We start from the raw sequence: 104,175 nt of genomic DNA, 5'->3' as shown, positions 1-104,175 counted from the left end.
AAGGACAAACGGGACTGTCCTTCCTAATTATCCTTCATGCGGCAGGGGCGGATCGCCTTGGGATCGGGACGCGGGCCGGTCGCGCGGAAGGTCGCGAGATAGCCGCCTGCCGAGGGCATGTTCTCGAACGACACCTGGGTGAAGCCGACCGCCTCGAACTCGCATTTCAGCAGCGCGGGCGGGGTGCCGTGCGCCTTGGTAAGGCGATCGGCGTCGACCACTACGACCAGCCCGTCGGACTTCAATGCGGGGAACAGCCGCCAGAGGAACTCATAGGGCTGTTCGATCTCATGATACATATGAACCATGAGAACGCGGTCGAAGCTGGTGGGCGGCAGCTTGGGATCGGCGGGCTCGCCCAGGCGGACGCTGACATTGTCCAGCCGCTCGCGCGAGACACGCTCGGCCAGCCGGTCGCGCCAGGCGGCGACGATATCCTCGGCCAATACGCGGCCCGTCTTGCCGACGCGCTGCGCCAGACGGACGGTATAATAACCCTCGCCCGCGCCGATATCGGCCACCGTCATGCCGGGACGGATCCTGGCCCGGTCCATGACCTGGTCCGCCTCGCGCAGGCGGTCGCGCGCATCCTCGCTTGACCAGCGCGACGAGACGACGTCGGCGACCGGCCGGTCCGCCGCCGGGAACGGGCCGACCTTGTCGTCGTCCGCGTCATCGCGCTGCTGGATCAGCGGTTTCGAGCCGTCGCACGCCGCCACCGCGCCCCCCAGCGCGATCACGAGTGCCGCCGCGAGCAAACTGCCCCCCCGCGCGCGCATCTTACTCCACATCCTCCACCGCGACCGCCTCGCCGGTCACGCGTTGCGACAGGGCCGCCGCCATGAACGCGTCGAGATCGCCGTCCAGCACGTCGCCCGGCGCGGTCGAGGTGGTGCCGGTGCGCAGGTCCTTCACCAGCTGATAGGGCTGGAGCACGTAAGAGCGGATCTGGTGGCCCCAGCCGATATCGGTCTTGGTCGCATTCTCGGCATCGGCCACCGCCTCGCGCTCGGCCAGCTCACGCTCGTACAGGCGGGCGCGAAGCTGGTTATAGGCCTCGGCCTTGTTCTTGTGCTGCGAACGCTGGTTCTGGCACTGCACCACGATGCCGGTCGGCAAGTGGGTGATACGCACCGCCGAGTCGGTGGTGTTGATGTGCTGGCCACCCGCACCGCTCGCGCGGTAGGTGTCGATGCGCAGCTCGCTCTCGTTGATCTCGACCTCGATATTGTCGTCGATCACCGGATAGACCCAGACGCTCGAAAAGCTGGTGTGGCGACGCGCGGCCGAGTCGTACGGGCTGATCCGCACCAGCCGGTGTACCCCCGATTCGACCTTGGCATAGCCGTACGCGTTCTCGCCCTTGACCAGCAGGGTCGCCGACTTGATCCCGGCCTGTTCGCCCGCATGATAGTCGATCAGCTCGACCTTCATGCCGTGCCGCTCGGCCCAGCGCGTGTACATGCGCTGGAGCATCCCGGCCCAGTCCTGGCTTTCGGTGCCGCCCGCGCCCGCGTTGATCTCGATATAGCTGTCATTGGCGTCGGCTTCGCCGGCCAGCAGCGCCTTGATCTTGTCGGCCTCGGCCTTCCTGGCGAGTTCGCCCAGGCTGGCGACGGCCTCCTTCTCGAGTTCCTCGTCGCCCTCCATCTCGGCCAGCTCGATCAGTTCGACCGTGCCCGACAGCTCGTTCTCGATCGCGCGGGTGGCGGTGATGGCCTCGTCCAGGCGGCGACGCTCGCGCATCACCTCCTGCGCCTGCTTGGGGTCGTTCCACAACGCCTGGTCCTCGACGCGCGCGTTCAGCTCGTCCAGGCGGCGCAGCGCGCGGTCCCAGTCGAGGAAGCGGCGCAGCAGCTCCAGGGCGTCCTTGATCGTGTCGACATGAGCCTGCGCTTCAGCGCGCATGAAAATTCTCCGAATCGGTCGTACGGCCGCCCAAACCGGACGGCAAAACGAATATGGGAAGCGGGCTAGTAGATTCCGCCTTCTCTTTGCAAGAAATCGCTGTCGCGCGGCGGCGCGGGCCTGGTCGGGCCGGTCGGCGTCGCGGGCGCCTCGGCGGCGGCGGCACGGCGCGCGCGGCGGCGCGGTTCGCTCTCCGGCTTGAACGCTTCCCAGATCACGGCGGGCTTGGGATCGTCGCCGGTCGGGAAGGTGCCATAGACCGGCCGCCCGCTCGCCCGGTCGATGCGGACCATGCGGATGCCGGGCGCGGCGCGGAAGGGCAGCTTCTCGAGTCCCTCATAGGCCCTTTGCGCGAACTGGTGGAAGATCGGCACCGCGATCGTCCCGCCCTGCGCATAGCCGCCCAGCGAGCGCGGATGATCGTACCCGATATACAGGCCGCCGACGAATTGCGGCGTGCCGCCGACGAACCAGACGTCGGTGGGGCCGTTATTGGTCCCGGTCTTGCCGAACATCGGGCGATTCAGGTCGCGCAGTCCGGTCGCGGTGCCGCGCTGGATCACGCCCTCGGTGATATGGACCATCTGATAGGCGGTCATCGCGTCGAGCACCTGCCGCTGGTGCGAGACCGGGCGCGGCATCGGCTTGCCGTCATAATCGGCGGCGTTGCAGCGGTCGCAGGCATGCCAGTTCTCCGGCCAGATCACCTTGCCGTGGCGGTCCTGCACGAAGTCGATCAGCGAGGGATCGCCGCCGCGCCCGTTATTGGCCAGGATCGCATAGGCATTGACCATCTGCCCCACCGTCGTCTCGCCCGCGCCCAGCGCATAGGCGAGATAGGGCGGGAAATCGCCGATCCCCATCTGCTTGATCATCGCGACGACGTTCTTCATGCCGACGGTCGAGGCCGTCCGCACGGTCATCAGGTTGCGCGACTGCTCGATGCCCCAACGCATCGTATGCGGCCCGGCACCCGCCGAATTGCCGAAGTTGCGGAAGCACTTCGTCCCCAGTCCGGCACCCTGGTCGACGCAGAACGGCCCGTCGACGATGATCGAGGCGGGCGTCATCCCCTGGTTCAGCGCGGCGGAATAGACGATCGGCTTGATCGTCGAGCCCGGCTGGCGCTCGGCCTGGGTGGCGCGGTTGAACGCCTGGAGCCGGGCATCGAAGCCGCCCTGCATCGCCAGCACGCGGCCCGTCGCGGGTTCCTCGACGACGAAGCCGCCCGAGATGCGCGGGATGGAGCGAAGCTGGAACTGCTCACCCGCGGGCGACACGGCGATGATGTCGCCGACCTTCAGCGCGCTGAACGCGGTGGCGGCCGTGCCCCGGCGCGGCATCTGCGCGAAGCTTCGCGGCAAGGTGCCGGTGCGGCCATTGGCGAAACCGATCGTCGCCTCGCGCGGATCCTTGGCGGTGACGATGCCTGCGCGCCAGTCGCGATAGTCGAGGCCGATATTGGTGTTCAGCAGCACCTGCTGCCAGTTGCCGTCCTCGATATCCTCGTGCCGGATCGGCCCGGACCAGCCGCGCCCGCCCTCGAACCGGACCAGACCGTCGCGCAGCGCTTCCGCCGCCAGGTCCTGCAACCGGGTGTCGAGCGATGTGCGCACCCAGAGGCCCCCGTCATAGACGCTGTTCGGCCCGCTCTCCGCCTTTTCGCCGTAGCGCTTGATCAGCTGGCGACGGACTTCCTCGACGAAATAGCCGCCGACCTGCGCATATTTGGGCGTGCGGCGCAGCACGGTGCCCAGCGGCTCGGCCATCGCCGCATCATATTGCGCGCGGGTGATGAAGTTGTTCGACAGCATCTCGCGCAGCACATAGGCGCGGCGCTCCAGCGCGCGGTCGGGGTGGCGGACGGGGTCGTAATTGGCCGGTCCCTTGGGCAGCAGCGCCAGATACGCCATCTGCCCCAGCGTCAGCTCGTCCAGTTCCTTGTCGAAATAGGCATGGGCCGCCGCCTCGACGCCGAACGCATTCCGGCCCAGCGCGATCTGGTTGAGATACAGCTCCAGGATTTGCGGCTTGGTCAGCGTATCCTCGATCTTATATGCGAGGATCGCCTCCTTGATCTTGCGGGTCGGCGAATAGGCGTCGCCGATCAGCAGGTTCTTGGCGACCTGCTGCGTAATGGTCGAGCCGCCGCGCGCGCGCCGCCCGGTGCCCCATTTCTTGGCATAGTCCAGCACCGCGCCCGCCAGACCCGGATAATCGACGCCGCCATGCTCGAAGAAGCTCCTGTCCTCCGCCGCCAGGAAGGCACGGACCAGGAGCGGCGGATATTCATTGTAGGACAGCTCGACCCGACGCTCGCGCGCATAGGACTGGATCGGGGTGCCGTCGATGCCGCGGACATGGGTCGGCAGCGGCGGCTCATAGGCCTTGAGCGCGTCGACCGAGGGCAGGTCGCGCATGAACACGAACCAGAATACGCCGCCGCCGATCGCCGCGAGCAGCACAAGGACGGCGAACACCCGCACCCACCAGCGGCGCCAGAGCGGGCGGCGCGGCGGTTCGGCAGGTTCGGGGGGGGAAAAGGTTTCGACGGCCATGGCTTTGCGGGGCTTCGTGTAGCAGGTTCGCCCCGGCTTGCCACCCGCCTGGGAATGGTTTGCGCGTCAGGGATGCGGCGGTTCGTCGCGCGCGCCGTCATCGGAGGCGTAGCGCGCGCCCACATGCGCCTGCCCCCGCGCCGCCGCCAGCTGTTCCTGCCGATGCCGTTCGGCATAGGCGGCCAGCCGCTCCGCGTCGCGCGTGCCATGGCAGGCGGGGCAGCTCACCCCCTCGACATAGAGCGGCGAGGTGCGATCCTCCGGACTGACCGGCATCCGGCAACCATGGCACAGGCCGTGACGGCCCTGCGCCAGCCCATGCCCGACCGCGACGCGCGCATCGAACACGAAGCATTCGCCGTTCCAGCGGCTCTCCTCCTCGGGCATCGTCTCCAGATATTTCAGGATGCCGCCGTCGAGGTGGAAGACGTCCGCCACTCCTTCGGCCTTCAGGAACGCGGTCGCCTTTTCGCAGCGTATGCCGCCGGTGCAGAACATCGCCACCTTGGACTTGCCCGCCATCAGTTCGTCGCGATGCTCGCGGAACCAGCCGGGGAAGTCGCGGAAGCTCTTGGTCCCCGGATCGACCGCGCCATCGAAGGTGCCGATCGCGACCTCATAATCGTTGCGCGTGTCGATCAGAAGGGTGTCGGGATCGGCGATCAGCGCATTCCAGTCCTCGCCCGCGACATAGGTGCCGACCTCACGCGTGGGGTCGATGCCCTCGACGCCCATCGACACGATCTCGCGCTTCAGCCGCACCTTCATCCGGTGGAACGGCATCGTCTCGGCGGTGGAATCCTTGTAATCGAGATCGGCGCAACCGGGCAGCGTTCGGATATGGCCCAGCAGCGCTTCGATCGCCTCGTGAGCGCCCGCCACCGTGCCGTTGATCCCCTCGCTCGCGAGCAGCAGCGTACCGCGAATGCCATTCGCCTCGGCCACGGCAAGCAAGGGTTCGCGGAGCGCGGCGGGGTCGGGGAAAGCGGCGAAACGGTAAAGGGCAGAGACGCGGATCATGCCCGCGCCTTTACGCGGATCGGGCGTAGGGAACCAGATGCTCAGCCATTGGGCCTCCACACAAGATAGTCGCGCTTCCCGAAAAGGATGGTGAAAAGGGAATGTGACAGGGTGCTCAAAACCCATATCAACTGGGCGAGAGGCGCATGAAGCAGGGACATATTAAAAGATGAAGATGATCGGGCTGATCGGCGGCATGAGCTGGGAAAGTTCCGCAGAGTATTATCGCATCCTCAACGAGGGGGTGCGAGACCGGCTCGGTCCGACCGCATCGGCCCGGTGCCTCCTGTGGTCATTCAACTTTGCGGAAATCGAGGACTTGCAGCATAGGGGCGATTGGCCGGGCCTGACGACGCGCATGATCGACGCGGCACAACGCCTCGAAGCGGGCGGCGCGGACGTGCTACTGATATGCACCAACACCATGCACCGGATGGCGGCCGACGTTGAGGCCGCGGTGGGCGTGCCGCTCCTCCACATAGCTGATCCCACGGCCGAATGCATCAAGGCGGCCGGCGTTAAGACGGTCGGACTGCTCGGAACCGCGTTCACGATGGAACACACCTTCTACAAGGGGCGGCTAATCGATCAGCATGGCCTCAACGTCATCGTCCCAGACGACGAGGACCGCGCTACCGTCCATCGCATCATCTATGAGGAGCTGGTCGCCGGTAAGATCCTGCCGGCGTCGCGTGATGCCTACCGCGCGGTCATTGCTCGCTTGGTTGAGAACGGCGCGGAAGCGGTGATTCTAGGATGTACCGAAATCATGCTGCTGGTTCGGCCAGAAGACAGTGAGGTGCCAATTTTCGACACGACCGCTCTCCACGCGGCAGCGGCGATCGAGATGGCGTTATCCAGCTGACCGCCGGGTTCCCACAAACGAACGACCAGCGAGACGGCCGGGGCATTCCCACAGGGATGGTGTTTTGGGAAGATCGTCGGTCATAGGGGCTTCGAAGGCACCCCCGTAACAACCCATTTTATCGTGCGTGAATCTCTACGCGCGGGTTATGGATTTCCGATTCTGGGGAGGTGTTTGGCACCCTTGGTCTGCTATTCCCTATGGCTTGCACGGTCATTTGAACCTCGATCTTTTGACCTTGCAGATAACGACGAACGGCTTCGGCACGTTGCCGCGAAAGCGCCGAACTTTCACCTGCGTTTATATGCCCTTCGATGTTAAGATCGAATTTGCCGCAAGGATCACGCTCTTTCTCTACCAAATAGGTGAGCGCAGACTTTGCCTCATTGTTCAGGTCTGCTCGATCTTTCGAGAAGAAGACAATCCAAGGACCGGGCACGAAGCAGTCTGACGGAGGCGGGAGCGGCATCTGCTGTGTCTCAGGAAGCGAAGTAGTTCCGCTTCCCGATCCGCGTCCTTCCTGTGCTGCTGCTTCCGGCGCAACACGCGGACTAGATAAAAATATCATGCTGCCCGCTTCACCTACCCGCACAGGTGGGCTGTAGATGGCCGTAGTGGTGCTGTCGGACGCAGCCCCGATATGATTGGAGCTTGCGCAGGCCGGCAAAGCAGTTGCCAGCGCGATGATTAGTGCTTGCCGCATAGCTTCATTGAAGCAGGCTTCCTACGATCGGACAATATCCGTCTGACTGGTCGCCGCTTTCCCGTTTGGGAGCGGGTAACAGCAATCCAGCCGCGTCGATTGAGCCGACGGACGCCCATGGGCCTCGCTTTTCCCAAAAGCTGTTCCCGCTTCCTTATTCCCGAAACTCCCGATTTCGACGGGAAACGGGAAACATGGCGAGCTTCACCGCGCCGCCATCCGCCGCGCGAAATACACCTCCACCGCCTGCAGCACCGCCTTGGCGATCCGCTCGCGGCCCTGTTCGCTGTCGAGGAACGCGGCGTCCTGCATGTTGGAGATATAGCCCGTCTCGAACAGGATCGACGGCATGTCGGGCGCCTTCAGCACCATCAGCGAGGCCATGCGGTGGAAGCTCGGCTTGACCGGGATCAGCGGTTGCGCCTCGCGGCCCAACAACCGCGCGAAGCTGGCCGAGGCATTCATCGTCTCGCGCTGGGTCAGGTCGATCAGGATCGAGGACACGTCGCTGTTCCCGCCCAGATCGACGCCCGCGATCACGTCCGCCTTGTTCTCGCGCGCCGCCAGCCGTGCGGCTTCCTTGTCGGAGGCGACGTCGGACAGGGTATAGGCGGTGGCGCCCCGCGCCTCCCCCGCCCCGGCGCTGTCGCAATGGATCGAGATGAACAGGTCGGCATGCAGCCGCCGCGCAATGCCATAGCGCTCGCGGTGCAGGATATAGCGGTCGTCCTCGCGGGTCAGCGCGGCGCGCACCCGGCCCGACGCGACCAGCGTGTCGCGAATCTCCTTCGCGATGGCCAGTGTCACGTCCTTTTCGCGCAGGCCCGTCTGCGGATTGATCGCGCCGGGATCGACCCCGCCATGCCCGGCATCGATCACCACCAGCGGCCGGTTGTCGGCTCCCTTCACGCGCGGCAGCGGCAGCGCGCGCGACGGGCTGGGCACCGGCAAGGTCAGGGTATAGGCGGGCTTGCGCTGGAAATGGAACGGGAAGAAGTCGAGCACGCCCGCGAAGCTCGCCTGGGTATAGCGGCCGACCATCGGTTTCAGCGTCAGCGACAGGGTCTTGCCGTCATCGTCGAACCCGCCGTCGAAGATCGCCGCGTCCTGCGCCAGCGTGAAGGTCAGGCGGGTCACGCCGGGCTGGATGCGGGTCTGGGTCAGCGCGCGCACCACGCCGTCGCGGATCGTGGCGGTGCCGGGCGACGCGCCGGTCACGTCGATCGCGACGCGGCGCTGTTCGGTCAGCATGACGCTGCGCGCGCGCTTCACCGGCGTGTCGAACCGGATGATCAGGCGCGCACCGCGTACCACCACCTTCTGCACCGTCGCGGCCATCGCGCTCATCGGCGCGAACAGCCCGAGCAGGAATGTGAACAGCATCAGCACGACCCGGCGACCATGCCGGGCTTGTGCCTCGCTGGTCCAGCGAAAAGCCATGACCGCATACCCTTTTCCACGATCCGGAGATCGAAACACGCGGGTAGCGGACCGTGCCTGTCTCCAGCCTTACGGCCATTGGTTAACCCGAAATTCGGCATGTTTTGGCCGCCCGATCGGCAGATTTCCGCCTGTTGCGCCAACGTTCCGATGATGCTAGCACTCCTGCGGACCCCGGCCTCGATCACCTCTCCCACGATCGGGACGGGGCCATCTCTAAAAGGGCTGGGACTGCGAGGATTTCGCGCCCGGACCAACCAGGTTGACGCTCGCATGACGCATATGATCCACCCCGCTGACCGACCGGCCTTTGCCGGTGGGATCGCGGTGTCGTGGGTCCGCACCGGCCCCGTCGCCGATGCTGCGGCTGCAAGCGGCACGCTTTCCGTTATTTCCAGCGGACCGGCGCCCCGCGCCGCCGCCCACCTTATTTACCGCGCGCGACGGCTGCCGCCAGGCCCGGCGCGCGCGTGGAGACTTCACAATGACCACGCGTATGCTGATCGACGCACGCCACCGGGAAGAAACCCGCGTGGCCGTCGTCAAGGGTAACCGGATCGAGGAATTCGACTTCGAGTCGGCCGAGCGCAAGCAGCTCAAGGGCAATATCTACCTCGCCAAGGTGACCCGCGTCGAACCGTCGCTGCAGGCGGCCTTTGTCGATTACGGCGGCAACCGTCACGGCTTCCTGGCCTTTTCGGAAATCCACCCCGATTATTACCAGATCCCGAAGGAAGATCGCGAAGCCCTGCTCCGCGAAGAGGCCGAGCATGCCGCCGAAGAGGCCGCACTTCGCGCCGAGCTGGACGACGAGGACGATCACGACGATCATGAGGATGATGGCGACCACGCCGACGACCATCATGACGACGAGGACGGCGAAGGCGATGCCCCCGCCCGCCCGAAGAAGTCGACCGTCAACGACGACCAGGTCGAGGCGCTGCGCCAGCGTCGCCAGAATCTGCGTCGCCGCTACAAGATCCAGGACGTCATCCATCGCCGCCAGGTCCTGCTGGTCCAGATCGTCAAGGAAGAGCGCGGCAACAAGGGCGCGGCGCTGACGACCTATCTGTCGCTCGCGGGTCGTTACTGCGTGCTGATGCCCAACACGTCGCACGGCGGCGGCATCAGCCGGAAGATCTCCAACGCGTCAGACCGCAAGCGCCTGAAGACCATCATGGCCGAGATGCAGCTGCCCTCGACCATGGGCTGCATCGTCCGCACCGCCGGACTTCAGCGCACCAAGACCGAGATCAAGCGCGACTTCGATTACCTCGCGCGCCTGTGGGACGGCATCCGCGAAAAGACGCTGCACTCGTCGGCGCCTGCGCTGATCTATGGCGACAGCGACCTGATCAAGCGGGCGATCCGCGACATCTACAATCGCGAGATCGAGGAAGTGATCGTCGAGGGCGAGGAAGGCTATCGCCAGGCGAAGGACTTCATGCGCCTGCTGATGCCCGCGCACGCCCGCCGGGTGAAGCAATATGCCGATGCCGTGCCGCTGTTCCAGCGTGCGCATGTCGAGGATCAGCTGGCCGCGATGTACAATCCGGTCGTCCAGCTGAAGTCGGGCGGCTACCTCGTCATCAACCCGACCGAAGCGCTCGTCTCGATCGACATCAACTCGGGCCGTTCGACCCGCGAGCATAATATCGAACAGACCGCCACCGCGACCAATCTGGAAGCCGCGCAGGAAATCGCGCGCCAGCTGCGTCTGCGCGACATGGCGGGTCTGGTCGTCATCGACTTCATCGACATGGACAACAATTCCAATGTCCGAAAGGTCGAGAAGGCGATGAAGGAGGCGCTGAAGAACGATCGCGCCCGCATCCAGGTCGGCCGCATCTCGTCCTTCGGGCTGATGGAAATGAGCCGCCAGCGCCTGCGCACCGGCGTGCTCGAGGCCTCGACCCGCCCCTGCCCGCATTGCGAGGGCACCGGCTTGGTCCGCACCGCCTCGTCGTCGGGCCTGTCGGCGCTGCGCCTGATCGAGGACGAGGCCGCGCGCGGTCGCGGTTCGATCCTGACGTTGCGCGCCAGCCAGGAAGCCGCCGTCTATGTCCTCAACCGCAAGCGCGCCGATATCGCCGAGATCGAGGATCGCTACGGCGTGACTGTCGAGATCATCCCCGACCGCGAGGAAGAGGGTGCGCGCATGACGGTCGAGGCGTCCGGCCCGCCGCCCGCCTATGCGCCCAAGATCGACATGCTCCTCCCCGTCGAGGAAGATGAGGACGATCTGGTCGACGAGATCGAGGAGGAAGAAGAGGACGAGGTCGAGGAGGAAGCGACCGAAGCACCCCGCCCGCGCGAATCGCGGGACGAAGGCGACGGCAATGGCCGCAAGCGTCGTCGTCGCCGTCGCGGTCGCCGCAACCGTGGCGAGGGTGAAGGCACCGAACAGGCCGAAGGCGAGGAACACGCCGATGACGCCGAGCAGGACGGGGCCGAGCAGGACGCAACCGATGCCGAGGAATCGGCCGAGGACGACGCCTCCGAGTCGATCGACGCCACCGAAGCCGAGCCGCGCGAAGGCGGACGCCGCCGTCGCGGACGTCGCGGTCGCCGTGGCGGTCGTCGTGGCGAAGGTGCCGCGAACGACACAGCCGAAGCTGCGACCGATACCGCGTCGGATGACGATGCGTCGGACGCGCCGCTGCCGATCGTCGAGCCGATCGAGGCGGGCGATGCCGCGCCGGTGACGACCCCGCTCGCGGTGGCCGAGGCCGAGGCGAGCGACGCGCCCAAGACCCGCCGCCGTCCGCGTGCCCGCAAGGCCGCGCCGGTCGCCAGCGACGTGGTCGAGACGCCGGTCGTCGAGGAAGCACCTGCGCCGGTCGCCCCGGTGGCAGAGGTCGAGGCGGAAGCCGAAGCCCCGGCCAAGCCCAAGCGCGTCCGCAAGAAGGCGGCCCCCAAGGTTGCGGCCGAACCCGCCGCCAAGGAAGTCGCTCCGGTCGCCGAGGCGGAAGCCGAAGCCCCGGCCAAGCCCAAGCGCGTCCGCAAGAAGGCAGCCCCCAAGGTTGCCGCCGAGCCGGTCGCCGAGGAAGCCCCCGCCGCCGAACCGGCTCCGGCCGAGGAACCGGCAGCGGCCGATGCCGAAGGCGCCACCGGGGAAACCCCGCGCCGCGGCTGGTGGCAGCGCACCTTCGGCACCTGATCGCCACAGCGACGGCTGACAAGACGCCCTCCTTCCCCAGCGGAAGGAGGGCGTTTTTCGTTGGAGAGTGCGCTCCGCTGCTCCAATTTGCAGTCAATCGCTGATCCATTCCACCATCCCGGCGAAGGCCGGGATCCAGTTGGGCGAACGCCGATGTGTCTCCCCCATCGTGCCGCAACTGGACCCCGGCCTCCGCCGGGGTGGTGCCACATAAGATCAACGATCGATGCGTTCAGTCCGCCGGGAACGTCCGGCTGCTCTTCACCACCCCATAAGCGAAGGTGGTATCCAGGCTGGCGATCCCGGCGATCGCGTGCATCTTGCGGCGGATGAACCGCTCATAGGATTCCAGGTCGGCGACGATGACGCGGAGCAGATAATCGGCGTCCCCGGTCAACAGGTGACAGTCCATCACCTCGTCCAACTGACGGATCGCCTCCTCGAACTGCTGCACCAGGTCGCGCGCATGGCGCTCCAGCCGCACCCGGATGAATGCCGTCACCGGCAGGCCATAGCGTTGCTGATCGACGATCGCGCCATAGCCCTGGATCACCCCCGCCTGTTCGAGCAGGCGCACCCGCCGAAGACAGGGTGACGGCGACAGGCCGACGCGCTCGGCCAGGTCCTGGTTGGTGAGCCGCCCGTCCTGCTGGAGCAGGCGGACGATCTGGCGGTCCTTGGTATCCATGCCTGATCTTAGCAGATTCTGCCAATCCGCCAGCCCTATTTGGCAAAGAACGCAATTTCGACACCGGCCTTCCGGCTTAAAATGGCGGCATCACCGATAGAAAGCCCGCCTGCCATGTCGACCCCTGCCCCTTTCGGTTTCGCCACCGCCGCCATCCATCACGGCTATGATCCCCAAGATCATGAGGGCGCGCTGACCCCGCCGCTCCACCTCACCTCGACCTTCGCGTTCGAGAGCGCGGAAGACGGCGCCGCGCGTTTCTCCGGCGAGGCACCGGGCCATGTCTATAGCCGCATCTCCAACCCGACGGTCGACCTGCTGGAACGGCGGATCGCGCATCTGGAGGGGGCCGAGGCGGCGCTGGGCACTGCATCGGGCATGGGCGCGATCACCGCGACCCTGTGGACGCTATTGGGCCCGGGGGACGAAATCCTGACCGACATGACGCTTTATGGCTGCACCTTCGCGTTCATGCAGCATGGGCTGGGCCGGTTCGGCATCCGCGTCACCCATGTCGACATGACCGACATCGCGGCGGTCGAGGCAGCGCTGGGGCCGGACACCAGGCTCGTCTATTTCGAGACGCCCGCCAATCCCAATATGCGGCTGGTCGATATCCAGGCAGTCTGCGCGCTCGCCAGGGCGCATAGTGCGTGGAGCGTGGTCGACAACACCTATGCCACGCCGGTCATCACCCGCCCGATCGCGCTGGGCGCGGATTTCGTCGTCCACTCCGCCACCAAATATCTGGGCGGGCATGGCGATCTGGTCGCAGGGATGGTGCTGGGCCGCGCGGCGGACATCCAGCAGATCCGACTGTTCGGCGTGAAGGACATGACCGGTGCGGTACTGTCTCCCTTCAACGCCATGCTGATCCTGCGCGGGCTGAAGACGCTGGAACTCCGCGTACAACGTCATGCCGCCTCGGCGCAGGCCATCGCCGAACGGCTCCAGGCGCATCCGGCGGTGCATGCGGTCCATTATCCGGGGCTGGAGAGCTTCCCCCAGCATGATCTGGCCCAGCGCCAGATGGCGCTGCCCGGCGGCATGATCGCGTTCCGGGTGCGCGGCGGGTATGAGGCGGGCAAGCGGGTGATGAACCGGCTGACCCTGATCCAGCGCGCCGTGTCGCTGGGCGATGCCGAGACGCTGATCCAGCATCCCGCGAGCATGACCCACTCCACCTATCCCGTCGAACAGCTCATCGCGCACGGCATCATGCCCGATCTGGTGCGGTTGTCGGTCGGGCTGGAGGATGTGCGGGACATCTGGGCCGATCTGGGCGCGGCGCTGGATGCGGAACGGGATACGCTGTCGCACGCCGCGTAACGGCCGATGGGACACCCCTGACGGTGCCCCCCCTCCGTTCAGCCTGAGCGAAGTCGAAGGCCAAGGGAAAACCTCTCGTCCCAGGTCGGATCGTGGCGGAGGTCCGTGCGTGGCCTTCGACTTCGCTCAGGCTGAACGGAGGATGGGGTTTACCGGCCCACCGGACGGCGGTGGGAGATTGCGCCCGCAAACCTCGTCGCCCTTCCCACAACGAAAAAGGGCCGGACGTTTCCGTCCGGCCCCTGTTCTTTACGCTGCCTTCGAGCGAGCCGCGCGCTTGCGCTCGTTCGGGTCGAGGTAGCGCTTGCGCAGACGGATCGACTTCGGGGTCACTTCGACCATTTCATCGTCGTCGATATACGCAATGGCCTGCTCAAGCGTCATCTTCTTCGGCGGGGTCAGGCGGATGGCGTCATCCTTGCCGCCCGAGGCGCGGAAGTTGGTCAGCTGCTTCGCCTTCATCGGGTTGACCTCGAGGTCATCCGTCTTGGCGTTCTCGCCGATGATCATGCCTTCGTACAGCGCTTCGCCGTGGCCGACGAACAGGATGCCGCGCTCTTCGAGCGGACCCAGCGCGTACCCTTGCGCTTCGCCCGCGCCGTTCGAGATCAGAACGCCGTTCTTGCGGCCTTCGATCTTGCCCTTGTGGGGGCCGTACTTCTCGAACAGGCGGTTCATGATGCCGGTGCCGCGCGTGTCCGACAGGAACTCGCCATGGTAACCGATCATGCCGCGCGAGGGCGCGGAGAAGGTGATACGAGTCTTGCCGCCGCCCGAGGGACGCATGTCGGTCATCTCGGCCTTGCGCAGGTTCATCTTCTCGACGACCGTGCCCGAATATTCCTCGTCCACGTCGATGATGACGGTTTCGTACGGCTCGGTCTTCTTGCCGTCCTCGTCCTCGCCGAACAGCACGCGCGGGCGGCTGATGCCCAGCTCGAAGCCTTCGCGGCGCATCGTCTCGATCAGAACACCCAGCTGGAGTTCGCCGCGACCGGCGACCTCGAAGCTGTCGCGGTCGTCGCTTTCGGTGACCTTCACCGCGACGTTCGATTCCGCTTCGCGCATCAGGCGGTCGCGGATCATGCGGCTGGTCACCTTCGAGCCCTCACGGCCCGCCATCGGCGAGTCGTTGACCGCGAAACGCATCGACAGCGTCGGCGGATCGATCGGCTGCGCCTTCAGCGGCTCGCTGACGCTGGTGTCGGCGATGGTGTTCGCCACCGTCGCGACGGCCAGACCCGCCAGCGAGATGATGTCGCCCGCCTTGGCTTCCTCGACCGGCACGCGGTCCAGGCCGCGGAACGACATGATCTTCGATGCACGGCCGGTCTCGACGATGTTGCCATCGGCGTCGAGCGCGTGGATCGCCTGGTTCAGCTTGACCGTGCCCGAGTTGACGCGGCCGGTCAGGATGCGGCCCAGGAAGTTGTCGCGGTCGAGCAGCGTCACCAGGAAGGTGAAGGGCACGTCCTCGACTTCGACCTTCGGAGCCGGGACGTGGTTCACGATCGTCTCGAACATCGGGATCAGCGTGCCTTCGCGCGCGTCCATGTCGGTCGAGGCATAGCCGTTGCGGCCCGAGGCGTAGAGGACGGGGAAGTCCAGCTGCTCGTCATTCGCGTCGAGCGAGACGAACAGGTCGAACACTTCGTCCAGCACTTCCTGGATACGCGCGTCGGCGCGGTCGACCTTGTTGACGACGACGATGGGCTTCAGGCCCAGCGCCAGCGCCTTGCCGGTCACGAACTTCGTCTGCGGCATCGCGCCTTCCGACGAGTCGACCAGCAGGACGACACCGTCGACCATCGACAGGATGCGCTCGACTTCGCCACCGAAGTCGGCGTGGCCGGGGGTGTCGACGATGTTGATGCGGATCGACTCGTCGCTGCCCGGGGGAGTCCAGTCGACCGAGGTCGGCTTGGCGAGAATCGTGATCCCGCGCTCCTTTTCCAGGTCGTTGGAGTCCATCGCGCGCTCTTCGACGCGCTGGTTGTCGCGGAAGGTGCCCGACTGGCGGAACAGCTGATCAACCAGGGTCGTCTTGCCATGGTCGACGTGCGCGATGATCGCCACGTTGCGGAGGCTCATGCAAATTTCTCTTGTTCGGAGGGTATGTCGCCGCGCGCCATAGCCGAAAGCCAAGCAAAGCGAAAGGGCGGCGCGGATATTGCGCCGCACAAAGGTGGTTGGCGGGTGAAACGATGCCAGCACCGACAAGTTCCTCCCCGGCACGGGGAGGGGGACCAGCCGCAGGCTGGTGGAGGGGGAGCGCCGCAATGGCTGCCCTGTGAGGAAGCCCCCCTCCACCACCGCTTCGCGGCGGTCCCCCTCCCCGCGAGCGGGGAGGACTACTTGGCGCGGGGCACCACCTTGAGCGTCCAGTCGGTGTCCGGCCGCAGATAGCGCGCCGCGACCGCCTGAAGGTCGGCAGGACCGATCGATACGAAGTCCTGCGCCAGCCGCTTGGTCGCCTCGATCCGCTGCGGATCATAGGTCGCACCGCCCAGCCGCTGCATCCAGAACAGATTGCCCGACGCCATGCGGGCGAGCCGTTGCGCCATGGGCCGCTTGATCCGTTGCAGTTCGTCGGCATCGATCGGCTTCGACGCCAGGTCGGCGGCGATCGAGCGGGCGGTCGCCAGGAAGAAGTCGACCTTGTCGGGGGCGACCATGCCGATGGCGATCATCCGCCCGCCGCCGGGCAGGCCGATCGGCCACTGGCTGGCCACCTGCGGGCTGTAGCTGGCCCCCGCCTGCGAACGCAGCCGGTCGAACAGCCGGTCGGCGAAGACCTGCGCCAGCACGTCCAGCCGGTTGCGGATGCGGTCGTCGGCCGATCCGCCGCCGGTCGGCCAGGCGATCACCGCCGCCGCCTGATCCGCCGGGCCGGTATGCGTGCGGACGACGGGCGTGGCGACATGCGCGGGGAAGCGGATCGGCGGCACCGGGCCGGTCGCCCCTTGACGCGCCGGGATCGCGCCGAAGCTGTCCGCCACCGCCTTGATCGCCTCATCCGCCTTCACGTCGCCGAACACCGACACCTCGATCGGGCCGGAGGCGAGCAGCGGTGCCCAGAGCGCCTTGAACGATTCCGGCGTGGTCGCCTCCACCGCGTCGCGCGGCGGCGTGCCCCAGCGCGGATCGCCGTCGCGCAGCAGCCGCTCCAGATCATGGCCGAGCACGCCGTCGGGCGACGAGTCGAATCCGTCATACCCCGCCAGCATCGCCGCCTTGGCCCGGTTGACCGGTGCCGCGTCCCAGCGCGGCGCGATCAGCTTGGCCGCCATCAGTTTGAGATTGTCGGCATAATCGCCGGGCGACGACAGGGCGTTGAAGGCGAAGGCATCGTCGTCGATATCGAAGTCCATTCCCATCGTCCGCCCGGCGGTCAGCCGGTCGAGATCGCCCTGGTCGAACTTGCCGATACCCCCCGCGACCAGCGCGAGGTCGGCGGCCCAGGCCGGGCTCTCGCGGGTCGCGGGCAAGGCGTCATAGCCGCGCCCAAACCGGACCCGCAGATAGACCCGTGCCGTCTCACCGTCATTGGCGAACAACAACAGGCGCGTGCCATTGGCGAACGTCACCTTTTCCAGCCCCAGATCGGAGACTTTCTCTCGTGACACGACCTTGCCGGGCGTACCCAGCCTGGGGAGCTGGGCGAAGGTCACCGCGCCCTGACGGCGGCGCTGTTCGGCCAGCGGGCGGACATCCGCCTTCAGCGCGGCGGTCAGCCTGGCGACCGCATCGGCCTGCACCGTGCGGGTGTTGACCAGCGCGCGGGTCGCGGTGCCCTGGTAAATCTTGCGCGTCGAGGCCAGCACCGCGTCAGGCGTGAACATCTTCTTGTCGATCGCCTGACGCAGGATCTGATAGCTCGTCTCGGGCGCGGTCACCGTCTCGCGGATATCAAGCGCGCCGACCATGTCGTCGGCCTGTTTCGACCCCGCCTCGACCCGCGACGTTTCGACCTGGTTGCGCAGGATCGCGTCATAATCGGCCAGTTCGCGGTCAATCTCCCCTTGTGTCGGCGGAGTCGCCATCGCATCGGCGATGACCGCGCGCACATCCTTCAGCGCGGCCTCCCAATTGTCGCCGATCGGCACGACATTGACCGTGGTGATATTGGCCGAGCGCGATACGTCGTCGAGGGCCACGGCAGCCTGCAGGAAGCTGCCCCCGGCCCGCGCCCGGTTTTCCAGACGGCGGCTGATCAGGCGCGCGGCGACCATGTCGACCATCCGCTTCTGGTTGAAGATCGCGGTATCGTCCTGATACTGCCAGGGGCGAAGCACCGCCATGGCGACGACCGGCGGTATCGACGGCTCGACCAGCGCCCCCGCGACGGGTGCATCGGCGGTCGGCTTGCCGAAATCGGGATCGGGCGGATTGGGGCCGACGCCCTGCCACGACCCGAAATTCTTTGTGACCAGCCTGGCCAGCAGCGCCGGGTCCATATCGCCCGAGATGATGACGACCGCGCGTTCGGGACGATACCAGCGATCGTGAAATGCCTTCACCGTCTCCGGCGTCGCCGCCTCCAGCGTCTTGAGCTGGCCGATCGGCGAGCGTTCGGCGAGCGGCTGGCCCGCAAACAGGGTTTCGCGCAGCTTGTCCGAATAGCGGACCTGCGGCCCCGGCCGCTCGCGCCGTTCGGCCAGCACGACCGGACGCTCGGCGTTCAGCGACTGGGCGGTCAGCGAGGGCGCGGCCATCATGCCGCTGAGGATCTTGAGACTCTCGTCCAGCCCCGCCTCGGTCGCGCCGGGCAGGTCGAGCTGATAGACGGTCTGGGTCGGCGTCGTCGACGCGTTGGAGTCCGAACCGAAGGTCGCGCCCAGCCGCTGCCAGATACGCTTGGCCTCGCCATCGGGGACGTATTGTGATCCGCGGAAGGACAGATGCTCGATCAGATGCGCGAAACCGCGCTCGGAGGCCTGTTCGTTCAGCGAACCCGCGTCGATCCGCACCCGCACCGCGACCTGCCCGGGCGGCACCCCGTTGCGGCGGACCGCGAAGCGCAGGCCATTGGCCAGTCGCCCGAACTTCCACATCTTGTCCTGCGGCAGGTCCGAGCCCTTGTAGAGCCATGGGGTCTGGTCGACGCCGGGGATCGGCGGCAGCGGGGCGAGCGGATCGGCGGTCGCGCCAGGGGCGGGCGCCACGGTGGCGGCCACCGGCATGCCCTGCGGCACCGAACGATTGTCGGTCTGGCCGGGAACCTGGCCGATGACGGGGATCGCCAGTCCGAGAAGGACCGGCAGGGCAAGGCTGCGCAGAGCGCGGGTCGGGAATGCCATACGCCCCTCTTAACCCGCCGCACGCCGGATCGCCAGCCGCCCCTAAATCGCCCCAATGCGCCGCTTTGCGACGGTTCGACGCCATCATTTCGACCCAGTGGCGGGGTAGGACGACCGGACTGATCCCGCGTCACAAGGGCCATCGATGCCCGGGCGCCAAGGGTCGGGCCGGGGATGTTCGGAACGTGATGACCAAGTCGATCAAGGCCAGTGCCCAGCGTCAGGGGCCGGCCACAATATGGCACAATTCGGGCGAGGCCGAGCGGCCCGTGCGGCCCGTCCCGACCCTGGTCGCCGCCCTCCCCAGCCTCCCCTCGCCCCCCGCCCTGCCCCATCCCGCGCTGACGGCGCTGTGTCGGCTGTTCGACGGGGTGATCGCCGCATCCTCGCTGGTGCCCAACGACCCGGTGCTCGACATTCGCGACTTCGCCTGGACGGCCGGGCTGCGGCGGCAATGGCGTGCGATCCGGGACGAGGCGCTGGCGGTATCGGGTCCGGCGGCGACCAGCCGGATCGTGCCCCTGCTGCGGGATGGTGAGACCGCGAATCGCTGCCCCGTGGCGACCGCGGCGCTGGGCGAGGTGCCGGGACTGCACGACGCCGCCTTCGCGCTGCTCGCGCCCGGGGCGCATGTCGCGATGCGGCGCGGCGCGACCAAGGGGCTGCTGACCTGTCATCTCGGGCTGGCGGTGCCGCGCGACGGGGACGCGCGGATGCGGGTGCGCGATCGGATCGTGCGCTGGGCCGAGGGTGAAACGCTGATCTTCGACGACAGCTATCCGCATGAATTATGGAACGAAGCCGAGGGCGCGCGGATCGTGCTGCGGCTGCGTTTTGCCCGCCCGCTGCGCCAACCCGGCCGCGCGGTGGCGGACAGCCTGCGGCACCTGCTGGGCGAGACGGCCTGACTGTCCGACATAGCCGATGCGGTATGAAATTGGTTTTATATTAACCTTTTGGTAACCCGTGACGAACGACAAGCCGCGCCGCTTGCCAGCCCCGGCTTTGTCACGGAATTGTCATGTTTATCAAGAGCGTAGCAGCCCGCCTCATTGCACCCGTGCTGGTGTCGATGCTGTTGCTGGCGATCCTGTCGGCCGTCACCCTGCAGACCGAGGGGCGCGTTGCCCGCGCCAACCAGGATGCCGCCCATGCCGAGGCGGTGATGCTGCGGCTGGCCGAACTCCGCTCGCTCAGCCGGTCCTTGCAGCGCGATGCGCTCAATCTGGTGATCGAAAGCGATCCCGCCGAGCGACAGGTGATCCAGGGCAAGTTCGACACCCGGCTGGGCAAGTTCACCGACCAGCTCGACGCGCTGCGCAGCGATGCCGCACGCTATGCGATCACGCCCGCCTATTTTACGTCACAGGCCCGTGTCCGCCACGAACTGGCCCAGGTCGGCAGCCTTGCGGATACGGGGGACCGGGCGGCCGGTCTTTCGCATTTCCGCCAGCGGGTGCGCCCGGCCGAGCGGCTGGCCTCCAGGATCGCCGATACGCGGATCGATGCGCTGACCGGCGAGGTGAAGGCGTTGCATGTCCGCGCCGATACCGTGGCCGAACAGGGACGCTGGATCCTGATCGGCGCGACGGTGCTGCTCGCCATCGCCGGGTTGGCGACCGGCCTGTACATCGCACTGCGCACCGTCGTCCGGCCGCTGCACGAGCTTCGCCAAGCCATGGGGCTGCTGGCGGAAGGGCAGACCGGGCGCGCCATTCCCCATGCCGAACGCGAGGACGAGGTCGGGGAAATGGCGCGGTCGATGGTCGCCTTTCGTGACCAGCTCGCCCGTGCCGAGGCGGAGAAGACCGCCCAGACCGGGCTGATCGTCGCCAGCATCGGCCAGGGCCTGTCGGCCCTCGCCAAGGGCGACCTGACCGCGCGGATCGACGCGACGCTCGACGAGCCCTTTGCCCGGCTGAAAAGCGATTTCAACGCGGCGATGGCGGCGTTGCATGCGACGATGGCGCGCGTCGTCGGTGCGGCCGGCGGCGTGCGGGCGGGCGCGATGGACATTCGCCAGGCCTCCGACGACCTGTCGCAGCGGACCGAGCAGCAGGCCGCCAGCCTGGAGGAAACCGCCGCCGCGATGGACGAGATCACCGCGACCGTCCGCCACGCCGCGACCGGCGCGACCGATGCCGCGCATGCGCTGGAACAGACCCGCGCCGATGCGCGCGACGGCGGCGCGGTGGTCGTCCGGGCCAGGGCGGCGATGGTCGACATCCAGCGCGCCTCGTCCGAGATCGAGGAGATCATCGGCGTCATCGACGGCATCGCCTTCCAGACCAATTTGCTGGCGCTCAATGCCGGGGTCGAGGCCGCGCGCGCGGGCGAGGCCGGACGCGGCTTCGCGGTGGTCGCCTCCGAGGTGCGCGCGCTGGCGCAGCGTTCGGCCGATGCCGCACAAGACGTCAAGCAGCGCGTGCTGGCCAGCGCCAGCGGGGTGCAGAACGGCGTCGCGCTGGTCGGCGAGACGGGCGTGGCGCTGGAGAAGATCAACGAGGGGATGGGTCGGCTGGGCACGCTGATGACCGGCATCGCCGACGATGCGAATCGCCAGGCCAAGGGGCTGGGCGAGGTGAACAGCAGCCTGTCCCAGATGGACATGGTGACACAGCAGAATGCCGCGATGGTCGAACAGGCCACCGCCGCCGCGCGCAGCCTGGCCGACGAGGCGGAGCAATTGTCGCAGGCGGTCGAGCGCTTCGTGCTCGACATGTCCCCCACGCCATTGCGCGTCGTCGAGTCGGCAAAGGAACGGGTCGTGCCGATACCCGTCCGGCGCGCGGCGAACGAGGATTGGTCGGCTTTCTGATGGCCAGCCATAGCGGGTCGGCCAAAGCAGGCGCATCAAAGCGGGATTGCCTCTGCGGAAACGCATCCTTTCCCGCGTCCGGCTTGATCCCCATCGCGAGCCGCGCCACATGGGGGTCATGCTGATCGAGACCGAACCGACGCCCAACCCGGTGACGCTGAAATTCCTGCCCGGCCGCAAGGTCATGGACAGCGGCACCCGCGACTTCGCCTCGCCCGAGGAAGCCGCCGCCAGCCCGTTGGCCGAGGCGATCTTCAACCTGGGCGATGTGACCGGCGTGTTCTTCGGCCGTGATTTCGTCTCGGTCACGGTCGCGCCCGGCACCGACTGGTCGGACGTGAAGCCCGATGTGCTGGGCATCCTGCTCGACCATTTCTCGGCGCAGATGCCGCTGTTCCGCCAGGGTGCGGCAGACTTTTCGGTGCCGGTCGAAGAGGAAAGCTTCACCGACGATCCCGAGGATGCCGACATCGTCGCGCAGATCCGCGAACTGATCGACACGCGCGTCCGCCCTGCGGTGGCCAATGACGGCGGCGACATCGTCTATCGCGGCTTCGACAAGGGCAAGGTTTACCTCAAGATGCAGGGTGCCTGCGCCGGTTGCCCCTCGTCCAGCGCGACGCTGAAGAACGGCATCGAGCAGTTGCTGCGCCATTATGTGCCCGAAGTCACCGAAGTGAGGGCCGTCTGATGAACCCGATCGACGACGCCAGCCTGGATCGGCTGTTCCGCGAGGGGCGCACCTTCAACCATTACCTCGACACGCCCGTCGGCGAGGACGAGATCCGGGCGATCTGGGATCTGATGAAGATGCCGCCGACCTCGACCAATCAGAGCCCGGCGCGCATGGTCTGGTGCCTGAGCGCGGAGGCGAAGGAAAAGCTCGCGGCCTGCGCCTCGGACAGCAATGCCGACAAAATTCGCCAGGCGCCCGCCGCCGTCATCATCGGCATGGACGTGAACTTTCACGAAACCCTGCCGCAGCTCTTCCCGCATGTGGATGCGAAGAGCTGGTTCGACGGCAATACCGAACTGCGCGAGGCCTCGGCCTTCCGCAACAGCTCGCTCCAGGGGGCCTATCTGATCCTCGCCGCGCGCGCGCTGGGGCTGGATACCGGCGCGATGTCGGGCTTCGACCAGGGTGCGGTGGACAAGGCGTTCTTCGCCGACCAGCCGGGCGTGCGGTCGAACTTCATCGCGACCCTAGGCTATGGCGACACGTCGAAGCTGCACCCGCGCAACCCCCGGCTGGCGTTCGAGCAAGCCAACCGGATCGCCTGAGCCTCCCTTGCGCACGCTGGTCATCGACACCGCCACCGCCGCCTGCTCGGTCGCCCTTCTCGACGGCGACCGGGTGATCGCGCGCGGCCATGACGTGGTCGGGCGCGGCCATGCCGAGCGGCTGGTGCCGATGATCGCGGCCTTGCCCGATGGTGGCCGGGCAGAGCGCATTCTGGTCGATTGTGGGCCGGGCAGCTTTACCGGCATCCGCGTCGGCATCGCGGCGGCGCGCGGACTGGCACTGGGCTGGGGCGTGACCGCAACCGGCTATCAGTCGCTGGCGCTGGTCGCCGCCGCCGGGTTCGCCGCGCGCGACGATGACGCGCTGACCGTCGTGCTGGAGGGCGGGCATGGCGAGGTCTTCGTCCAGCCCTTCGCCCGCGACCTGACGACGCTCGCCCCCTTCGCCTCGATGAAGCCCGACGCGGCGCTCGACGCGCTGGAGGGGCGGGTCGCGATCGGCAATGGCGTGCGCTGGCTGACCGCCTTGTCGCCCGATCTGCCTGTCATCGAGGCGCTGCCCAATGCGGCCGAGGCATGGCGACTGACGCCCGAACTCACCGCCCTGCCCCCGCGCCCGGTCTATGGCCGCGCACCTGATGCCAAGCTGCCCGGCGGCATCACCCCGCCCGACGCCGTCGGTCTCGGGGCTGCCTGATGGGCAGTATCGGCATCTCGCTTCGCCCCGGTGACGCGCGCGACGCCGGTGTCGTCGAACAGGTCATGGCCGCGGCCTTCGACCCGCAATGGGGCGAGGCATGGACCCGCTCGCAATTGCTCGGCGTGATGGCGCTGCCCGGCATCAAGCTGCTGATCGCCGAGGCGGGCGAGGAACCGGCGGGCTTCGCGCTGACCCGCGCGGTACTGGACGAAGCGGAATTGCTGCTGCTGGGCGTCACGCCCGACCGTCGCCGCGCGCGGATCGGCAGCCTGCTGGTCGAGGCGGTCGTCGCCGACTGCGCCGCGCACGGCGTCGAGACGCTGCATCTGGAGGTGCGCTCCAACAACCCGGCCATCCTGTTCTATGCGACGCACGGCTTTGCCAAGTGCGGCGAACGGCGCAATTATTACAAGGGCGCGGACGGGCGGCATTACGACGCGCATACCTATACCCGCCCCATCGTCTGACCCGATCACTGTTTCCGGGTTATTGCGAGTCGCTATCCTCTTTTCGCAATTAGCCTTTGGGGTAGAGAGGGGTTCGCCCGAGGAGTTAGACGTTACCATGGCCCGCAAAATCGATCTCGAAGCGCTGTGCGCACAAAAGGGACTGCGCATCACCGAACAGCGCCGCGTGATCGCCCGCGTCCTGTCGGAAGCGGAGGACCATCCGGATGTGGAAAAGGTCTATGAGCGCGCCGCCAAGATCGATCCCGGCATCTCGATCGCGACCGTGTACCGCACCGTCCGTCTGTTCGAGGAAGCGGGCATCCTGGACCGCCATGATTTCGGCGACGGCCGCGCCCGCTACGAGCCCTCGCCCGAGGCGCATCACGACCATCTGATCGATGTCGAGACCGGCCGGGTGATCGAGTTCGTCGACCCCGAACTGGAACAGCTGCAAAAGGCGATCGCCGAAAAGCTGGGCTTCCGCCTGGTCGATCACCGGATGGAGCTTTACGGCGTCAGCCTCGACCGCAAGAGTTGATGGCGGTCGCCGTCCCCATCGACGCCGACAGCAAGGGCGGCCTGCGTGCAGCGGGTCGCCTTTTGTGTATCGTCGGCGTGCTGCTGATCGCGCTGACGCTCCATGGAACGTGGCGGCTGGTCGGGCGCGCTTCGCCGTGGCCGCCCCGGTTCCTGCGCCGGGTCGCGATGATCCTGGGCGCGGACATTCGCGTTACCGGCACGCCCGAGCGCCGCAACGTCATGATCGCGGCCAATCATCTGAGCTGGATGGACATATTGCTGCTGGCGGGCACGTCGGGAACGCGCTTCGTCGCCAAGGCGGAGGTGGCGGCGCTGCCGCTGGTCGGTTGGCTGGCGGGGCTGAATCGCACGCTGTTCGTCGAGCGCGGCGACCGGCTGGGGGTCGGCGATCAGGTCGCGGCGATCCGATCCGCGTTGACTGAAGGCCAACCTCTTGCGGTGTTTCCCGAAGGGACCACCGGCGACGACCTGTCCGTCCTGCCGTTCAAGCCCGCGCTGTTCGCGGCGCTGGTCCCGCCCTTGCCCGGCATCCGGGTGCAGCCGGTGCGGATCGACTATGGCACGGTCGCCCGCGACATCGCGTGGCTCGGCACCGATCCGGGTGACGCCCATGCCAAGCGCGTGCTGCGGCGGCGGGGGCGATTCACGGTGACCCTGCACTATCTCGAACCCTTCGACCCCGCCGGCTTCCCGGATCGCAAGGCGATCGCGGCCGATGCGCGCAGGCGGATCGTCGGCGCCTGATATCCGACATCGCCGGCGGCGAGCCCCCGGGATAGGATCGGCGCGCCATTCCGGGGGGACGCCATGCTCAAGACGATTCTCGTTGCCGCCAGCCTGCTGACCACGACCGCCGCCACCGCGCAGATGGCCAATCCCTGCCCCGGCGGCACGGTCCCCGCGACGATCCGTCACAACAGGATCAAGCCCGGCCAGTGGGTGACCTTCGCCAAGGCGGTGGCGGCGCATAACGCCTGGTATGTCAGCCATAACGATCCGACCCGCACCATGCTGGTTCGCGTGGTGACCAGAGGGGCTGGCGGCCCCGTCGTCACCGATACCGAAGCGGTGACGATCACCCGCTATGGCGCGACCAAGCCCCAGGCGGCCCGTGACGCGGCCTATTCCGCCTTTATCGACCTCTATCGCCAGAGCAGCGAGATGGCCGACGAAACGCGGGTCTGTTTGCCAAAGGGCTGACAAAAAGCATTCCTCCCCTGCAAGGGGAGGGGGACCAGCGAAGCTGGTGGAGGGGTGTCCCGCCATCGAGAGTGCGACACCCCTCCGTCATCGCTGGCGCGATGCCACCTCCCCTGCAAGGGGAGGAATAGGGGAGTGCTGGCGAGCGCGCGGCTTTTGCGATAAGGGCCGCGTCATGCCCGCATCTCCCAAGACCTTTCACGTCAAGTCCTTCGGCTGTCAGATGAACGTCTATGACGGCGAGCGCATGGCCGAGCTGATGGCCGCGCAAGGGCTGACGACGACCGACGATGCCAGCGCCGCCGATCTGGTGGTGCTCAACACCTGCCACATCCGCGAACGCGCGACCGAGCGGGTCTATTCGGAGATCGGCCGCCTGCGCAAGGATGCGGGCGAGCAGGGTCGCAAGCCGATGATCGCGGTCGCGGGCTGCGTCGCCCAGGCCGAGGGGGCCGAGATCGTGCGCCGTGCCAAGGTCGATGTGGTCGTCGGCCCGCAGGCCTATCACAACCTGCCCGATCTGGTCGCCAGGGCGGCGGCGGGCGAAGCCGCGCTCGATACCGACATGCCCGTCGAGTCCAAGTTCGTCCACCTGCCCGGCCGCCGCAAGGTGAACCCGTCCGCCTTCCTGACCGTGCAGGAGGGTTGCGACAAATTCTGCACCTATTGCGTCGTTCCCTATACGCGCGGTGCGGAGGTCAGCCGGTCCTTCTCGGCGATCATGGACGAGGCGCGGTCGCTGGTCGATGCGGGCGCGCGCGAGATCACGCTGCTGGGCCAGAACGTCAATGCGTGGAACGACGCCGACGATCGCGGCCTGCACGGCCTGATCCGCGAGCTGGACCGGATTCCGGGGCTGCACCGCATCCGTTACACGACCAGCCATCCCAACGACATGACGCAAGGGTTGATCGACGCGCATCGCGATGTCGAAAGCCTGATGCCCTTCCTCCATCTGCCGGTCCAGTCGGGCAGCGACCGCATCCTGAAGGCGATGAACCGCCAGCATACGCGCGACAGCTATATGCGGGTCATGGACCGCGTGCGCGCCGCGCGCCCCGACATCGCGCTGTCGGGCGATTTCATCGTCGGCTTTCCCGGCGAGACCGAGGCGGACTTCGCCGACACGCTGAGCCTGGTCGACGCGATGGGCCATGCCCAGGCGTTCAGCTTCAAATACTCGCCCCGCCCCGGCACTCCGGCCGCAACGATGGCGGATCAGGTCCCGGCTGAGGTGATGGACGACCGGCTCCAGCGCCTGCAGGCCGCGCTCAATCGCGACCAGCATGCGTTCAATCTGGCCAGCGTCGGGCGGACCTGCACCATCCTGCTGGAGCGGCGCGGCAAACTGCCCGGCCAGATGCTCGGCAAGTCGCCCTGGTTGCAGTCCGTGCACCTGATCGGCGACCACCAGATCGGCGACCTGGTCGAGGTCGAACTGGTCGCGGCCGGACCGAACTCGCTGACCGGCCAGGCCAAGGTGAAGGCGGCGGCGTAACGCCGCCCCGTTTCCACCCCCAACCTCCGTTCGGGCTGAGCGAAGTCGAAGCCTACGCCCACGCTTCCGCGATTTTGTTCGCGCGGAGACGCGGAGGCGCGGAGATGTCTCGCTTGTCGATGCTTCATCCGATCCTCGCGACCGGAAGACCTCTATTGATACGCCTGAAGCAGACGGGCCAAGATCGCGGCTGGATACACCCTCTCCGCGCCTCCGCGTCTCCGCGCGAACCCAAATTTTTTAATCGCGCAGAGGCGCAGAGGACGCAGAGGAAGAAGAATGTCTCCCGGCCGCCGCGCCGTGCTCTTCTTCTCCGCACCCTCTGCGCCTCTGCGCGCCAAAAACCTTGCAAACGTCACGCCTATGTCACGCAATTTCGCTGGCGTTCCGCTCCTTGCCTCCCCATCTTGGGGAAACCTACTGACGGTGAAAGGACCGCATGAGCCGCAAGCCCCTCCCCGCCCAGGCCGGTGAACGCAGCCGGGCGGAACTCAGCTTCGACAAGCCGCAAGTGCTGGCGCAGCTGTTCGGCCAATATGACCGCAATCTGGTCGCATTGGAGAATCGATTGGGCGTCTACATCACCGCACGCGGCAACCGCGTCGGGTTGGAGGGGACCGCCGAGCAGGTCGCGCTGGCCCGCGACGTACTGAACGACCTCTATGCCCGCATCCAGCGCGGCGAGGAGGTCGATACCGGGCTGGTCGACGCCTCGATCGCGATGGCGTCCGAGCCGACGCTCGACGGCATCCTCAGCGCCGAGCGCAGCTCGACCCCGTCGGTCATGATCCGCACACGCAAGAAGACGATCGTCCCGCGCACCCCCGCCCAGGCGCATTACATGAAGGAGCTCGTGTCCAACGACATGATCTTCGCGCTCGGCCCGGCGGGCACCGGCAAGACCTATCTGGCGGTGGCGCAGGCGGTGGCGCAGCTCATCACCGGGTCGGTCCAGCGCCTGATCCTGTCGCGCCCCGCGGTCGAGGCGGGCGAGAAGCTGGGCTTTCTGCCCGGTGACATGAAGGAGAAGGTCGATCCCTATCTGCGCCCGCTCTACGACGCGTTGCACGATTGCCTGCCCGCCGAGCAGGTGGAGCGCCGCATCGCCAGCGGCGAGATCGAGATCGCGCCCATCGCCTTCATGCGCGGCCGGACGCTGGCCGATGCCTTCGTCATCCTCGACGAAGCGCAGAACACCACGCCCGCGCAGATGAAGATGTTCCTGACCCGCTTCGGCCAGAACAGCCGCATGGTCATCTGTGGCGATCCCAACCAGGTCGACCTGCCCGGCGGCGTCGCGGCTTCGGGCTTGGCCGATGCGGTGCGTCGCCTGGAGGGTATCGAGAGCATCGCGATGAGCCGCTTCACCGCCGCCGACGTCGTCCGCCATCCGATCGTAGGGCGGATCGTCGATGCCTATGAAGGACCCAACGCCTGAGATAGGATGCCGCCATGGCCGAACGCGATCCCTATCCCCCGCTGACGCTGGGCACCGAAACGCGCGAGCAGGTAGCCCGCGCCGCCGAGCGGCTGGGCGTCAGCGAGGAAGAGGCGATTCGGCGGGCGTTGGCGGAGTTGTTGGCGAACCGGCTAGCCGCCCAACCGGAACGGCGACCGTTGCGAGACGTCATCGCCGAACTGCACCGCACCTCGTCGCTGCCGCCACCAACAGGGATCGTGATCGACAAGGCATTTTACGACGATCTTTCGGGCGGCCTGTGACCCTGTTCGTCGACGCATCGGCCCTGGTTGCGATCATCCTCAAGGAACCGGATGTCGGCTCGCTTGCCGATCGCCTGGACCATCATGACCAGCGCCTGACCAGCGCCGTCGCGCTCTGGGAAACGATGGCCGCAGTCCGTCGTGCTCGGGATACCAGCGCCGAACTGGCCTGGGCCGAGGTCGAAAGGTTTCGTACCGCGCTTGGCCTAAGGCTGATACCCATCGGCGCCGAGGAGGTGGAGCAGGCCGTCATCGCCCATGCCCGCTACGGCAAGGGCCACCACCCCGCCCGCCTCAACATGGGTGATTGTTTCGCCTATGCCTGCGCGCATAGCCAACGCGCGGAACTCTTGTACAAGGGCGACGATTTCGCCCTTACTGACCTGGCTGATCCGGAAAGGCCCCGATGATCGAGATTGCGCTGATCCATGAAGAGCCCTGGTTGGGCGACGAGCAGAGCTGGGAGGCGCTCGCCACCCGCGCCGCGCGCGCCGCGATCGAGCGGACGCCATACGGCCCGTTGCTGACCACGCCCGCGCTGATCGAGATTTCCGTGCGGCTGACCAGCGACGACGAGGTTCATTCGCTCAACCGCCAGTATCGGCAGAAGGACAAGCCGACCAACGTCCTGTCCTTCCCGATGGTGCAGCCCGACCTGATCGAGACGGTGACGCAGAATTCGGACGATGGCGAGGTCCTGCTGGGCGACATCGTGCTCGCGCACGGCGTCTGCATCGCGGAAGCGGCCGAGCGCGGGATTACCGCCGAAACCCATGCGACTCATCTTCTGGTGCATGGCGTCCTGCATCTGCTAGGCTATGACCATATGAACGATGACGAGGCGGAGGCGATGGAGGCGATCGAACGCGACGCGCTGGCCAGTCTCGGCATCGACGACCCTTATCTAGTGCGCGAGGACTGACATCCCCCGATGGCCGACGGCCCCAGTAGCAGCACCGGCAACGGTGACTCCAACGAATCCAGTATCTGGCACGGGCTGAAAAGCCTGATCTTCGGCGGTGAGCAGGAAGAGTCGCTGCGCGACCAGCTGGAAGACGCGATCGACCGGCATGAGGGCGATCCCGGTCCCGATGCCAAGGGCGACCTGACCCCGCTGGAGCGGCAGATGGTGCGCAACCTGCTGCATTTCGGCGAGCGTGATGCCGGCGACGTGGGCGTACCCCGCGCCGACATCATCGCGGTCGAGGAACAGACGACCTTCGACCATCTGGTCCAGATCTTCGCCGAGGCCGGGCACAGCCGCCTGCCCGTCTATCGCGAGACGCTCGATTCGATCATCGGCATGGTTCATATCAAGGACGTATTCAACATCCTGGCGACCGGCGCGGAGCATCCCGCCACCCTTGCCGGGCTGATCCGCGATCCGCTTTATGTGCCCATGTCGCGCGGCGCGCTCGATCTGCTGGCCGACATGCGCCAGAAGCGCGTGCATCTGGCCGTCGTGCTCGACGAATATTCGGGGACCGAGGGCCTCGTGACGATCGAGGACCTGATCGAGGAGATCGTCGGCGAGATCGAGGACGAGCATGACGACGCGCCCCAGGCGCTGCTCATACCGCTCGACGGCGGGGCGTGGGACGCTGATGCGCGCGTCGGGCTGGAGGAAGTCGGCCGCGCCATCGACCCGCAGCTCGAAGAGGCCGAGGAGGATGTCGACACGCTGGGCGGCCTGACCGCCGTGCTGGCAGGGCAGGTGCCGGAAGTCGGCGCCTGTATCGACCATCCCAGCGGCTGGCGGATCGAGGTGACGGAGGCGGATGAGCGTCGCATCCACCGCCTGCGCCTGCACCCGGCGGTGGCCACGGTCGACGAGTGATCCGCGCATTTCCTCGACCATGAAGCGGCGAAACGAGCGTTCCATACCGCGGACCAGAATGGTCGCATCCTCGGCTGCGACGCCTTGGTCGACCGCATGCTGCACGGACCGGACATCGAAAGCGCGCTGGTTTGCACACCGCTGAACCGACCATAGGAGCGGGTATCCGGGCGATCGGGGGATTGCCGTCCAGTCTGCCTCTGGTTTTCTTCTCCACCCTCATAGTCATTCAATCGATTACAGAGGGCGTTTTAATCTATTATCCCAGGCGATACGCCTGCCCTATACGTTACCCCATAGCCGACCATTCCCAAGGCTTTCGAGTTCGAGGGCGCGGATAAACTCCCTGACATTCGCGCCCTTGACGGCCGCCGGTGCGCTCCCCGTGGCACCGGCGGCCAAAATTCAGGCGCGGGTGATACACCATGTAGATCACCCGACCGGCAACAGGGAATCAACGCCGCGCGCCGCGACGACCCAGCGATAAAAGGCATCGGTCAGTGCGTACCGAAAATAGAGCGGTTCGACTTTGATCGGCCCCTGGCGACCCAGGCAATGCCGCCCCTGATCGAGAATGCGATAGAGATACTGGGTCTGAAGCGCCGGATGGCCATGCGCGCGGACCATCCGGGTGGTGTTTTCCGGTTCGGACCATACGAGACATTGCAGCGCCCGGGCACGAAGCCGTTCTTCGGAATAGGCCAGCGACAACCGGTTTGCCTCCATGGCCTCCAGCCGCGCCTGAACGGCGGGATCATCGACCTGCCGGGGCGTCAGTTCCGCCTCGGGTGCGAAACGGGCGATCGCCGCCTCCAGCACGGCACCCCGATCATAGACGCTGCGGCATACCGGCAGCCCCATGCTGGTATCGACCGGCCAGCAGCTCGCCAGACCGGGCGGCGCAGACATGGGCGGGGGCGGAAGGTCTGGCCAACAGGCCATATTGGCCCGGATGAAGCCGTCCATCGCAAATAAGGGGGCCGGACTGTTCGGCTTTCCGTCGATCACCCGGTGCAGCAGCTTGACCGGAAAAAACCGGGCGCAGCGCACGAACATCTGCGCCTTGTCGTCCAGAATACGGTTCGTCAGCCGGTCGGGCTGGATCGTGATACCCGGCGGCGGTGGAGCGTCGGTCGGTGGAAGTCTCTCCGCCTCGACCACGACTTCGCGTCCCTGGGCGGGTACGGGCCGATCGTGATCCTGGACTTCTCCTGTCGACGGAACGGCCGCCATCATCACGGCCGCCAAACCCCATTCCATTGCCTCCATGCGCATGACATGCCCTCCCAAGCCTGCAGAACGCGCCCGAGATGATGGCGACAAAGGCGATCCAAGGCCAGCGCGACGTCACGCTTTCCCCTTCCCCCCGCGCCGTGCCCACCCTATCCTCGGGTCATGCGCAAACATGTCCTGATCGTCCTCGGCATCATCGTCCTGATCGGTATCGGTGTCGTCACCTGGCTCGCCTGGCCCGACACCGCGCGGTTGAGCGTCGATCAGGTCGCGGGTGCGCGCCCGACGATCGAGGCCCCGCGCGAGCAGACGATACCCACGGTCGACATCGCCAAGCCGGTCGGCTGGGCGAACGGCGCCAGGCCCAGCGTCGCGCCGGGGCTGGCCATCCAGGCCTTTGCCAGCGGCCTCGACCATCCGCGCTGGCTGTACCAGCTGCCCAATGGCGATGTGCTGGTCGCCGAAACCAACTCGCCGCCGCGGCCCAGTTCGGGGATCGTGCAGCGGGTGATGAACGTCTTCCTCGGCCGGGCAGGCGCGGCGGTGCCGTCGGCCAACCGGATCACCCTGTTGCGCGACACGAACGGCGACGGCGTGGCGGACGTGAAGACGCCGTTCCTGACCGGGCTGAACTCGCCCTTCGGCATGGTGCTGTTCGACGGGCAGCTCTACATCGCCGACACCGACGCCCTGGTCCGCGTGCCGTATCAGGAGGGTGCGACGAAGATCACCGCCAAGCCGGAAAAGGTCGTGCCCCTGCGCCCGGCTGGCAATCACTGGGCGCGCAACGTGATCGCTTCGGGCGATGGCAAGACGCTGTTCGTGTCGGTCGGCTCGGCCAGCAATATCGCTGAAAACGGCTTGGGCGCCGAAAAGAACCGCGCCGCGATCCTGCAGGTCTGGCCAAAGGACAAGAACTGGCGAGTCTATGCGGGTGGGCTGCGTAACCCGAACGGCATGGCGCTGAACCCGGTCAACGGGCGGCTATGGACCGTGGTCAATGAGCGCGACATGCTCGGCTCCGACCTAGTGCCCGATTATCTGACCCAGATCGAATTCGGCGATCACTTCGGCTGGCCCTGGTATTATTGGGGCGGCTATCCCGACAATCGCGTCCAGCCAACCAATCCGCCGCTCCAGCAATATGTGAAGCGCCCCGACTATGCGCTGGGGCCGCACGTCGCCGCGCTCGGCCTGACCTTCTCCGAGGGCGCGAAGCTGGGCGACACATTCGCGCGCGGCGCGTTCATCGGCGAGCATGGCTCGTGGAACCGCAAGCCCCCCTCGGGCTACAAGGTCGTGTTCGTGCCCTTTGCGGGAGCGTTCCCCGTACCGAAGGCCAAGCCGGTCGAGGTGGTCGGCGGCTTCCTGAACGCCAAGGGCGAGGCGCGGGGGCGGCCGGTGGGCGTGATCGTCGACAAGACCGGCGGTTTATTGGTCGCAGACGATGTCGGCAACGTGGTGTGGAAGGTCAGCGCGGCGAAGTGAATTCAGAGAAACGCCTTGTTATGGAGCGACCAAGTTCGACCCGGCAATGGCGTTTCTCTTTGAACTTGTCAGGGCCGACGCGGCGAATTTCCTCAAAGCCCAGCGCGCGCCAGAAGCGTTCTCCTGCCACATTGGCTTCCAGTACGGCCAATCGCATGTGTCGCGCACCACGTGCTGCGGCCCACGCCTCGATCGCTTCATAAAGAGATCGACCAATACCAAGTCGGCGACGGGTGGCATCCACCACCAACAGGCCGAGATACCAGATGCCGTCGCCCGGATAATCACGAAGAACCGCCGCGACGGCGTATAGGCCACGATCATCGCGCCAGCCCAAGACCACTTGATCGCCTGTGGCCTTCTCCGGCGGAACGTCCGCAAATAGCGCGACGGCATCGGCTGGTTCCGGCATCACGCCGTCCTGCAACAGGAAATAGTCGGCGCAACGAACAAACAAGTCCGCTACGGCAGGGGCATCGGCTTCGGTCAGTTCCCCGCCCTCTGCGCCTAGGCCGATCACGGCTACTTCAACAACTTCGGCGCTTCCGACCGGATCACGGCCTCCAGCTGGCTGGAAAAGAGCGACAGGAAGGCGGGCAGGTTCACCACCGCATGGACCTTGTCCTCATAGACGGTCGCCTCGGCGCCGATCGACTGGCCCATCGCGCCGACGGTGAAGTGCATCGTGTCGCCGTCCCAGCGATGCTCGACGGTGGCGCCGCCGGGGATCATGCGGCCGATCTTGCCGATACCCCCGTCCAGCCGCTGGCGCACGCCCTCCTTGCCAAGCTGATGCGGGATATCGAGCGAAATGGGGGCGCTCATGCGGTCATCTCCGTGGCAAAGAGCATCGCGTCGTCGGCAAAGGCCTTGAATTCCAGGGCGTTGCCGCTGGGGTCGCGGAAGAACATCGTCGCCTGCTCGCCGGGCTGTCCCTTGAACCGGACATAGGGGGCGATGCCGAACGACACCCCCGCCGCCTCAACCCGCGCGGCCAGCGTTTCCCATTCGGCCATGGTCAGGACGACACCGAAATGCGGTACGGGCACCTGATGGCCGTCGACCGCATTCTCCACCGCAACCGGCTTTGCGGCGGGATCGAGATGCGCGACGATCTGGTGCCCGAACAGGTCGAAGTCGATCCAGTGGTCACTGGATCGACCCTCGGGACAGCCCAGCACTTCGCCGTAGAAATGGCGGGCGGCGGCGAGGTCGTGGACCGGGAAGGCGAGGTGGAAGGGGCGCAGGGTCATGGGGGAAAGCTAGGGCGGCGGGGCGGGTTTTTCCACCTTTTCCTCCCCGACACGCGGAGGGAAACCAGCGCGGGCTGGTGGAGGGGGCGTGCGGCAAAGGTCATCCTGTGCGGAAGCCCCCCTCCGTCAGGGCTGCGCCCTGCCGCCTCCCGGTTCCGGGGGGGATCGACACACATCCCGCATTGCTCCTGTCACAGGCCCGCGCCATAGCCAGCGCCGTGACCCGCTATCCCGCTCTCCTCGCCCTGATCGCCGGGGCCGTTGCCGCCTGTGGCTTTGCCCCGCTCGACCTCTGGCCATTGTTGCTGGTCGGGCTGATCGTCCTTCTGGCGCTGGTGCAGGAGGCCCCGACCATCAAGAGCGCCCTGTGGCGCGGCTGGGCGTTCGGGGTCGGGCATTTCACCGTCAACAACAACTGGTTCCAGCACGCCTTCGACTTTCAGGACAAGATGCCGCCGGTGCTGGGCTATTTCGCCGCGGTCGGGCTGGCGCTGTACCTGGCCGTCTTCCCGATGGCGGCGGCGGGCGTGGCGTGGAGAGCGTCCGGGCGGTTGCGCGGGCGGCAACCGGATGCGGCCTATGTGCTGATCTTCGGCGCGGCGTGGATCGCGACCGAATATCTGCGCGCACGACTGTTCACCGGCTATGCCTGGGATCCGGTGTCGGTCGCATGGCTGCCGGTCATCGGCGTGGCGCGGATGAGCGCCTTTGTCGGCACCTATGCGCTGTCGGGGCTGACCGTGGTGCTGGCGGGCGCCATCTGGCTGGCGCTTCGGCGGCACTGGCATCTGGCGGCGGTGATGGTGCCCGCGACCGGCCTCGCCGCCCTCTCCGCGCCGCTGACCCGCGCGCCCGAACCCGCAGCCGACGCGCCGCTGGTCCGCGTGGTCCAGCCCAATGTCAGCCAGGACCAGCGCGGGCAGAGCGACGGACCGCTGCTGCTCCAGCGACTGACCCAGTTGTCGGGAAGGCCCGGCCCCCGCCCGCGCCTGATCGTCTGGCCCGAGGGCGTCGTGCGCGACATGATCGAGGACGGCTATCCCGACTGGGCCTATTTCGGGTTCAACTATGCCCCGCCCTTCTGGACGCGCCGCCAGATCGCCCGTGTGCTCGGCCCGCGCGACACCGCGCTGGTCGGCGGGACCGCCCTGCTCTTCTCGCCCGACCGCGCCCGGGTGAGCAGCGCGACGAACAGCGTCTTTGCGATCGATCCCGCCGCCCGGATCACCGGCCGCTACGACAAGGCGCATCTGGTGCCCTATGGCGAATATCTGCCGATGCCGTGGCTGTTGAAGCCGCTGGGCCTGGCGCGGCTGGTGCCCGGCGACATGGACTTCACCCCCGGCCCCGGCCCGCGCAACCTGCGCGTGCCCGGCTTCGGGCCGGTCGGGGTGCAACTCTGCTACGAGATCATCTTTTCGGGGCAGGTGGTGGACGAGGCGCATCACCCGCGCCTGCTCTTCAACCCGTCCAACGACGCCTGGTTCGGCCGCTGGGGGCCGCCCCAGCATCTGGCGCAGGCGCGGATGCGCGCGATCGAGGAGGGGCTGCCGATCATCCGCGCCACCCCGACGGGCATCTCGGCCATCATCGCCGCCGATGGCCGCCTGATCGCCACCGTGCCCCACGAGACGGCGGGCGCAGCCGAAGCCCCCCTGCCCGCCGCGCTGCCGCCCACGCCCTTCTCGCGCATCGGCAACATGATGGCGCTGGCCATCGCCGCAGGCCTGGCCGCGATCGGCGTTGCCTTCCGCCGCCGTGGTCGCTAGGACCGATATAAAGCTATCTTTATATCCTTATGAGGACGGGAATGCGGAACTCGTACATCTTTACCTCGGAATCGGTTTCCGAAGGTCACCCCGACAAGGTCGCAGACCAGATCAGCGACTCGATCGTCGACCTGTTCCTGTCCAAGGATTCGGAAGCGCGTATCGCCTGCGAAACCCTGACCACCACCAACAAGGTCGTGCTGGCGGGTGAAATCCGCTGCAAGGGCGTGTTCGAGAACGACCAGTGGGCCGAGGGCGCGCTGGAAGAGATCGAGCGGACCGTGCGCGATACCGTCAAGCGGATCGGCTATGAGCAGTCGGGCTTCCACTGGCAGACCTTCGACTTCTCGAACAACCTGCACGCCCAGTCGGCGCACATCGCGATGGGCGTGGACGAGAGCGGCAACAAGGACGAAGGCGCTGGCGACCAGGGCATCATGTTCGGTTACGCGACCGACGAGACGCCCGGCCTGATGCCCGCCACCCTCTATTACAGCCACAAGATCCTGGAAAAGATGGCGGCCGACCGCCATTCGGGCGCCGCTCCCTTCCTGGAGCCCGACGCCAAGAGCCAGGTGACGCTGCAGTACGAGAACGGCGTGCCGGTCCGCGCGACCGCGATCGTCGTGTCGACCCAGCACTCGGCCGAGCTGTCGAACGAGGCGGGCCAGGCCAAGCTTCGCGACTATGTGAAGTCGGTCCTCACCGACATCCTGCCCGAAGGCTGGCTGCCGGAAGAGAAGCAGATCTACGTCAACCCGACCGGCCTGTTCGAAATCGGCGGCCCGGACGGTGACGCCGGCCTGACCGGCCGCAAGATCATCGTCGACACGTACGGCGGCGCGGCCCCGCATGGCGGCGGCGCGTTCAGCGGCAAGGACCCGACCAAGGTCGACCGTTCGGCCGCCTATGTCGCGCGCTACCTCGCCAAGAACGTGGTCGCGGCGGGTCTGGCCAAGCGCTGCACCATCCAGCTGTCCTACGCGATCGGCGTCGCCGAACCGCTGTCGGTCTATGTCGACCTGCACGGCACCGGCACGGTCGACGAAGCCAAGCTGGAAGCCGCCCTTCCCAAGCTCGTACGCCTGACGCCCAAGGGCATTCGCGAGCATCTGAAGCTGAACGCGCCGATCTATTCGAAGACCGCCGCTTACGGGCATTTCGGCCGCGAAGCCGAAGGCGCGCTGTTCACCTGGGAAAAGACCGACCTGGTCGACCGGATCAAGGCCGCTATCGCCTGATCCGACCCGATCCGACAGGTTGACGACGCCCGTGCGGGGATGCCCGCGCGGGCGTTTTCTTTTTCGGGCAATGCGCTTGCCCTTTGGGACAGCGCACGTCAGCCTCCCCTCGATCGATAGGGGGACGGACGATGCTGGCGATGGCGATTCTAGCGGCGGCGGCGCAGGTGGCGGCGGCACCGCCCGTCATCGCAGCGCAGGACAGCCGTTCCGAGCAACAGCGTCTCGCCGAGGCCTCGATCTTTGGCGTGATGATCTACGCCTTCGACCGCGCGGCCTGGGTCAGCACCGACTCGCTGATGGAGGTGGTGCCCAGGGACCAGCTGGCGGGCACCGGCGGCTATGTCATCGAGCCGATCGACAAGGACACGCTGCGCGCCACCTATTTCAAGGGCGACGCCGCCAGCGCGCGTGCCTTCTTCGTCGCCGATGTGCGCGGCGGGAAGGTCGTCCGCCACGAGATCCTGGCCGAACCCCTGCCATTGACGCCCGTGCAGATGATCCTGGCCCGCGCGCGCGAAATCGCCAGACATGAGGCGGCGGCGAAAGGCTATCGCCCCTGTACCGCCGCACCGTTCAACACGGTGGTCCTGCCCTCCGTCAACGGCGGCCCCGTCACCGTCTATCTGCTGTCGCCGCAGGTCTCGAACGCCAGCTACATGATGGGCGGCAATTACCGCGTGGCCATCGCGCCGGACGGGCGGATCGTGGCCAGCCGTGCGTTCAACACCAGCTGCCTCAACATAACATTGCCCGCCGCGACCAAGGACACCAAGGTTGCCGGGTTGCTCGTCAATCATCTGCTTGACCCGGTACCGACCGAAATCCACGTCTTCGTATCGTACAGCGTCCTGCAACCCGTCTTCGTCCGGACCCCGGACAAGCGGGTATGGCAGGTGCGCGGCCGGGACATCAGCGTCGTTTCGCCACGCTGAGGCCCCTACTCCCGCGTCTCGCCCTGCACCTGACCATGGGCGAGCAGCGTGAACAGCCCCGCGCCGCCGACCAGATTGCCCAGGATTGCCGGGATCAGCAGGCCGAACACCGTTCGCCCCAGATCGGCATGGCCGGTGAACAGCAGCAGGAACGCCTCGTCCGCGCCGACGATCGAGTGGCTGAACCCGGCGATGGCAATGACATAGGTGATCGCCAGGATGATCCAGAAGGCCTGGGTCCGGCCATTGGGCAAGATCCAGGCGACGACCGCGATCAGGAATCCGGCGGGGATGGCGTTGACGAAGGTCGCCCAGCCGCCCAGTTCCAGAATGCGCGCCGACACCGTCACCATCGCCTCGCGAATCTCGGCATTGCCCAAGGCCCCTGCCGCGACCATTCCGGCGGCCAGCGCGGTGCCGATCAGATTGGCGCCGAGTACGATCGCCCAGAGCCGCACCGTCCGCCGGAGTGCCCAGAGCGATGGCTTCGTCACCAGCGGCAGCATCGCGGTGATCGTGCTCTCGGTGAACAGCTGCATCCGCCCGAGAATGACGACCAGAAAGCCCACCGGATAGCCGAGCGCGGCGACGAGGCCCCGCCACGGCGCATCGGGCAGTCCGGCATGGAGCGCGCCCTCGGCGATCAGCGAACTGTGGATCGCGATCCCCGCCGCCAGGCCCGACCAGAACAGCGCGCCCGCGGGCCGGTCCAGTTCGCTCTCCCCCGCCTCGCGCACCGCGCGGTGCAGGTCTTTGGCATCGGCGGCCTTCTGCGCCTTTCCATCTGGCTGGGGGCCATCGGCTTGGGGAGCGTCGTCATCCATGATGGAAGGGCAACGAGCGGCCCCACCCTTGGCTCCCTGTCCGACCCGCGCTAAAGGCCCGGCGATGAACGATCCGACGACGATCCGCCGCCTTTATGGTCGGCGTCAGGGGCATAAGCTGCGCCAGGGCCAGGCCGCGCTGGTCGAAGAGATGCTGCCGACGCTCAGCGTGCCCGAGGAAGGCCCGCTGGATGCGGTGCGCCTGTTCGGCGAGGATCGGCCGCTGCAGGTCGAGATCGGATTCGGCGCGGGCGAGCATCTGGCCGGGCAGGCCGAGGCGACGCCCGGCACCGGCTTTATCGGTTGCGAGCCGTTCCTGAACGGCGTGGTCGGCGCGCTCGGCCATATCCGCGACCGCGACCTCACCAATGTCCGCCTGCACATGGGCGACGCGCTGGAGGTGATCGAGCGACTGCCCGATGCCAGCCTGGAGCGTGTATATCTGCTCCACCCCGATCCCTGGCCCAAGGCGCGCCATGCCAAGCGGCGGATGATGAACCACGGCCCGCTCGACACCATCGCGCGCAAGCTGAAGCCGGGCGGCGAATTTCGCCTGGGGACCGACGACCCGACCTATTGCCACTGGTCGATGATGATCATGAACGGCCGGGACGATTTCGAATGGCAGGCCCGCACGCCCGCCGACTTCCTCACCCGCCCCGCCGACTGGCCCGAGACGCGCTACGAACGCAAGGCCCGCCGCCAGGGGCATGAGGTGTGGTATTTCAGGTATATCCGCCGCTAGGCCCTCCTGTTCCAGCTTCGTTCACCCCCTTCCTTCTCGTACGCTCATCCCGGCGTTTCCTTGATGTTCCCCCCACTTCCCGCTACGGTGATTGCCAGGTGATTGCTGGCGGGGCACGAAATGCCGACGGGAAAGGTCAATAAAAGGACGATCGACGCGCTCCGTCCGGGGCCGTCGGCCGCCTTCCTGTGGGACGAGGACCTGAAGGGGTTCGGGGTGAAGATCACCCCGGCCGGGGCGCTATCCTATGTCCTGCAGTACCGAATGGGCGGACGCGAGGCGAAGACCCAGCGCTTCACGATCGGCGGCCATGGATCGCCCTGGACACCCACCACGGCCCGCACCGAGGCGGAGCGGCTGTCTGTCCTGATCGCACAGGGCATCGATCCAGCAGAGGCGGAGAAGAAGCGCCGCCGGGAAGCGGTCGACCTGGCGTTCAGCGCCTATGCCGACAGCTTCCTGAAGTCGTGCAAGGGCGATGGGTGGCGCGCCCTGGTCGAGCGGTCACTACGCATCCATGTGAAGCCTGTGCTCGCCAAGAAGGCCCTGCCCCTCATCACGCGCGCGGACATCGTCATGGTGTTCGACGCTATGCCGTCTGACCAGCAGGCCGGGCGCCGCAATGTGTTCGCCATCCTCCGGCGCCTGTTCAAATGGGCGATCTGGCGTGGCGACATTTCCATATCGCCGATGGAGGGCATGGAGACGCCGCCGCCGGTCAAAGCGCGGGATCGTGTGCTGTCCGACGACGAGCTGCGCCGCGTCTGGCTTGCGGCACCCGGTTGCCATCGTTGCTTCGGGCCGATCATCCGTCTTTTGATCGTTACCGGCCAGCGCCGCGAGGAAGTGACCGGCATGGCTTGGACCGAGCTGGACCGCGCGAAGGCCCTGTGGCGCATCCCAGGCGAGCGGACCAAAAATGGCGAGCCCCACGCCGTCCCGCTCAGCCAACTGGCGATCGAGACGATCGACAAGATGGCCAAGGGGGACAAATGGCCGCGCAAGGGGCTGGTGTTCACGACGAAGGCCGACGGCGCGTTTACTGCCCATTCCAAAGGCAAGGAAAAGATCGACGCGTTGTTGGCCAAGGACGGTGGCGAACCGATCCCCGGCTGGCGACTGCACGATCTGCGCCGCACCCTTGCGACGGGCTTCCAGCGGCTGGGCATCCGCTTCGAGGTGACAGAGGCCGTGCTGAATCACTTGTCGGGCGCTAGATCCGGCGTTGCTGGCGTGTACCAGCGGCACGAGTGGACCGATGAAAAGCGGGCCGCGCTCGACGCCTGGGCAACGCATATTGAACAGGTTCTGACCGAGACAGACGAAACCAACATAATTGCGCTCGCTGAAAGGCGGGCGTGATGCTGGGGCGGCTAGGGTAGCTCCCGAACGGCTGGTTTCCGCCCAGCCTGCCGCCCCTTTCATTATGCGGACGCTCTGCGGAGGGCAGCATGATCAATTGGAATGACCCTGAAAGCTGGCCTTGCCCAATACCCGGCTTTCAGTCTGTGCCACAAATTTTTGAGGCGCTTGGCCGTAAGATGTCCCCCGATGGTGAATGGACTGGCCTTGAGCGTCAGATGATCAGACCAGACCCCCTCCCCAAACCAGCTGACGTTTTCCAGCCGCAGGATGAGCAATACCATAAGATCCGGTATTCACCCGGCGCATCTTACCCGTCCTCGATCGATAACCCAGGCCTAAAGCCCGAGGATAGGATTGCCGACTTCATCGCGTATAACCACTATAGCGCGAGGGCAGCGCTGCTGGCCGGAGTTAGCGACACAATTGACCGCAACATTACGTTCGCAGAGTGGTCCGTTGCATACGACAGGTCAGAAATGGAGCAGCTGCGCTGGCAACGCGCAGCGGTCCTTCGCGAGAAGGTGTTCGTATGGATGCACCGCAGAGCAGCTGCGGGCAATCTTGTTTTTCGCGTCTTCGATTGGAGTACGGGTGCAACCACTGTTTTGAAACGCGATGTGTGGCAGTGCACTTTTGACGTGGCTCGGGCTCGTTTTCTCCGTGGAGCGATAAGCCCAATATATCCAAATTCGCCCGCACCGAAAGACCAAGCATCACTTCAAATATTCAATAGTACGTTCACGGCGGATATATACGCGGAAGATAAAAACGTAATAGAAATGCTGCGAGACTCAATATACGAGAAGCACCCTACGTCACCCGATGCATTAATCGAGCTTAGGGCACAGGCGCTATTGCAGGCTGCAAATCCACCTACACAGCCTGATGTGTCGGAGATCGACGATAGTCAGCCGTCTATCACGGCACCGCCGCCGCTCCCGAAAAAACGTGGACCGAAACCCCGATACGATTGGCGTTCTGCTGAGGCCGCGCTGATGGAGATGGATGGCACGGAGGACATATTCGCGCGCATCATTTCTGGCGAAGTTCCGCAGGCGGTTGCTGAAAATTACATGGCGTCTTGGTTCAACGCTCGTGGCAAAGAGCCAGCTGAGTCGAGCGTTCGGGCCAGCGTAACGGCTATGATCCAGCACCGACGGGATTCGAATGCCGCCAAGGCCAGTAATAAGGCCGATAATTCCAACTAGGGAATTGCAGGCCCCATCGGCCGACTGATCGGCGAGAATCCCCGACAACCCCTCCGTAACCCGCTCATTCCCGAGCGGACTGGAGGACAAAATGGAAAAACTCCTTTCTCCCGCGGAAGCAGCGCCGCGAGTGGGCGTCGCAGCCAAGACGCTCGCCAATTGGCGCGTCTTGGGCAGGGGTCCCAAGTTCATCCGCGCAGGTGTCAAAATCGCCTATGATCCGGCGGACATCGAGGCGTGGAAAGCGAGCAACCGCTTCGGCTCGACGTCCGAGCAGGTCGCGTGAACGATGCAGACCTCGTCGGCCCGGGCGCCAAAGCCCAATAAGCGAAAGGGTCGCGCGGTTGCCGCCGCACGACCCGATCTGAACATTCATCACATCAGCAACGAGGTAGATACCACCGCTGTCCTCCGCCTGCAACGGCTGGCGGCGTTCGGGATGTCCCAGTCCCGCGCGTATCTGATCGCCTCCCTCGCGTGGGGAGCCGCCGCATGACCCGCCGTCAGACCGACACCAGCGCAGCAGCGTACGGCAGCATCGCCGATGCATCGGAACGGCTACGTGCCGTGGTGTACCGCACGCTTCACGCCCATCCCGCCGGGCTCACCGTCGATGAGACCTGCACCATCGCCAAATACCCCCGGTACAGCCTCCAGCCGCGCTTCACCGAGTTGCGGGACCGGAAGGCCATCTTCGACACCGGCCTGCGCCGTCGCAATGTCAGCGGTGCAAAGGCGATCGTCTGGCGCATCACCGAGCAGCAGGAGAAGGACGCATGAAGTTCGACATGTCGGCCGAAGCTGCCGAAATGCTTCATCTGATGACCGACGAGATCGCGTTGCCCGACGGCTGGGAAGCGTCTGGTGCATGCGGTCACCTCGTGGAGGGGATCGCTAATTTCTTGGTGAACCACCGGCCCCACATCGACATCGAGGACATAGCAACGCTCGTCGCTGCGGGCGCCGTGATGGCCGAATTGGCCCGCCGCGCGCCGGAGACGGCGGAGCCCCTGAAGCCCTGGGGCTTGAAAGGTGGTGCCGAATGAGCGCCACCATCATCTCCATCGCGTCCAGGCAGGCACCCGAAGTGCCCGTCAAGGCGGCGGCGGCGGTCGCAGCGTTCCGCAGACAGATCAACAGCCCGAGTGACCTCAACGAGGTCCTCGGCATCGATCGCGGGATCGTCGCTTATCCGACGCTCGATGCCTGGTATCGTGCTCAGCCCGTCCCGAAGGGACGGCTGGGTGCTCGGCTGCGCCTCTCCCCCGACGAAAAGCGGTTGTACGGCCTGCGTCCGTCTGCCGAACTGATCGAACTGCGTGGCCTGGGTGAAGAGTCGGAACGCTGGGCGGTCTGCATCTTCCCCGTCGCGGGCGGCTACATCGTCGGGGTGAAGGCTTCGATGGGCGGCGGCGGCGTGGGCGTGCGCTTCACCAAGTCGCATCAGGCTTCGGATTACGCTTACCGGCTGTCGGTCGAGCATGATCTGCCGATCGTGGAGCGGTACGCATGAGCGCGGTATCCTACGCCGAACCGCAGGAGACGACGTCGTTCGGTTCGCTGATCGGGACGGTTGCGCAGCGTGTCTGGGGTGAGCCCAACAAGCGGCTGTCCAAGCCTGGCGAGATGCGCTGGGGCAATCAGGGCGCCCGCATCGTCTATTCCAACACGGGCGCCTTCAAAGACACCGAGGCTGACCAATCGGGCGGAACCCTGGAGCTGCTGCGCCACGCGTACGGTCTCGACAAAGCCGAAGCCGTGGCGTGGCTGGTCCGCGAGGGCCTGATTCCGGACCGTGCGCGGGCGCATGCGATCAAGCTCCATCCGGGGCAGCGCATCGTCGCGACCTTCCTTTTCACCGATGCGACGGGCAAAGTGCTGTATCGCAAGCACCGCATCCAGCCGGGCCGTGGCGATCGCAGCAAGGAATTCGCTTACGATCATCCGGACGGCGCAGGCGGCTGGCGCTGGGGCCGCGGTGACAATCAGGTGCCCTATCGCCTGAAGGATCTGGCGAACGCCCCGAAGGACGCCGCGATCTATATGGCGGAAGGAGAAGCCAAGGCCGATCGTCTGGCGTCCTGGGGGCTCATCGCCACGTCAAGCAAGGATTGGCGGGGCTACGACTTCTCCGGGTACGTGAAAGGCCGGTCGGTCATCATCCTTCCCGATAACGACAACACCGGCGCGAAGCTCGCGGACAAGGTGAAGGCGGACGTTGAGCGAGCAGAGGGACGCCCGGTCATCGTTCATCTGCCCCGCCTGCCCGACAAGGGTGACGTGCTCAACTGGGACGGCGATGCAGCCGAACTGACCGCGCTGGTCGACGCGGCCCCCATCGCCACTTCGGACGAAATTCGGACTAAGCCCGACGTCGCTCTCTTGCCCGTCGTCGACGCCAGCGAGTTCGCGGGCAAGACCGTGCCGGATCGTGAATGGGGCCTGGAGGGCTGGGAGCCTTGGCGTAGCATGGTTTTCGTGACCGGCATGGGCGCGACGGGCAAGTCGTTGCTGACCCAGCAGCGCATGACCTGCTCCGCCGCCGGACTGCCGTTTCTGGGCGTGCCCGTCCGTCAGGGTGTGTCGCTCTACATCACCTGCGAAGATCCGATTGACGAAATGCATCGTCGGCAGGAGTCGATCAACAAGGCGCTGGGCATCACCTGGCGGGACCTGCGCGGCAAGCTGCTGCTCGTTTCTCTCAAAGGGATGCTGAACAAGGAACTGTGCACGTTCGACGCGGAAGGGCGGATGAGCACGACCGAGCGGTGGGCCAGCCTGAAGGCGACGATTGCCGCCACGGGCGCGACGCATGTCACGCTCGACAACGTCGCGCACTTCTTCACCGGGAACGAGAACATCCGCAATCAGGTGGCGGCGTTCGCTGGTCTGGTCGACGGCTTGGCGGAGGAGATCAACGGCGTCGTCATCCTGATCGGCCATCCCAACAAGGCCGGGGACGAGTTCAGCGGCTCGACGGCGTGGGAAAATCAGGTTCGTTCGCGGATCTTTCTCGGTCTGGAGAGCACCCGGGAAGGCGAGGTGCATGATCCGGCGGCGCGCGTGCTGACCAACAGCAAGCCGAACTATTCGGAGCGCGGCAAGTCGGTTCGCTTCCTGTGGCACAACTGGGCATTCGTCCGCCACGAGGACGTGCCCGAGGATGCCATGCGGGAACACCGGGCGATCGCAGAGGCCGCCTACGACAATGAGGTGTTCCTGAAGTGCCTGGCGGAGCGCGATCGGCAGCGGCGTGCGGTGTCCGACAGCTCGGGTCCGAATTATGCCCCCGCTGTCTTCGAGGGGCTGCCGCATTCCCAGGGAATCGGCAAGGCGCGGCTCAAGCGGGCGATGGAACGCCTGTTCGTGGCGCGTCGGATCGAGAAGGGCTTCCTGTGGCGTGACAGCGGCAAGGGGCGCGATGTGACGGGCATCCGAGAGGTTGATCTGGGTTCCCCAAACGCCACCCCAAACGGCCCCCAAACACATTCCCCGGACACCCCCAACCAGTCCCCCCAAACACCCCCCCCAACACACCTCCCCCCTATAGGGGGGAATGGCGCGGCCCATCAGGTGCCCGCGCCATCCCTCCAAAACGAAGCGAAAAGGTGATGGATGACGCCCATTCCCTTTCGCTCCGGACACCCCGCGCAGCAACGCGCGGCGGCGGCGGACCCCACCCCAATCGACCCCAGGAGCACATGATGACCCCGACCAACCTGCCGGTCATTCCCGGCGGCACGAATACCGAAACCAAAGAGCAGAGGGCGCGCCGCCTCTTCGACCGGATAGCGCGCAGCATTGGTCGCGAGGCCGTCAACCACCTCAAGACGATGTACCCGGACCACCTCACCGAGCGGGCACACTCCTCGAAGTCCTGGGAGACCAGCCTGACCAACAGCGTCCGCAACGACATCAACTGGCACATGCGCCCATTGTTGATGGCCCTGATCGCCATGCACCGCGAATGGGACGAGGAAGCGACCGGGGGTGAAGAACCTGTCAAAACCTGACATTGCGACCGCCATTGCCGAAGCTCGGGCCGAGCGGCCTGCCCGCGCTTAGCGGGCCATCCTTTAGGGCCTCCGAAAATTCCTCACGCCTTGCCCCTCTATCCGCCAGCTATTTCCGGACACTGAAAAAAGCGTCGAACGGGGGCGACGTCCGCCGTACGAATGGTGCATTTGCGACCAATACGCGCACGCACGCGAAGCCCAGGCGGACGGTGGCCAGCACAGCGCACGTGAATACCGATGATCTATCGGGAGAGGCACCGAACCTCATCCAGTAAACTACAGGCAATTTACTGGATGATCGATGTGGCGATAGCCGTTTTAATAACCTGAAATAACGCGGCACGTCGTATTGGGCGACCGATCATCCACCTCGGCATTGCCTCTGTTTTAACAGAGTGGAAACAGAGAAAATGGGTGGTTCATACCTGTAAATTACGGGGGAAATACGGATTGTCGGGATAGCGCTTCGGGCGGCCAACGCGACGCATTTGTGCGACGCAACTTCTCACCCCTGTTGCCTTCTGGCATTGCCAATCCACTCCTGTTCCGCTATAAAAATCGAACGTGCCCATCTGCTATATGCAGAAGCCGTTTCCAACAAATTGGAGACTGCCTGGCATGCAAATCAAGACATCTTCGACCAACGTCTACCTCTCGGATATGGCAGCCGCGGCGGCTGGTGATCTCGATGGGTATCGCAGGTTGCGTGACTTCGCGATCGAGCAGGCCGCCGGGGACACCTATCCCCTTCTTGAATCGCTCATCGCAGCCGAATGCTATGCACGGTTTGCGTCCGCCATTGGCGATGCAGACGATCGCAAGGCGCTGGCCGTGATACTCCAGGCTCGGAGCGATGAACGCGAGACGCGTGGGTATTCGAGTGAACCCTATCTGGTCGAAGTCGCGCACCATTTTCAGCTGTTGGCCGATGCTGGCGACGCGGATGCCACCGACCAACTGGCCAAGTTGGGAATCGGCCCGGTCTGGCAGGCAGATGAGGAAGTCGTGCAGGGCATTCGTGATAGCGAGGCCGAGTTTTCCAGGGCCGCGTATGGGAACACCCAAGCGCTAACCCGTCTGCTCGACGTCGTCGTGTCGGATAAGACGCCAGGCACGATTAGCTTTGGCGACTTGGTTTACATTGAACACATCGCCCGCGTCGGAAGCGAAAGCGGTGATCCCGAACTCCTTGAACGGCTTGCCACGATTCTCTGTCTGCGTCGCAAGTTCGAACTTCATCAAGGCACGAACCCAGGGCTTGTTGACAGCCTCGGCGTCGAGGCCGTTTTCATCATGGTCGATCTAGCATTGCGAGACTGCGGTAAGAACAACCTGTTAAATCAGGCATTGCCAGAAATGACGTGGCGTGACGTCAAGTTTTATGCTGCGGCGGTCCCAGCCCTCCTCGCGTTCATCGCTCCGATGGGAGGCGCCTGATGCTTCCCGGTATCATGCCCCCCTTCAATTTGGGCGCCGTGTCCAACGCACTTGGACAGCAGCCGAGTGGCATGTTCTTCCGCGGCTTTGGTCAGAAACCGGACTATGCGACGCCGGGCTATGGTGGCCCGATTGGGGGTCCGCAGCCTGCTATGCCGCAGTTACCGGAGGATAAGGGCTTCTTCTCGCGCGGCGGGATGGGCGTTCAGCTTCTCGGCTCGATCGGTGACGCCGTTTCGTCAGCCTATGGCGGCAGTACACCCTACGCTGTCGCCAGCAACCAGTTCCGCCAGCGTCAGCAGCAGCTTCAGGACTACCGCATGAAGCAGGCTGACGAGATGGCGCAGTGGACGGCGCAGCAGGAGTGGGAGCGGGCGCATCCGAAGCCGGTCAACAACGACACGGTGAACGATTACCGCTTCATCGAGCAGCAGTTGGGGCCGGAAGCTGCCAAGCAGTACCTCGGCAACGTCGCGGCCGGTCCCGTGACGGCTGTCGACGGCTTCGATGCGCAGGGTAACCCGACCAAGACGTTCTTGCCGCGCGGATCGTTCAATCAGAAACCAGCGGCATCTACGCCTCCGGCTGGAGCAATTGATTATCTGCGCAAGAACCCCGGCTTGGCGGCGCAGTTCGATCAGAAGTACGGCGCGGGCGCATCGCAGCGCATCTTGCAGGGAGGTGCGACCCCGATCGGGTCGCAGACCTTTCCCTGACCCATTCAAAGCGCCTGGCACGATGACCAGCGGGCGTCGCACGGTCGAGGGTAACCGTCTGGTGGGCGGCGTGTCGAACAGCAGCCACCTGTCTGGCGATGGCGTCGACTATGCAGGCACCAACATGGCCGCGCTGCGCAGCTACTACGGCCCCAGCGCCCGCCTGTTGAACGAGGGCGATCATATCCACGTGACGCTGCCCGGCTATGGCCGCGTCCCCTATTTTGGCCGTCGCGGAACGGTCGGAGCGCGTTGATGCAGAAGAACCCTTTCGACCAGTTCGATGACGCTGGTGCAAACAACCCGTTCAACACGTTCACGACCAACCGCGACCCGCTGGCAGTGCGTCGAGATGAGCGGGCGGATAGGCGGGATGATCGCGCGGCCGACGCGGCGGCACGGGCGGCGGCGGCGGCAGATCGGGCAGCTGCGAATGAGAAAGAGCGGCTCCGTCTGGCCAATCTGGAATACGGTCAGCGCGAGCGCAATTCGACAAAATCACAGGCCGCTGAGCTTCGTAACAGCTACGAGACGTTGCCGTCATACAAGGCGTACATGCAGGCCCTTCCCGGCTATGCGGCGGGATTAGGATCCAAGCCGGATTCGGCTGGCGATCTAGATTTGATCTATGCGTACGCCAAAGTGATGGACCCGAACAGCGTCGTTCGCGAAAGCGAGCAGGCGTCAGTTGCGGGGGCGGATACCTGGGCAAATCAGAAGGTTGCGAACCTTCAAAAGCAGTTGGGTAACGGCGGCACCTTCCGCCCTGAGTTCCGCCACCGCCTTCGCGAGGAGATGGCGAACCGGATGGCGCAGCTCAATCAGTCGCTGATCGCCGATCGTGTGCGCTACAAGGGAATTGCCGATCGCAACGGCTTGAACCCCATGGATGTGGTTGGGGAACATCCAGGCGGGCGGTTTCAGGAACTGTCGGAACGCGTTCTCGGCCGCAAGCAACAGCAGCTAGATTATAACGGCAACCCGATCCCGCACGACACGACGCCAGAGCGTCCCGAATTGATCGGGGCTCCGTCTCTTGGCACCCCACAGCTCGCCTCGGGCGGCCAGAAAACCGAGCGGAATCCCGCGCTCGAGCAGTCGCTGACCGAGCTGCTGCGCAAAGGCGCAGACATCGAGACGCTCAACACCCTGTCGCGCGCCGCCGGATATGGCGAACTTGATCCTGCCCGTGTGGCTCAAGCTGGGCAGTGGCTCCGTGCGCATCCTCAGTACAAGGGTTCGCTGTTCGACAGCGCGCGCGACGTGCCCACCAGTGGATGGGAGGACATCGCAACATCGCCCGTGGGCATCGGTGCCATGTCCGCAATTGACGGTGTGCTGGGCGGGACCTCCGACGAGATTACCAGCATGCTCGGCGGTGGCGACCTAGCGGACTTAAACGCCCGCAAGCAGGGCGCATTTGCTGCGCACCCTTACGCAGCCCTCGCGGGGCAAGGATTGGGCACGTTCGGCGCAATGTACGGTCTGGGAATGGCTAGCCGCGCGACGGGCTTGGCGTCGCGGTTCGCGTCCCCCGGCCTTGCCGGTGACATCGCGTTCGGCACCCTGTCTGGTGCAGGCCAGAACAATGACAATCGCTTCCTTGGGGCAGGCATCGGCGCGGTTGGCGGGGTGGCTGGCAATCTGGCAGGCCGCGGAATTTCCTCCGGCATCGGCGCAGCGATCCGCACTCAACCTGGGCAGGCCGCGACCAATGCGGTGCGCACCTATTTTGGTCGCGCGCCCCTGCCCTCCGCAGCCCCGCTGAGCGCTGCGGACACGATCGCCGCGAACACCATCAACCGCATCGGCGCGGACAACATCCGCACGCCACTGACGGAAGCTGCTGACCTCGGCATCCCCATGGCGCTGGTCGACACGAACCCTGCCTTGCGTGAACTTGGCGGTGCTGCGGTGCGCCGTTCGCCTGCCGCGTCCCAGATCGCGGAAGATGCGCTGATCCCGCGTAACCGAGGGCAGTATGACCGCTTCGTCAGTTCGGTGGAGCGTGACCTAGGACCGTCCGCCAACATCCCGCAGATGAGTGACGACCTGACCCGTCAGGCGCAGACGGCAGCGGCCCCGCTGTACGAGCAGGCATACCGCCAGCCGGTCACGTCGACGCCTGAGTTGGAAAGCCTTCTGAATACGCCGTTTGGGCGTAGTGCAACCGGTCGGGCGCGCACGATCGCCGCGAATGAACGCCGCAACCCGATGGAAATGGGTTTTGTGCAGGACGCTGACGGCATTGTTCGGCTGAACCCGGCTCCGACGCAGCAGATCGACGCCGTAGCCCGCGCCCGCGCTGATCTTGATGCGGCGCAGGCGGCGTATCGGGAGGCACGCAATAGCCCGGCGGGGAGCCTAGACAGCGCTCGCACACGCGTTGAAAACGCCCGTGAGGGCCTGCGCCAGGCAGAGGCGTCGTTCAATGCCGCCCCGCGCGCCGGGGAAGCCACGCGTCAGCCTGGGTACACCACGCAGACGCTCGACTATGTGAAGCGCGGCATGGACGACGTGCTGGAGCAGTACCGTAACCCGATCACCAACCGACTGAACCTTGATGAGGCCGGGCGCGCACAGAACGGCGTGAAGAACAACCTGTTGTCGGAGTTGGACCGCCTGAACCCGGCCTATGCCCAGGCGCGAGGCGTGTATCAGGGGCCGGTCGCGTCGCGTGATGCGCTCATTCGGGGACAGGACGCCTATACGCTCCCTACCGATCAGCTTGCGGTGCAGGTTGGCCGGCAGACGCCGGAACACCTTGGGCAGATGCGGCTTGGCTTTCAGAACTCACTTCTGAAGCGCGCTGCTGGTGTGCGTGACAATGCCAACCCGTTCGAAGCGACATTGGGCACGCCAGCCATTCGTTCGCGGCTCGACACACTGTACGACAGCAATGCGAACGTGCCGCGCCTCCTGCGTACTCGGGACATCGAGGGCGGCTTGCAGCAGACGACCAACGCCATCCTGGGCAACTCGCGAACGGCCCGCAACCAGATTGCGGATGCCAATTTCTCGACCAGCCCGTTGCTGGAGGGCTCGCTGCACGCGGGCGCCGCGCTGGCGACTGGAGGGGCTTCGCTGCCCGGCACAGTTGCCCGCGTCGCCGGGACGTGGGCGCGCGATCGGCTGGCACTGGGGATGGGGAAACAGGCTGAGGCGAAGGCGGAAGCGTTAGCGCCGTTCCTGTTCGACACCAATCCGCGTGCTGCGCTTTCGTCAGTCGATGACCTGATGGGCCGCTATGTCGATTGGCAGGCACTGGTGGAAGCGTCGCGTCCGAAGCGGCTGGGGATGATGTTCAACGCGCCGTGGGTCAGCAGCGTCAACCAAGCGGGCAACTACGTAACCAGTCCGAAGCAAGGGCAATAAGCCGCATCGATCTTCTATCGGCGCCAAGTTTACCCGGGCCGAACCATAACGGTCCAGCAGACCGCGACACCAAAAAGGATAGCCCCCACAACAAGGGCGATGCACAGGCGTTCAATCCGCTTGATGGTGAGGTCAGGGACGTAAACGCCTCGCCAATTCCGACGAGCGGTCCTGACGCGGGGGCCGTCCCGCCACATTCGATATTTCGAAATGCTCGGGGCTACCACGCCCCTGTATAGCGCTATGCTGATCGAGGTGACGATGATGGGGGTGAGATTCACGCCCTCATAATATGGCAACTCTCCCCCGGGTCCAACACCTCTGTTCGGCGTTCAGCGCGCGCGCGGCCGGATGCGGTCCAGAAGCGTCAACTGATTGCCGAGGTCCGCATCCTCCAGCGCCTCGTCCACACAGTCGGCCTGAGCCCTTACAGCGTCACGCGCCTGGATCACGCGGGCCGTTTCCATATCGTTAGCCAAGGCCATCAGCGTATCGGCATGCGCCCGAACCTTCAGTGCTGCCGCCAATGCCCGCTGTGCCTCCACCCTAATCCGATCGGCTTCAGCCAGCGCGGCGGCGGCTTTATCGTGCGATGCGGCCAACTGCGCCGACATTTTGGTCAAATTCGCCTCTTTCGATGCCAGCGCCCGCCTCGTCACCTCCTGGCGGAGCATATCGGCACGAACCTTGGCCTGTTCGACCTTCAACAGGCGCTGCCCCTCCTCCAGTTCGAGCCGATCACGCTTCAGCCGGTCGAACTCGTCCGCCCATTGCGCCGCTCGGGCCTGCTCAGCCTTTTCCGACTCTTCCCTCGCCTTCACGGCGTCGGCCTCTGCCGCCGCCGCCCGCTTGCATTGCTCGTCCATCTCAGCGGCCTTTTCCGCGAACGGCCGGTATTTGCGACCGCTGCCCGACACGCCGCGCTCCAATCCCAGGGGCTTCATCTCAGTCGCGTATTCATCGTGCGCCCGCTGGAACTCGCCAGGACCGGTGATCTCGCGCCCGTTCAGCGTCCAGCGCTCGCCATCGTCCGGCCGCCGCCCGAACACCTTCTTGACCAGCGGCATGAGGACGACATGAATATGCGGCGTGTATTCGTCGAGGTGGAGCACCATCTGCACGATGGTCACTTTCCGCCAGATCTTGATCGCAGCCAGATAAGCGCGGGCAACCCAATGCCACAGGCGCCGGTCTCGCTCCGCTTCGTCGCCCTGTGCGAAATACTCGTGCGATGCGGTCAGGATGACCTCATGGGCGATGACGCCGTTAGCCCGAAGAGCTTGCGGGTCGAGCCCGCGCGAGCACAATTCGCATTGCGCGTCCTCGACCAGTCTTTCGGAACCCTTCAAAAATTCAGGCTCCGGTGCTTCTGGATCACAATGCGGCAGTTCTTCTGCCCGTGCATTGTGCCGCTGAATCGACGTCATCCGCTCCCACGACTTGATGGGACCGCGATTGTCGAACGTCAGAACGCCATAGTGCTTTGCCATGCCACATACCCCGCTGTGGCAATATGGTCGCTGAGGTCAGGCGAATACGCCATACCCCCCTCAGCGACTTGGCGAAATAAATTTGACGCAAGCCAATTCGCTAAGCCTAGTAGCGAATTTTTAAGCCAGTCCAAATTCAAAGACGAAAGGTCTTTGTCTGCGGTAGTGGACACCACCGCAAACAGGCAACACCTACTGCTTTTGCGCTCGTCCTTCATCGTCAACGATGGTCAAATCACCGGTCGGCGTAGAGATGACAATTCGCCAGCGTGAAAAATAGGCTTTGTGCTCGCCAGCTGGCAGCTTGGATGAGTCTCCATCTTCACCAACGGGAAGAAGGGTAGCGAAGCCACGGTTGCTATGTAATTGCCCGATCAAACCAGCTCGCCCCCCGTGCCGAAACGCACAACCTTTCAGCAGCGATGCAAATTGCGCGTCGATCATCGATGTAGGGTCAACCTCGAGCCTCCATTCTGGAATGGTCCACACGGTCCCATCCTCGTATTCGGCTACCCAAATCGTTGACGCCCGCTCGCCACCCAGCTCGAACCAGCCACGACCTTCGTCTGTAAGCGCCACGCATAGTATCGGCTGACTTTGGCCTGCCATGTATGCCAGCATGCCCGGCCGCAGTTTTTCAGCAGGAAGCACCTCCCCGACACTTGCCGGAGAAAAATAGGCTTCTGGCATACTTACCTCATGCTTTCTTGTCGTGATCGCGCGACGATCGCTGATCTTTCGTCTCGTAACCATCCCGCAATTTAGCCACGTATTGGGGGCTCGGTTTGGCAGGCCGCACCGGATTTTGGGCCGCTGCCGCTGGCTTATTCGGCTGATCTTTAGCCATGACTAGTCCTTCTTGCGATCCCTTACTTTCCGAACGACCGCCTGATCCGTTTCACGAGGCGGTGACGAATTGGCGATCACTCCGCCTTGGCGCCTCATCAAAGTTTGCAGCGGCGGCGGAATAGGGCGGGCAGGACGAGCGCTAACGTTGCCCGGCGGCGTGATGGGCTTTTTGGCCATTGATCAATCCTTCTTTCCTGATGGAGCAGGAATGGGGGGATTCGCGCCTTCGTTAAGGGACCTGTCTTTCGCGATCACCTGGGGCAGCGGCGGCAGCGGCCTTTGCGGCCTAGTATCGCTTGAACTGGGGGGCGGCACCGGAGTGCGGGATCGGCTCACGGCTTGCTCCTGATGTCCGGCCTGGAACTCGCGCCCCAAAAGCTGGCCCCCTCTTTCACCAACTGTGATTTTGGGCGTTCGGGCCTCTGAGGCGCGGGAGGATTGTTTGCCGCTGGTGGCGGCCGCGTCGGGTTTGGTGGTTGTGCCATCCGTTGCAACTCCTTGCTCGACAGGCTGAGCGCCCACGTGCGTACCAATGAATATAATCGCTTCGCAGACGAAGGCGAGGGCGAAGCCGAGGAGCATAAAAAGGAGCACTTTCGGCCGAGCTTTCAGCTTGACCGCATTGTGCCTAAGATTGGTCGTTGACGCACTTCCATATTGGTCAATCATAAAGAGCCTCAACTCTCCAAGCGTCTTTTCATCAAGCCGCTCGGGGTCGGATACGCCGGAGTCGGCATAAAATTGACGTATGCCGACCGCGTACTCCATCACCTTGCTATCAGGTGCGGGGTATTCATATTCTCTGGGACGAATTACGACCCAAAACCATCGAAGCGCCCAAGCAAGGCTACTTACAGAAAACATTAGCATAATAAACGCCACGTTCCCCGATAAGCTTTCACCCCATCGGGGAACGTCTTCCGAAGATTTTCCTATGATTGTTGCCACAAATGCAAATGTCGCCGCAAAGAATGGCAGAGACCTCCAAACTGATTCATCAAGCTCCAGCTGCCTCTTGAACGACTCGGAGGCTAAATCGACTAAAAACTTTACGCTGTTGCTACCAATATTAGTCGATGAATCGTCGGCTATGCCATCGGCATCAATTTGCCCATCGCCTTGCTCGCCGCATGAGTTTCGCATTTTTTCCCAGAGACCGGCCAAACAATTCCGCATGATTACGGCCTCGCAAATCGTGGCAGCCAGCTTGCTTTCCATTAGTGGAATAGATGAATGTGGCCCTTCCACATAGGATTGCGAATCAAACGTCCGATAGCAAGAGCGAGGATAGACGGCAGTCTCGATAAAATACCTTCGACATCACGTCGGCAGCCAAGCAATCAGAGTGAGCCTGGAATTTAGGCTCAAATAGCCCGCGTTCGCAGCCGCACACCGACACCGCCAGATGTTGCCTCCCCGTTGGCCAGGAACTGCACGCCAACAGCTTCGAGCACGCCCTGCATAGCCGCCAAGTTATTTGCGATCGGCGTAGACCGCTTCGCCTCGAAGTTTCGAACCGTTGACGGCCCCAGGTTCGCGGCTGCCGCTAACTCTTCCTGAGACATACCGACAAGCGCCCTTCCGGCGCGACACGTTTCGGGAGTCAACATATTGGTGGAATACCGGAATAACGAAAAATACGCAAGATAACGGTTTCCGTTTGACCGTAACGATAAGCCATGTATAACGGTTTTCGTTACTCAACGAGCCGAGCGGAGGATTAGGCCCCTCCACCCGGCTCTGACCACAACCGTTCTGGAGGAACGACTATGGCTACTGCCCCCCTACCGGACGCCGTGCGTCCGGCCAAGATCACCTGTGCCTCAAACGGACTGAGCAAGTCGACCGGCCGCGCCGTCGATATGGCACGCCAACATCTGCGTACCGGCAACCCTACCGCCTATGCTCGTTCGCTGGCCGGTGAACACCGCGCCACCAATCCCCGGCAGCAGCGCGCGATCGAAGCTGTGATCGCTGCCGACGCCTGCGAGCTCCTTTTCACCCGGCATCCGTCGAACGGCTGCCTGATGGCGCGGGAGGGCTGAACGATGGCCAGCTATGCAATCGCCGCAACCGTGACCGACCCCGTCACGGCCATTGCCGACATGTCGCTCGCGATCGAGCGCGTCATCGTGACGATGGACAACGCCAACAGCGAACTCATGGAGCAGGTCGTCGGGCGGCTGAATGACCCGGCATCGCCGATGCATCATGCCGCCTTTGGCGCATGGTGCACGCACCAAATCGCCTCCGAGAAGCTGGTCGAGATCAGCACGGTTCTCGATGAGGTGGAATACCGGCTGATGACCCCGTCGGACAAATCGCAGGCACAGGAAGCCGAGAATGCCGAATGGCATCGCGCGCACATGGCCTGGACCGAGGCGCACGAAACCGTCCGTCGATACAATGCGACGCCGGGTCGCGTTCCGGACGATGTGATGGACGCCGCCGTTCGGGTCGAACGCGAAACCGTCTATCAACTCGCTGCCGCGCCTGCGCCGAACCGTGCCGCCGTTGGCATCAAGATCAACGCCTTGCTCGACTATCTCGAAAACTGCGCGATCGACGAGGCGGCGTTGCGAACGATCGCGGCCGATGCACTGCGCGCGGAGTGCTGAGCCATGACGACTGAAACCACCCGTCGCGCCCTGTTCGGGGGCGCTGGCCTCGTCGCGCTCGCCGCCGCCGTCCCGGCTGTCGCATCGACCATGCCCACCAATTCAGGTGTCAGCCCTGCCCTGGCCAAGCTGATCGCGGTCAGCGAGGAGGCCTGGCAAGTGTCGGAGGACCACGACAATCTGGTCCTGAAACCCGCCGACGTGGCGGCAAAGGCGCTTGCGTCCCAGATCCCGCATGTCGCGGTCGACATTGACGGCGATCCCTACTGGACCACTGCAAGCCCGGGCGCTGTCAGCGTCGCCTGCGGCCTCGTCGAACGTGATCCGGCGCGCAACCATCCCAATAGCCCCGGACTGCGCCGTCTGGTTGCGGCCGACCTCCAACGGCAACGTCAGCGCGCCCGTATCCATCGCGACACGGGCCTGACTGCTGCGGTCGATCGCAGCAATGCCCTGAACGACGCCTATGCCGATGCCGAGTCGGCTGTTGCGGCGCACCCGGTCAGCACCGTCACCGACCTGCACGCGAAGTTGGCGTTCATGATCAAGAACGACATGGGCGATGGCCGTGATTGGCTGGAAGAGATCGCGGACGACGTTGCCCGCATCGCGAATGTGGAGGGCCGCTGACATGTCGACCACCAGCGAAGCCTTCTGCGCACTGCTCGACGCCTCTGACGCCGCCAGCCGCCGCTTCAACAGCCTGCCGTCCGACTTGGAGGAACAAGACCCCGTCACGTTCGAGCGGGAGGAACAGGCGGTATGTGCAGCATCGCATGACGCAGACCTTGCCGAACCAACGACCTGGGCGGAATTTACCCGTCTGCTGGAACACATGTCGTATTGTGGCGCCAGCGCCATTGATGACGACAATGCTGCCCGGCTGTTGGCTCATGCGAAGCGCCTCAACGGGGAGGGTCGCTGACATGGCCATTCTCCACCACCCCACGCCCTTCAACCCCACCGCCTGGCTCCATGCCCTCGTCCAGATCGGCGGCGGTTATGCCCTGACGTCCGACCGCAAACTGTGGCTGGTCATCCAGGACTGCCCAGCCGACGACCTGACGCCGCTGATGGCGCAGCTTGTCGGGCATCCTGATCGGGCGGAAGCGGTGCGCCAGACCATCGAGCAACGGCACTATGGGGAGGCGGCATGATGGGACACGCTGCCGTCACCCCGCCGCCCAGCGCTCACCGTGCAATGCCCTGGCGCCGATCGCGCCGCCGTCCCTGGCATCGGCTGGACCAGGTCGCATCGCCTCATGCGGTGTTGGCCACTATCCCTTCCCTGCCCCGTGCCGAACTGGCGCGGATCACCGAACGGCTGATCGACCGGATGGACGAGCTGGACGGCGATACGGACCTCGAACCCGAGGATCTGGAGGAAGACGACCCCATAGAGGCGGATGACGTTCACTCCTGAACCGGTCACGCCGCCGGTCCCATCCCGGCGCATGGAACACAGGCCCGTCGTTCGCGATCGTCGAGCGGCGGGCTCTCCGCGTGTCCATCGCTTCCGTGATAGCTTGGCGCTGTCAGAGAGCTTTGTGGATGCGGACTGGTGGATCCCGGCCTATCGGCGTGCATTCCCAACGATGGTCTCAGCCGTTGCGGTGCGCCAAGATGGATGGGCGCAGCGAGGCGGGATAGACCGGCTGCTTACCTTATCCTGCGGGCGGACTTACACGGTCGATGAAAAGGTGCGGATGCACGACTGGCCTGACGTTCTGCTTGAACGCTGGTCCGATGAAGCACGTCGAGTGCCCGGATGGGTTCAAAAGCCTCTAGCAGCCGATTTTATTTTTTACGCCTATGTCCCGGCCGAGATGTGCCTGTTGCTACCTGTCGCGCCGCTCCAGCGTGCATGGCGGCAACATGGGCGCAAGTGGATTCAGCTTTACGGGACGCGGTCAGCGCAGAACCCCGGATATGTGTCCGTCGGGGTGCCGGTGCCGCGTCACGTGCTGATGCAGGCGATTGTTGAGGCGATGGTGGTGAGTTGAAGATGGATGATCATTTCAGCCGTCATACGGGGTTCTGCTGCTGCTCACTGAACAATCCCCCGCCGAATGGATCAGAAGCCTCGGCAATCTGCATCACCGTACCATCCATGCAGTTAATCGCCCCATTTAGGTGCAACAAGTCCACCCTGTCGTAGGTGTGGAATATAGGAATATTCCAGATTACAGCACTAGCCAGATGCACAGCATCTTGTCTTTTTTTTAGCTTAGATGTTTCGCGAATTATTTTCCGCGCACGCTTGGCAACCATAGGGTCTAGATTGATAAGCTTTACAAACGGCTGAAAAACCAAACCGTCAATTTTGGCCAAGCTATCAGGAGGTATTGGCTTATCCATCTGCATCTCTGATCCAAGCCGGTTAGCCTCCACGACCGCCATTGTGGATGTCCATATCTCCACCAAACCGCGACGAGCATGGCCATACACTGCATGCAGTGATGCGATCTTATCAGGCTCTCCATTAATCAGCCCGATCCAAGCACAGCTATCCCAATATATTTTGGTGGAGTTAGCCAAATTTCTCTCCCCAAAACTCGGAAAGGTGCTGCTGGACCGTCAGCCCTCCGGTAATATCTAACTTCTTTAGATCAGCTACCGAGACATCAGCCCATTCAATAGGCTCGTGAAAAGTGGCATTAATCCTCCGAAGCTTGCCATCCGCCCCATAGGACAATTTGCCTCCAATCCGTAGATTTTGACCTTCCCATGCTTCGGACCACTGATGTTCGGGCCCCAGTTGCTTAGCCAACTGGGGCGTCAGCACGCAGACTACCTTGGAGTTGGAGAGACGCTCAAGGACGATGATTGCGGGCGAACTATAATATCGAGTTAGCCCAATTACTTGACATTCAATAGCGCCGTACTCGATCCGTTGCGCTTCATCACCAGGCTCTACATCCGCCAGCGCCTCTAAGCCGATACGGGCAGTGGTTGGCACGATGACAATGGGCGGCGCGTCACCGATTACTAAGTCGGTATGCCCAACTCCGTTGAGATTCCGCTTCAATGCTCGCTTCAACAGTTTGCCTGGTTCACTTTCCAGCCAATCTGGTCGCTCACCCCGAAGCACCGACGAAACCGCCACCGCATAAAGATGCGTTACGCGTTCAGCCTCAAAGGCTACCGAAACCTGTGGGTCGCGGGAGAATGCCTCAGCCGTAACCGTAAAAGGTGGCGAGTTCGTATGCGCCTCAGTCAATCGCCAAACGATTTGCCGCTCTTGCGCATCACCGGCCTCGATACCTTCAAGCGCCCCAATCATGTCGAGCACTTGCCTCATTGCATCAGACACAGTGAGATATTCGCCAGAGAGATCGGACGGGTGAACAGTAATTGAGACCGACTTGGCCATATGCCCGAACGCCCAAAACCTTCACTGGCGAGCCTATGCCCCCCGAGAGTCGCGGTAAAGAACTGTTTCCGCCGCCACGGTTGCGATACCGTAAATGTCGTGCGCAATGCGGAGCCCTATCAGGTGCCGAGAGGCCGATGCCCCCGTCACCGTCCCGATACGGGATACCTCCCCGACCTTCACTTTACATAGAAGCTCTGGCCTTGAACGGGGCAGTTGATTTTGTAGCATTAGATACCACATGGCTCATGCAACGGGTTGCAACGGTACGCGTTCATCAGATTGCGATTTTCGGAATATGCAAGAGCTAAGCGGCGTGGTACGAGAGTCGCAAGGACGCCGTAGCCGCTTCAAGCGTCTGCGGTTGTTTGGCTGATGTTCAGCTATAACGATTTATTAATCTGCCTATGACAGGCAGTCAGGTGGAGTGACACATGGCAGTAGTCCAGAAGGACACAGCCGGCTGTGCGATGGAGCTGGGGTCCTCGCACGGCCTCTCTCTTTATCCCCGGAAGTGCGCAAGCACCGGACGCTCGGTCCGGTCGTAGCCAAACGGAAGGAGGATTGAACATGACAGACACTCACAAAGACGGACTCGCTGGCCTCCTTTTCGGCCAGTCCAAGAAGAAGCTACTCAACCTGAAGCTGTGCCGTGGCGACGCGCCGCACGTTTCGAGCGACCTTCTTCGTCAGGAAACGCACTTCGCACTCACTCAAGTCGCAGGTGGCGCTTGCGAGTCGTTCGTCGACTTCCCTGAGAACCGGTTAGCAAACCGTATGGATCTGGCGGCCATCGCTTCGATCTGATATTACAGCCTCTTAGGTATGTCGCCCGGGCCTAACGGCTCGGGCTTTTTTTTGGGACTACGAATGCTACTGGAACGGCTTCTCGACCATTTCGACACCTACACCGTGTTGCATATCGACGTTAATGCCGTTCGTGACCAACTTGTTGACATGGGAGTGAGTGACGAAATTCGCTTTCATTTCGTCAACATGGACAAGGAAAAGATTCGCGGCTTCCTCTACCGCTACGCTCGCCACGATGTACCATACGGTGAACCGATCCTATGCGCTGACATCGTGATCGCGGTCGACATGGGTGACGAAGATGAAGCTTGGAAACGGCTCGTGGCAGTGAAAGAACTGCTTCATATAACGGACAGTCCGTCGCTGAGCGCAGAGAGCGAACGCGCCGTTGACAACCTGTATGATCGTTTCTCAGTACCGCCTGAACTGCGTCGGCATTCGCCCCTTGAGGTAGGGAATCGATCGTTCCTGAACGATGAAGTTCGCATCTATGCGGCGCTGGCAGTTCTCGTTCCGGCTGGCTGCCGTGAGCTTCTTCGCCAATTGAAAGCCGAAGACAAGCTTGAGGAATGGGAAATTGCCCAGATCGCCAAGGTCCCGGCACGCTACATTCCCATTCTCCTGAACGAGGGTTTCGACGCATTCATTCGTGAATTGATCACCTGGGAAAAAAGCGAGCAGAAAACCGAGAAGCCGACTGATTCAGCAGCTAATGATAGCGCTGAATCACAGTCTCAAACCGATGCTGCAAAGCCCGCCGAGAGCGCCTCGCCTCGGGCCGTTCGGAGGAAGCCGCCGCGCGATCCAAAGTAATCAAATTGGATCGCGTGATTGCCCGGTGATTGCCAAATGCGAATTACATCGGTCCGCATCAAGCCATAGACCCCAGAAAACTGCACCTTTCAGGGTTATACGACCCTAAAATGTGGTATTTCCGGTATATCCGGCGGTAGGAGACGGCCACCGTTGGTGATCTAAAGGCGCAGCGGGCCGCTCCGATGGTCGGTGCGGGCGACGTCGAGCAGTCCCGGCATGGCCGCGATCGGGCGCAGGCCGCGGCGGGTCATCTCGGCCTGGATCGCCTGGGCTTCGCCGCCGCCGGGTTCGCCGCTCGCCATCGCAAAGGCCAGCAGCAGCGACTCGTCGTCCATGAACTCCATGAGATCGGGGTCCAGCATCGGGTTCATCACCTTCCTCCCATTCTATATCGGCATCCATAACAAGCAGATCCCCCGCAGGTTGCCAATGCCGCCGGTTTCGGCCCGTTTCGTCGGTGACGCGCGCTCCCTCTGGCGGGGCAGGCCGCCTCGTTATAGACGGCAGCCTCGAAATTTGAGGCAAGACATGGTCGATGACAGCTGGGGCGTTACGCCACCGCGCGGCGGACTGCGCGTCCGGACGAATGACAGTTTGGAAGAGCGCGCCGCCGCACGAGCCAAGGCGCGCGAGGCGCGGGCGGGGGAGCGAAGCACGCTGATGGCCGGGCGGATGGAAGCGCGCGCCGCGCTGCGTGAGCGCGAGACGCTGGCCCGCGAAGCCGAACGCGCCGCCCGTCGCGAGGCGGAGGAAGCGGCCGCCGCCAGGGACCCCCATGCCGCCGCCGCCAAACGGCACCGTACCTCGGGCCGCAAGGATGTGGTGCGCGAGCAGCGCGATACGCGGGGGTACACCACGGTGATCGACGAGGGGCGGATTCGCGAATTGTCGAAGCGGGGCGCGTCGCTGTCGGGGCTGGCGGCCACATTCGGGATTACCGCCGAGGAGATCCAGCACATTCTGGCGACGGCGGAGGAGTGATCCTCCCCGGTACGGGGAGGTGGCAGGGCGCCAGCCCTGACGGAGGGGGGCTTCGTCAAAGATAGCCCCATGTGGCGATCCCCCTCCACCAGCTTCGCTGATCCCCCTCCCCTTGCAGGGGAGGAATAGCGATCTCCCCCTAACGCCTTGCTTACCGAATTGCGCTAAAGCCCGCATCCCATGGCCGATTCCGCCCCGCATAGCTCGCGCCCGCCGCGTCCCCGCTCCGCCGTCAGCCGGGGCGTCGGGCTGGCCGGGCTGGCGGGTTCGCTGGGCTGGATCGCTTATGCGCGGTGGCGGCATCTCGACGGGCCTTATGCGGCGCTGCTGCATCTGGTCTGTGCGGGGGTGCCGATGCTGCTCTGGTCGGTACTGGTCGACAAGGTGCATCGCCATGCCTCGACCGGGATCGACTGGGCCAATCCCCGCCCCGCCCGCGAGACGCTGGACATCAGCCTGACCAAGCTGGCCGGGCTGTGGGCGACATTCGGCGGGATCGCGTTGATCTTTGCGACGGGGCGATTCTATTGGCAGGGGATTTTCGCCTTTGCCATGTGGTGCCTGGGCTGGATCGCGCCGGTGCTGTTCCTGCTGTCCATACCCTATGTCATCTGGCTCGACCGGCGGCTGGTCGAGCCGAAGGACGGCGCCTGGATGCTGGGCGCATGGCTGACCGGGCAGCCGGGCGTCGAGCCCGAGGCGATCTACGCCCATCTACGATCCTGGGCGGTGAAGGCCTTCTTCCTGCCCTTCATGCTGGGTGTGGTGCCCGGCGGGTTCGGGATGTTCGTGCGGACCGACCTGTCGGTCGCGCTGCACGATCCGGTGGCGCTGGCCAACTGGCTGATCACCCTGATGTTCCTGATCGACGTCGCCTTTGCGACGATCGGCTATATGCTGACCATGCGGCCGCTCGATGCGCATATCCGCGCGGCCAATCCGTATGCGGCGGCCTGGGCGGCGGCGCTGATCTGTTATCCGCCGACGATCCTGATGGGGGATAACGGCCCGCTCAATTACCGGCCGGGGACCGCCGAGTGGAGCTACTGGTTCGCCGGGCATCCGGTGGTGCTGGCGGCAATCGGAGCGGTGCTGGTCGGGCTGACCGCCATCTATGCCTGGTCGACGGTGGCGTTCGGCATCCGCTTTTCCAATCTGACGCACCGGGGAATTCTGACCCATGGGCCTTATGCGGTATCACGGCACCCGGCCTATCTGTCGAAGAACATCTTCTGGTGGATCGCGACGATCCCGATCCTGTCGACCGGCACCTGGGTGGATGCGGCGCGGAGTACGTTGCTGCTGGGGGTGGTCAGCGGGATTTACTACTGGCGCGCGCGGACCGAGGAGCGGCATCTGTCGGCCGATCCGGCGTATCGCGACTATTATGACTGGATGCAGCGGTACGGGTTGGTGCCGCGATTCTTCCGTTGGGTATTGGGGCGGGGTTAGTCCCTTGGCCTTCGACTTCGCTCAGGCTGAACGGATGAAGGGCTTAAACCTCCGTTCAGGCTGAGCGAAGTCGAAGCCCACGCTTGAACCTCAGAAACTCGCTTCCCCATAGACCCGCGAGATATCCCCGCCCCATTCGCCATGATAGCGGTCGAGCAGCACCTGCGCGGGCACCTTGCCCGAGCGGACGATCTCGCGCAGCGGGTCGAGGAAGCCGGTCTCGTTATCCCCGGCTCCGTTGACCCGCCCGCGCGCCGCCAGGCCCGCATGGGCGATGTCGAGCACCTCGCCCGCAATATTGCGCAAGCGCCCGCCACCCGGCAGCGGCGCATCCAGCGCCAGTTCCGGCACCGAGTCGCGCAGCGCCTGCCGCTCGTTCAGCGACCAGCCCTTGACCAGATCCCATGCCGCATCGAGCGCGCCATTGTCGTACAGCAGCCCGACCCAGAGCGCGGGCAGCGCGCAGATGCGGTTCCACGGGCCGCCGTCCGCCCCGCGCATCTCCAGGAAGGTCTTCAGCCGCACCTCGGGGAAGGCGGTCGACAGATGGTCGTTCCAGTCGTCGATCGTCGGCAGCTCGCCCGGCAGCACCGACAGCTCACCCTTCAGGAAGTCGCGGAACGACAGCCCCGCCGCGTCGATATATTTCCCGTCGCGGTAGACGAAGTACATCGGCACATCGAGCGCATAGTCGGCGTACCGCTCATAGCCGAATCCGTCCTCGAACACGAAGGGCAGCATGCCGGTGCGCGCGGGGTCGGTGTCGGACCAGATATGGCTGCGGAAGGACAGCATGTCGTTGGGTTTCCCTTCCGTGAAGGGCGAGTTGGCGAACAAGGCGGTCGCCAGCGGCTGGAGCGCCAGGCCGACCCGGAACTTCTTCACCATGTCGGCTTCCGACGCGTAGTCGAGGTTCACCTGGATCGTCGAGGTCCGCAGCATCATGTCGAGGCCCAGCGAGCCGACGCGCGGCATGTGGCGCAGCATGATCGCATAGCGACCCTTGGGCATGATCGGCAGCTCGGCGCGGGTCTTGTCCGGCCACATGCCCAGGCCCAGGAAGCCGAGGCCCAGCTTGTCGCCCGCCGCCTTGACCTGTTGCAGGTGACGCCCCGTCTCGGCACAGGTCTGGTGCAGATTGTCGAGCGGCGCGCCCGAAAGCTCGAACTGGCCCGCAGGCTCCAGGCTGATCGATCCGTCCGCGCCGGTCATCGCGATGACGTTGCCGCCCTCCAGCACCGGCTCCCAGCCATATTGCTCCAGCTCGCCCAGCAGCGCGCGAATGCCCGAGGCTTCGTCGTAGGACGGCGCGTGATGGTCGCCCAGCGCATAGACGAACTTCTCGTGCTCGGTGCCTATCCGCCAGCGATCACTGGGTTTTTCGCCGCGCGCGAAACTGGCGATCAGCTGATCGCGCGACTCGATGATGGCGCCCTTGGCGGTGCTCGCGGTCTTGGTGCTCATGAACCGCGCCTTACGCGGGCGGAAGCCTTCACGCCATAGGCTGAATCAGTGCCAGTCACCCGCCGCCGCCATCCACAAGGATATCGCCGCCGCTGCCGCCGTGTCGGCCCGCAGGATGCGGGGACCCAAGCCGATTCCGACGGCGGCGGGGTGCGCGCGGATCGCCTCGCGTTCCTCGGCATCGAAGCCGCCTTCGGGGCCGATCAGGATCGCTGCCGGACCCGAATGCGCCCGCATCGCCTCCAGCGCAGGGACACCGCCGGTCTCGTCGGCGAAGAACAGGGCGCGTTCCGGCGACCAGTCGCGCAGGAACGCCGCCAGCTTCACCGGCTCGGCCACCTCCGGCAGCGCGGTGCGGCCGCATTGCTCGGCGGCTTCTATCATGTGGGCGCGCAGGCGTTCGGTATTGGGCTTGTCGACCACGGTGCGGCGGGTGACCACGGGGACCAGCCTTGCCACGCCCAGCTCGCATGCCTTTTCCGCCAGCCAGTCAACCCGGCCCTTCTTCAGCGGCGCGGCGCACAGCCACAGATCGGGCACCGCCTCCCGCTCGCGGAGCCGTTCGGTGACGTCCAGCGTCAGATCACGCTTGCCGACCGAGGCGGCGACGCCCAGCCATTCGCCGGTACGGTCGTCGAACAACTTGACCGGATCACCGACCTTCGTCCGCATCACCGACACCAGATAATGCGCCGCCGGACCGTCGATGCGGATCGGCCCCTCGGCCAAAGGCTGGTCGACGAACAGGCGGGGGGTGGATTGCGGCGGCCAGGCGGGGGTAGCGGGCATGGGCTTCGCTTACACGGGTCGCGCCGCACTTGCCACTTTTGCGGCTTCGGGTGTTTTCTGTCGCGAAAGGACGGACGATGGGCAAACATTATCAAGAGGAACTGGAGTCGCTGCAACTCGCGCTGGTCCGCACCCAGATGGCGATGGCGGGATCGGACGAGCGCGTCGTCATCGTGCTGGAGGGCCGCGACGGCGCGGGCAAGGACGGCACGATCAAGCGAATCACCGAGCATCTCTCGGTCCGTGCCACCCGCGTGGTCGCGCTGCCCAAGCCGTCCGATCGCGAGCGCACGCAATGGTATTTCCAGCGCTACGCCACGCACCTGCCCGCCGCGGGGGAGATCGTGATCTTCAATCGCAGCTGGTATAATCGTGCGGGTGTCGAGGTGGTGATGGGCTTTTCCACCGCCACCGAGCAGGAGGCGTTCCTGCGCGACGCCCCCGATTTCGAGCGGATGCTGGTCGAAAGCGGCATCAGGCTGGTCAAGATCTGGCTCGACATCTCGAAGAAGGAACAGGAAGAGCGGCTGGAGGCGCGGCGCACCGATCCGCTGAAGGCGCTGAAGGTGTCGGACATGGACAAGGTGGCGCAGGCCAAATGGGCCGATTATTCGGCGGCGCGCGACACGATGCTGACCCGCACCCACACCCCCTTCGCGCCCTGGCATGTCGTGCGCGCCGACGACAAGAAGGACGCGCGGATCGCGATCATTCGCCACATCCTGCACCACATCGCCCCCGCCGATATCGCCGACGACGTGAAAGCGCCCGACCCGGATATCCTGTTCCCGTTCGACATGGCGGCGCTGGAGGACGGGCGGCTGGCCAGATAGGGTTACGGCGGCATTAGGCAAATCTTCACGGGGGCGGGGATAGCGTGCGCGCAAATCCCCAGCGTCGAGGATCGCCCAGGATGTTGCCCCCTGCCCCCCGTATCGCCGCGACGCTGATCGTCCGCAACGAGGAACGCTGCCTGGCGCGCTGCCTGGAAAGCGTCGCGCCGTTCGTGGATCGCATGGTGGTGCTCGATACCGGATCGACTGACCGGACCGTCGCCATCGCCCAGGCGGCGGGCGCCGAGGTTCATCACTTGCCCTGGCCGGACGATTTCGCCGAGGCGCGCAACCATGTGCTGGCCTGCGCCGATGCCGACTGGAACCTGATGCTCGATGCCGATGAATGGATCAGCGCGGGCGGCGAGCAGCTCCGTCGCTGGTGCGCCGGGCCGCCGCGGCTGGGGTCGGTCTGCATCGAGAACGAAACGGATGGCAGCGCCCAACCGACGCGCAGCTGGATTCCCCGCCTGTTGCCGCGCGGCACCTGTTATGAGGGGCGCATCCACGAACAGGTCGTCTCTTCCCTGCCGATCACCCCTACCCCGATCCATGTCGGCCATGACGGCTATCTCGCGGCGCAGAAGGCCGGGAAGATCGACCGCAACTATCAGCTGTTGCAGCGCGAACTCGCCGAGCAGCCGGACAATCCCTATCTGATGTTCCAGTTCGGCATGGAAGCGCAGGCGCGGCGCGACCTGCCGACCGCCTGCGACTATCTGAAACGCGCGCTGGCGACCGCGCCGCGCGAAGCCGGCTGGCGGCATCCACTGGTGACGAGCGCCATGACGCTGATGGCCTATATGGGGCGGCGCGACGAAGCGCTGGCGCTGGCCGATGCCGAATTCCCGCATTGGCAGCACTCGCCCGACTATTTCTGCGTGCTGGGGGACATATTGTTCGATCAGGCGCTGGCCGAGCCCGCCCAGGCGATCGGCCATTGGCTGCCACTGGCGCAAGCGGCCTGGGAACGCTGTCTCGCGATCGGCGAGCGCCCCGATCTGGACGGCAGCGTCGCCGGACGCGGCAGTTATCTGGCGCAGCAGAGCCTCGACATCGTGCGGTCGCAACTGGCGACGCTGGCCGCCTGAGATCAAAACCTTAGGGCGTTCTTTACGATCGCTGTGCCTCAAGGCGGATCATGTCCCCACCCGTATCGATCGCCGCGACCCTGATCGTCCGAAACGAGGCGCGCTGCCTCGCGCGCTGCCTGGAGAGCGTCGCGCCCTGGGTCGATCGCCTCGTCGTGCTCGACACGGGTTCGACCGACGACACCATGGCCATCGCGCAGGCCGCCGGGGCCGAGGTCCATCGTCTGCCCTGGCCGGACAGCTTTTCGATCGCGCGCAATCATCTCCTCGATCTGGCCGACAGCGACTGGGCGCTGATGCTCGATGCCGATGAATGGCTGGTCGCGGGCGGCGAGATCCTGCGCGAATGGTGCGACGGCCCGGCGCGGCTGGGGCGGATATGCATCCATAACCAGCATGACGATGGCGAGACCGCCACGCGCAGCTGGATCACCCGGCTGATCCCGCGCGGCGCGCGCTATGAGGGCCGCGTGCACGAGCAGGTCGCGTCACCGCTGCCGCGCATTCCCCTGCCCGTGCATATCGCGCATGACGGCTATCTGGCCGCGCAGATCGTGCCCAAGAGGAACCGCAATCACATCCTGTTGCTCCGCGATCTGGCCGAGCAGCCGGACGATCCATATCTCCATTACCAGATCGGCCGCGACGCCCGGATGCGCGATGACCTGGACACGGCCTGTGCCCATTTCGCACAGGCGCTGGCACTGACCCCGGCGGAGGCGAACTGGCGCCACGAGCTGGTCGTCACCGCGATCACGACCCTGTCAAAGGCCGGGCGGCTGGACGAGGCGCTGGCGCTGGCCGACGGGCAAATGCCGCATTGGCCGACATCGCCGGACTTCTTCTTCGTGCTGGGCGACCTGCTGCTCGACCGGGCCATGGCCGATCCGGCGAAGGCGATCGCGCACTGGCTACCGCTGGCGGAGGGGGCTTGGCAACGCTGTCTGGCGATCGGCGAGCGCCCCGAGCTGGAAGGCAGCGTGGCGGGGCGCGGCAGCCACCTGGCGCAGCACAATCTGGATGTAATCCGCTCGCAGCTGGCGATGCTGTCGGCCTAGCGCCGCCGCCGGATCAGCCACCACATCACGCCCAGCACGACACCCACGAGCAGGACCACGCCGCCGACCATCCCGGCGACGCGCAGGATCGCCCAGAACAGCGCCTCGACGAAACGGCCGACCGCGACCGACAGGCCGATCATGAAACGGAAGCGCGCGGGAGGATCACATGCACGACGATAGCCGCGAACAGGCTTGCGCGCCACGGGTCACCCCCATAGGCCACCTCTCATGACCATCGAGATCGTACCCGATAGCGAGCACAAGGGACTGGTCGGGCGGCTGCCGCCCCGGCTGCGCGGGCTGGCGCTGCTCGCCCGGTTCGATCGGCCGATCGGCTGGTGGCTGCTCTTCTGGCCCGGCGTCTGGGCGATCGCGCTGGCGGGCGGGCTGCCCGATCGCTGGCCGCTGGTCCTGTGGTTCCTGCTCGGCTCGATCGCGATGCGGGGTGCGGGGTGCGTGTTCAACGACATCGTCGACCGCGACCTGGACGCGCAGGTCGCGCGGACGCGGGCGCGGCCGATCCCGTCGGGACTGGTGTCGGTGAGGCTGGCGGCGGTCTGGCTGGTGGCGCTGTGCCTGATCGGGCTGGTCGTGCTGGTGCAGTTGCGCCCGCTCGCCGCGATCGTCGCGGTGGCCAGCCTGGCCCCCGTCGCGGCCTATCCCTTCATGAAGCGGATCACCTGGTGGCCACAGGCATGGCTGGGCATGGTGTTCAGCTGGGCCGCGCTGGTCGGCTGGGCGGAAGTGGCGGGGGCGCTCTCCGCGCCGCTCTGGCTGCTTTACGCGGGGTCGATCGCCTGGGTGATCGGCTATGACACCATCTATGCGTTGCAGGACCGGGAAGACGACGCACTGATCGGGGTGCGCTCCTCCGCGCTGCGCATGGGCGCGCATGTGAAGCCGGGCGTGGGGGCGTTCTACCTCGTGGCGGTGCTGTGCTGGGCCGGGGCGATCTGGCTGGTGCGGCCGGACGTACTGGCGGTCGCCGCGCTGGTGCCGGTGGCGCTGCATCTGGGGTGGCAGGTGATGACGTTGAAGCCCGACGATGGCGCAGGGGCACTATATCGCTTCCGGTCGAACCGCTTTGCCGGGTTGCTGATGGCGCTGGCCTGTGCGGTGGTGGGGTCTTCTCTCTAATTCCTCCCCTGGAAGGGGAGGAATTGATAACTCCCCCCAAACTGCTCCCCCGCAACGCTTTGCCGGGTTGTCGGTTCTCGGAAACTCCGTCACATCTGAAGGTCGATGACCGTAGCCACGCCCGCCACCCGCTCGCTTGCCGAAAGCCATCGTTCGGTCGTCGTGCCCGAAGGCGCGTCCTTCCTGCGGCGGCTGTTCGCCTTTGCCGGACCGGGTTATCTGGTCGCGGTCGGCTATATGGACCCGGGCAACTGGGCGACCGATATCGCGGGCGGATCGGCCTATGGCTATGCGCTGTTGTCGGTCATCCTGCTGTCCAACATCATGGCGATGATCCTGCAGGCGCTGTCGGCGCGGCTGGGCATCGCCGCCGGGCTGGACCTGGCGCAGGCGTGCCGGGCGGCTTACTCCAAGCCCGTCTCGCGCATCCTGTGGCTGCTCTGCGAGATCGCGATCATCGCCTGCGACCTGGCCGAGGTGCTGGGCACCGCCATCGCGCTGCAATTGCTGTTCGACCTGCCGCTGGTCTGGGGGGTACTGATCACCGGCTTCGACGTCTTCCTGATCCTGGCGCTCCAGCGTTACGGATTCCGCAAGATCGAGGCGTTCATCATCGCGCTCCTGCTGATCATCGGCGGCTGTTTCCTCTATGAACTGATCGCCTCCCGCCCCGATCCGGGCGCGGTGATGGCGGGCTTCATTCCGACGGCGCGGATCGTGACCGACCCGGCGATGCTCTACATCGCGATCGGCATCCTGGGCGCGACGGTGATGCCGCACAATCTCTACCTCCATTCCTCGGTCGTGCAGACCCGCGCCTTCAACGTGTCCGAGCATGGCAAGCGCGATGCGATCAGGATGGCGACGATCGACAGCACGGTCGCGCTGTTCTTCGCCTTCTTCATCAACGCCGCGATCCTGATCGTCGCCGCCGCCACCTTCCATGTCGCCGGGCGGACGGACGTGGCCGAGATCGACCAGGCCTATCGCCTGCTCGCCCCGATGCTGGGCGCGGGCGCGGCGAGCGTGGTGTTCGGTGTCGCGCTGCTCGCCTCGGGTCAGAATTCGACCGTTACGGGGACGCTCGCCGGACAGATCGTGATGGAGGGTTTCCTCGATCTGCGGCTGGCGCCGTGGCTGCGGCGGCTCATCACGCGCGGGCTGGCCATCGTGCCCGCCGTGCTGGTCGTCGGCGCGAGCGGTCAGGCGGGGGCGACCAAGCTGCTCGTCCTCAGCCAGGTGATCCTCAGCCTGCAACTCCCCTTCGCGGTGGTGCCGCTGGTCCGCTTCACCGCCGACAAGGGCATGATGGGCCCGTTCGCCAGCCCGGTCTGGTTGCGCATCCTGGCCTGGATCATCGCGGCGATCATCATCGGGCTTAACCTGACGCTGCTATGGGGTCTGGCAACGGGCTGATTCCGTTTCGCAATTGCGAAGGAATGCCGCGTGACTTCATCCTTCACGCGGCTAAGCTGGGCGCGACTGGACCGACAGGGACGCCCGAATCAATGACGACCACCATCACCACCCTGCATGTCGACGACACCGGGCCGCTGGCCGACGCCATCGTCGATACGCTGGTGCATCGGATCGGCAAGGATGCCGCCAATGCGCGGCCGCATGACTGGCTGGCCGCGACCATCCTGACCGTGCGCAACGACATCATCGAACGCTGGATGGCCTCCACCCGCGAGGCGCATGCGGCGGGCGCCAAGCGGGTCTACTATCTCAGCCTGGAATTCCTGATCGGGCGGCTGCTGCGCGATGCCTTGTCCAATCTGGGCGTGATGGCGCAGGTGGCGGGCGCGCTCCAGAGCCTGGGCGTCGACCTGACCGCGCTGGAGGAGATCGAACCCGACGCCGCGCTGGGCAATGGTGGTCTCGGACGGCTGGCGGCGTGCTTCATGGAAAGCCTCGCCAGCCTCGACCTGCCCGCCTACGGATACGGCATCCGTTATGTGAACGGCATGTTCCGCCAGCGGATCGACGATGGCTGGCAGGTCGAGCTGCCCGAAACCTGGCTGAGCCACGGCAATCCCTGGGAGTTCGAGCGGCGCGAGAGCGCCTATTTCGTCGGCTTCGGCGGCGAGGTGATCGGGACCGAGACCGGCGCCGTCCACTGGAAACCCGCCGAGGCGGTCGAGGCGATCGCGGTCGACACCCCCGTGGTCGGCTGGCGCGGCAAGCGGGTCAATACGCTGCGCCTGTGGACCGCGCAGGCGATCGACCCCATCCGCCTCGATCGGTTCAATGCGGGCGACTATACCGGCGCACTCGCGGGGCAGCTGGCGGCGGAAACGCTGGTCCGCGTCCTCTATCCGTCCGACAGCTCGCCTGCGGGCCAGGAATTGCGGCTGCGGCAGGAATATTTCTTCTCCTCCGCCTCGCTTCAGGACATCGTCCGGCGGCATATCCAGTATTTCCACGACATCCGCACCCTGCCCGACAAGGCGGCGATCCAGCTGAACGACACCCATCCGGCGGTGTCGGTCGCCGAGCTGATGCGCCTGCTGGTCGATCATCACGACCTGGGTTTCGAGGAAGCGTGGGAGATCACCCGCCGTACCTTCGGCTATACCAACCACACCCTGCTGCCCGAGGCGTTGGAAAGCTGGCCGCTGCACCTGTTCGAGCGGTTGCTGCCGCGTCACATGCAGTTGATCTATGCGATCAACGCCAAGCTGCTGCGCGAAGCCCGCGCGGTCGAGGGGATGGACGACCGCGCCATCGCCGCGATCAGCCTGATCGACGAGGGCGGCGAACGGCGGGTGCGCATGGCGAACCTGGCCTTTGCGGGCAGCCACAGCGTCAACGGCGTCGCCGCACTCCATACCGAGCTGATGAAGAAGACGGTCTTCGCCGATCTGCATCGCCTGTATCCGACGCGGATCAACAACAAGACCAACGGCATCACCCCGCGCCGCTGGCTTCAGCAATGCAATCCGCAACTGACCGCGCTGATCCGCGAGGCGATCGGGCCGGGTTTCCAGGATGACGCGGAAAAATTGATAGCGCTCACGGAATTTGCGCAGGACGCGAATTTCCGGGAACGCTTTCTCTCGATCAAACGTTCCAACAAGGTGGGGCTGGCAAATTATCTTCGGGAATCGAGTGGACTTCGGGTGGACCCCGATGCGCTGTTCGACGTCCAGATCAAGCGCATCCACGAATATAAGCGCCAGTTGCTCAACATCATCGAGACGGTGGCGCTCTACGACCAGATCCGCAGCCATCCCGAGCGCGACTGGACGCCGCGCGTCAAGCTGTTCGCGGGCAAGGCGGCGTCGAGCTATCACAACGCCAAGCTGGTCATCAAACTCGCCAACGACGTCGCCCGCCGGATCAATTCGGACCCCAGCGTCGGTCACCTGCTGAAGGTCGGGTTCATCCCCAACTATAATGTCAGCCTCGCCGAGAAGATCATTCCCGCCGCCGACCTGTCCGAGCAGATTTCGACCGCGGGCATGGAGGCATCGGGCACCGGCAACATGAAGTTCGCGCTGAACGGCGCGCTGACCATCGGCACGCTCGACGGCGCCAATGTCGAGATCAAGGAGCATGTCGGCGACGAGCATATCGTCATCTTCGGCCTGACCGCCGACGAGGTCGCCGAGAAGCGCCGCGACGGCTACGACCCGCGTGCGGTGATCGAGGGCAGCCCGGAGCTGCGCCAGGCCGTCTCCGCCATCGCCTCGGGCGTGTTCTCGCCCGACGATCCCGGCCGTTATGCCGGCCTCATGGGCGGGCTGTATGACGGCGACTGGTTCATGGTCGCCGCCGATTTCGACGCCTATGCCGCCGCGCAGCGCAGCGTCGATGCCCGCTGGCAGGATCAGGCGGGTTGGGCGACCTCGGCCATCCACAATGTCGCGAAAGTCGGATGGTTCTCCTCCGATCGCACCATCCGGCAATATGCCGAGGAAATCTGGAACGTGATGTGAAGCCACCCCGTGCCGCCTTGGAAGCCCTGATAGAGGGCCGCAACGCCGATCCCTTCGCGTTGCTGGGGCCTCATGAAGGGCCGGGCGGCACGTTCCTGCGGGCGCTGGTGCCGGGCGCGGAGGCGGTCACCGCCTTCGACCTGTCCGGCACGGCGCTGGGGGACCTGAAGAGCGTGGACTCGCGCGGCCTGTTCGAAGGCGCCGTCGACGGCCCGGCCCAGCCGGTGAAGTACCGCGCGCGCGGCCATGGCGCGGAATGGTGGATCACCGATCCCTACAGCTTCGGCCCCGTGCTCGGCCCGCTCGACGATTTCCTGATGGGCGAAGGCAATCACTTCCGCCTGTACGACAAGATGGGCGCGCATCTGATCGCGCATCAGGGCGTGGCGGGCGTCCATTTCGCCGTCTGGGCACCCAATGCCGAGCGGGTCGCGGTGGTCGGCGACTTCAATGACTGGGACCCCGGCCGCCACGTCATGCGCCGCCGCCTGGATGTCGGCGTCTGGGAAATCTTCATTCCCGATATCGGCGAGGGTCGCGCGTACAAATTCGCGATTACCGGACCGCACGGCGCGGAACAGCCGATGAAGGCCGACCCCTTTGCCTTCGCCGCCGAGCTTCGCCCCAAGACCGCCTCGATCACCACCGCGCCACCCGCCCATGTCTGGAAGGATGCACCCCACCGCGAGCATTGGGCGAAGATCGATCCGCGCCGCGTGCCGATCAGCATCTATGAGGTGCATGCCGGGTCATGGGACCGCGACGAGAATGGCTGGTATCTCAGCTGGGATGCGCTGGCCGACCGGCTGATCCCCTATGTGGTCGAGATGGGCTTTACCCATATCGAATTCCTGCCCATCTCCGAACATCCCTACGACCCCAGCTGGGGCTATCAGACGACCGGCCTCTACGCCCCGTCGGCGCGGTTCGGCGATGTCGAGGGTTTTGCCCGCTTCGTCGACGGCGCGCACCGCGCGGGCCTGGGCGTCATCCTCGACTGGGTGCCCGCGCACTTCCCCACCGACGCGCATGGCCTGGCGCATTTCGACGGCACCGCGCTCTACGAGCATGAGGACCCGCGCCAGGGTTTCCACCCCGACTGGAACACCGCCATCTACAATTTCGGACGGCGCGAGGTGGCGAGCTTCCTGGTCAACAACGCGCTGTTCTGGCCCGAGCGCTATCATATCGACGGACTGCGCGTGGATGCGGTCGCCTCGATGCTCTACCGCGATTATAGCCGCAAGGACGGCGAGTGGGTGCCCAACGAGCAGGGCGGGCGCGAGAATTGGGAAGCGGTCGAGTTCCTCCGCCAGGTCAACCGGCAAGTCTATGGCCAGCATCCCGGCGTCTTCACCGTCGCCGAAGAATCCACCGCCTGGCCGGGTGTCTCCGCGCCCGCGCATGACGGAGGCTTGGGCTTCGGGTTCAAGTGGAACATGGGCTTCATGCACGACACGCTCCAGTATATGGCACGTGAGCCGGTGCATCGGCGGCACCATCATGGCGAGATCCTGTTCGGGCTGCATTACGCCTTTGACGAGAATTTCGTCCTGCCGCTCAGCCATGACGAGGTGGTGCATGGCAAGGGCAGCCTGCTGACCAAGATGGCGGGCGACGACTGGCAGAAATTCGCCAATTTGCGTGCCTATTACGCCTTTATGTGGGCCTATCCGGGCAAGAAGCTGCTGTTCATGGGCCAGGAATTCGCCCAGCGCGAGGAATGGTCGGAGGATCGCCCGCTCGACTGGCATCTTCGGTGCAGCCACGCGCATGAGGGCGTCCGCTCGCTCGTGCGCGACCTGAACCATCTGTATCGCGACACGCCCGCGCTCCACGCCCGCGACTGCGAGCGCGAGGGGTTCGAGTGGCTGGTCGCCGACGACAGCGCCCAGTCGGTCTTCGCCTGGCTGCGCAAGGCCCCCGGCGAGCCGCCGGTCGCGGTCATCGCCAACATGACGCCGGTCGCCCGCGCCCCCTATCGCCTGCCGCTGCCGCAGGACGGCCGCTGGACCGAGGTGCTGAACTCCGACGCGACCCAATATTGGGGCTCGGGCCTCGGCAATATGGGCGGGGTGGATGCGAAGGACGGCGCGGCCTGGGTGACGCTGCCGCCGCTGGCCACCGTCATCCTGCGCTTCGACGGCTGACCCGCAATCGAATTTGCCCGGAATAACAACGCATCGATCAAGCGTTGCGACACTAACACACGGACAGGAGACGGACGATGGACCTGAGGCGCGGACAACCGCTGGCGCGCGATGCCATGGCCTATGTGCTGGCGGGCGGCCGTGGCAGCCGCCTCATGGAAATGACCGACACGCGCGCCAAGCCCGCCGTCTATTTCGGCGGCAAGGCGCGGATCATCGACTTCGCTTTGTCCAACGCCATCAACTCCGGCATCCGCCGCATCGGCGTGGCGACCCAGTACAAGGCGCATTCGCTGATCCGCCATCTCCAGCGCGGCTGGAACTTCCTGCGCGACGAACGCAACGAAAGCTTCGACATCCTGCCCGCCAGCCAGCGGATCAGCGAGTTTCAATGGTATGAGGGCACCGCCGACGCGGTGTTCCAGAATATCGACATCATCGAAAGCTATGCGCCCGAATTCATGGTCATTTTGGCTGGCGACCACGTCTACAAGATGGACTATGAGTTGATGCTCCAGCAGCATGTCGACAGCGGCGCCGACGTCACCGTCGCCTGTCTGGAAGTGTCGCGCGAGGAGGCGAGCGCGTTCGGCGTGATGCATGTCGACGAAACCGACCGCATCGTCGATTTCGTCGAAAAGCCCGCCGATCCGCCCTCCATTCCCGGCAATCCGGGCGTGTCGCTGGCGTCGCTGGGTATCTATGTCTTCCGCACCGCCTTCCTGTTCGAGCAGCTGCGCCGCGATGCCGCCACGCCCGGCTCGGCCCGCGACTTCGGCAAGGACATCATCCCCTATCTGGTCGAGCATGGCAAAGCACAGGCGCACCGCTTCTCCGCCAGCTGTGTCCGCTCCGACGACGAACCCGGCGCCTATTGGCGCGACGTCGGTACGGTCGACGCCTATTGGGAGGCCAGCCTCGACCTGACCGACGTGGTGCCGCAGCTCGACCTGTACGACCGCAGCTGGCCGCTCTGGACCTATGCCGAGATCACGCCGCCGGCCAAGTTCGTCCATGATGTCGAGGGACGGCGCGGGTCGGCGGTGGCCAGCCTCGTCGCGGGCGACTGCATCGTGTCGGGTTCGACCATTAACCGCTCGCTGCTGTCGACCGGCGTGCGCACCCACAGCTATGCCTCGCTGAACGAAGCGGTCGTCCTGCCCTTCTGCCATATCGGGCGGGGGGCTCAGCTGCGGCGCGTGATCCTCGACCGCGGCGTGAAGATCCCCGACGGCCTGGTGGTCGGCGAGGACCCGGTGCTCGACGCGCATCGGTTCCGGCGCACCGACAAGGGTATTTGCCTCATCACCCAGCCGATGATCGACCGTCTGGCCAACTGAAAGTCCCCATGACCCTCTCCGTCCTGTCGGTCGCCTCGGAGGCGTTTCCGCTCATCAAGACCGGCGGCCTGGCCGATGTCGTCGGCGCGCTGCCCGAGGCGCTGGCGCCCCACGATATCGCCGTCACCACGCTGATCCCCGGTTTCCCCAAGGTGATGCGCGCGATCGGCGAGGACGCGCCGCGCGTCCACCACTTCCCGCATATCATCGGGACCGAGGCATGGCTTCGCGAGGCGATGATCGGCACCCATCGGCTGCTGGTGATCGACGCGCCGCAGCTTTGGGAGCGCGAGGGGCTTCCCTATGTCGATACCGACGGCAACGACTGGCACGACAATTGGCGGCGCTTCGCAGTGCTGGCGAGGGCCGGGGCCGACCTAGCCTCGGGCGCGGTGCCGGGTTACGATTTCGACCTGCTCCACGCGCATGACTGGCAGGCGGCGCTCGCCCCCGCCTTCCTCCATTATGCCCCCGGCCCCGGCAAGGTCGCCAAGAGCATCGTCACCATCCACAACATCGCCTTCCAGGGCTCGTTCGCGGCGCATCACTTCCCCGATCTGGGCCTGCCCCCCGAGGCGTGGAGCGTCGAGGGCGTCGAATATTATGGCCAGATCGGCTATCTGAAGGCTGGCCTGCGCACCGCCGATGCGATCACCACGGTCAGCCCGACCTATGCCGAGGAAATCCACCGCGCCCGATATGGCATGGGGCTGGAGGGCCTGATCGCCGCGCGTGCCGAGTGCGTCAGCGGTATCGTCAACGGCATCGATCCCGCCATCTGGAGCCCCGAAGCCGACGCCGCCCTGCCCGCGCCCTTCACCGTCGACACGCTGGACGATCGCATCGCCAACAAGCGCGCGGTCGAGCAGGCGTTCGGGCTGGACGAGGATGACAGCCCGATCTTCACCGTCATCAGCCGCCTGACCTGGCAAAAGGGCATGGACGTGCTGGTCGAGGTGATCGACGATCTGGTGGCGCTCGGCGGACGGCTGGTGGTGCTGGGTACCGGCGACCCGGCGCTGGAAATCGCCTTCGCCACCGCCGCGCTGCGCCATCCGGGCCGCGTCGCGGTGCGGATCGGCTATGACGAGCCGGTCTCGCATCTGCTTCAGGGCGGCTGCGACGCAATCCTGATACCCTCGCGCTTCGAGCCGTGCGGGCTGACCCAGCTTTACGGCCTGGCTTATGCCTGCGTCCCCGTGGTCGCGCGCACCGGCGGGCTGGCCGATACGATCATCGACGCCAATGAGGCGGCGCTGGCCATGGGCGTGGCCACCGGACTTCAGTTCGACACTGTCACCACCGACAATATTGTCGCAGTCCTGCGTCGCACAATGAGACTCTATGCCGACCAAGACCAATGGCGGACCATTCAGGTCAATGGCATGAATGCCGATTATAGCTGGCACCATAGCGGCCGCCACTATGCCGAACTCTATCGATCCGTGCTGGGGAACCCATGATCAAGACCGTCGCGACCGAGCCTTATCTCGACCAGAAGCCCGGCACCTCGGGCCTGCGCAAGAAGGTCCGCGTCTTTCAGCAGCCCAATTATGCCGAGAATTTCATCCAGTCGACCTTCGACGCGCTGGGCGATGAAAAGACCGGCCAGACGCTGGTGATCGGCGGCGACGGCCGCTTCCTAAACCGGGAGGTGATCCAGGTCGCGATCCGCATGGCGGCGGCGAACGGCTTTGCCCGCGTCGTGGTCGGCCAGGGCGGTATCCTGTCGACCCCGGCGGCCAGCAACGTGATCCGCCAGCGCAAGGCACTGGGCGGCCTGGTCCTCTCGGCCAGCCATAATCCGGGCGGCCCGGACGAAGACTTCGGCATCAAATACAATATCGCGAACGGCGGCCCCGCACCCGAGAAGGTCACGGACGCGATCCACGCCAACACCAAGTCGATCAGCCGCTGGCTGACCGTCGAGGCGGCGGACATCGACCTCGATACGCTGGGCGAGGTGATGGTCGGTGGCATGACGGTCGAGGTGATCGACTCGGTTGCCGACTATGCCGCGCTGATGGAAAGCCTGTTCGACTTCGCCGCAATCCGGGCTGCGGTCGAGGGCGGTTTCACCATGTCGTTCGACGCGATGAGCGCGGTGACCGGGCCTTATGCGACCGAGATTCTCGAGAACCGGCTGGGTTTCGCAAAGGGCACCGTGAAGAACGGTACGCCGCTCCCCGATTTCGGGGGGCATCACCCCGATCCCAATCTGGTCCATGCCAAGGAACTGTACGACCGGATGATGGCCCCGGACGCGCCCGATTTCGGCGCGGCGTCGGACGGGGACGGCGACCGCAACCTCATCATCGGGCGCGGGCGCTTCATCACGCCGTCGGACAGCCTGGCGATGCTGGCGGCGAACGCCCATCTCGCGCCCGCCTATGCCGGTGGCCTGAAGGGCATCGCGCGTTCCATGCCGACCAGCGCCGCCGCCGACCGCGTCGCCGAAAAGCTGGGCATTCCCGCTTACGAGACGCCTACGGGGTGGAAGTTCTTCGGCAATCTGCTGGATGCGGGGATGGCGACCATCTGCGGCGAGGAGAGCGCCGGGACCGGCTCGGACCATGTGCGCGAGAAGGACGGGCTGTGGGCGGTGCTGCTCTGGCTCAATATTCTCGCCGCCTCGGGCAAGTCCGTCGACCAGATCGCCCGCGATCACTGGGCGACCTATGGCCGCAATTATTATGCGCGCCACGATTATGAGGGCGTCGAGAGCGAGCGCGCCGATGCGCTGATGGCCGACCTGCGGGGCAAGCTGGCGACGCTGCCGGGGCAGACGTTTGCCGGGCTGACGGTCGAGACCGCGGACGATTTCGCCTATACCGACCCCACCGACCAGTCGGTCAGCCGCAACCAGGGCATCCGGGTGCTGTTCGAGGGTGGCAGCCGTGTCGTGTTCCGCCTGTCGGGCACCGGCACCAGCGGCGCAACGCTGCGCGTGTATCTGGAGCGCTATTCGGCCGACCAGCTCGACCGCGAAACGCCCGAGATGCTGGCGGACATCATCGCGGCGGCGGACGAGATCGCCGGGATCACCCAGCATACCGGCCGCACCGAACCCGATGTGGTGACGTAAGGACTTCCTATTCCTCCCCTGCAAGGGGAGGTGGCAGCGCGAAGCGCTGACGGAGGGGTGTCACGGCCAGCGGGGACGCCCCTCCACCATGCTTCGCTGGTCCCCCTCCCCTTGCAGGGGAGGATTTGAGATGGTCGCAGCCATGACGAATCAGCCCTATCCCCTCGGCGCGACACCCATCCCCGGCGGCACCCGCTTCGCCGTGCGCTCGACCGCCGAGCAGGTGGAGCTTTGCCTGTTCGACGGCCCCACCGAACGCCGCATCGCCATGTCCCGCAACGGCGATAGGTGGACGGCCACCGTTCCAGGCCCCGCCCCTCTCTACGGCTATCGCGCGCATGGGCGTTACGACCCCGCCCGCAACCTGTGGTTCGACCCCGCCAAGCTGCTGGTCGACCCTCACGCGCTCGAAATCGACCGCCCCTTCGTCCAGTCGCCACGCCTGGGCATTTTCGGCGAGGACACCGCCGACATCGTCCCCCGCGCCCGTGTCGTCGCCCCGCTGACCACCACCCCCGCCCCGCCGCTGTTCCGGCCGGGCAGGCTGATCTACGAACTCAATGTGCGCGGCTTCACCATGCGCCATCCCGCCATACCGCCCGAACGGCGCGGCACCTTGGCGGCACTCACCCATCCCGCCGTGCTCGATCACCTCCGCAAGCTGGGCGTGGCGGCCGTCGAACTCATGCCGATCACCGCCGCGATCGACGAGCGGCATCTGCCGCCGCTCGGCCTGCGCAATGCCTGGGGTTACAACCCGGTCGTGCCGATGGCGCTCTGCCCGGAGCGGGTGCCGGGCGGCGTCGCCGAACTGGTCGCCACGATCGCGGCGCTGCGCGAGGCGGGCATCGGCATCATCCTCGACCTGGTGTTCAATCATATGGGCGAGAGCGACGTACAGGGCGGCACCCTGTCCTTCCGGGGCCTGGACCCGGATGCCTATGCGCGCACGGCCAACGGTACGCTCATCAACGATGCGGGCACCGGCAACATGCTCGATGCCAGCCGCCCGAGCGTCCGCGCGATGATCCTCGACACGCTTCGCCATTTCGCGCGAGCCGGGGTGGACGGCTTCCGTTTCGACCTGGCGCCGGTGCTGGCGCGTGGGCCGGGCTTCGATGCCCATGCCCCCATCTTCGCCGAGATCGCCGCCGATCCGATCCTGTCGCCCCGCGTCATGATCGCCGAACCCTGGGACATCGGCCCCGGCGGCTACCAGCTCGGCCACTTCCCCGAGCATTGGCTCGAGTGGAATGACCAATATCGCGACCAGGTGCGCCGCTTCTGGCGCGGCGACGGGCGCAGCGGCGATCTGGCGACGCGGATCGCGGGGTCGGCGGATGTCTTTACCGGCCCCGCCAGCCGCTCGGTCAATTTCGTCGCGGCGCATGACGGCTTCACTCTCGCCGACCTGACCACCTATGCCGCGCGCCACAACCACGCCAATGGCGAGGACAATCGCGACGGGCATGGCGACGAGGTGTCATGGAACCATGGGCAGGAAGGGCCGACCGACGATGCCGCCATCCGCGCCGCGCGTGAGGCTTCGGTCCGCGCGATGCTGGCGACGCTGTTCCTGTCACGCGGCACGCCGATGCTGACCGCAGGCGACGAATTCGGCCGCAGCCAGCAGGGCAACAACAACGGCTATGCCCAGGACAATGAGACGACGTGGCTCGACTGGCAAACCCGCGACGAGGCGCTGGAGGATTTTGTCGCGCAGCTCGCCGCCCTTCGCCGGGAAACCCCGATCGACTGGACCAACTGGCTGGCCGGGGCCGAATGGCGCAAGCTGTCCGGTGGCCCGATGACGCCCGAGGACTGGGACAACGGTAACGGCTTTACCCTGCACGTCCCTGTCGGCGACGAGAGCCTAATCCTGCGCTTCGACCGCGCGCACGGCGTCTCCGCCATCCGGGGGCGAGTGCTGGAAAGCTGAGGCCTTTCTATTCCTCCCCTTCCAGGGGAGGAATGGGACGTATCGACTGCTCCTAAGGCGTCGCCATCGGCCCCATCAGATTGTGGTTCAGATGCCCCATGATCCAGATCGAGCCCAGCAGGACCAGCGCCACGATCAATATGCCGAACAGCAGCGCCAGCACATTGTTACTATTGTCCGGCCCGGTGGTGATGTGGAGGAAGAACACCAGATGCACCCCCATCTGCCCGATCGCCAGCGCGACGAGGGCAGCGGGCACGGCTGGCCCCCAGACGATATCGAACTGGACCAGCGCGAAGGACGCCGCCGTCAGGATCGCCGCCGCGACCAGCCCGATCGCATAGCTGCGGATGCCGCCGACGACCGAGTCCTTCTCGCTCTCGACGCCCGGCGCGGTTTCGTCGCGGGCCATTTCCTCGTCGGGCCGCTGGCTCATCCCCGCACTCCCATCAGATAGACCATGGTGAACAGCGCCACCCAGATGATGTCGAGCGCGTGCCAGAACAGGCTGAAGCACAGGATGCGGCGCAATATGTCTTCGCGGAACCCCTTGGCCCAGGCCTGCGCCATCATCGTCGTCAGCCAGAGCAGACCGAGCAGCACATGGAGCCCGTGGCACCCGACCAGCGCGAAGAAGGCCGACAGGAACGCGCTGCGCCCCGGCCCCGCCCCCTCGCCGATCAGGTGGAGAAACTCATAGGCCTCCAGCGCCAGGAAGCCCGCGCCGAGCAGCCCCGTCGCCGCCATCGCGATCTGGAACCAGCGCATGTCACGCGCCAGCGTGCCGATCCCCGCCAGACCGCAGGCGAAGCTGGACAGCAGCAGCAGCACCGTCTCCGCCTCGACCAGCTTCAGTTCGAACAGGTCCTTGCCCGAGGGACCGCCCGCCGTCGCATCCTTCAGCACCGCGTAACCGGCAAAGAAGCAGGCGAACAGGATGAAGTCCGACAGCAGGAAGATCCAGAAGCCATAGGACACCACCACCCGCTTGGGCGCAGGGCCATCCGGGTTGGGCTCGGCGGTACGGCCCAGCTTGTTGGGATCGTGCGTCTGCGCGGTCTGGCTCATGACAGCGCCTCTTCCGGCAAGTCCAGCAGGGTCGCCTTGCTGCGGCGACGCGCCTGGTCCAGCCGTTCGACCTCCTCGACCGGGATCTCATACTCGGCCTTGTCCCGCCATGCGAAGACGATGAACGTCCCCCAGGCCCCGAAGAAACCCAGGCCGACCAGCCACCAGATATGCCAGATCAGCGCAAAGCCCATGGCGGTGGCGAAGAAGGCGGCGACGATTCCGGTCGGCGAATTCCGCGGCATCTCGATCGGCTCGTAATCGGGGCGATCGGACAGGGCGCGGTTCTCGCGCGCCTTCGCCTTGATGCCCCAATAGGCTTCCTCGCCCTTCACATCGGGCAGCACCGCGAAGTTGAAGGCGGGCGGCGGCGAGGTGGTGATCCACTCCAGCGTGCGCCCGTCCCAAGGGTCGCCGCTTTCGTCGACCCGGTCTTTACGCGTCTTGATCGAAACATAAAGCATCATGACCTGGCACGCGATGCCAGCGGCGATCAGCAGCGCGCCCAGGCCCGCCGCGATCAGCCACGGATGCCAGCCGGGCACGTCATAATGCTGCATCCGCCGGGTCATGCCCATCAGGCCGAGCACATAGAGCGGCATGAAGGCGAGATAGAAACCGCTCAGCCACAACCAGAAGGCCCGCTTGCCCCAGGTCTCGTCCAGTGTGAAACCGAACATCTTGGGAAACCAGAAGGTGAAGCCCGCAAAGGCGCCGAACAGCACCCCGCCGATGATGACGTTATGGAAATGCGCGACCAGGAACAGCGAGTTGTGCAGCACGAAGTCGGCCGGGGGCACCGCCAGCATCACGCCGGTCATGCCGCCGATCACGAAGGTCACGATGAACCCGATCGACCACAGCATCATCGACGTATAACGGATGCGCCCGCCATACATGGTGAACAGCCAGTTGAAGACCTTCACCCCCGTCGGCACCGCGATGATCATCGTCGTGATGCCGAAGAAACCGTTCACATCGGCGCCCGCCCCCATGGTGAAGAAATGGTGCAGCCATACCATGAAGGACAGGATGCAGATCACCATGGTCGCGATCACCATCGATCGATAACCGAACAAAGGCTTGGACGAGAAGGTCGAGATGATCTCGGAAAACACGCCGAAGGCGGGCAGGATCAGGATATAGACTTCCGGGTGGCCCCAGGCCCAGATGAGGTTCACGAACATCATCTGGTTGCCGCCCGCTTCCGGCGTGAAGAAGTGGAAGCCGAGATAGCGGTCGAGGATCAGCATCGCCAGCACGGCGGTCAGCACCGGAAAAGCCGCGACGATCAGCAGGTTGGAGGCCAGCGATGTCCAGGTGAACATCGGCATCCGGCTGTAACCCATACCCGGCGCGCGCATCTTCAGGATGGTCGTGACCAGGTTCACGCCCGAGAGCAGTGTCCCCATGCCGGATATCTGCAATGCCCAGAGGTAATAATCGACACCCACACCGGGCGAGAAGCGCAGCTCGGACAAGGGCGGATAGACCAGCCAGCCGGTCTTGGCGAACTCGCCGATGACCAGGCTCATATTGATGAGCAGCGCGCCGCTGGCGGTCAGCCAGAAGCTGACCGAGTTGAGCGTCGGAAACGCCACGTCGCGCACGCCGAGCTGCAACGGCACGACGAAATTCATCAGCCCGATCATGAACGGCATCGCCACGAAGAAGATCATGATCGTGCCATGCGCCGAGAAGATCTGGTCGTAATGGTCGGGCGGCAGATAGCCTTCATTGCCATAGGCGATCGCCTGTTGCGACCGCATCAGCAGCGCGTCGGAAAAGCCGCGCAGCAGCATGACGCCCGCCAGCAGGCAGTACATGACGCCGATCCGCTTGTGATCGACGCTCGTGATCCACTCGCTCCAGATGTAGGGCAGATGCCCCCGCCGCCACGTCCAGATGAAGACGCCCAGCAGCACCAGACCGATCACGCCCGCCGACACCAAAGGCAGCGGTTCGTGGAACGGGATCGAGTCCCAGCCGAGCTTGCCGGTCAGGCTCATTGCTCGCGTCCGTCCTTGGCTTTCTCACCCTCGGGCGCGCCATTCTTCATGACGATCTGGTCGTACAGGCCGGGCTGGAGCCGGGGATAGCTGGCGGGGCGGACATTGCGGCTGGGATGCGCCATCGCAACGAACTCGGCCCAGTCGAGCGTCTTGCCCTGCCCTCCCCGCGCGGTCGCGACGAAGCGGTCAAAGCTCGCTTGCGGCACCGCATCGACGAAGAAATCCATATCGGCAAAGCCCTCCCCGCTATAATGCGCCGACAGCCCGCGATAGCGCCCGACCTTGTCGGCGCGCAGGTTCAGCGTCGAGTCCATTCCCGACATGGCGTAGATCTGGCTGCCCAGCCGCGGCACGAAGAAGCTGTTCATCACGCCTGCCGAGGTGATGCGGAACTTGACCGGCGTGCCGACCGGCACGACCAGCCGGTTGATCGTCGCGATCCCCTGTTCGGGATAGATAAACAGCCATTTCCAGTCGGTCGCGACGACCTCGATTGTCATCGTCCTGGCCTTGGACGCGATCGGCTTGGGCGGATCGAGATCATGGCTGCCGATCCAGGCGATACCGCCCAGGAACATGATGGCGAGCGCCGGGATCGACCACACCAGCAGCTCCAGCCGCCCCGAATAGGCCCAATCGGGCAAATGCCTGGCGCGCGTGTTGCTCGCGCGGAACCACCAGCCAAAGGCGAAGGCGAGGATGATGACCGGCACGACGATGGCCAGCATCACCGCCAGCGCATTGAGGAAGATGCTGCGCTCACCCGCCGCGATCGGCCCGGCGGGGTTCAGGATGCCCGGCTCACAGGCGGAAAGGACGACGCACAACCCAAGACACGCGAAACGCGCGGAAATTCTGGCGAGGCGCGGATCGCGGAGCATTCAGCGGGTGAACGGCGGCCCGGCGCTTTCGTTCCGCCCCCGCAAAGGGATCAGGCGGCGAGTCGTCGCCCCTCGCCATCGTCGCTGTCATTGGCGGGCCGCTCCACCCGGCGCGGGCGAGCGGTCCGGCTTGCGGACATCCGCCCGGCCCAGCGGCCGAAAACAGGCCAGCGCGCCAGCATCGAGGAGGACAGGACCGCCGCCATCACCAGTTCGGCCACGCCGCCCCATTCGATCGCCGAGGCGAGCATGACCAGATCGCCCATCGGCGCGGCCGCTGCGGCGAGCATCCGAATCTCATCGATCTCGAACCAGATGGCGAGGCCCAGCAGCGCCACCCCCAGCGCCATCATCGCCCAATGCCCCGGCCGGACCCGCCCGAGCAGCCGCGCCGGAGCCTCGACCATCATACCCGCCAGCCAGCGGCTGACCGGCAGATCCGGCCAGACGTAGAGCGTGATCGTCAGCCCCAGCAGCAACAGCGTCGCGGTCATGTCATCATCCCCCTTTGCGCCTTCGATTATGGCGCGACCCCGCCATTTTACCAGAGGCATGACGCCGCTATGCTCGCGCTATGATCTTGCGCAGCGCCCTGTTCCTCCCCGCCTCCAATTCCCGCGCCATCGCCAAGGCGCGCATGTTCGACAGCGATGCGGTGATCCTCGATCTGGAGGATGCGGTCGCCCCCGACGCCAAGGCCATGGCGCGCGATGCGGCGGTGGCGGCGGTGCGCGAGGGGGGCTTTGGCGAGCGGTTGCTGGTCGTGCGGACAAACGGACTGGATACGCCCCATGCGATGGACGACCTCGCCGCGCTGGCGACGACGCGTCCGGCGGCGGTGCTGATCCCCAAGGTCGACGATGTCGCGACGCTTGCCGCCGCGCGGGCGGCATTGGGGCCGGACGTGCCGCTCTGGGCGATGATCGAGACGTGCCGCGGTATCCTGTCGCTCGGCGCGATCGCGCAGGCGGCAACGGGGTTGGGGCTGACCGCTTTGGTCGCGGGCACCAACGATCTGGCGAAGGAGATGCGCCTGCCCTCTCCGCCCGCGCCCGAGGCGTTGTTGCCGCTCCGGGTCCAGATCGTCGTCGCCGCCCGCAGCGCCGGACTGATCGCGCTGGACGGCGTATGCAACGCCCTCGACGCGCCCGAGCGGCTGGCGGCGGAATGCACGGAGGGGCGGCGGCTGGGCTTCGACGGCAAGACGCTGATCCACCCCAACCAGATTGCGGCGGCCCATGCAGGGTTCGGCCCGGATGCGGCGGAAATCGCCTGGGCGCAGCGGGTGGTGGAGGCTTTCGCCGATTCCGAGCAAGCGGCGCTGGGCGCGATCCGGCTGGACGGGCAGATGGTGGAGCGGCTGCACCTGGCCGAGGCCGAGCGGATCCTGGCCCTCGCTCATTCCTCCCCTGCAAGGGGAGGTGGCAGGCCGAAGGCCTGACGGAGGGGTGTCACCCTATCGAGAGCGGGACACCCCTCCGACGCGCTATGCGCGCCACCTCCCCTGCAAGGGGAGTAATAAGTCTGACTTCTGCAAATTACTCCAGTTCGAGAATCACCGCATCGACGGCCAGGCTGTCGCCGGTCTTGGCGCTGATCGTCTTCACCGTGCCGGACTTGGCGGCGCGGAGGATGTTTTCCATCTTCATCGCCTCGACGACGGCCAGCGACTGGCCCGCCTCGACGGAATCACCCTCGGCGACGTCCAATCGAACGAGCAGGCCCGGCATCGGCGCGATCAGGTATTTCGACAGGTCGGGCGGCACCTTTTCGATCAGGTGCTGGGCATAAGCCGCCGCGCGGGCGGGGAGGACGCGGACCATGTGGCTGGCACCGCGCGTGGTCAGCTTGAAGCCGGTACGCGTCTTCGCGATGCGGACGTGGAGCGTCTCGCCATCTTCGTCCTCGACCGCGATCATCCGGTCGCCGGGCGTATAGGCGATGGCGAGGTCCAGGTCGTCGCCATCGACGGTCATGCCGTCGGTCGAGACATGGACCTGATGATCCGCTCCGCCGATCCGCACCGTCCAGTCGGCGGGCGGTTGCAGGCGGTGGCCGAGCTGGCCGTCGACCCGCCGCGCGCGATCGGCCTCGGCGGTGGCGGCGAAGGCGGCGACCGCCGCAAGGGTGCGGGTCAGGTCGTCGCTGGCGGGCGCGCCTTGGAAGCCTTCGGGATATTCCTCGGCGATGAAGCCGGTCGACAGCGCCCCTGCGCGGAAGCGAGGATGCTGCATCAGCGCGGAGACGAAGTCGATATTGGTCCCCGGCCCGACGATCTCGAACGCATCGAGCGCGGCGATCTGGGCGTCGATCGCGGCTTCGCGGGTCGGCGCCCAGGTGACGAGCTTGGCGATCATCGGGTCGTAGAACATGCTGACCTCGCCGCCCTCGGCCACGCCGTCGTCGACGCGGACGCGGGTTTCGTCGTCCGAATGTTCGGCGGGCGGGTTGTAGCGGACCAGCCGCCCGGTCGAGGGCAGGAAGCCGCGATACGGGTCCTCGGCATAGACACGGTTCTCGACCGCCCAGCCGGTCAGCGTCACCTCGTCCTGCTTGAAGGCCAGGGGCTCGCCCGCCGCGACGCGGATCATCTGCTCGACCAGATCGAGCCCGGTAATCTCTTCGGTCACGGGATGCTCGACCTGGAGCCGGGTGTTCATTTCGAGGAAGTAGAAGCTCTTGCCCGTCGTGTCCGCGCCCGACACGATCAGCTCGACGGTGCCCGCCGAATAATAGCCGACCGCACGCGCTAGAGCGACCGCCTGTTCGCCCATGGCGCGGCGCATCTCGGGGGTGACGAAAGGCGACGGGGCTTCCTCGACCACCTTCTGGTGACGGCGCTGGACCGAGCATTCGCGCTCGCCGAGATAGACGATATTGCCATGCTGGTCGCCCAGCACCTGGATCTCGATATGGCGGGGGGACTCGATGAACTTCTCGATGAAGACGCGGTCGTCCCCGAAGCTGGCGAGCCCCTCGCGCTTGGTCGCCTCGAAGCCCTCGCGCACGTCCGCCTCCGACCAGGCGAGCCGCATGCCCTTGCCGCCGCCGCCCGCCGACGCCTTCATCATGACGGGGAAGCCGATGTCGGCGGCGATGCGCACCGCTTCCTCGGTATCGGCGATCTCGCCCAGATAGCCGGGGACGACATTGACCCCCGCCGCCTTGGCCAGCTTCTTGGATTCGATCTTGTCGCCCATCGCGGCGATGGCGTTCGGCGGCGGGCCGATGAAGGCGACACCCGCCTCGGCACAGGCTTTCGCGAAGCTCTCACGTTCGGACAGGAAGCCGTAACCGGGATGGATCGCGTCCGCGCCGGTCGCCTTGGCGGCGGCGAGGATCAGTTCGGCCTTGAGATAGCTTTCGGCGGCGGGTGCTGGCCCCAAGCGGACCGACTCATCGGCCAGACGGACATGCGGCGCGCTGGCATCGGCGTCCGAATAGACCGCGACCGTGGCGATGCCCATCGCGCGGGCGGTGCGGATGACCCGGCACGCGATTTCCCCGCGATTGGCGATCAGGATTTTCTGGAACACGGGGATACCTCTCCTTTTATGTCGTTGGTCCGTGTCGAATGTCTTGTGGGAAGCACCACCCCGGCGAAGGCCGGGGTCCAGTTCCCCTTTTGTCGATGGCGCGCCGCAGCACCTCGGGGGGAGGCCGATGCGTCGCACCATCGATGGTTCACCGCATCTGGACCCCGGCCTTCGCCGGGGTGATCAAGATGGGGTGAACCGAAATCACTCGGCTGCCACCCGCATCGGCTCGGCACCTTCCATCGGCTTCAGGCCCAGCTTGGCGAACAGCGCGGCATCCGCATCGTCCCCCGCATTGCCCGCGGTCAGCAGCTTGTCACCGGTGAAGATCGAGTTCGCGCCCGCCATAAAGCACAAGGCCTGGGTCGCCGCCGACATGCTCTCGCGCCCGGCCGACAGGCGGACCATGCTCATCGGCATGGTGATGCGCGCGACCGCGACGGTGCGGACGAACTCGATATCATCGATCCGCGCCAGCGGCGTGTCGGCGAGCATGTCACCCAGCACCGTGCCCTTGACCGGAACCAGCGCATTGACCGGCACGCTTTCGGGGTGGCGCGGCAGGGTGGCGAGCGCATGGACGAAGCCGACGCGGTCGCCGCGCGTCTCACCCATACCGACGATCCCGCCGCAGCAGACCGAAATGCCCGCGTCGCGCACGTTGGACAGCGTCTCCAACCGATCCTCGAAGCAGCGCGTCGTGATGACGTTGGCGTAGTTTTCGGGCGAGGTGTCGATATTGTGGTTGTAATAGTCTAGACCCGCCTCGGCCAGACGCTGCGCCTGAGGGGCATCAAGCATCCCCAGCGTCATGCAGGTCTCCAGCCCCATGGCCTTCACCCCCTCGACCATGGCGACGACCTTGTCCATGTCGCGCTCCTTCGGCGACCGCCAGGCCGCGCCCATGCAGAAACGCTGCGAGCCCGCCGCCTTGGCCTCGGCCGCCGCCGCCAGCACGGCTTGCACGTCCATCAGCTTCTCGGCCTTCACGTCGCTTTCCGCTGACGCGCTTTGCGAACAGTAACCGCAATCCTCGGGGCAGCCGCCGGTCTTGATCGAGCAGAGCGTGCAGAGCTGCACCTCGTCCGCCGCGTGATGCGCGCGGTGGACTTCGGCCGCGCGGAACAGCAGCTCGGTGAAGGGCAGGTCGAACAGAGCGCTGATCTCGGCGCGGGTCCAGTCGGTGCGCAAGGTCGCCTCGGGGCGAAGCGCGGTGGTCGTCGTCATCACGTCATGTCCTGTCATTCGCCCGTCTCGGGCGGCATATTATGGCCCAGCAGCCTCAGCACATCCTCGGCCGCCTTCACAAGGTTGGTGCCGGGGCCGAAAATCGCCTGCACCCCGGCATCGTAGAGCGCCTGATAATCCTGTGCGGGAATAACGCCACCCGCGATGACCTTGATATCGGCGCGCCCCGCCTCGCGGAGGTGGCCGATCAGTTCGGGGATCAGCGTCTTGTGCCCGGCGGCCAGGCTGGACGCGCCGACCACGTCGACGTCGCGGGACAGCGCCAGTTGCGCGGCTTCCTCCGGCGTCTGGAAGAGCGGGCCGGGCACCACCTCGAACCCCAGATCGCCGAACATAGAGGAGACGAGGTTCGCGCCCCGGTCATGCCCGTCCTGGCCCATCTTGGCGACGAACAGCCGGGGCTTGCGGCCCAGACGCCGCTCCACCGCCTCGACGCCGCGGAGCAGGCGCGCCCAGCGTTCGTCTTCGGCGTACGCACCGCCGTAAATGCCCGACACCGGCGTCGGCTGGGTGCCGTAGCGGCCGAACGCATCCTCCAGCGCCGAGGAAATCTCGCCCAAAGTCGCGCGGGCGCGGGCGGCCTTAACGGCGAGTGCGAGGAGGTTTGTCCCCAATCCTCCCTGAGCTTGCTCGGGGAGGGGGACCGCGCCCCCAGGGCGTGGTGGAGGGGCGGCACCGTCAGCCCCGGCCCCTCCACCATCGCTGGCGCGATGGTCCCCCTCCCCAAGCACAGCTTGGGGAGGATTTTGGGCAGCGTCTCGCAACGCATCGAGCGCTGTCCGACACGCCACCTCATCGCGCGCTGCTTTCACCGCCGCGATCCGCGCCACCTGCCCCGCCCGCACCGCATGATTGTCGATGTCGAGGATTTCCACCGGTGCCTCATCCTGAAGCCGGTATTTGTTCACCCCGACGATGACATCCTCGCCCCGGTCGACCTTGGCGGCGCGCGCGGCGCTCGCCTCTTCGATCATCGCCTTGGGCCAGCCCGAAGCGACCGCCCTGGCCATGCCGCCTTCGGCCTCGATCCGCTCAATGAGTTCCCACGCCCCATCGACCAGCGACTGGGTCAGGCTCTCGACATAATAGCTGCCGCCCAGGGGATCGACGACCTTGGTCATCCCCGTCTCTTCCTGCAGCACGATCTGCGTGTTGCGCGCGATCCGGGCGGAGAAGTCGGTGGGAAGCGCGATCGCCTCGTCCAGCGCGTTGGTGTGGAGCGACTGGGTGCCGCCCAGCATCGCCGCCATCGCCTCGATGGTGGTGCGGATGACGTTGTTATACGGGTCCTGCTCGGTCAGCGACACGCCGCTGGTCTGGCAGTGCGTGCGCAGCATCTTGGAGCGTTCGTCCTTCGCGCCCAGCTGTGTCATCGCCCGGTGCCACAGCACGCGTGCGGCGCGCAGCTTGGCGACCTCCATGAAGAAGTTCATGCCGATCGCGAAGAAGAAGGACAGCCGCCCCGCAAACTTGTCGATGTCGAGGCCCGACGCCACGCCATATTTCACATATTCCATGCCGTCGGCGATGGTGAAGGCCAGCTCCTGGAGCTGCGTGGCCCCCGCCTCCTGCATGTGATAGCCGCTGATCGAGATGCTGTTGAACTTGGGCATCTCGGCGCTGGTGTAGGCGAAGATGTCCGAGATGATCCGCATGCTCGGCTCGGGCGGGTAGATATAGGTGTTGCGGACCATGAACTCCTTGAGGATGTCGTTCTGGATGGTCCCTTCCAGCTTGGAGCGGTGAACCCCCTGCTCCTCGGCCGCGACGATGAAGAAGGCCAGAACCGGGATCACCGCGCCGTTCATCGTCATGCTGACCGACATGGCATCCAGCGGAATGCCGTCGAACAGGATCTTCATATCCTCGACCGTGTCGATCGCGACGCCCGCCTTGCCGACATCGCCCGTCACGCGCGGGTGGTCGCTGTCATAACCGCGGTGCGTCGCCAGATCGAAAGCGACCGACAACCCCTTCTGCCCGGCCGCCAGGTTGCGGCGATAAAAGGCATTGGATTCCTCGGCGGTCGAGAAGCCCGCATATTGCCGGATCGTCCAGGGGCGGCCCGCATACATGCTGGCCCGCACGCCACGCGTGAACGGCGCAAAACCCGGCAGGCCGGGATCGGTGGTCACATCGGCAGCGGTATAGAGCGGCTTGACCGTGATCCCCTCGGGCGTCTGCCAGTCGAGATCGCGGCCCTTCACCTCGCGCGCGGCAAGGGCTTCCCAATCGGACAGCTCAGGGCGTTCGGCCATCGGCCACTCCTCATCCACTCTTATTTTATTTCACTAGAGCGAAATCATCATGCGTGCGCAAGGGGCCGTATCCTACCGCCCCAGGAAACGCGGCGGACGCTTTTCAAAAAAGGCCCGGCCGCCTTCCTCGCCGTCCTGGGTCGCGCGGGCGGTGCGCTGGTCTTCCGCCTCGCGGGTCAGCGCGGTGGCATAGTCGCTGTCGAACCCGGCCTGGAGCGCGCGGCGCATCAGCCCGAGCGCCACGCTCGGCCCCGCCGCCAGCCGTTCGGCGAGGGACAGGGCTTCGGCATCGAGCGCATCGTCGGCCACGACCTTGTGGATCATGCCCCAGTCGAGCGCCTTGGCCGCCGGAACCCGCTCGCCCAGCATCATCATCTCGCCCGCCCGCGCCCGACCGATCAGACGCGGCAGCATCCAGCTCGCCCCGCCATCGGGCACCAGCCCGATGTTGACGAAGGCGTGGAGGAAATAGGCGGTTTCGCTCGCGACGCAGAAGTCGGCGGCGAGCGCCAGACTGCATCCGATCCCCGCCGCCGCGCCTCGAACCGCGCTGACCACGGGAATGGGCAGGTCGGCGAGCGCCAGCATCGCCGGGTTGTAATGCTCGACCAGCGCGCGGTGGATCGTGTCCGGGCCGACCTCGCCGCCCGAGATATCCGCGCCCGAGCAAAAGGCCCGCCCCTCGCCCGCGATCAGCACCGCACGCGCATCGCCACGCGCTTCGAGCGCTTCGCGGATCGCATCGAACAGCGCGGGCGGCGCGGCGTTCAGCCGCTCGGGCCGGTTGAGCGTCAGGATCAGGACATCGCCCCGACGCTCGACGCGCAGCATGGCGTCGCTCAATGCCCCTCTCCCGGTGTTTCCATCAGCTCGACCAGCACCCCGCCCATGTCGCGCGGGTGGAGGAAGACGACCGGCGTGCCATGCGCGCCGATACGCGGCTGGCCCAGCAGCGTCGCGCCCTTGGCCTGAAGCTCGGCGACGGCAGCGGCCATGTCGGCGACCTCGAAGCACAGATGATGCTGCCCGCCCGCCGGGTTCTTCTTCAGGAAGTTGGCGATGGGGGAGGTTTCGTCGAGCGGCTGGATCAGCTCGATCTGGGTGTTGGGCGCGTCGATGAAGCACACCCGCACGCCTTGCGGGGGCAGGTCGAACGGTTCGCCGATCGCGTCCGCGCCGAGGAGGTGGCGATAGGTTTCGATCGTCTTTTCGATCGACGGCGTGGCGATGCCGATATGGTTGAGGCGACCCAGGGTCATGTGGCGCTCCTCCAGCGTGGGAATATGCGGACAGCGCCAGCCCTCCCCCAGCCCAGTTTCAGGTAAACGATGCCCCGCATCGTTTCGGTCATGCCGGGGGCATGACCAACCTGAAACTCGCCTGCGGGAGGGGAGATGTTCCGGGCACGCGCGGTCCACCAGCACGCCCCTCCCGCAAGCGGGAGGGGATGGGGGAGGGCTTTGCCGCGAGCGACCATCTCAGAGCGGCAGATTGTCATGCTTCTTCCACGGATTGGCCAGATCCTTGTTGCGCAGCTTGCGCAGGCCCAGCGCGATCCGCCTGCGGGTTGAATGCGGCTGGATCACCTCGTCCACGAACCCCTTGGACGCCGCGACGAACGGGTTGGCGAAGCGCGCCTCATATTCCGCCGTACGCTCGGCGATCTCCTCCGGCGTCTTGCCCCGGAAGATGATCTCGACCGCGCCTTTCGCGCCCATCACCGCGATCTCGGCGGTCGGCCAGGCATAGTTGAGGTCGCCGCGCAAATGCTTGGACGCCATCACGTCATAGGCGCCGCCATAAGCCTTGCGCGTGATGACCGTGATCTTGGGCACCGTCGCCTCGGCATAGGCGAAGAGCAGTTTCGCGCCATGCTTGATGATGCCGTTATGCTCCTGCGCGGTGCCGGGCAGGAAGCCCGGCACGTCGACAAAGGTCACGATCGGGATCTCGAACGCGTCGCAGAAGCGCACGAAGCGCGCCGCCTTGCGGCTGGCATTGATGTCGAGCACCCCCGCCAGCACCATCGGCTGGTTGGCGACGAAGCCGACCGTCCGCCCCTCGATCCGGCCGAAGCCGGTGATGATGTTGGCGCCGTGGGCGGGCTGCACCTCGAAGAAGTCGCCCTCGTCGACGACCTTCGACAGCAGTTCGTGCATGTCATAGGGCTGGTTGGCGCTGGCCGGGATCAGCGTGTCGAGGCTTTCCTCTTGTCTGTCCCAGGCATCGGCGGTCGGCCGCTCGGGCACACCCTCGCGATTGTTGGCGGGCAGGAAGTCGATGAAGTCGCGCGCCGCCAGCAGCGCCTCGATATCGTCCTCGAACGCCACGTCCGCCACGCCGGTCTTGGTGGTGTGCGTCACCGCGCCGCCCAGCGCTTCCTGGGTCACGACCTCGTTGGTCACCGTCTTCACCACATCGGGGCCGGTGACGAACATGTAGCTGGAATCCTTCACCATGAAGATGAAGTCGGTCATGGCGGGGGAATAGACCGCGCCGCCTGCGCATGGCCCCATGATGAGGCTGAGCTGCGGCACCACGCCGCTCGCCAGCACATTGCGCTGAAACACCTCGGCATAGCCGCCGAGCGAGGCGACGCCCTCCTGGATGCGCGCGCCGCCCGAATCGTTCAGGCCGATGACGGGCGCACCGACCTTCATCGCCATGTCCATGATCTTGCAGATCTTCTGCGCATGGCGTTCCGACAGCGAGCCGCCGAAGACGGTGAAGTCCTGGCTGAACACAAAGACCAGCCGCCCGTTGATCGTGCCCGAGCCGGTCACGACGCCGTCGCCGGGGACGACCTGTTCGGTCATGCCGAAGTCGGTACAGTTATGCTCGACGAACATGTCGAGCTCCTCGAAGCTGCCCTCGTCGAGCAGCACGTCGAGCCGCTCGCGCGCGGTCAGCTTGCCCTTGGCGTGTTGCGCGGCGATGCGCTTCTCACCACCACCGGCGCGCGCGCCTTCGCGGCGGCGTTCCAGTTCGACCATCGTCGATGCCATGACCTCTCCTTCTAGTCTTTGCACGGGCTTATGCCTGACTGGCGTAGGGGATGGCAATCGCAGGGATTTCCGTTTTCGTAAGGGGAAGGCTGCCCCGCGCGCTCCCCCTCCCGCAGGCGGGAGGGGGTCGGGGGGAGGGCCAGGAGTCTCACCGAGATTGTCGCCCGTGGCCTTACCCTCCCCCAACCCCTCCCGCCTGCGGGAGGGGAGTAGAAGAGGTCAGATATCCAACGCCCAGCCGTCGCGGCCCTTGGGGTCGAACGGCGCATTCGGCACGAACCGCTCCTTTGCCGCCCGCAACCGCAACACGCTCCAGTCGCCGCGCCGGTCGACCGTCTCCAGCGCGCAACCGCAGGCGTCATAGGCCGCAACCACATCCGCCCGCTGCGTCTCCAGCAGCCCGGCCAGCACCAGGGTCGCCCCCGGCCCCGCGATCGCAGCCAGTTCGGGCGCCATCGAGATCAGCGGCCCGGCCAGGATATTGGCGATGACCAGATCATAGGGCGCACCCGCCATGATCGGATCGGCGAGCGCCCCGTCGGCGACGATCAGTTCGACCCCGTCGACGCCGTTGATCGCCGCATTCTCGGCGGTGACGTCGATCGCGATGGGATCGATATCGGTCGCGACGATCTTCGCCTCGGGCCAGAGATGCCGCGCGGCGAAGGCGAGCAGGCCGGTGCCGGTACCCACATCGATCGCATTGACCACCGTCTCCGAAGCCATCGCGTCGAGCATGGCGAGGCAGCCACTGGTCGTCTCGTGATGCCCGGTCCCGAACGCGCGTCCCGCCGGGATATGGAAACCGCGCAAGCCCTCCGGCACCGCCTCGTCGCCGGTATGGACGAAGAAGCGCCCGACCGATAGCGGTTCCAGTCCGGCCTGGCTGATCGTCACCCAATCCTGCGCGGGCACATGCTCGACCGTGGCAGGGTGGTCGCCTGCGCTGGGCACCAGCGCGCGGATCGCCGCGATGGTCGCTGCGTCCGGTTCGGTCTCGAAATAGGCGTCGAGCCGCCAATGCTCGCGGTCGTCCTCGATCTCCTCGGTGGTCATGATGACCGCCTCGATCGCCAGATCGTCGGCCGCGTCGATCGCCTCCGCCTCGTCGCGGGTGCAGGGCAGGGTCAGCTTCCAGCTGTCAGCGGACATAGCTGGCTCCATTCACGTCGAGGACCGCGCCGGTCATCGAAGGCGGCGCATCGATGCACAGGAACCGGACGGTCGCGGCGACTTCCTCCGGGCTGGCGACCCGGCCCAGCGGAATATCGGCGAGCAGCTTGTCGCCGCCCCGGCTGGCCAGATAATCGTCGGCCATGCCGGTCATGGTGAAGCCGGGGCAGACGGCGAAGGCCAGGATTCCTTGCGCGGCATAGCCGCGCGCGATGGTCTTGGTCATCGCGACCATGCCGCCCTTGGACGCGGCATAATGCCAGTGGGCGGGCGAGTCGCCGCGATAGGCGGCGCGGCTGGCGATGTTGACGATCCGCCCGCCGACGCCCCGTTCCTGCCAGTGCAGCACCGCCAGGCGACAGAGTTCGGCCGAGGCGGTCAGGTTGACCTGCATGGTCCGCGCCCAGCTGTCCGACCAGTCGTCGGCGTCGAGCGGGCTCGCCTCGAAGATACCGGCATTGTTCACCAGCACGTCGATGGCGCCGCCCGCCTGCTCCAGCGCCTCGGCCCAGAGCCTTGCGGGCGCACCGGGCTGCGAAAGGTCGGCGGCCAGATTCGCGCCGGGGCCGCTGCGTGTGCCATGGCCCAGGACCCGCGTGTCGAGCAGATCGCCCAGGGTCGATGCGATGGCCGCGCCGATGCCCCGGCTGCTTCCCGTTACCAATATCGTCGTCATGCCTCTGCCGTGCCGGGCGAGGGCCGATGCGTCAACCGGCTGAATTTGTCCTCCCCGGCACGGGGAGGGGGACCGCCGCGAAGCGGTGGTGGAGGGGCGTGTCGCACGGGACGCCCCTTGAGGAAGCCCCCCTCCGTCAGGGCTTGCGCCCTGCCACCTCCCCGTGACCGGGGAGGATCACCGATCAGGCCGCGACCCGCGCGACGAACTGGCTGGCGCTGGTCTTCAGGTCGCCCAGCTGCGTGTCGAGATGGTCGAAGCCGCGCCCGACCCGGTCGATCTCCTGCGCGACATGCTCCGTGTCCTGGCGGATCGCGGCGATGGTGTGCGACATCGAATCGGCGGCCAGCGCGGTTTCATCGACGGCGGCGGTGATCGCGGTGACGGTCTGGGCCTGCGCCTCCATAGCGTGGCGGATCCGCTCGGCCGACACCTGGACCTCATGGACCGTGGCCTTGATCGAGGCATTGGTCTCGACCGTGGACCGGGTCGCGGCCTGGATCGCGGCGATCTTGGTCGCGATGTCGTCTGTCGCACGCGCGGTCTGGCTGGCGAGGCTCTTCACTTCCTGGGCGACGACCGCGAAGCCGCGCCCCGCATCGCCCGCCCGCGCCGCCTCGATGGTGGCGTTGAGCGCCAGCAGGTTGGTCTGCCCGGCGATATCGCGGATCAGGCCCAGGATCGATTCGATCGACTTGGCATGGTCGGACAGCATCTCCGACATGCCGACCGCCTGCCCCGCCTGATCGGCGGCGCGGTTGGCGACATCGGCCGCCTGGTCGACCTCGGTACGGGCATCCTCGATCGCGCGGATCAGCCCGGCGGCGGTCTGTGCCGCCTCGCGCATCGCCACGGCCGATTGTTCGGCGGCGGCGGCGACCTCGCTCGATTTGCCCAGCATCCCTCGAGTTGAAAGCGACGCATCCTGCGCCTGGCGCCGCAGATCCTGCCCCTCGATCGTCGCATTTTCGACGACCAGGGCGATCCCGTTGCGGAAGTCCCCCGCCAGCCGCTCGCGCTCGCGCTCGGCGCTCCATTCGCGGAAGCCTGCGAACAGCTCGACGGTCAGCTCGGTCTCCATGCCGAACAGGCGGAGCAGCGTGTCGATCATCACCTCGCGGCGGGGATCATCGATGGGCACCGATTCCTGCAACACCTTCAGCGCCGCCCGGTCGCTGGCACAGGACATGGCCAGCACATCCATCGGCGGCACCCCGGCGGCATAGGCCGAGGCGACCGAACGCCCCAGCGACTCGACCCAGTCGCGCCCCGACAAATGGCAGAAGCGGTTGCGCAGATAGGCGCGCCCCGCCGTCAGCTGCCGCTCGCGGTCCAGCTTTGTCCAGTCGGGCGCCCCCGGATTGGCATGGCGCCAGTGATTCCAATACGCCTCGATCACCTCGTCGGCGCGCGCCTCGATCGCGGGCCAGAGATCGGCGGCAAGGCGGGTCAGCGAGCCGTCGCCCCCGTCGAAAGCGCGAACCCGCGCATCCAGATCGATCCCCGCAGTGATCTCGGTGGGCGGCGGCAGATCGGTCCTGGCAACATTATTTTCCCGCTCGGGCATATCGGCTTCCGCTTTCAGGCAATCGGAACGTGATCGCGCCGACTGTGCCGCGCAAAGCGTTAAGGCCGGGTTATCCGCCTGCGGGGCCGGGGCGCCCTTAGCCGCCCAAGGCACGAATCTCGCCTCGCGGCTTGCATCCTGTCGGCGTCTTCACCATAGGCATATCCGCAAACCAGCCCGACTTTAGACTGTTCGAGGATCTGCCCTTGGCCGCCCGCAACACCGCACGCCCGCTCTCCCCACACCTCCAGATCTGGAAATGGGGTCCCAACATGCTGGTCTCCATCCTGCACCGCGCCACCGGCACGGGCATGGCGACCGTGGGCGCGGCGCTTCTCGTCTGGTTCCTGGCGGCGGTCGCCGCGGGTCCCGAAAGCTATGCGACGTTCCGTGACGTCTTCACCGTCGAGTCGGGCAAGCTCAACATCATCGGCTATGTCGTCGGCATCGGCCTGACCGCCTGCCTGTTCCAGCACATGGCCAACGGCATCCGCCACCTGTTCATGGATGTGGGCGCGGGTTTCGAGCTGAAGTCGAACAAGCGGCAGGCGCAGGCCACCATGATCTTCGCGGTCGTGATGACGGTGGCCTTCTGGCTCTATCTGGGGATCAAGTGATGCGTTCGGGAACCGCAATCGGCCGCGTGCGCGGCCTGGGCTCGGCCAAGTCGGGCACCCACCACTGGCTCAACCAGCGCCTGACGGCGGGATCGAACTTCCTGCTGGTCGTGTGGCTGCTGATCTCGATCCTGCGCCAGCCCTCCTTCGATTACGCCGCGATGCATCTGTGGCTGGCCAATCCCTGGGCCGCCATCCCGATGGTGCTGCTGGTCGCGTCGATCTTCTACCATATGCGCCTGGGCCTTCAGGTCGTGATCGAGGATTATGAGCAGGACCAGAACCGGGTCGCGCTGCTCGTCGTCATGAACCTGTTCGTCTTCACGATCGCCGCCATCGCCATCTTCTCGATCCTCAAGATCGCCTTCGGAGCCGCTGCATAATGTCTGCTGCCGCCTACAAGATCATCGACCATACCTATGACGCCGTCGTCGTGGGTGCGGGCGGCTCGGGCCTGCGGGCCACCATGGGCATCGCGGAAGCGGGTCTGAAGACCGCCTGCATCACCAAGGTGTTCCCGACGCGCAGCCACACCGTCGCCGCGCAGGGCGGCATCGCCGCCTCGCTGGGTAACATGGGTCCCGACCATTGGACCTGGCACATGTACGACACCGTTAAGGGGTCGGACTGGCTGGGCGACCAGGACGCGATCGAATATCTCTGCCGCGAGGCGCCCGCCGCCGTGTACGAGCTGGAGCACGCCGGCGTGCCGTTCAGCCGCACCGAAGAGGGCAAGATCTATCAGCGCCCGTTCGGCGGCATGATGCAGAATATGGGCGAAGGCCCGCCCGCGCAGCGCACCTGCGCCGCCGCCGACCGTACCGGCCACGCCATGCTTCACGCGCTGTACCAGCAGTCGCTGAAGTACGACGCGGACTTCTTCATCGAGTATTTCGCGCTCGACCTCATCATGGACGAGCAGGGCAATTGCCGCGGCGTGATCGCGCTGTGCATGGAAGACGGCTCGATCCACCGGTTCCGCGCGCACAATGTCGTGCTGGCGACCGGCGGCTATGGCCGCTGCTATTTCTCGGCCACCTCGGCGCACACCTGCACGGGTGACGGCGGCGGCATGGTGCTGCGCGCCGGCCTGCCGCTCCAGGACATGGAGTTCGTGCAGTTCCACCCGACCGGCATTTACGGCGCGGGCGTCCTCATCACCGAGGGCGCGCGCGGTGAAGGCGGTTACCTCACCAACTCCGAGGGCGAGCGCTTCATGGAGCGTTACGCGCCGTCGGCCAAGGATCTCGCCAGCCGCGACGTCGTGTCGCGTTCGATGGCGATGGAAATCCGTGAAGGACGCGGCGTCGGTAAGGAGGGGGATCATATCTACCTCCATCTCGACCATATCGACCCGAAGGTGCTGGCCGAGCGCCTGCCCGGCATCACCGAGACCGGCAAGATCTTCGCCGGTGTCGACCTGACGCGCCAGCCGCTGCCCGTGACGCCGACCGTCCACTACAATATGGGCGGCATTCCGACCAACTATCACGGCGAAGTCGTTCGCCTGAAGGACGGCAACCCGGACTCGGTCGTACCCGGCCTGTTCGCGGTCGGCGAAGCGGCCTGCGTGTCGGTCCATGGCGCGAACCGCCTCGGTTCCAACTCGCTGATCGACCTTGTCGTGTTCGGCCGTGCGACCGGCCTGCGCATCAAGGACACGCTGAAGCCCGGCACGCCGCACGCACCGCTGCCCAAGGGCTCGGAAGAACTGGCGCTGGGTCGCCTGGATCACTTCCGCAACGCCGCCGGTGGCTCGACCACCGCATCGGTGCGCAGCGAGATGCAGAAGACGATGCAGCGCCACTGCGCCGTGTTCCGCACCGACGAGCTGCTGACCGAAGGTCGCCAGATGATCCGCGCCACCTATGACCGGATGAAGGACATCGGCATCAAGGATCGCTCGCTGATCTGGAACACCGATCTGGTCGAGACGCTGGAGCTGGATAACCTCATCAGCCAGGCCGTCGTGACGATGGAATCGGCGCTGAACCGCAAGGAAAGCCGCGGCGCGCACGTGAACGAGGACTTCCCCGATCGCGACGACGCCAACTGGATGAAGCACACGGTGGCGACGTTCGACGGCTGGGGCGGCCAGGGCGGCGGAGTCGCGATCGACTATCGCCCGGTCCACGACTACACGCTGACCGACGATATCGAGTATATCAAGCCGAAGAAGCGGGTGTACTGAGGCCCGGTTTTCACGGTTCGGAATAAAGGGGCTGGCGAGCGATCGCCGGCCCTTTTTGTCATGTCTTCTTCTTACTCCCCTCCCGCAAGCGGGAGGGGTTGGGGGAGGGAATAGCCACAGGCGACACAGCCCGTTGAGAGCG

Annotated in this window: 100 protein-coding genes; 61 read left to right on the top strand and 39 right to left on the bottom strand. The window is 65.6% G+C overall.

The annotated features are described in order from the left end of the window. Positions 1-23: 23 nt before the first annotated feature. The 4 genes from SP5_RS13400 to trhO form a co-directional block, all read right to left on the bottom strand. The gene (locus tag SP5_RS13400; protein ID WP_084220692.1) at positions 24-779 is read right to left on the bottom strand and encodes a class I SAM-dependent methyltransferase; all 756 of its coding nucleotides are present in this window, start codon (positions 777-779) and stop codon (positions 24-26) included. A gap of 1 nt (position 780) precedes the next feature. Continuing rightward, complete coding sequence (gene prfB / locus SP5_RS13395; RefSeq protein ID WP_042489628.1) at positions 781-1,908, bottom strand: peptide chain release factor 2; 1,128 nt, start codon at positions 1,906-1,908, stop codon at positions 781-783. A gap of 65 nt (positions 1,909-1,973) precedes the next feature. After that, positions 1,974-4,466, bottom strand: coding sequence for a penicillin-binding protein 1A (locus SP5_RS13390; protein ID WP_042489626.1), 2,493 nt, complete (start codon positions 4,464-4,466; stop codon positions 1,974-1,976). A gap of 66 nt (positions 4,467-4,532) precedes the next feature. Continuing rightward, positions 4,533-5,486 (bottom strand): oxygen-dependent tRNA uridine(34) hydroxylase TrhO, encoded by a 954-nt coding sequence (gene trhO / locus SP5_RS13385; RefSeq protein WP_042489625.1) that lies wholly within the window; start codon positions 5,484-5,486, stop codon positions 4,533-4,535. A 169-nt stretch (positions 5,487-5,655) separates the two neighbouring features. Here trhO and SP5_RS13380 point away from each other — a divergent pair, with 169 nt between their 5' ends. Continuing rightward, positions 5,656-6,351: an aspartate/glutamate racemase family protein gene (locus tag SP5_RS13380; protein ID WP_042489623.1), complete on the top strand. Its 696-nt coding sequence runs from the start codon at positions 5,656-5,658 to the stop codon at positions 6,349-6,351. Between the two features lie 118 nt (positions 6,352-6,469). On the opposite strand, the gene SP5_RS18840 is transcribed toward SP5_RS13380, so the two are convergent. Together SP5_RS18840 and SP5_RS13370 are read right to left on the bottom strand one after the other, a co-directional pair. Then, positions 6,470-7,054, bottom strand: coding sequence for an OmpA family protein (locus tag SP5_RS18840; protein ID WP_084220691.1), 585 nt, complete (start codon positions 7,052-7,054; stop codon positions 6,470-6,472). 204 nt (positions 7,055-7,258) lie between these two features. Next, positions 7,259-8,494 carry an N-acetylmuramoyl-L-alanine amidase family protein gene (locus SP5_RS13370; protein WP_042489619.1) on the bottom strand — a complete coding sequence of 412 codons (1,236 nt, stop codon included), beginning with the start codon at positions 8,492-8,494 and terminating at the stop codon, positions 7,259-7,261. 484 nt (positions 8,495-8,978) lie between these two features. Here SP5_RS13370 and SP5_RS13365 point away from each other — a divergent pair, with 484 nt between their 5' ends. Then, positions 8,979-11,654 (top strand): Rne/Rng family ribonuclease, encoded by a 2,676-nt coding sequence (locus tag SP5_RS13365; protein ID WP_245613497.1) that lies wholly within the window; start codon positions 8,979-8,981, stop codon positions 11,652-11,654. 232 nt (positions 11,655-11,886) lie between these two features. On the opposite strand, the gene SP5_RS13360 is transcribed toward SP5_RS13365, so the two are convergent. Next, the gene (locus SP5_RS13360; RefSeq protein ID WP_042489617.1) at positions 11,887-12,342 is read right to left on the bottom strand and encodes an Lrp/AsnC family transcriptional regulator; all 456 of its coding nucleotides are present in this window, start codon (positions 12,340-12,342) and stop codon (positions 11,887-11,889) included. 114 nt (positions 12,343-12,456) lie between these two features. On the opposite strand from SP5_RS13360, the gene SP5_RS13355 reads away from it, so the two are divergent. Next, positions 12,457-13,671, top strand: coding sequence for a methionine gamma-lyase (locus SP5_RS13355; protein WP_042489614.1), 1,215 nt, complete (start codon positions 12,457-12,459; stop codon positions 13,669-13,671). 249 nt (positions 13,672-13,920) lie between these two features. On the opposite strand, the gene typA is transcribed toward SP5_RS13355, so the two are convergent. After that, on the bottom strand, positions 13,921-15,762 hold the full coding sequence (typA, locus tag SP5_RS13350) for a translational GTPase TypA (RefSeq protein WP_042489612.1): 1,842 nt from the start codon (positions 15,760-15,762) through the stop codon (positions 13,921-13,923). A gap of 260 nt (positions 15,763-16,022) precedes the next feature. Then, entirely contained in the window at positions 16,023-18,971 is a 2,949-nt protein-coding gene (locus SP5_RS13345; RefSeq protein WP_042489610.1) for a M16 family metallopeptidase, read from the bottom strand. 188 nt (positions 18,972-19,159) lie between these two features. On the opposite strand from SP5_RS13345, the gene SP5_RS13340 reads away from it, so the two are divergent. The 15 genes from SP5_RS13340 to SP5_RS13270 all read left to right on the top strand — a co-directional run bounded on the left by SP5_RS13340 (position 19,160) and on the right by SP5_RS13270 (position 30,977). Continuing rightward, complete coding sequence (locus tag SP5_RS13340) at positions 19,160-19,879, top strand: aspartyl/asparaginyl beta-hydroxylase domain-containing protein (protein ID WP_052811550.1); 720 nt, start codon at positions 19,160-19,162, stop codon at positions 19,877-19,879. A 113-nt stretch (positions 19,880-19,992) separates the two neighbouring features. Then, entirely contained in the window at positions 19,993-21,789 is a 1,797-nt protein-coding gene (locus tag SP5_RS13335) for a methyl-accepting chemotaxis protein (RefSeq protein ID WP_084220690.1), read from the top strand. A gap of 118 nt (positions 21,790-21,907) precedes the next feature. Further along, positions 21,908-22,480 (top strand): NifU family protein, encoded by a 573-nt coding sequence (locus SP5_RS13330; RefSeq protein WP_042489650.1) that lies wholly within the window; start codon positions 21,908-21,910, stop codon positions 22,478-22,480. Next, positions 22,480-23,070: a malonic semialdehyde reductase gene (locus SP5_RS13325; protein WP_042489608.1), complete on the top strand. Its 591-nt coding sequence runs from the start codon at positions 22,480-22,482 to the stop codon at positions 23,068-23,070. Before SP5_RS13330 ends, SP5_RS13325 begins: the two co-directional genes overlap by 1 nt. Before the next feature lie 7 nt (positions 23,071-23,077). Beyond that, positions 23,078-23,728 carry a tRNA (adenosine(37)-N6)-threonylcarbamoyltransferase complex dimerization subunit type 1 TsaB gene (tsaB, locus tag SP5_RS13320; RefSeq protein WP_042489606.1) on the top strand — a complete coding sequence of 217 codons (651 nt, stop codon included), beginning with the start codon at positions 23,078-23,080 and terminating at the stop codon, positions 23,726-23,728. Further along, complete coding sequence (locus tag SP5_RS13315; protein WP_042489604.1) at positions 23,728-24,198, top strand: GNAT family N-acetyltransferase; 471 nt, start codon at positions 23,728-23,730, stop codon at positions 24,196-24,198. The genes tsaB and SP5_RS13315 overlap by 1 nt, the downstream gene beginning before the upstream one ends. A 97-nt stretch (positions 24,199-24,295) precedes the next feature. After that, the gene (locus SP5_RS13310; RefSeq protein WP_042489602.1) at positions 24,296-24,718 is read left to right on the top strand and encodes a Fur family transcriptional regulator; all 423 of its coding nucleotides are present in this window, start codon (positions 24,296-24,298) and stop codon (positions 24,716-24,718) included. Then, entirely contained in the window at positions 24,718-25,464 is a 747-nt protein-coding gene (locus SP5_RS13305; RefSeq protein ID WP_042489600.1) for a lysophospholipid acyltransferase family protein, read from the top strand. The genes SP5_RS13310 and SP5_RS13305 overlap by 1 nt, the downstream gene beginning before the upstream one ends. 63 nt (positions 25,465-25,527) lie before the next feature. Further along, on the top strand, positions 25,528-25,920 hold the full coding sequence (locus tag SP5_RS13300; RefSeq protein ID WP_042489598.1) for a hypothetical protein: 393 nt from the start codon (positions 25,528-25,530) through the stop codon (positions 25,918-25,920). Between the two features lie 175 nt (positions 25,921-26,095). Next, positions 26,096-27,418, top strand: coding sequence for a tRNA (N6-isopentenyl adenosine(37)-C2)-methylthiotransferase MiaB (gene miaB / locus SP5_RS13295; protein ID WP_076710953.1), 1,323 nt, complete (start codon positions 26,096-26,098; stop codon positions 27,416-27,418). 439 nt (positions 27,419-27,857) lie between these two features. After that, positions 27,858-28,856, top strand: coding sequence for a PhoH family protein (locus SP5_RS13290; protein ID WP_042489596.1), 999 nt, complete (start codon positions 27,858-27,860; stop codon positions 28,854-28,856). 14 nt (positions 28,857-28,870) lie between these two features. Beyond that, positions 28,871-29,140 (top strand): type II toxin-antitoxin system VapB family antitoxin, encoded by a 270-nt coding sequence (locus SP5_RS13285; protein ID WP_042489594.1) that lies wholly within the window; start codon positions 28,871-28,873, stop codon positions 29,138-29,140. Further along, positions 29,137-29,550 (top strand): type II toxin-antitoxin system VapC family toxin, encoded by a 414-nt coding sequence (locus tag SP5_RS13280; RefSeq protein WP_042489592.1) that lies wholly within the window; start codon positions 29,137-29,139, stop codon positions 29,548-29,550. The genes SP5_RS13285 and SP5_RS13280 overlap by 4 nt, the downstream gene beginning before the upstream one ends. Further along, entirely contained in the window at positions 29,547-30,062 is a 516-nt protein-coding gene (ybeY, locus tag SP5_RS13275; protein WP_042489590.1) for an rRNA maturation RNase YbeY, read from the top strand. Before SP5_RS13280 ends, ybeY begins: the two co-directional genes overlap by 4 nt. 9 nt (positions 30,063-30,071) lie before the next feature. Then, positions 30,072-30,977: a hemolysin family protein gene (locus SP5_RS13270; RefSeq protein ID WP_042489589.1), complete on the top strand. Its 906-nt coding sequence runs from the start codon at positions 30,072-30,074 to the stop codon at positions 30,975-30,977. 432 nt (positions 30,978-31,409) lie between these two features. On the opposite strand, the gene SP5_RS13265 is transcribed toward SP5_RS13270, so the two are convergent. Beyond that, positions 31,410-32,252 (bottom strand): hypothetical protein, encoded by an 843-nt coding sequence (locus SP5_RS13265; RefSeq protein WP_167334716.1) that lies wholly within the window; start codon positions 32,250-32,252, stop codon positions 31,410-31,412. Positions 32,253-32,372: 120 nt separating this feature from the next. On the opposite strand from SP5_RS13265, the gene SP5_RS13260 reads away from it, so the two are divergent. Next, positions 32,373-33,698 carry a PQQ-dependent sugar dehydrogenase gene (locus tag SP5_RS13260; RefSeq protein WP_042489587.1) on the top strand — a complete coding sequence of 442 codons (1,326 nt, stop codon included), beginning with the start codon at positions 32,373-32,375 and terminating at the stop codon, positions 33,696-33,698. Here the strand turns inward: SP5_RS13260 and SP5_RS13255 are convergent. From SP5_RS13255 to SP5_RS13245, 3 genes are read right to left on the bottom strand one after another with little or no spacing between them, the layout of a single operon-like run. Further along, entirely contained in the window at positions 33,682-34,218 is a 537-nt protein-coding gene (locus SP5_RS13255) for a GNAT family N-acetyltransferase (protein WP_042489586.1), read from the bottom strand. The genes SP5_RS13260 and SP5_RS13255 overlap by 17 nt on opposite strands. Before the next feature lie 2 nt (positions 34,219-34,220). Further along, positions 34,221-34,523 carry a polyhydroxyalkanoic acid system family protein gene (locus tag SP5_RS13250; protein WP_042489584.1) on the bottom strand — a complete coding sequence of 101 codons (303 nt, stop codon included), beginning with the start codon at positions 34,521-34,523 and terminating at the stop codon, positions 34,221-34,223. After that, positions 34,520-34,951: a VOC family protein gene (locus tag SP5_RS13245; RefSeq protein ID WP_042489581.1), complete on the bottom strand. Its 432-nt coding sequence runs from the start codon at positions 34,949-34,951 to the stop codon at positions 34,520-34,522. Before SP5_RS13245 ends, SP5_RS13250 begins: the two co-directional genes overlap by 4 nt. Before the next feature lie 218 nt (positions 34,952-35,169). Between SP5_RS13245 and lnt the strand changes: the two genes are divergently transcribed. From lnt to SP5_RS13230, 3 genes are all read left to right on the top strand, one after another. Further along, positions 35,170-36,720 (top strand): apolipoprotein N-acyltransferase, encoded by a 1,551-nt coding sequence (lnt, locus tag SP5_RS13240; RefSeq protein WP_042489579.1) that lies wholly within the window; start codon positions 35,170-35,172, stop codon positions 36,718-36,720. 41 nt (positions 36,721-36,761) lie between these two features. Continuing rightward, entirely contained in the window at positions 36,762-37,961 is a 1,200-nt protein-coding gene (metK, locus tag SP5_RS13235; protein ID WP_042489576.1) for a methionine adenosyltransferase, read from the top strand. 131 nt (positions 37,962-38,092) lie between these two features. Continuing rightward, a complete protein-coding gene (locus SP5_RS13230; protein WP_042489574.1) occupies positions 38,093-38,896 on the top strand; it encodes a hypothetical protein in 804 nt (267 codons plus the stop codon). Positions 38,897-38,901: 5 nt separating this feature from the next. Here SP5_RS13230 and SP5_RS13225 read toward each other — a convergent pair whose 3' ends face one another. Then, entirely contained in the window at positions 38,902-39,720 is an 819-nt protein-coding gene (locus SP5_RS13225) for a formate/nitrite transporter family protein (protein WP_042489573.1), read from the bottom strand. Between the two features lie 64 nt (positions 39,721-39,784). On the opposite strand from SP5_RS13225, the gene trmB reads away from it, so the two are divergent. The 13 genes from trmB (at position 39,785) to SP5_RS13155 (ending at position 52,582) form a co-directional block, all read left to right on the top strand. Further along, positions 39,785-40,465, top strand: coding sequence for a tRNA (guanosine(46)-N7)-methyltransferase TrmB (trmB, locus tag SP5_RS13220; protein WP_042489570.1), 681 nt, complete (start codon positions 39,785-39,787; stop codon positions 40,463-40,465). A gap of 102 nt (positions 40,466-40,567) precedes the next feature. Then, the gene (locus SP5_RS13215; RefSeq protein WP_245613496.1) at positions 40,568-41,827 is read left to right on the top strand and encodes a tyrosine-type recombinase/integrase; all 1,260 of its coding nucleotides are present in this window, start codon (positions 40,568-40,570) and stop codon (positions 41,825-41,827) included. Positions 41,828-41,916: 89 nt separating this feature from the next. After that, complete coding sequence (locus tag SP5_RS19280; RefSeq protein ID WP_157013734.1) at positions 41,917-43,038, top strand: hypothetical protein; 1,122 nt, start codon at positions 41,917-41,919, stop codon at positions 43,036-43,038. Positions 43,039-43,129: 91 nt separating this feature from the next. Beyond that, on the top strand, positions 43,130-43,324 hold the full coding sequence (locus SP5_RS19275; protein ID WP_042489564.1) for a helix-turn-helix transcriptional regulator: 195 nt from the start codon (positions 43,130-43,132) through the stop codon (positions 43,322-43,324). A gap of 206 nt (positions 43,325-43,530) precedes the next feature. Next, the gene (locus SP5_RS13195) at positions 43,531-43,818 is read left to right on the top strand and encodes a hypothetical protein (RefSeq protein ID WP_042489559.1); all 288 of its coding nucleotides are present in this window, start codon (positions 43,531-43,533) and stop codon (positions 43,816-43,818) included. Next, positions 43,815-44,084 (top strand): hypothetical protein, encoded by a 270-nt coding sequence (locus tag SP5_RS13190; RefSeq protein ID WP_042489557.1) that lies wholly within the window; start codon positions 43,815-43,817, stop codon positions 44,082-44,084. The genes SP5_RS13195 and SP5_RS13190 overlap by 4 nt, the downstream gene beginning before the upstream one ends. Next, positions 44,081-44,551 carry a hypothetical protein gene (locus tag SP5_RS13185; RefSeq protein ID WP_042489556.1) on the top strand — a complete coding sequence of 157 codons (471 nt, stop codon included), beginning with the start codon at positions 44,081-44,083 and terminating at the stop codon, positions 44,549-44,551. Before SP5_RS13190 ends, SP5_RS13185 begins: the two co-directional genes overlap by 4 nt. Beyond that, positions 44,548-46,650 carry an AAA family ATPase gene (locus SP5_RS13180; protein ID WP_042489552.1) on the top strand — a complete coding sequence of 701 codons (2,103 nt, stop codon included), beginning with the start codon at positions 44,548-44,550 and terminating at the stop codon, positions 46,648-46,650. Before SP5_RS13185 ends, SP5_RS13180 begins: the two co-directional genes overlap by 4 nt. A gap of 89 nt (positions 46,651-46,739) precedes the next feature. Continuing rightward, the gene (locus SP5_RS13175; protein WP_042489549.1) at positions 46,740-47,051 is read left to right on the top strand and encodes a hypothetical protein; all 312 of its coding nucleotides are present in this window, start codon (positions 46,740-46,742) and stop codon (positions 47,049-47,051) included. Positions 47,052-47,672: 621 nt separating this feature from the next. Beyond that, the gene (locus SP5_RS13170; RefSeq protein WP_042489546.1) at positions 47,673-48,491 is read left to right on the top strand and encodes a hypothetical protein; all 819 of its coding nucleotides are present in this window, start codon (positions 47,673-47,675) and stop codon (positions 48,489-48,491) included. Next, positions 48,491-49,207, top strand: a complete 717-nt coding sequence (locus SP5_RS19670; RefSeq protein ID WP_042489542.1) for a hypothetical protein — start codon at positions 48,491-48,493, stop codon at positions 49,205-49,207. The genes SP5_RS13170 and SP5_RS19670 overlap by 1 nt, the downstream gene beginning before the upstream one ends. Continuing rightward, positions 49,173-49,463: a D-Ala-D-Ala carboxypeptidase family metallohydrolase gene (locus tag SP5_RS19665; RefSeq protein WP_281177329.1), complete on the top strand. Its 291-nt coding sequence runs from the start codon at positions 49,173-49,175 to the stop codon at positions 49,461-49,463. The genes SP5_RS19670 and SP5_RS19665 overlap by 35 nt, the downstream gene beginning before the upstream one ends. Further along, positions 49,463-52,582, top strand: a complete 3,120-nt coding sequence (locus SP5_RS13155) for a hypothetical protein (protein WP_042489538.1) — start codon at positions 49,463-49,465, stop codon at positions 52,580-52,582. Before SP5_RS19665 ends, SP5_RS13155 begins: the two co-directional genes overlap by 1 nt. Positions 52,583-52,914: 332 nt before the next feature. Here the strand turns inward: SP5_RS13155 and SP5_RS13150 are convergent, their stop codons facing one another. The 5 genes from SP5_RS13150 to SP5_RS19990 form a co-directional block, all read right to left on the bottom strand. Further along, complete coding sequence (locus tag SP5_RS13150) at positions 52,915-54,072, bottom strand: plasmid recombination protein (RefSeq protein ID WP_042489537.1); 1,158 nt, start codon at positions 54,070-54,072, stop codon at positions 52,915-52,917. Between the two features lie 192 nt (positions 54,073-54,264). Continuing rightward, on the bottom strand, positions 54,265-54,762 hold the full coding sequence (locus tag SP5_RS19270; protein ID WP_157013732.1) for a hypothetical protein: 498 nt from the start codon (positions 54,760-54,762) through the stop codon (positions 54,265-54,267). Between the two features lie 7 nt (positions 54,763-54,769). Beyond that, complete coding sequence (locus SP5_RS19535; protein ID WP_167334715.1) at positions 54,770-54,919, bottom strand: hypothetical protein; 150 nt, start codon at positions 54,917-54,919, stop codon at positions 54,770-54,772. A 182-nt stretch (positions 54,920-55,101) separates the two neighbouring features. Then, the gene (locus SP5_RS19265; RefSeq protein ID WP_157013731.1) at positions 55,102-56,139 is read right to left on the bottom strand and encodes a hypothetical protein; all 1,038 of its coding nucleotides are present in this window, start codon (positions 56,137-56,139) and stop codon (positions 55,102-55,104) included. 146 nt (positions 56,140-56,285) lie between these two features. Further along, positions 56,286-56,531 carry a helix-turn-helix domain-containing protein gene (locus SP5_RS19990; RefSeq protein ID WP_042489533.1) on the bottom strand — a complete coding sequence of 82 codons (246 nt, stop codon included), beginning with the start codon at positions 56,529-56,531 and terminating at the stop codon, positions 56,286-56,288. A gap of 159 nt (positions 56,532-56,690) precedes the next feature. Between SP5_RS19990 and SP5_RS13135 the strand changes: the two genes are divergently transcribed. The 7 genes from SP5_RS13135 (at position 56,691) to SP5_RS13105 (ending at position 59,542) form a co-directional block, all read left to right on the top strand. Beyond that, complete coding sequence (locus tag SP5_RS13135) at positions 56,691-56,966, top strand: hypothetical protein (protein WP_157013730.1); 276 nt, start codon at positions 56,691-56,693, stop codon at positions 56,964-56,966. A gap of 3 nt (positions 56,967-56,969) precedes the next feature. After that, positions 56,970-57,539 (top strand): hypothetical protein, encoded by a 570-nt coding sequence (locus SP5_RS13130; protein WP_042489529.1) that lies wholly within the window; start codon positions 56,970-56,972, stop codon positions 57,537-57,539. A 3-nt stretch (positions 57,540-57,542) separates the two neighbouring features. Then, complete coding sequence (locus SP5_RS13125; protein WP_042489527.1) at positions 57,543-58,169, top strand: hypothetical protein; 627 nt, start codon at positions 57,543-57,545, stop codon at positions 58,167-58,169. 1 nt (position 58,170) lies between these two features. Continuing rightward, complete coding sequence (locus SP5_RS13120) at positions 58,171-58,464, top strand: hypothetical protein (RefSeq protein WP_157013729.1); 294 nt, start codon at positions 58,171-58,173, stop codon at positions 58,462-58,464. Between the two features lies 1 nt (position 58,465). Beyond that, positions 58,466-58,696 carry a hypothetical protein gene (locus SP5_RS13115; RefSeq protein WP_042489522.1) on the top strand — a complete coding sequence of 77 codons (231 nt, stop codon included), beginning with the start codon at positions 58,466-58,468 and terminating at the stop codon, positions 58,694-58,696. A 113-nt stretch (positions 58,697-58,809) separates the two neighbouring features. Continuing rightward, positions 58,810-58,962 (top strand): hypothetical protein, encoded by a 153-nt coding sequence (locus SP5_RS19530; RefSeq protein ID WP_167334714.1) that lies wholly within the window; start codon positions 58,810-58,812, stop codon positions 58,960-58,962. Between the two features lie 103 nt (positions 58,963-59,065). Next, complete coding sequence (locus SP5_RS13105) at positions 59,066-59,542, top strand: hypothetical protein (RefSeq protein WP_245613495.1); 477 nt, start codon at positions 59,066-59,068, stop codon at positions 59,540-59,542. 22 nt (positions 59,543-59,564) lie between these two features. Here SP5_RS13105 and SP5_RS13100 read toward each other — a convergent pair whose 3' ends face one another. Together SP5_RS13100 and SP5_RS13095 are read right to left on the bottom strand one after the other, a co-directional pair. After that, positions 59,565-60,077, bottom strand: coding sequence for a type II toxin-antitoxin system VapC family toxin (locus tag SP5_RS13100; protein WP_157013727.1), 513 nt, complete (start codon positions 60,075-60,077; stop codon positions 59,565-59,567). Then, the gene (locus SP5_RS13095; protein WP_157013726.1) at positions 60,070-60,912 is read right to left on the bottom strand and encodes a hypothetical protein; all 843 of its coding nucleotides are present in this window, start codon (positions 60,910-60,912) and stop codon (positions 60,070-60,072) included. Before SP5_RS13095 ends, SP5_RS13100 begins: the two co-directional genes overlap by 8 nt. A gap of 570 nt (positions 60,913-61,482) precedes the next feature. On the opposite strand from SP5_RS13095, the gene SP5_RS13090 reads away from it, so the two are divergent. Continuing rightward, on the top strand, positions 61,483-61,719 hold the full coding sequence (locus tag SP5_RS13090) for a hypothetical protein (RefSeq protein WP_042489511.1): 237 nt from the start codon (positions 61,483-61,485) through the stop codon (positions 61,717-61,719). Positions 61,720-61,782: 63 nt separating this feature from the next. Next, positions 61,783-62,535 carry a hypothetical protein gene (locus SP5_RS13085; protein WP_042489508.1) on the top strand — a complete coding sequence of 251 codons (753 nt, stop codon included), beginning with the start codon at positions 61,783-61,785 and terminating at the stop codon, positions 62,533-62,535. 161 nt (positions 62,536-62,696) lie between these two features. On the opposite strand, the gene SP5_RS13080 is transcribed toward SP5_RS13085, so the two are convergent. Next, entirely contained in the window at positions 62,697-62,909 is a 213-nt protein-coding gene (locus tag SP5_RS13080; RefSeq protein WP_042489504.1) for a hypothetical protein, read from the bottom strand. Positions 62,910-63,066: 157 nt separating this feature from the next. On the opposite strand from SP5_RS13080, the gene SP5_RS13075 reads away from it, so the two are divergent. Then, entirely contained in the window at positions 63,067-63,519 is a 453-nt protein-coding gene (locus SP5_RS13075; protein ID WP_042489501.1) for a hypothetical protein, read from the top strand. Between the two features lie 180 nt (positions 63,520-63,699). Then, positions 63,700-64,971, top strand: a complete 1,272-nt coding sequence (locus tag SP5_RS13070; RefSeq protein ID WP_174435544.1) for a methyltransferase family protein — start codon at positions 63,700-63,702, stop codon at positions 64,969-64,971. Positions 64,972-65,061: 90 nt separating this feature from the next. On the opposite strand, the gene SP5_RS13065 is transcribed toward SP5_RS13070, so the two are convergent. Together SP5_RS13065 and SP5_RS13060 are read right to left on the bottom strand one after the other, a co-directional pair. Next, positions 65,062-66,435 (bottom strand): glutamate--cysteine ligase, encoded by a 1,374-nt coding sequence (locus SP5_RS13065; RefSeq protein ID WP_042489498.1) that lies wholly within the window; start codon positions 66,433-66,435, stop codon positions 65,062-65,064. Positions 66,436-66,480: 45 nt separating this feature from the next. Beyond that, positions 66,481-67,224 (bottom strand): 16S rRNA (uracil(1498)-N(3))-methyltransferase, encoded by a 744-nt coding sequence (locus SP5_RS13060; RefSeq protein WP_042489495.1) that lies wholly within the window; start codon positions 67,222-67,224, stop codon positions 66,481-66,483. 77 nt (positions 67,225-67,301) lie between these two features. Between SP5_RS13060 and ppk2 the strand changes: the two genes are divergently transcribed. From ppk2 to SP5_RS13045, 3 genes are all read left to right on the top strand, one after another. Then, positions 67,302-68,057: a polyphosphate kinase 2 gene (gene ppk2, locus SP5_RS13055; protein WP_042489492.1), complete on the top strand. Its 756-nt coding sequence runs from the start codon at positions 67,302-67,304 to the stop codon at positions 68,055-68,057. Positions 68,058-68,137: 80 nt separating this feature from the next. Then, entirely contained in the window at positions 68,138-69,148 is a 1,011-nt protein-coding gene (locus tag SP5_RS13050; protein ID WP_174435543.1) for a glycosyltransferase family 2 protein, read from the top strand. Positions 69,149-69,198: 50 nt separating this feature from the next. Beyond that, the gene (locus SP5_RS13045) at positions 69,199-70,206 is read left to right on the top strand and encodes a glycosyltransferase family 2 protein (RefSeq protein WP_245613494.1); all 1,008 of its coding nucleotides are present in this window, start codon (positions 69,199-69,201) and stop codon (positions 70,204-70,206) included. Here the strand turns inward: SP5_RS13045 and SP5_RS19255 are convergent. Beyond that, complete coding sequence (locus SP5_RS19255) at positions 70,203-70,412, bottom strand: hypothetical protein (protein ID WP_076710933.1); 210 nt, start codon at positions 70,410-70,412, stop codon at positions 70,203-70,205. The two genes, SP5_RS13045 and SP5_RS19255, sit on opposite strands and share 4 nt — an antisense overlap. A 25-nt stretch (positions 70,413-70,437) precedes the next feature. On the opposite strand from SP5_RS19255, the gene ubiA reads away from it, so the two are divergent. The 8 genes from ubiA (at position 70,438) to glgX (ending at position 83,801) form a co-directional block, all read left to right on the top strand. Next, positions 70,438-71,346, top strand: a complete 909-nt coding sequence (gene ubiA / locus SP5_RS13035) for a 4-hydroxybenzoate octaprenyltransferase (RefSeq protein WP_042489485.1) — start codon at positions 70,438-70,440, stop codon at positions 71,344-71,346. Positions 71,347-71,451: 105 nt separating this feature from the next. After that, the gene (locus tag SP5_RS13030) at positions 71,452-72,762 is read left to right on the top strand and encodes an Nramp family divalent metal transporter (protein ID WP_042489482.1); all 1,311 of its coding nucleotides are present in this window, start codon (positions 71,452-71,454) and stop codon (positions 72,760-72,762) included. A 92-nt stretch (positions 72,763-72,854) separates the two neighbouring features. Next, positions 72,855-75,287 carry a glycogen/starch/alpha-glucan phosphorylase gene (locus SP5_RS13025; protein ID WP_084220688.1) on the top strand — a complete coding sequence of 811 codons (2,433 nt, stop codon included), beginning with the start codon at positions 72,855-72,857 and terminating at the stop codon, positions 75,285-75,287. Beyond that, positions 75,284-77,437: a 1,4-alpha-glucan branching protein GlgB gene (gene glgB / locus SP5_RS13020; RefSeq protein WP_042489479.1), complete on the top strand. Its 2,154-nt coding sequence runs from the start codon at positions 75,284-75,286 to the stop codon at positions 77,435-77,437. Before SP5_RS13025 ends, glgB begins: the two co-directional genes overlap by 4 nt. Positions 77,438-77,514: 77 nt before the next feature. Further along, positions 77,515-78,777 carry a glucose-1-phosphate adenylyltransferase gene (glgC, locus tag SP5_RS13015; RefSeq protein ID WP_042489477.1) on the top strand — a complete coding sequence of 421 codons (1,263 nt, stop codon included), beginning with the start codon at positions 77,515-77,517 and terminating at the stop codon, positions 78,775-78,777. Positions 78,778-78,785: 8 nt separating this feature from the next. Then, positions 78,786-80,240, top strand: a complete 1,455-nt coding sequence (glgA, locus tag SP5_RS13010) for a glycogen synthase GlgA (protein WP_042489473.1) — start codon at positions 78,786-78,788, stop codon at positions 80,238-80,240. Continuing rightward, positions 80,237-81,862 carry an alpha-D-glucose phosphate-specific phosphoglucomutase gene (locus SP5_RS13005; protein ID WP_042489472.1) on the top strand — a complete coding sequence of 542 codons (1,626 nt, stop codon included), beginning with the start codon at positions 80,237-80,239 and terminating at the stop codon, positions 81,860-81,862. Before glgA ends, SP5_RS13005 begins: the two co-directional genes overlap by 4 nt. Before the next feature lie 142 nt (positions 81,863-82,004). Next, on the top strand, positions 82,005-83,801 hold the full coding sequence (gene glgX / locus SP5_RS13000) for a glycogen debranching protein GlgX (RefSeq protein ID WP_042489639.1): 1,797 nt from the start codon (positions 82,005-82,007) through the stop codon (positions 83,799-83,801). Positions 83,802-83,853: 52 nt separating this feature from the next. On the opposite strand, the gene cyoD is transcribed toward glgX, so the two are convergent. The 5 genes from cyoD to SP5_RS12975 all read right to left on the bottom strand — a co-directional run bounded on the left by cyoD (position 83,854) and on the right by SP5_RS12975 (position 88,256). Beyond that, positions 83,854-84,237, bottom strand: a complete 384-nt coding sequence (cyoD, locus tag SP5_RS12995) for a cytochrome o ubiquinol oxidase subunit IV (RefSeq protein ID WP_042489469.1) — start codon at positions 84,235-84,237, stop codon at positions 83,854-83,856. Continuing rightward, a complete protein-coding gene (locus SP5_RS12990) occupies positions 84,234-84,869 on the bottom strand; it encodes a cytochrome c oxidase subunit 3 (RefSeq protein ID WP_042489466.1) in 636 nt (211 codons plus the stop codon). The genes cyoD and SP5_RS12990 overlap by 4 nt, the downstream gene beginning before the upstream one ends. Further along, positions 84,866-86,878, bottom strand: coding sequence for a cytochrome o ubiquinol oxidase subunit I (gene cyoB / locus SP5_RS12985; RefSeq protein ID WP_157013725.1), 2,013 nt, complete (start codon positions 86,876-86,878; stop codon positions 84,866-84,868). Before cyoB ends, SP5_RS12990 begins: the two co-directional genes overlap by 4 nt. Further along, positions 86,875-87,708, bottom strand: a complete 834-nt coding sequence (gene cyoA, locus SP5_RS12980; protein ID WP_245613493.1) for a ubiquinol oxidase subunit II — start codon at positions 87,706-87,708, stop codon at positions 86,875-86,877. Before cyoA ends, cyoB begins: the two co-directional genes overlap by 4 nt. 104 nt (positions 87,709-87,812) lie before the next feature. Further along, positions 87,813-88,256 carry a hypothetical protein gene (locus tag SP5_RS12975; RefSeq protein WP_042489463.1) on the bottom strand — a complete coding sequence of 148 codons (444 nt, stop codon included), beginning with the start codon at positions 88,254-88,256 and terminating at the stop codon, positions 87,813-87,815. Between the two features lie 80 nt (positions 88,257-88,336). Here SP5_RS12975 and SP5_RS12970 point away from each other — a divergent pair, with 80 nt between their 5' ends. Continuing rightward, entirely contained in the window at positions 88,337-89,203 is an 867-nt protein-coding gene (locus SP5_RS12970) for an HpcH/HpaI aldolase/citrate lyase family protein (RefSeq protein ID WP_042489460.1), read from the top strand. Between the two features lie 97 nt (positions 89,204-89,300). On the opposite strand, the gene SP5_RS12965 is transcribed toward SP5_RS12970, so the two are convergent. The 9 genes from SP5_RS12965 to SP5_RS12925 form a co-directional block, all read right to left on the bottom strand. Further along, positions 89,301-91,298, bottom strand: a complete 1,998-nt coding sequence (locus tag SP5_RS12965) for an acetyl-CoA carboxylase biotin carboxylase subunit (protein WP_042489458.1) — start codon at positions 91,296-91,298, stop codon at positions 89,301-89,303. 204 nt (positions 91,299-91,502) lie between these two features. Then, complete coding sequence (gene bioB / locus SP5_RS12960) at positions 91,503-92,525, bottom strand: biotin synthase BioB (protein ID WP_042489455.1); 1,023 nt, start codon at positions 92,523-92,525, stop codon at positions 91,503-91,505. A gap of 14 nt (positions 92,526-92,539) precedes the next feature. Continuing rightward, on the bottom strand, positions 92,540-94,804 hold the full coding sequence (gene scpA / locus SP5_RS12955; protein ID WP_042489454.1) for a methylmalonyl-CoA mutase: 2,265 nt from the start codon (positions 94,802-94,804) through the stop codon (positions 92,540-92,542). 72 nt (positions 94,805-94,876) lie between these two features. Continuing rightward, the gene (locus tag SP5_RS12950; protein WP_042489450.1) at positions 94,877-95,635 is read right to left on the bottom strand and encodes an enoyl-CoA hydratase-related protein; all 759 of its coding nucleotides are present in this window, start codon (positions 95,633-95,635) and stop codon (positions 94,877-94,879) included. 8 nt (positions 95,636-95,643) lie between these two features. After that, the gene (gene mce, locus SP5_RS12945) at positions 95,644-96,063 is read right to left on the bottom strand and encodes a methylmalonyl-CoA epimerase (protein ID WP_042489447.1); all 420 of its coding nucleotides are present in this window, start codon (positions 96,061-96,063) and stop codon (positions 95,644-95,646) included. A 219-nt stretch (positions 96,064-96,282) separates the two neighbouring features. Further along, positions 96,283-97,809 (bottom strand): acyl-CoA carboxylase subunit beta, encoded by a 1,527-nt coding sequence (locus SP5_RS12940; RefSeq protein WP_042489444.1) that lies wholly within the window; start codon positions 97,807-97,809, stop codon positions 96,283-96,285. Between the two features lie 219 nt (positions 97,810-98,028). Beyond that, positions 98,029-98,961: a 50S ribosomal protein L11 methyltransferase gene (locus SP5_RS12935; RefSeq protein WP_042489441.1), complete on the bottom strand. Its 933-nt coding sequence runs from the start codon at positions 98,959-98,961 to the stop codon at positions 98,029-98,031. Beyond that, a complete protein-coding gene (locus SP5_RS12930; RefSeq protein ID WP_042489436.1) occupies positions 98,951-99,658 on the bottom strand; it encodes an SDR family NAD(P)-dependent oxidoreductase in 708 nt (235 codons plus the stop codon). The genes SP5_RS12935 and SP5_RS12930 overlap by 11 nt, the downstream gene beginning before the upstream one ends. A gap of 184 nt (positions 99,659-99,842) precedes the next feature. Further along, positions 99,843-101,225 (bottom strand): methyl-accepting chemotaxis protein, encoded by a 1,383-nt coding sequence (locus SP5_RS12925; protein ID WP_174435542.1) that lies wholly within the window; start codon positions 101,223-101,225, stop codon positions 99,843-99,845. Between the two features lie 206 nt (positions 101,226-101,431). Between SP5_RS12925 and sdhC the strand changes: the two genes are divergently transcribed. From sdhC to sdhA, 3 genes are read left to right on the top strand one after another with little or no spacing between them, the layout of a single operon-like run. Then, complete coding sequence (gene sdhC / locus SP5_RS12920; protein ID WP_042489433.1) at positions 101,432-101,842, top strand: succinate dehydrogenase, cytochrome b556 subunit; 411 nt, start codon at positions 101,432-101,434, stop codon at positions 101,840-101,842. Then, on the top strand, positions 101,842-102,225 hold the full coding sequence (sdhD, locus tag SP5_RS12915) for a succinate dehydrogenase, hydrophobic membrane anchor protein (protein WP_042489430.1): 384 nt from the start codon (positions 101,842-101,844) through the stop codon (positions 102,223-102,225). The genes sdhC and sdhD overlap by 1 nt, the downstream gene beginning before the upstream one ends. Further along, complete coding sequence (gene sdhA, locus SP5_RS12910) at positions 102,225-104,033, top strand: succinate dehydrogenase flavoprotein subunit (RefSeq protein WP_042489426.1); 1,809 nt, start codon at positions 102,225-102,227, stop codon at positions 104,031-104,033. Before sdhD ends, sdhA begins: the two co-directional genes overlap by 1 nt. The last annotated feature ends 142 nt before the right edge of the window (positions 104,034-104,175 follow it).

Origin of the sequence: Sphingomonas parapaucimobilis NBRC 15100 (assembly GCF_000787715.1) — a bacterium.
Classification (GTDB): Bacteria; Pseudomonadota; Alphaproteobacteria; order Sphingomonadales; family Sphingomonadaceae; genus Sphingomonas; species Sphingomonas parapaucimobilis.
The sequence above is the reverse complement of the archived record's forward strand: the minus strand, read 5'-3'. Positions and strand labels throughout refer to the sequence as shown.

What these genes read in the sequence shown, in the direction of transcription:
- trhO (WP_042489625.1), bottom strand. Translation starts at nt 5,486, where the DNA reads ATGATCCGCGTCTCTGCCCTTTACCGTTTCGCCGCTTTCCCCGACCCC.
- prfB (WP_042489628.1), bottom strand. Translation starts at nt 1,908, where the DNA reads ATGCGCGCTGAAGCGCAGGCTCATGTCGACACGATCAAGGACGCCCTG.
- SP5_RS19275 (WP_042489564.1), top strand. Translation starts at nt 43,130, where the DNA reads ATGGAAAAACTCCTTTCTCCCGCGGAAGCAGCGCCGCGAGTGGGCGTC.
- SP5_RS12930 (WP_042489436.1), bottom strand. Translation starts at nt 99,658, where the DNA reads ATGACGACGATATTGGTAACGGGAAGCAGCCGGGGCATCGGCGCGGCC.
- SP5_RS13380 (WP_042489623.1), top strand. Translation starts at nt 5,656, where the DNA reads ATGAAGATGATCGGGCTGATCGGCGGCATGAGCTGGGAAAGTTCCGCA.
- SP5_RS12925 (WP_174435542.1), bottom strand. Translation starts at nt 101,225, where the DNA reads ATGCCCGAGCGGGAAAATAATGTTGCCAGGACCGATCTGCCGCCGCCC.
- SP5_RS19280 (WP_157013734.1), top strand. Translation starts at nt 41,917, where the DNA reads ATGATCAATTGGAATGACCCTGAAAGCTGGCCTTGCCCAATACCCGGC.
- SP5_RS13290 (WP_042489596.1), top strand. Translation starts at nt 27,858, where the DNA reads ATGAGCCGCAAGCCCCTCCCCGCCCAGGCCGGTGAACGCAGCCGGGCG.
- SP5_RS13125 (WP_042489527.1), top strand. Translation starts at nt 57,543, where the DNA reads ATGACGACTGAAACCACCCGTCGCGCCCTGTTCGGGGGCGCTGGCCTC.
- SP5_RS13190 (WP_042489557.1), top strand. Translation starts at nt 43,815, where the DNA reads ATGAAGTTCGACATGTCGGCCGAAGCTGCCGAAATGCTTCATCTGATG.
- SP5_RS13175 (WP_042489549.1), top strand. Translation starts at nt 46,740, where the DNA reads ATGATGACCCCGACCAACCTGCCGGTCATTCCCGGCGGCACGAATACC.
- SP5_RS13115 (WP_042489522.1), top strand. Translation starts at nt 58,466, where the DNA reads ATGGCCATTCTCCACCACCCCACGCCCTTCAACCCCACCGCCTGGCTC.
- SP5_RS12970 (WP_042489460.1), top strand. Translation starts at nt 88,337, where the DNA reads ATGATCTTGCGCAGCGCCCTGTTCCTCCCCGCCTCCAATTCCCGCGCC.
- cyoD (WP_042489469.1), bottom strand. Translation starts at nt 84,237, where the DNA reads ATGAGCCAGCGGCCCGACGAGGAAATGGCCCGCGACGAAACCGCGCCG.
- SP5_RS13230 (WP_042489574.1), top strand. Translation starts at nt 38,093, where the DNA reads ATGCTGGCGATGGCGATTCTAGCGGCGGCGGCGCAGGTGGCGGCGGCA.
- SP5_RS13025 (WP_084220688.1), top strand. Translation starts at nt 72,855, where the DNA reads ATGACGACCACCATCACCACCCTGCATGTCGACGACACCGGGCCGCTG.
- SP5_RS13060 (WP_042489495.1), bottom strand. Translation starts at nt 67,224, where the DNA reads ATGCCCGCTACCCCCGCCTGGCCGCCGCAATCCACCCCCCGCCTGTTC.
- SP5_RS13135 (WP_157013730.1), top strand. Translation starts at nt 56,691, where the DNA reads ATGGCTACTGCCCCCCTACCGGACGCCGTGCGTCCGGCCAAGATCACC.
- SP5_RS13050 (WP_174435543.1), top strand. Translation starts at nt 68,138, where the DNA reads ATGTTGCCCCCTGCCCCCCGTATCGCCGCGACGCTGATCGTCCGCAAC.
- SP5_RS13155 (WP_042489538.1), top strand. Translation starts at nt 49,463, where the DNA reads ATGCAGAAGAACCCTTTCGACCAGTTCGATGACGCTGGTGCAAACAAC.
- SP5_RS13185 (WP_042489556.1), top strand. Translation starts at nt 44,081, where the DNA reads ATGAGCGCCACCATCATCTCCATCGCGTCCAGGCAGGCACCCGAAGTG.
- typA (WP_042489612.1), bottom strand. Translation starts at nt 15,762, where the DNA reads ATGAGCCTCCGCAACGTGGCGATCATCGCGCACGTCGACCATGGCAAG.
- SP5_RS13365 (WP_245613497.1), top strand. Translation starts at nt 8,979, where the DNA reads ATGACCACGCGTATGCTGATCGACGCACGCCACCGGGAAGAAACCCGC.
- SP5_RS19670 (WP_042489542.1), top strand. Translation starts at nt 48,491, where the DNA reads ATGCTTCCCGGTATCATGCCCCCCTTCAATTTGGGCGCCGTGTCCAAC.
- SP5_RS13150 (WP_042489537.1), bottom strand. Translation starts at nt 54,072, where the DNA reads ATGGCAAAGCACTATGGCGTTCTGACGTTCGACAATCGCGGTCCCATC.
- SP5_RS19990 (WP_042489533.1), bottom strand. Translation starts at nt 56,531, where the DNA reads ATGTTGACTCCCGAAACGTGTCGCGCCGGAAGGGCGCTTGTCGGTATG.
- SP5_RS13335 (WP_084220690.1), top strand. Translation starts at nt 19,993, where the DNA reads ATGTTTATCAAGAGCGTAGCAGCCCGCCTCATTGCACCCGTGCTGGTG.
- cyoB (WP_157013725.1), bottom strand. Translation starts at nt 86,878, where the DNA reads ATGAGCCTGACCGGCAAGCTCGGCTGGGACTCGATCCCGTTCCACGAA.
- SP5_RS13310 (WP_042489602.1), top strand. Translation starts at nt 24,296, where the DNA reads ATGGCCCGCAAAATCGATCTCGAAGCGCTGTGCGCACAAAAGGGACTG.
- sdhD (WP_042489430.1), top strand. Translation starts at nt 101,842, where the DNA reads ATGCGTTCGGGAACCGCAATCGGCCGCGTGCGCGGCCTGGGCTCGGCC.
- SP5_RS13400 (WP_084220692.1), bottom strand. Translation starts at nt 779, where the DNA reads ATGCGCGCGCGGGGGGGCAGTTTGCTCGCGGCGGCACTCGTGATCGCG.
- glgA (WP_042489473.1), top strand. Translation starts at nt 78,786, where the DNA reads ATGACCCTCTCCGTCCTGTCGGTCGCCTCGGAGGCGTTTCCGCTCATC.
- SP5_RS13330 (WP_042489650.1), top strand. Translation starts at nt 21,908, where the DNA reads ATGCTGATCGAGACCGAACCGACGCCCAACCCGGTGACGCTGAAATTC.
- SP5_RS13120 (WP_157013729.1), top strand. Translation starts at nt 58,171, where the DNA reads ATGTCGACCACCAGCGAAGCCTTCTGCGCACTGCTCGACGCCTCTGAC.
- ubiA (WP_042489485.1), top strand. Translation starts at nt 70,438, where the DNA reads ATGACCATCGAGATCGTACCCGATAGCGAGCACAAGGGACTGGTCGGG.
- scpA (WP_042489454.1), bottom strand. Translation starts at nt 94,804, where the DNA reads ATGGCCGAACGCCCTGAGCTGTCCGATTGGGAAGCCCTTGCCGCGCGC.
- SP5_RS13070 (WP_174435544.1), top strand. Translation starts at nt 63,700, where the DNA reads ATGGCCGATTCCGCCCCGCATAGCTCGCGCCCGCCGCGTCCCCGCTCC.
- SP5_RS18840 (WP_084220691.1), bottom strand. Translation starts at nt 7,054, where the DNA reads ATGCGGCAAGCACTAATCATCGCGCTGGCAACTGCTTTGCCGGCCTGC.
- SP5_RS12935 (WP_042489441.1), bottom strand. Translation starts at nt 98,961, where the DNA reads ATGTCCGCTGACAGCTGGAAGCTGACCCTGCCCTGCACCCGCGACGAG.
- SP5_RS13265 (WP_167334716.1), bottom strand. Translation starts at nt 32,252, where the DNA reads ATGCGCATGGAGGCAATGGAATGGGGTTTGGCGGCCGTGATGATGGCG.
- SP5_RS13250 (WP_042489584.1), bottom strand. Translation starts at nt 34,523, where the DNA reads ATGAGCGCCCCCATTTCGCTCGATATCCCGCATCAGCTTGGCAAGGAG.
- ybeY (WP_042489590.1), top strand. Translation starts at nt 29,547, where the DNA reads ATGATCGAGATTGCGCTGATCCATGAAGAGCCCTGGTTGGGCGACGAG.
- bioB (WP_042489455.1), bottom strand. Translation starts at nt 92,525, where the DNA reads ATGACGACGACCACCGCGCTTCGCCCCGAGGCGACCTTGCGCACCGAC.
- SP5_RS13195 (WP_042489559.1), top strand. Translation starts at nt 43,531, where the DNA reads ATGACCCGCCGTCAGACCGACACCAGCGCAGCAGCGTACGGCAGCATC.
- SP5_RS13285 (WP_042489594.1), top strand. Translation starts at nt 28,871, where the DNA reads ATGGCCGAACGCGATCCCTATCCCCCGCTGACGCTGGGCACCGAAACG.
- SP5_RS13340 (WP_052811550.1), top strand. Translation starts at nt 19,160, where the DNA reads ATGACCAAGTCGATCAAGGCCAGTGCCCAGCGTCAGGGGCCGGCCACA.
- SP5_RS13225 (WP_042489573.1), bottom strand. Translation starts at nt 39,720, where the DNA reads ATGGATGACGACGCTCCCCAAGCCGATGGCCCCCAGCCAGATGGAAAG.
- SP5_RS13315 (WP_042489604.1), top strand. Translation starts at nt 23,728, where the DNA reads ATGGGCAGTATCGGCATCTCGCTTCGCCCCGGTGACGCGCGCGACGCC.
- SP5_RS13075 (WP_042489501.1), top strand. Translation starts at nt 63,067, where the DNA reads ATGGTCGATGACAGCTGGGGCGTTACGCCACCGCGCGGCGGACTGCGC.
- SP5_RS13245 (WP_042489581.1), bottom strand. Translation starts at nt 34,951, where the DNA reads ATGACCCTGCGCCCCTTCCACCTCGCCTTCCCGGTCCACGACCTCGCC.
- SP5_RS13355 (WP_042489614.1), top strand. Translation starts at nt 12,457, where the DNA reads ATGTCGACCCCTGCCCCTTTCGGTTTCGCCACCGCCGCCATCCATCAC.
- glgX (WP_042489639.1), top strand. Translation starts at nt 82,005, where the DNA reads ATGACGAATCAGCCCTATCCCCTCGGCGCGACACCCATCCCCGGCGGC.
- SP5_RS13390 (WP_042489626.1), bottom strand. Translation starts at nt 4,466, where the DNA reads ATGGCCGTCGAAACCTTTTCCCCCCCCGAACCTGCCGAACCGCCGCGC.
- SP5_RS13325 (WP_042489608.1), top strand. Translation starts at nt 22,480, where the DNA reads ATGAACCCGATCGACGACGCCAGCCTGGATCGGCTGTTCCGCGAGGGG.
- SP5_RS13065 (WP_042489498.1), bottom strand. Translation starts at nt 66,435, where the DNA reads ATGAGCACCAAGACCGCGAGCACCGCCAAGGGCGCCATCATCGAGTCG.
- SP5_RS13005 (WP_042489472.1), top strand. Translation starts at nt 80,237, where the DNA reads ATGATCAAGACCGTCGCGACCGAGCCTTATCTCGACCAGAAGCCCGGC.
- mce (WP_042489447.1), bottom strand. Translation starts at nt 96,063, where the DNA reads ATGACCCTGGGTCGCCTCAACCATATCGGCATCGCCACGCCGTCGATC.
- SP5_RS13095 (WP_157013726.1), bottom strand. Translation starts at nt 60,912, where the DNA reads ATGGCCAAGTCGGTCTCAATTACTGTTCACCCGTCCGATCTCTCTGGC.
- SP5_RS13260 (WP_042489587.1), top strand. Translation starts at nt 32,373, where the DNA reads ATGCGCAAACATGTCCTGATCGTCCTCGGCATCATCGTCCTGATCGGT.
- SP5_RS12990 (WP_042489466.1), bottom strand. Translation starts at nt 84,869, where the DNA reads ATGAGCCAGACCGCGCAGACGCACGATCCCAACAAGCTGGGCCGTACC.
- SP5_RS13360 (WP_042489617.1), bottom strand. Translation starts at nt 12,342, where the DNA reads ATGGATACCAAGGACCGCCAGATCGTCCGCCTGCTCCAGCAGGACGGG.
- trmB (WP_042489570.1), top strand. Translation starts at nt 39,785, where the DNA reads ATGAACGATCCGACGACGATCCGCCGCCTTTATGGTCGGCGTCAGGGG.
- SP5_RS13130 (WP_042489529.1), top strand. Translation starts at nt 56,970, where the DNA reads ATGGCCAGCTATGCAATCGCCGCAACCGTGACCGACCCCGTCACGGCC.
- SP5_RS13170 (WP_042489546.1), top strand. Translation starts at nt 47,673, where the DNA reads ATGCAAATCAAGACATCTTCGACCAACGTCTACCTCTCGGATATGGCA.
- SP5_RS12940 (WP_042489444.1), bottom strand. Translation starts at nt 97,809, where the DNA reads ATGGCATCGACGATGGTCGAACTGGAACGCCGCCGCGAAGGCGCGCGC.
- SP5_RS13085 (WP_042489508.1), top strand. Translation starts at nt 61,783, where the DNA reads ATGCTACTGGAACGGCTTCTCGACCATTTCGACACCTACACCGTGTTG.
- SP5_RS13300 (WP_042489598.1), top strand. Translation starts at nt 25,528, where the DNA reads ATGCTCAAGACGATTCTCGTTGCCGCCAGCCTGCTGACCACGACCGCC.
- SP5_RS13370 (WP_042489619.1), bottom strand. Translation starts at nt 8,494, where the DNA reads ATGGCTTTTCGCTGGACCAGCGAGGCACAAGCCCGGCATGGTCGCCGG.
- SP5_RS12975 (WP_042489463.1), bottom strand. Translation starts at nt 88,256, where the DNA reads ATGACCGCGACGCTGTTGCTGCTGGGGCTGACGATCACGCTCTACGTC.
- SP5_RS19265 (WP_157013731.1), bottom strand. Translation starts at nt 56,139, where the DNA reads ATGGAAAGCAAGCTGGCTGCCACGATTTGCGAGGCCGTAATCATGCGG.
- SP5_RS19270 (WP_157013732.1), bottom strand. Translation starts at nt 54,762, where the DNA reads ATGCCAGAAGCCTATTTTTCTCCGGCAAGTGTCGGGGAGGTGCTTCCT.
- metK (WP_042489576.1), top strand. Translation starts at nt 36,762, where the DNA reads ATGCGGAACTCGTACATCTTTACCTCGGAATCGGTTTCCGAAGGTCAC.
- SP5_RS13080 (WP_042489504.1), bottom strand. Translation starts at nt 62,909, where the DNA reads ATGAACCCGATGCTGGACCCCGATCTCATGGAGTTCATGGACGACGAG.
- miaB (WP_076710953.1), top strand. Translation starts at nt 26,096, where the DNA reads ATGCCCGCATCTCCCAAGACCTTTCACGTCAAGTCCTTCGGCTGTCAG.
- SP5_RS12950 (WP_042489450.1), bottom strand. Translation starts at nt 95,635, where the DNA reads ATGCTGCGCGTCGAGCGTCGGGGCGATGTCCTGATCCTGACGCTCAAC.
- SP5_RS13045 (WP_245613494.1), top strand. Translation starts at nt 69,199, where the DNA reads ATGTCCCCACCCGTATCGATCGCCGCGACCCTGATCGTCCGAAACGAG.
- sdhA (WP_042489426.1), top strand. Translation starts at nt 102,225, where the DNA reads ATGTCTGCTGCCGCCTACAAGATCATCGACCATACCTATGACGCCGTC.
- SP5_RS13090 (WP_042489511.1), top strand. Translation starts at nt 61,483, where the DNA reads ATGACAGACACTCACAAAGACGGACTCGCTGGCCTCCTTTTCGGCCAG.
- SP5_RS13270 (WP_042489589.1), top strand. Translation starts at nt 30,072, where the DNA reads ATGGCCGACGGCCCCAGTAGCAGCACCGGCAACGGTGACTCCAACGAA.
- SP5_RS13345 (WP_042489610.1), bottom strand. Translation starts at nt 18,971, where the DNA reads ATGGCATTCCCGACCCGCGCTCTGCGCAGCCTTGCCCTGCCGGTCCTT.
- SP5_RS13030 (WP_042489482.1), top strand. Translation starts at nt 71,452, where the DNA reads ATGACCGTAGCCACGCCCGCCACCCGCTCGCTTGCCGAAAGCCATCGT.
- ppk2 (WP_042489492.1), top strand. Translation starts at nt 67,302, where the DNA reads ATGGGCAAACATTATCAAGAGGAACTGGAGTCGCTGCAACTCGCGCTG.
- SP5_RS13305 (WP_042489600.1), top strand. Translation starts at nt 24,718, where the DNA reads ATGGCGGTCGCCGTCCCCATCGACGCCGACAGCAAGGGCGGCCTGCGT.
- glgC (WP_042489477.1), top strand. Translation starts at nt 77,515, where the DNA reads ATGGACCTGAGGCGCGGACAACCGCTGGCGCGCGATGCCATGGCCTAT.
- SP5_RS13180 (WP_042489552.1), top strand. Translation starts at nt 44,548, where the DNA reads ATGAGCGCGGTATCCTACGCCGAACCGCAGGAGACGACGTCGTTCGGT.
- SP5_RS19535 (WP_167334715.1), bottom strand. Translation starts at nt 54,919, where the DNA reads ATGGCTAAAGATCAGCCGAATAAGCCAGCGGCAGCGGCCCAAAATCCG.